Consider the following 91,332-nt stretch of genomic DNA (forward strand, 5'->3'; position numbering starts at 1 on the left):
TTTGCTACAGTCTACCTGTCACCGAAAGATTATCACCGTGTGCACATGCCATTTGCCGGTACATTAACTGAAACATTGTATGTGCCAGGTGAATTATTTTCTGTGAACCAAACCACAGCAGAGAATATTCCTGGTTTGTTTGCACGTAATGAACGTATGGTGTGTTTGTTTGATACGGAATTAGGCCGTATGGCAGTGGTGCTGGTAGGTGCGATGATTGTGGCGGGGATCGAAACCGTTGCGACTGGTAAAGTAAAACCAACGGGCCGTATTGAATTAAACCAGCACGATTTAAAACTTGAAAAAGGAGCTGAGCTCGGGCGTTTCTATTTGGGCTCAACTGCGGTGGTTTTATTTGAACAAGATAAAATGGCATGGGATGCCGCATTTTCCGCAAATTCAGCAGTGGTCATGGGTGAAGCTTTAGGGCATACCATTTAAGGAATTCTCTCCTTTTAGGAAAAGCTTTTGAGCTAAGCTGATTTATTCAAAAAAGAATCTCTTCTAACCTCCCTTTATTAAAGGGAGGAATAAAAAAGCACCTTAAGGTGCTTTTTTATTGAATTCAAATTAGCGTTTTACCACAATTGAATCGATGCCACTGTGTTGTAAGGTTTGCTGTGCAATGACGGCTGCATCTTGTGAGTCATAAGGTCCAGAGACTACGCGGTACCAAACTTTCCCATTTTCTGTAGTCTGTACAACATCGGCAGATAAACCATTCAGAATAATTTCTGCACGACGTGCATCGGCTTGATCTGGGTCATCATAACTACGCACTTGTAGAATGTAATTTGGTGCCGCTGCTGCTGGACTTTCTACAAGGCCAGGTTCTGGGTTGGCTTGTTCCGCTTTTTGCTCAGGTGCTTCTACAATCACCACAGTGCCTTGATTCTTGCTTTCAGGAATCGCTTGCTCAGGAATAGGAGTAACTTGTTGCTGAGGTAATAGGTCGTAAAAACGATAGTCTTTGTTGGTTTCTTCTTGGGTTTGTTCTGCAGTGGCTTGCGCACGTGGTTTAACCGGTTGCCAAGGTTTCCAAAGCATCAATGCAACCACAAAGCTTAACACGATCAAAATCGCCACTAAGGTTCCCAGCCATGCTGGAATCAGTGGTTTTTTAGGTTTATTCGGTCGCTCTGATACACCACGTTGCGTTTTTCCAAACACGAGGAAACCTCATTCATTTTAATTGTGACGAAGCACTTTGGGAGAGTCCCAAAATATTGTTCTTGATTATTATATATTACATTACTGTCATCTGTATTTTGTTTAATTTTCACAAATTAAGCAAATGACAAATTTAAAAATATAAGGCTTATGGTAAAAAAGCCAGACGCATGATGCATCTGGCTTTTTAGGTTTGGTCAGCTCAGAAAATGTAAGACTGATCTGCCAATGGTAAATTACCCGAGTTTTGCTTACATGCTTTCTGGTGCCGATACACCGAGTAACTCAAGACCATTGCGAAGGACTTGACGTACATTCACAGACAGTAATAAACGTGCTTGGGTCAATTCAGCATCATCACCAAGGACTTTATTTTCGTTGTACCAACCGTGGAATAAAGCAGCCAATTCTTTTAAGTAGTTACCAATTTGATGTGGTTCGTATGCATTGGCAGCACGAACTAAAATCTCTGGGTAAGCTGCAAGTTTTGCAAGAATTTCAGTTTCAGTTTCTAATTCAAGTTTGCTTGCTAAACCACGTGCAACGCTTGCATCGAAGTTCACTTGCATAGATTGAGCTTTTTCTAACATACGGCAGATACGCGCGTGTGCATATTGAATGTAATACACAGCATTGTCTTTGCTTTGTGAAACCGCTAAATCTAAGTCGAAGTCAATGTGTTGCTCAGACTTGCGCATTACGTAGTAGAAACGTGCAGCGTCATTACCAACTTCCTTACGAAGGTCACGTAACGTCACGAATTGGCCTGAACGAGATGACATTTGTACCATCTCGCCACCACGCCATAAGCTGACGAACTGAACAAGAAGCACGGTTAACTTTTTAGAGTCATAGCCCATTGCATCAATGGCCGCTTTCACACGTGCGATATAACCGTGGTGATCTGAACCCCAAATATCGATGATGTCTGTATAGCCACGTTGTAATTTGTTTAAGTGATAGGCGATATCTGATGCGAAATAAGTCGTTTGACCATTGCGGCGTTTCACTACGCGGTCTTTTTCATCACCAAATGCGGTTGATTTGAACCAAATGTTACCTTCTTTTTCGTAAAGGAAACCACGTTGGTCCAGCACTTGAAGTGCTTCGGTAATTTTATCTGTCAGTGTTTCTTCGCTAAACCATTGGTTAAAGTGAACACCAAACTCGCCAAGGTCATCTTTAATATCGTCAAGAATCGCTTTTAAGGCCGCTTGAAGGAATACACGGTAACCTTCGCCAAGCAAAGTTTGCGAATTAAAAATTAAGCCATCAATGTGTTTTTCTTTGTCGCCTGAAAGTACAACTTTATTGCCATCAGCATCAAGTTCGGCAGCGAATTGAACATCTTCAGGCACGTCTTTGTAGACATCTGCGACTGGGCGTACATAAGCTTCGCCGTCTTGATCAATAATGCTTTGAGCGATTTCTTTAACGTAATCACCTTGATATGCATTTTTAGGGAATACCAAAGTTTGACCTGTAAGCTCTAAGTAGCGCAGGTAAGTAGAGGTTGCCAGGATGTCCATTTGACGGCCAGCATCATTCACATAGTATTCACGGTCAACGGTTGCGCCTGTTGCTTCAAGAAGATTTGCAACGGTCATACCATAAGCTGCACCACGACCATGACCCACGTGTAGGCTAGATGTTGGGTTAGCAGAAACAAATTCTACTTGAATTTTTTTTGCTGCATTGGCTTGGGTACGGCCAAATTCATTTTGTTGTGCTTGAATTTGATCCAGTACGGCAAAACGCTGGTCTGCATTTAAGAAGAAGTTAATAAAACCAGGGCCTGCGATTTCTGCTTTGCTGATATCTGCAACTTCAGGCAGGGCGGCAAGAATTTTTTCGGCTAAATCACGTGGCTTCATACCAGCAGCTTTAGAAGCAATCATTGCGATGTTCGAAGCGAAGTCACCATGGCTTCGGTCTTTAGTACGCGTGAGATTGCCATTGTTATTAAAGTCAGTTGGGAGTACGCCTTCAGCTTGAAGGGCGTGTACTGCATGTTCGAGAGCTGCTTGGATTGCCGTATTCATATTCAGTCGAAAATTAAATGTCGCAGAAAAACAATAAATATAGCAAATTTCGCTGTCTTTAGGTGAACCCATTTGTAGTGAATAAATAATATTCGATGAAATAAGCTCAGGGTCATCGGCATGTGAAATGGTTGCACCTGCCTGAGGGCGCCGTGATATTTGCCAGTGATCAGCGTGTTTGAAAAGGCTGAGCTTGTGCTGTGCTCAGCCATGCTCGGGGCTTAAGATGTTTTACAATTCACTGGTTTTTTCAGTAATTCGGCATGTGTATTTTGGAAACTATATAGCTTTGAAGCATTAAAAATCTTAATCACTTTGGCCTGTTTGAGTGCTGTTTTAAAGCTCTCGAGCTGCTTGCTTTGATAGGTTTGGAAAGGGTTGCCGAAGTTTTTATTGTCGAGCAAAAATTGAATTTGCCCAGCACTGTCATCATAGGCTTTAAGAATGATTTGACCATTTGCATTGCTCAGGCTAAAGCTTGGGCGTTGAGTCTCAATTTTACAGTTGAGCGCCAAGGATAAGACGTGGTTATTTGTGGCTTTGTTTTGCAGTTCTGCCGTGCCCAATTGCGGGTTTTCTAAATATACCCATTCATTTTTAGGCATATTGGCCAGTAGGTGTTCGAGTTTTTCTTGCGATGCTTTGGCCAAGTCTAAAATGCTTTGTGCATCGAGTTCTGGACTTTTTTCTTGACCTAACATGCCCATCACGCTGTCGGTGACTTTAGTACTGGTTTTGGAAATCATTTGACAACCCGAAAGGGCAACAAGGCTCAAGCCAAAAATAAGGCAGATAGATTGTGTTTTTTTTATCATTTTTGATTATGGTGTTACGGTTTAAAATTGTTCGCTTAGCTTAGCGTGCTCCATTACTTTGTCAATCTATGCGCCGTCGGTTTTATGTGATGGATCGTACATTTGGCGTTGCATCTCTGATACATGGAGCCATCATGCGCAGGCATCATGATGGCCATTGTATGCTTAGAGCAGGTATTCCACCACTGCGCGGATAATCCCTAAAATCAAGCCAATAAATGCACCCACTACCACACCATTGACACGAATCATGTGCAGGTCGCCACCGACTTCATTTTCAATTTTGTCGATCATTTCACGTGAATCCCACTCATGAATGCGGGCGCTAATAAACAGAATCACTTTTTCGCTGTATTGGTCGGAAAGGTCGACTGCAATGTCACTCATTTTGTCATTTAACAATTGGCGCACGGCAATATTAGAGATCATATTTTCTCCGACTTGCTGAATTGCCACACGTAAATTTTGTGCAATACCTGAATCTGTTTTTTGCAAATCAGCTTTAATTGCATCGCATAAAATCACCACAGCACCGCTCAAGAAGTTCAGCACTTGTGGACTGTCTAAAAGTGCATCTTTGGTTTGGTTGAGGCGTAGGCTCGCACTGCTTTGATTATTGGCTAAGGCCAGCATGAGGCTTTGGGCACTGTCTTCTATTTTTTGTCGCCATGGATGTTCTGGATCTGCCAGCATAGATTCGACTTTTTCGAGTAAGGAATCAATGGTACGTTGTTGCACATCAATACCAATCCAGCTGGCACCTTTGGCCAGTTTCCAAACGCCTAACTCTTTAAATAACTGACGACTTAAATCCCGTGCTTGTTCAGGGTGCTGTAGCATCCATTCATGGGCTAAATCTAAGCCTCGTTGTAATACATCTTGGTGAAAATCGTTGTCTAAGACCGCGCGAAGCATTTCACTGGCTAAGTGGTTAATTTGGGTGTTTTTAACCCATTGCACACTGTTGTTTTGAATAAAACGGCCAATTTGATCTTGCCCAACAAAGTCAAAAAATTTAGGTACGGTTTGTTGAATGAGCTCGGTGACTTTTTGATTATTTTCAGGATTGGCCAACCATTTGCCCATGGCTAAGGATAAATCTGTATTGGCGAGGCTACGTTGCACAATTTGCGGGGAGAGAAAATTTTCTTGTACAAAGCGTCCCATAGATTCTGCAATACGGGCTTTATTGCGTGGAATAATTTCAGTGTGGTCGCGTAAAAATTTAGGAATTGGCATTTTGCCAAAAGGATTACGAAACAACACTGTAATAGCATACCAGTCTGCCAGACCACCCACCACGCCTGCTTCTGCCGAAAGCATTAAAATATGAATGAGCCAAACATAATCGGGCAGTAATTTGGCGCTAATCATTAAAGCCAACCAAATTAGCACGGCAACAACTAAGGCAATGCCCGCGAATCGTTTACTGCGTTGCAAATTGGGTGAGGCTTGAGTCGCTTCAGACATAGGGCGGTCTAGGCTCCGTAATTATTTTGGCTGGGGTGGTGTGGCTGCCGGTGGCACTAAAGGTTCACCTGTCGCACTTAAACCATATTTTGCACCCAACGATTGTAAGATTAAGCTGGCATCAAAGGCATCGTGTGGTGCCGCTTTATTATTTTTAAAGCATTCAATGGTGTAGCTCACTTGTACTGGGTCTAAGCTAACCACTTGAGGCATATCATAAAATGGGTCGGGCCAAAAAGCAGGATGGCGGCGGTAAAAACCCGATGGAGGGTACATTGGACTCGCGTACACCACTGCTTTTCGAGGAGGCTGTTGACTGCGGTTACTTGGGTCATCACTGACTTTAAATAATTGAAAGCCATTTTGTAAGGTGGCTTGAGCGGCTTTCACCAAGGTAATTTCTTCAGCTGTGCCATAGCTCATATTGGGTGTTGCTTGAAAGCTAATACGATAGGTCTGAGCATTCAGTGGCGTGGCACTAAACTGTCCCAATTCTGCAAAGCTTAAGGGTTTTGATGGGGTGGTTGCACAGCCTGATAGACTCAAGGCTGTGGCCAGTGCAAGTGATAAATACCATGTTTTCATGTTGGGGAGCCTAAATGAAAAATAAAAAATGGCCTTCGAGGAGGACGGTTAAAAACTTGAATGAGGTTGGCTTAAAAACTCAATTTCGGTTGCCGTTGAAGGACGATTCAATACGCTATTCCGGTGTGGATAACGTCCAAAACGATCAATAATCACTTTATGCTGTTGGGCAAAATCTAAATTGATGGGATTGGCCAAGTGCTCAAATAAGGCAAGGGATTGTGCTTGAATCAATTTAGATTCGCTGTGCATATACGGTAAATACAAAAATGCGCGTTGTTCAGTGGGTAACTGTTGGTCTAAGCCCTGTTGCACGGCTTCTTGTGCCAAACTCAAGGCCATTGCATCGTGAGCAAAAGCTTGTGCAGACTGACGATATAAATTACGAGAAAATTGATCTAAGACGATAATTTCAGCCAAACGGCCAGAGGCATGCTGGCGCCATGTCCAAAGTTCGGACTGCGTGGCTTGAAGATGAACATTTTTAAAGTTTTTTTCAATAATGGCATCAAACTCATCGCTTTTTGCAAACCAATGCGGTTGGGTCTCTGCACTAAACCAAAAATCTAAAATATCTTGATAATTCATCAGTTTTAATCAGCTTTCGTATTTGTTTGTTAATAAAATCACAAATCTCAAATGTCTTATAGTGCAACTTTGTGATAAAAAAACAATCAAAAATAAAGTCTAGCTTTGCCTCAAAAGCCAGCAGACTGTAACGTGCCACCTAAAAATCAAGTTATACTGCGCTAAATAAATGATTTTCTTTTAGTCGTTCTTCCCTTTAAGCGAGATTGCAATGAGTCAGCCCGAATCGACCTCTCAAAATATTTTACCAAATTGGGTGGACTCTACGCATATACACGGCATGTTACGTGGCATTGAACGTGAAAGTTTACGTATGCAGAGCAATGGTTTTTTATCTCAAGCAGATCATCCCAAAGCACTGGGTTCGGCATTAACACATCCGCATATTACGACCGATTACTCCGAAGCATTGATGGAGTTTATTACACCACCCTTAAGTAGCATTGGTGAAACACTCAATTATTTAAAAGATATTCATGCCGTTGTGCATCAACAATTAGAACATGATGAAAAACTATGGCCTTTATCGATGCCGTGTATGCTTGATGATGCGGAAGAAAGTATTCGTCTTGCACAGTATGGCACCTCAAATGTGGGCCGTTTTAAAACCTTATATCGTCATGGTTTAGGCGTGCGTTACGGTCGCCGTATGCAGACCATTTCAGGGGTGCATTATAATTTATCTTTCCCTGATCATTTGTTTGAAGCCTTACAGGCAAACGAAACAGACGACGCCCTAAAAGCATTGAGTTTGCAAGACTATCGCAGTCATCGTTACTTTGGTTTGATTCGTAACTTTATCCGGTTAACACCTTTGGTGATGTTTTTGGTCGGTGCGAGTCCGTCTGTATGCCAATGCTTTATGACAGGGCGAGAGCATCACTTATTGCCACTGTTAAAAGGTACGCTATTTTTACCGTATGCCACGGCTTTACGTATGGGGCGCTTCGGTTATCAAAATTCAGCACAAAAACAATTGGGCATTCACTATAACAATTTGACTGGTTATTTGGATGGTCTGCAAAAAGCAGTCAAAACGCCGTATGCTCCATTCACTCGTTTGGGCTTAGATGATGAAGCGGGCACGCCAATTCAAATTAATGACCACGTGCTACAAATTGAAAATGAATACTACAGCTTAGTGCGCCCAAAACAGGTGCCAAAAGCAGGTGAAACACCATCGGAAGCATTACTCAACCGTGGTGTAGGTTATGTGGAATTACGCGCAGTGGACGTTAACCCCTATAGCCCAATTGGCATTGATGAAAATACAGCGGGCTTCTTGGAAATCTTGGCATTACATTGCTTATTAAGCGACAGCCCAGATTTGCTTGATGCAGAGCAAGAAGTAATAGAACAAAACCAAGCAGAAGTGGTTAACCGTGGCCGTGCACCCAATGCAACGATTTTGGAGCAAGGGCAGGCTTATCCAATTGAAGATTGGTGTCGTCGTTATTTAAACGAAATGCAGTCCATCGCTGCTTTAATGGACCAAAGTTACAGTACACCACTGTATAGCCAAGCTTTGAACGTTATGCTGTCACGGGTAGACGAAGTCGATGAAACTTTGTCTGCAAAAATGATTGAAGATACAATTGAGCAAGGTGGTACATGGGGCTTTGGTAGCTTTATGGCACAACAGCATGCGAGTATGTATGAGCAACATCAGTTGAGTCCTGAGCGTAAGGCTTATTTTGCAGAAGTGGCAACACAGTCCTTACAAACACTCGCAGTATTAGAGCAAGAAACAGCACCTAATTTCGAACAGTATCTTGCGAATTTTAGATAAATAAAATAGAGGGAACCCCATGCAGTGGAGTTATCGCCTGATCAGTGGCTTATTATTTGTAGCCAGTGTGATTGGCATGAGTTTTGCGCTGTATCTGGAACATGTGCAAGGGCTTGAACCTTGTCCATTATGTGTATTTCAACGGATTGGCCTAATTGGTCTTGGGCTGATTTCGTTGTTGGCATGTTTACATAATCCTGCCTCAAATGTTATGAAACGCATCTATGCCTTCTTGGCTAGCGTATCTATTTTGTGGTCTGTGGGTGTGGCAGCACGGCATGTCTGGCTACAAAATTTACCACCAGATAAAGTGCCAAGTTGTGGGCCTGGATTGGATTATTGGGTTGAAACACTGCCTTTAAAATCTGTGTTTCAGCAGGTATTAACGGGTTCTGGCGAATGTGCCAAAGTGGATTGGACCTTCTTAGGACAGTCTTTACCTGTTTGGTCTGGGATATTTTTTGCAGTGCTGGCCGTGGTGAGCCTTTGGCAATTATGTCGTAGGTATCCTGCTTAACATAACCAAATTTGCATGACGCTGAGCATGCACATCGACACAAAAAAGCCAGCATCAAGCTGGCTTTTTTGTGGCAAAAATATCTTATTTATTTAAGTGAGCGCGATGCCTTCCATGCTCGCCAAGTCCATCATATATTCATGAATTTGATCATAAGCTTGATCTTCTACACTTGGGTAGAACCAGCGAGCTACTTGCTCTGCAACATGCGAGTGATATTGAATTTCAAAGTGATTTAGACCATAGAAAATGGCTTTATGCGCATCTGGTACTTTTAGTTGATAGCGACTATTGGGGTGTTCGCCCAAGGCACTTTTTACGCTGACCAAATAATCGCCAATGACTTTTAAGGTCCGATTTTTACGGTGCTCAAACTCAATGGTTCCAGCCACAAGATAGGTATTAATATGTGAAGGAATCGGTGCAGGTTTACGATTGTCGTCCATCATCCCAATACGTACATCATTGTGTTCCCAATCATCATCACGGACGCTTCCATAGCGTAAATCTAGAATTCCATTACTCCGAATATTCACCACATGGCCGACAATTTTTCCAAGAGGTAAATGCCCAAGCTTATCTTGTATTGCAAAGCCAAAACGTTCTAATACTGCACCGTGGTGTGGAGAGCCCAGACAGACCAAGTTTTCAACGCGGTGAATCCAGTGGTGCATATTTTGTTTGCCATAAAAGAGGGCACTACGAGACACCAATCCGCCCATACTGTGGCCAATCAAATCAATGCTGGTAATATTTGGATTACGTTGTAACAGATCTTCTAAGGTATTGGATAGACTGCGCCCATTGGCAGAAATGCGACGGCCTGTATTGTAGTTCAGGTACAACATGGTGTTGTGATCACGTTGCGCCAAGAGTTTTTCGCCGATGCCACCAAATTTATGATTTGACCAAGACAAATGGTGCATACATAGGCCATGTACAAATAAGGTCACACGGCCACTGAGTTCGCCTTTTTGTAAGCTACCATAATGGTCATACACAGCCATAGGCAGTGCCATAGGGTTTTGATATTTGAGTAAATAATCACCCAGTACGCCATTTAACGCACCGACCAAAATATGCAGACTCGGGGTTAATGGTTTGTCGTGTAGCTTTGGAAATCGCTCGATGACACCACGTAAAATAGGTGCTAATAAATAGTTTCCGTAGTTAAAAAAGCTTTCATAAGTGAATTGATACAGCTTTTTGACATAGGGAATTTTATGGATGCTTTTTGACTTTTGCTCGCTCATCCCAAAAATACTGATTAAAAGCTCACGTTGAATATTTTGGATGAGGTCATGCACGACATCACTAAAACGCATCGTTACCAGCTGTGCCAAGCCTTCGAGGACATCGGCTTGGCTCGGTGGTGTGCGGTCCCATTTACAATAGGTTTCGTGTAGTGGTGTTAAACTCGGCATCTGCGTCATATCCTGTGTCGTTTTATGCGCCGTATATTCGGGCTTTCTTTTATCTAAGCTTCACGGTATAAGTCTTATTGTTTAAGGCTAATGCCTTATTATGAATAATATTTAAAATACCGATGATCGTGTTTCGGCAGCGGATTTATTGTCTAACAAAATGCAGAAACTCACTTTTTAAAATGAGACCTGCATCTCATTTATAAACTTTATTTTGATTAATTTGTATATAATTTTGTGAACAAGCGATGAACATCATTTATTTACACGGCTTTCAAAGCAGTTCAAATTCAATTAAAGGTCAACAATTAAAGCAGTACTGCGCACAATATCGCCCGAACGATGTAGTGCATTTGCCTGATTTAAATATGCATCCGCAGCATGCTTTAGATCTACTGTCTACACAGATTACGAATTTGTCGGATGTAGTCTTGGTCGGAAGTAGTCTGGGGGGCTTTTATGCGACGCAATTGGTCGCGAAGCATGGTATTCCTGCTGTACTGATTAATCCAGCAATGCGACCATGGCATTTGTTTAGAACTTTATTTGCAACAACTACATTGCCTTATGCCGTTACGGCAGATTGGTCCTTGGATGAAGCACAGCTTGATCACTTAGAACACATTTCTGTACCATTTGTGCAAGATGCGAGCAAAATTTTAGTGCTATTACAGCAAGGCGATGAAGTTTTGGATTATCGTGAAGCACAGCGTTATTATAGTGAAGCCTCGCAAGGTGCAATGCTGATGATCGATTGTCATGGCAGTCATGCTATGGACGATTTCGCAGACAAAATACCGGCAGTGCTACAGTTTTTATCGGACAGCATAAAATAAGGAAACCTTACAACGTGTCTCAATATACGGCCCAATCTCTTGAAGTTTTATCTGGTTTAGATCCGGTGCGCCGTCGCCCGGGCATGTATACCGACACAAGTCGTCCAAACCATTTGGCGCAAGAAGTGATTGATAATGCTGTCGATGAAGCACTTGCAGGTCATGCCAATAAAATTACTGTGATTGTTTATAAAGATGGCTCTTTGTCTGTAGAGGACAATGGCCGCGGTATGCCAGTTGATATTCATCCAGAATATGGCCAATCTGGTATTGAGATTATTTTAACCAAACTCCATGCCGGCGGTAAGTTCAGCACAGACAACTATCAATTTTCTGGTGGTTTGCATGGGGTAGGTATTTCGGTGGTGAATGCGCTTTCAACCCGTGTTGAAGTGGAAGTACAGCGCCAAGGCAACCTCTATAAAATGGCCTTTGAGCAAGGCGAAGCGGTTGCACCTTTAGAAGTTTTGGAAGGTAAATGTGCCAAACGTGCAACAGGCACACGGGTACATTTCTGGCCTGAAGCTAAGTATTTTGATTCACCAAAATTTGCTTTAAAAGCCCTAAAACATAATTTAAAAGCCAAAGCGGTGTTAGCTGCGGGCTTAGAAATTAATTATGTTGACCAAATTAACGATGAAAAAATCACTTGGCAGTTTGAAAATGGTCTTGTTGACTATTTGATGGATGAACTGCAAGACCGTGAGATTATTCCAGCGCCAGCTTTTGTCGCAACAGGTGATGCCGAACGTGCCAGTGCTGAATTTGCCATTTGTTGGAATGTTGAAGGTGGCGAGTCGATTCAAGAATCGTATGTGAACTTGATTCCAACGGCGCAGGGCGGTACGCATGTGAACGGTTTGCGTTCAGGTGTAGCAGATGCAATGCGCGAGTTCTGTGAACTACGCAATTTATTGCCTCGTAATCTGAAATTATCTGCGGAAGATGTTTGGGACGGCGTGAACTATATTTTGTCGCTGAAATTCCAAGAACCGCAGTTTTCTGGGCAAACCAAAGAGCGTCTGTCGAGCCGTGAAGCATCTGGCATTGTGCAGAATATTGCCAAAGATGCATTTGCATTGTGGCTGAATCAAAATTCAGAGATTGCAATGCAGTTGGCTGAAATGGCGATTTCGAAAGCAGGCCGTCGTTTAAAAGCTGCCAAAAAAGTTGAGCGTAAAAAGATTGTGGCTGGCCCAACCTTGCCGGGTAAATTGTCTGACTGTGTCGGGCATACGCTCGAAGAATCTGAACTGTTTATTGTGGAAGGTGACTCTGCGGGCGGTTCTGCTAAGCAAGCGCGGGATAAAAACTTCCAAGCGATTATGCCGATTCGCGGGAAAATTTTAAATACGTGGGAAGTTTCTTCAGATGAAGTGCTGGCTTCTCAAGAAGTGCATAACATTGCGATTGCGATTGGTGTAGACCCGGGCTCAGATGATTTGTCTGAACTGCGCTATGGCAAAATTTGCATTTTGGCCGATGCCGATTCCGATGGCTTACACATTGCGACCCTACTGTGTGCTTTATTCGTGAAGCATTTTCCAACCTTGGTGGAAGAAGGGCATTTATTTGTTGCCATGCCTCCTTTGTATCGTATTGATGATAACAAAGACGTGCACTATGCCTTGGATGATGCAGAGTTAGATGGCATTTTGAAAAAATGCAAAACTAAAAATCCGCAAATCACTCGCTTTAAAGGCTTAGGTGAAATGAACGCGAGTCAATTACGTGAAACGACACTTGATCCAAATACCCGTCGTTTGGTGCAATTAGATTTAGATGATAGCCAGTTTACGGCAGGTCTTTTGGATAAGCTTCTTGCGAAAAAACGTGCGCCTGATCGTAAAGATTGGTTAGAGCAAAAAGGCAATTTAGCTGAGTTGACCGTATAATTTAATTTTGTATTTGGCGCAAGTACTGGCTGAGTGCGACTTGAGCCAACTATGTAAAAAAGCCCGCAGATGCGGGCTTTTTTATGTCTAAGCAGTACATAAAATGCGCTGTAGTTGTGCAGCTTTAAAAATGTGATTGTGCACTTTGAGCCATCTTGGAATTTTTTAGTTGTCATGTTGGATACAAGTTTGTATGCAAAAAAATGAGATATTGAGGAAGATGAAACTATCAAAACATAAATTGAATGAGTTTTAATAAATTGAAAAATAATAATAAATTGAATATTGGCTTTAATGTTTTATACATGATTTTGTTGGTTGGCATAGAACTTGAATAATAGCACTTAGCAATAACACATGCGCAGAGCGCGAAAATTATTTGGAGAGTGCGTAGATGTTGGAACAAAAATTATTTTCAAAATCATTATTGGCACTTGCCATGTTGGGCACATTAACTTTAACAGGTTGCTCAAAACCAGCAGAAGAAAAAACACAAGCTGCCAGCTCAGAACCGAAAGCAGCGGCAAGTAATGGCGATACTATTAAGGTCGGAATTTTACATTCATTGTCTGGCACGATGGCGATTTCAGAAACGTCGTTAAAAGACACTGCGCTGATGGCCATTAATGAAATTAATGCCAATGGCGGTGTGATGGGCAAAAAACTTGAGCCTGTGGTGGTTGACCCTGCCTCAAACTGGCCTTTATTTGCAGAAAAAGCTCGTCAGTTAATTACGCAAGATAAAGTTGCAGTAATTTTTGGCTGTTGGACATCCGTTTCGCGTAAATCTGTGTTGCCTGTGGTGGAAGAGCTGAATGGCTTATTGTTTTATCCGGTCCAATATGAAGGCCAAGAGCAATCAAAAAATATTTTCTATACAGGTGCTGCACCTAACCAACAAGCCATTCCTGCTGTGGAATACTTGATGAGCGAAGAGGGCGGTAAAGCGGAGCGTTTTGTTTTACTTGGAACAGACTATGTTTACCCGCGCACCACCAATAAAATTTTGCGTGCATTTTTAAAGTCTAAAGGTGTGGCCGATGCAGACATTATGGAAGAGTACACGCCATTTGGTCATAGCAACTACCAAACTATTGTAGGCAACGTGAAGAAGTTTGCAGCGGGCAAAAAAACGGCTGTGATTTCGACCATCAATGGCGACTCTAATGTGCCGTTTTACCGTGAACTAGGTAACCAAGGTATTAAAGCTTCGGATATTCCAGTCATGGCGTTCTCTGTGGGAGAAGAAGAATTACGTGGCATAGACACTAAGCCTTTGGTTGGGCATTTAGCCGCGTGGAACTATTTCATGTCGGTAAAAAATCCGAAGAACTCGGAATTCATTGGCAAGATGAAGCAGTATGCGGTGGAATATAAACTGCCAAATGCTGACAAAATGGTCACCAACGATCCAATGGAAGCGACTTATGTCGGCATCAATATGTGGAAGCAAGCCGTAGAAAAAGCGGGTACGACTGATGTAGATAAAGTCCGTGAGGCAATGGCGGGTCAAAGCTTTGATGCACCATCGGGCTATAAGCTCGAAATGGATGCCAAAAATCATCACTTACATAAGCCTGTCATGATTGGCCAAATCCGTGCAGACGGACAATTTGATGTGGTCTACAAAACAGCAAAAACAATTCCTGCGGAGCCATGGAGCCCGTACATTCCAAAATAAAAGCACAACTTGCCTGCCATGCCAGTGGCGGGCTTTTCTAAAATTCTAAAGTTCACATCATGCATTTGATCTGCATGCGATCTATAAAAAAAGGGGGGACGTTGATGTTCACTCGCCTACATTTTTTCGCTCTGTTTTTAATCATGAGCCAGTGCTTGTGGCTCAATCTAGCCCATGCCGAATCTTCCGCATCAACCACACTTGCTTCGGCGCAGACCCTTGCTCAGGGTGATGCCATTCAACAATTTGTCAGTGCTGACTTTGCCACACGACGTGCATTGTTAAATCGCTGGCCTGCCAGTATTGAATTGCTAGATCAATTGGCAACCTATGTTGAAAATGATCAGCTATATCGAGATGGCGCAGGACAGACCTATATTTTAGAAGGGCAAGATCAACTGCGCCGTTATGCAGATCAAACGCTTGTGAGCACATGGCCCGCAGATATCTCACAAGTCACTTTGGTCAATACTTTAAGAAAAGCATTAAGTTTTGCGCAAGCACAAAAAAAATTAAGCTCTACCGATGCTACTCAGCGTTTAGAAGCGATTGATATTTTAGAAAATAACTTATCTGAATTAGATGTAAAGCAAATTAATCAGCTGTATTTGGCCGAAAAAAATAACAGTGTGAAAGCACGCCTTGCACAGTTAAAGGCGCGTTTGGATTACCAAAGCCCAGATGTGTTGACGAAAATTCAAGCCGCTAAAGTATTACAAGATTCAAACCGTCCAGATGTATTGGCAATGGTGACAACCGAGCTTGAACAACCCGATTTACATCCAGAATTAAAAGCAACGTTAACGAGCGCCCAAAGCAAGATTAAAACCCGAATTCAGGCCAGTGAATGGACGGGGCATGTGTTTTCAGGGTTGAGTACTGCCAGCATTTTATTATTGGCAGCTTTAGGTCTCGCCATTACTTACGGTTTATTGGGTGTCATTAATATGGCTCATGGTGAGCTGATTATGATTGGCGCGTATACCACTTATGTGGTGCAAAGCCTGTTTAAAACCTATTTAGGAAGCTGGATTGATTGGTACTTAATTGCGGCCATTCCAGCGGCCTTTATGGTGAGTGCGCTGATAGGCATGCTCATTGAGCGTACGGTGATTCGTCCGCTTTACGGTCGTCAGTTAGAAACCTTATTGGCGACTTTTGGGGTCAGTCTGATTTTAATGCAACTGGTGCGTATGATTTTTGGCGCACAAAACGTCGAAGTCTCCAATATTTCATGGCTGTCTGGTGGCATTGCGATGACGCCAAGCTTGATCTTGCCCTATAACCGTATTGCCATTATTGCCTTCACGATCGTTATTCTTTTAGTGCTGGTTTATGTGCTGAATAAAACCCGTTTTGGTCTCTTTGTTCGTGCCGTGACGCAAAACCGTCAAATGGCACGTGCAGTGGGTATTCGTTCAAGCCGTATCGACATGATGGCTTTTGGCTTAGGTTCTGGTTTAGCAGGGCTTGCAGGCTGTGCCTTGGCCCAAGTCGGCAATGTCGGGCCTGACCTCGGGCAAAACTACATTATCGATGCCTTCTTGGTGGTGGTTGTTGGCGGGGTGGGTCAAGTGTGGGGTGCAGTATTGGCCGCGCTTGGTTTAGGAGTGAGTGGCACTGTGCTGGAAATTGGCATGGGTGCAGTACTCGCAAAAATTTTACTGTTGGTGCTTGTGATTTTGTTTATTCAAAAACGTCCACAAGGTTTATTTGCCATCAAAGGACGATTTGTGGAGTAAGCCGATGAAAATCACATCTTTAGTTTCAGATAAACCCACCAGTGCAATCGCGATTAGTGTGTGCTTTGCCATATTACTGATCTTGCCATGGTTACATCTGCTTCCTGCAGATTCAGCGCTGTATTTATCCTCTTATTGGGTCACGTTGATTGGCAAAATTATGTGCTTAGCACTGGTGGCTTTGGCATTGGATTTGGTCTGGGGCTATGCGGGTATTTTAAGTCTGGGTCATGGTCTGTACTTTGCGCTTGGTGGATATGCCTTTGGTATGTACCTCATGCGGGAATCCGCAGGCGATGGCTTACCCGACTTTATGCGCTTTTTAAGCTGGACCGAGTTGCCATGGTATTGGATAGGTACCCAGCATTTATGGTGGGCTTTACTTTTGGTGGTACTGGTTCCTGGACTGGTGGCTTTTATTTTTGGATTCTTTGCTTTCCGTTCAAAAATTAAAGGCGTGTACTTCTCAATTATTACTCAAGCCATGACCTTTGCGGCAGCGCTGTTGTTTTTCCGTAATGAAACAGGCTTTGGGGGCAATAATGGTTTTACGGGCTTTAAAACTCTTTTAGGGATGGACATTAGCTCGGCAGCTATGCGGGCCAGTCTCTGCTTTATCACAGCCTTGGTGTTGTTGCTGTGTTTTGTTGGTTTACGTCATTTAATGAATCAACCCTACGGGCGTGTCTTGGGTGCAATCCGTGACAGCGAAAACCGCTTGCAATATTTAGGCTATCGCACCCTTTGGTACAAGCTTTCCGCATGGGTGCTTTCTGCAGTTATCGCTGGGATTGCGGGTGCTTTGTATGTGCCACAGGCTGGCATTATTAACCCCAGTGAAATGAACCCTGTGAACTCGATTGAAATGGCCGTATGGGTGGCAGCCGGTGGTCGGGGTACGCTGATTGGTCCGATTTTAGGCGCGGGCTTAATCAATGGTCTCAAGACCTATTTTACCGTGGCCTATCCAGAAGCATGGCTCTTGGTGCTCGGTGCATTATTTATTGTGGTCACGATATTTCTACCCAAAGGGGTCATTGGGCTGTTTGATCGTTTTAAAAAGGAGCGTGGTGAATGAGTGATGTAATGCAACCACATGGGGGGCACGCCTCGGAGGGTTATGGTCGCCCCAAAGCCGAAGGTGCAGATTTCAGTCATGGTATTGCGCTGTACTTAGAAAATGTCAGTGTTTGGTTTGATGCCTTCCGCGCTTTAAATGATTTGTCTTTGTATATTCAAGAAGGCGAACTCCGTTGCATTATTGGGCCAAATGGTGCAGGTAAAACGACACTGATGGATGTGATCACAGGCAAAACGCGTCCAACCGAAGGCACAGCGCACTTTGGGCAAACCTATGATTTAGCCAAAATGAGTACAGAAAAAATTGCAGAAGCAGGGATTGGGCGTAAGTTTCAAAAGCCAACCGTATTTGAAAATTTCACCGTCATGGAAAACTTACTGTTGGCTGCCCCCAAAGATAAACGTGTGAAAAAGAGTTTCTTTAGCAAACTTGCGCCTGATGCACAGCTGGCTTTGGAGGAATCTTTGGCACAAATTCGCTTACAAGAATTTGTAAACAAACCTGCAGGTTTGTTGTCACATGGTCAAAAGCAATGGCTGGAGATTGGCATGTTATTGATGCAACGCCCCAAACTGATTTTGCTGGATGAGCCTGTAGCAGGCATGACCGATGCGGAAACAGAGCGTACAGCTGAACTTTGCTTAGAGCTGAAGAAGAACCATACCTTGATCGTGGTTGAACATGACATGAGCTTTATTGACACCATCAGTGAAAAAGTCACCGTGTTGGCACAGGGCGCTATTTTGGCAGAAGGTACATTGGCAGAGGTTCAAGCCAATGAAGATGTAATAGAAAAATATTTAGGACGTTAAGGAGACCGAGATGCTAGAAGTCAAAGACGTCAATCAATTTTATGGTGGCAGTCATATATTACGTGATGTGTCCTTTACTGCGCCTATCGGTGAATGCTCTGTGGTGCTTGGGCGCAATGGTGTGGGTAAAACTACACTACTCAAATGTTTAATGGGGATTCTTCCAATTAAGTCAGGTCAGATCTTATTAGATGGCAAAGACATTTCCAAATTAAGCCCCGAACAGCGGGTGAGAGCAGGCTTGGCCTATGTCCCGCAAGGGCGAGACATTTTCTCGACGCTCACAGTCGAAGAAAACATCTTGATTGGCATGGCCAAGTTTAAGGGGGCAAAAACCCGTAAAGTTCCTGAGCATTTGTATGAAATATTTCCCATCTTAGACGAAATGAAGCACCGTCGAGGTGGTGATTTATCAGGTGGACAGCAACAACAATTGGCGATTGCGCGTGCTTTGGCATCTGAACCAAGAGTACTGATTTTAGATGAACCTACTGAAGGCATTCAGCCCTCGATTATTAAAGATATTGGCCGTGTGATTCGTAAACTGGCCGATGGCGGAGAGATGTCCATTGTTTTAGTTGAGCAATTTTATGACTTTGCTGAAGAGCTTGCCGATGGTTATACCGTTATGGCACGTGGGCAGGTGGTGGCACAAGGCGTGGGGAGTGAAATGTCTGAAAAAGGCATTCGTGATTTGGTGGCAATTTAATGTTTTAAAGAGCCTTCTCTTTTGGGGGGAGGCGACGAGTTTGAGCTCTATTTTTAAAGACTTGGTTGTTCGCTACTCAAAAGCTAAGCAAATCATTCTTGATATTTTAGAAACTCACTATTCACTAGAAAAATACTTTTAATCAATGATTTTAAAAAAAATAAATTGGCTTAGATACAAAAAGTGTGAACATTTTTTATCCAGAAAAGTTAAGCTCAGAGAAATACATAACAAGAAGATAACGAGATGCAAGCAATTTTACTTTTGGTCCATCCGAATGATTTAGAGCGCTTAATACTACAAGCGACTACGCCCCAAGATGTTTTAGATTCTGATTTAATCAAGCAATATGTTTGGTTGGGGAGTGCTTGGGATAGCTTAAACAAAATTTTGAATGCTGAAAATGCACCAAATCAATCATTAGCGTATGTGATTGAGGCGGAGCATCCTTTGTCGGAACGTAATATTGGTCGCGCAGTCCATTACAACACGGTGGTACGCGTTGCAGAAATTCATCAGGTATTGCAAACGATTCATGTCGATTCTGTAAAAACACACTATCAATATTTGGTGACGCAAACCACGCAACAAGCCATTGATCAAGAATTAAACTTAGCTGAATTAAAATTGATTTATTTACAACTGCAAGATTTTTACCGTGAAGCAACACGACAAAATTTGGCCATAATGAGTGTGATTGTTGATGCGATTCATCCACAAAAGCTCATTTAGTCGCGTTCAGCACGCAACTTTTGTTCAGTGGCATTCTAAACTTTGAGTCGTGGCGTTAAATGTTAAGTTGCATTAAAACTAAGTCGCGCCATTGGCCAAACTTTTGTCCGACCTGAGGCATGTAGCCAGTTTGTACAAAGCCCAGTTGTTGGTGTAAAGCAATGGACGCTAGATTAGCATGATCAATACCTGCAACCATGACATGGACTTGATGTGCTTTTGCATGTGCAATTAAGTGTTGCATGAGACGTTTACCCAAGCCTTGGCGGGCATACTGCGGATGAATATAAACGGAGTGTTCTACAGTGTGTCGGTAACCAGCAAAATTACGGAACATCGCATAATCAGCATAGCCTGCGATCTGTTGAGTTTCACTATGCTCAATCACAACAAAGGGATCTTGTTTTTCTTGAAAAGTGAGTAGCTTTTTTTTGAAATCTTCAACGCTATAGATTTGATCATTCCACGTGGCACAACCCGTTGTCACTTCATGATTATAAATAGCCACGATTTCAGCTAAGTCAGTCTCTTGAACTGCACGTATAATAAAAGCCATAATCTATACAGATGATAAAGATAACGATATTGAATGCTTCAAACATAAAAAAAGCAAGGCATATTGCCTTGCTTTTCAATCGTGCATTTCAACTACATTAGAAGTGGTATTTTACCAAAGCACTCACGTTATTTTCGTTGTTGTCTTTCACAGCGTATTTGTTATTCCATACAGAGTGCTCGATACCAAGGTATAAGCGTGTATCTGGAGAAATGTGTTTACCAGCATTCCATTTCCACTGTGTAGTCCAGTTTAATTCGCTTGCATGGCCATTTTTCTCAGCAGTTGACCAATCTAGGAAACCATCAACAAGGAAATCTTCAGAGCCTAATTTGAACGGTACGCCGTAAACAAGCGTTAATTGGTAGTCATCAGGTGTGTTGCCATCGTTGTTTGCACGATACAAGTTCACTTGAGCATATTGGAAATAAGGAATCGCTAAATCGACACCTACACCATATAAGTAGTTGTTAAAATCGCTACCAGGGTAGTTTGCGCTGTTACCTTCCCAAGTACCTGCAAGTAAAATATCTTTAACTGGACCAAGTTCCAATTTTTGACCTGTAACAGCACTAAGGCTTAAACGTGGAGATGCTTCGAAGTAAGTTGCATTACCTGAGTCATTGTGTGTGCGATCAGCAAAAGCAAAAAAGTCACCGTACTTTAACTTTGCAGTATATTCAAAGGTAGCAGTAGATTGCTTGTTGTTGTCACCTGCACCTGGAAATGCATAGTCTTCACCGTATAAGCCAGTGATGCTGAAGTCTTGCCAGATTGGTGCAGCCTGCGCGAAAGCAGCAGCTGAAGCCAAAGTACATGCAGTAACGATTTGTGTAAGTTTCATTTAAAAGTCTCCCCCAAGAAGCAATGAAAGCATACAGATTCTTAAGCAAAAATAAAGCCAAAAATGATCAGACGATCGAATTTAAATTCTATTTGTGGTGTTATTTCACACAATGTTGATATTTATCAAATAATAAAAAACATCATAGTTCAGATAAAAAAATATGTCAGCTGAAGGCCGAGTTGGCGATTATGGCGTTCAATACAGTGCGGAATAGACAGGAATGAAGCAATTTGTAGTAAAAAGTCTTACATTATGTAAGGAATTTTAAAAAATATAAAAATAGCACTTGCAAAAAATCAATTTAGGCACGATATTCGAAGTATAAGAGCACAGTTCTGCAGACATTCAAAGTGTTCATTATTCAATGTGGAGGAATACGTTCCAAACGAAGTTGAAAAATGAATTTGCTGTTTTAAAACAGCATGTTAAAGCGTGCCGAAATAAATAAGTTTTGCACAATTTTAGAATACTGAAAGACTGAAAGACCGAGAAAGTCGAGGATGATATTATGAATATTGAAATCCGTACTGATAAAAACATTCAAAATAGCGATCGTTTAATTACATATATACGTGCAGAACTCAATCAAGAATTTCAACGTCATAGTGAACGAATTACGCATTTTTCGGTGCATTTAAGTGATGAAAATGGGGATAAAGGTGGCGACGACGACATCAAGTGTATGATCGAAGCGCGCCCAGCAGGTTTGAAACCTGTCGTCGTACATCATCGAGCGCATAATGTAGATACTGCAGTTCATGGCGCCATTGATCGACTAAAACGCAGTTTAGAACATCTGTTTGAGAAAAAAGAAAATCCGCGTAGTACACAGCCAGAATTGGCGGATGCAGATGAAGCTGGTGAAGAAGCATTTGATTAAAATGACTTTATGATTAAAAAAGCCCTTCGGGGCTTTTTTTGTGCATATCAAGTTATGCAAATTAATGACAGTGAATAATTTAAATTTGTTTTACATTTAGCTCAAACAAGAGAGCGTTTATTCGGCATAATAGACAAAAATGAATTGAAGTGAGCTTTCTAAATGTTAAATGCCCAACAGCAAGTTTTTGTACAAGCTTTAGAGGAATTAGATCTTGAGCAAGTAAAGCGACTTTTAGCGGAAGGTCTCAATCCAAACTTTATTGACCTTGAAAAAGGCCCTGCAATTTCAGTGTGGTCAGATGGTCTATTTAAATGGTGGGAAACTGTATCTGAAGCGTATGAAGCAGGTCAGCCTTTAGCAGAAGAAGAAAAACAGCAGTTGTTGGCAGTTCATCTTGATATTTTGGAAGCGTTGATTCAAGCGAAGGCAAATGTACACCTTTGGGATGCAGAAGAAATTTATGGCCCGTTATGGGATGCTGCAAGTGCAGCCTGCACACCTGCGGTGCAACGTTTATTGGATGAAAAAGTTAATCCAAATACTAAAGACAGTGACGATTTAACAATTCTGTCTTCAATTAGTGAATTATTTTTTGATTGTGATTTCGATGAAATCAATTGGGATGAAGCATTGGCAGAAGAAAAGCAAACTTTAGAATTATTGCGTAAGCATGGCGCAAAAATGACGAAGGAATTGGCTTAATCTATACCTAATCGGGATAAAGAGACTAGATATGAAAATAATCAAAACATTATCGTTTTTAGCCGTGGCTGTGGGCTGTACTAGCCATGCAATGGCTGCTGATTTTTCCTTTGACCGCCCTGGTGCGGGCTTTGGTACGGGGATTACACCGGTTGGAAAACTCGCGTGGGAGCAAGGTTTACCTTCGGCAAGCTATAGTGAAGCGCGTGTTGATGGCCAAAAAGTGAAAACCACAACTTTAAATGCCGACATGTTATTCCGTACTGGTTTAGCTGAAGACTTAGAATTACAGTTAGGTTGGCAGGGGCCAGCTTGGTCTCAAACCAAAGCTGCTGGTCGTCGTATTGAAGAACATGGCTTAGGTGATGTCAGCATTGGCTTGAAAAAAGCCATTGATCTGAATGATGACAAACTCAGTATGGCAGTTTTGGCTGAAGCGATTTTAGCTACAGGCAATGATGAGTTTTCGAATGGTGATGATATTTATAGTCTGAGCTCAGCTGTAGCTTATGATTATAACGATCTGATCAGCACTTCTTTAACCATGCGCTATGAAGTTCAAAATAGCGATTGGGCTGTTTCTGCTGTGCCAACAATTGAATATAAAATTTCAGGCAATTTATCGGGCTTTTCTGAATTTGTCTTCCGTAAAGCAGAAAGTGAAGAGAAAGAATATACCTTGGGTACAGGTTTAATTTATGCAGTCAATGATCGCCTTCAACTCGATGCCAGTGTTGGTGTGGATTTGAATGGTGCTTACAAAGGTTATCAGTCTGGCTTAGGCGTTTCGTACTTATTTTAAGAGCGTTAACCTAATATCAAAATCTTATAATCAGCAGAGTCCAGTTGCATGAAAATTTTGGCTTATGGGTGCGTAGCCATCGCATTAAGTTTAACTTCAGTGACAGGATCAGCAGCGCCAGCGCTGCTGTCTGCTGAACAAGCTTTTCCGATACAAATCAGTTCTACCCAAGACAACGAAGCCGAAATTCGTTGGACCATTCCAGAACATTATTATCTTTATCAGCACAAAATAGAGGTGAAACACGGCCAACAGGCTGTGCCTTTAACATTGCCTCCAGCTCAACAGTTGCATGATGACAACTATGGCAATGTGCAAGTCTATTTTGAGCAGTTACAACTGCATGTACCGACACAAGCTTCTACCGAATATCAAGTGACTTGGCAAGGCTGTGCCCAAGATCGAGTGTGCTATCCACCGCAAAGTATTGACTTTCGTACCGATGAATCAGGGTTGGTTAGTGTTCAAAATCAAAGTGTAGCGCCTAAGCGGATTTTAGATTTAGCTCCGAGTAATGCTTCTATAGCAGAACAGAATCTGGCCACAAACTCGACAGAAGGAGCGTTGGATTCATCATCTACATCCTCCGCTGTGCAACTTTCAAACCGTGCTCAAGATCAGCAATGGTCAGATATCTTGGCACAAAGTTCGTGGGGCTATGGCTTAGTGCTGTTTTTTGGCCTCGGATGCCTGTTGGCTTTTACGCCTTGTTCATTGCCTATGCTCCCTATTTTGACCTCATTAATTGTTCGTGATAGCAAGGGTTTAAAGGCTTGGATGATTGCACTGACTTTTGTTTGCAGTATGGCGATGGTCTATGCGGGCTTAGGTTTGATCGCTTCATCAGCTGGATTAAGCTTTCAACGCTGGTTGCAACAGCCTTCGACCTTAATTGCCTTTAGTTTGTTGTTTGTACTGTTTGCGCTCAACCTTTTTGGTTTGTTTGAATTAAAGCTACCCCAAGGCTTAATGAACCGTTTGGATCGTGTGCAATCCATGCAACGTGGTGGTAGTTTGCTGGGCGCTGGTGTGATGGGAATGATTTCCGCGCTATTGGTTGGTCCATGTATGACTGCTCCATTGGCAGGGGCATTGCTGTTTATTTCTCAAACCCAAAGTCAGTGGCAGGGTGCATTGCTCCTGTTTGCGCTTGGTTTTGGGATGGGAACGCCTTTACTCCTTGCGAGTGTACTGGGTTCGCGTATTTTGCCTCAGGCGGGTTTATGGATGAACCAAGTCAAGGTGCTCTTTGCTTTTCTCATGTTGGGTCTGGCCTTGTATTTTGTGCGTCCATTAATGGGCGATGCATGGATGCAATGGCTTTCTTTGGCATTGGGGCTCAGCTTTGTGGCCTATGTGCTATGGCATATTTTTAAGCGCAACAGTCAATTGAAATGGCTCTATATTGTGGTGTTGTGTCTCGCAGTACCCTATTTATTGTATAGCCAATATCAACAAAGCCAGCGCTTTTTAGTGGCAAGCTCGAACCAAGACTTGCAATGGCATCGTGCCCAAACCAGTACTGAATTTGAGCAACTGTTAAAGCAGATTCCAGCAGGCCAAAAAGCCGTGATTGATGTTTATGCCGATTGGTGTGTGGCTTGTCAGCCAATTGAGCATCGGATTTTAAAATCAGAGACTGTTCAGCAGGCATTGGCACCCTATTATCTGATTAAACTGGATTTGAGCCATTATGATGCAGGCCATCAGGCGCTGTTAAATGAATGGGATATTTTGGGCCCACCGACCTATTTATTTTTAGATCATACACATCAGGAAGTACGAGGCCTACGTTTGACAGGCGCATTTACTGAGGCTGAATTATTGCGTCAGCTCAAGGATTTTGAGGGTGTAGGCAAAAAATAGGGAGAGTCAGCATGCACTTATATATCGGCAATAAAAACCTATCGAGCTGGTCAATGCGGGTATGGTTGGTCTGTACTGCTTTTGATTTGCCTTTTGAAGAAGTACTGGTACGCTTTTCGACGCCAGATCAAGCGGAAAACACATTTGCGCAGACCATGCAAAGCCTCCATTCGAATGGAAAGGTGCCTGCTTTGGTGCATGATGATCATGTCATTTGGGATTCGCTGGCCATTTGTGAATATTTGGCAGAACTATTTCCAGCTAAACATCTTTGGCCTGAAGATCGTATGTTGAGAGCACGTGCGCGTTGCATCAGTGCAGAAATGCACAGCAGTTTTACATCCTTACGCAACCATTGTCCCATGAATATCACTGCAAATTTGGCTCAACAAGGCCAAGTTTTATGGTCATCCTATTCTGATTTACGTCAAGATGTAGCGCGTATTGAGCAGATATGGGCTGAACGTCCACAGCCAGAGGGCTTTTTATGTGGTCATTTTTCAATTGCTGATGCCTTTTATGCACCTGTGGTGAGTCGTTTAATCAGCTATCAATTCGCTGTTCATCCGGGCTCACAGCAGTATATGCATACAATGCTGGCTCATCCTGCAGTGCGCTTATGGATACAGGGGGCTAGGGCGGAAATTGTCGCTTAAAGTGGTGCTGTGGCGGTGTCGGGTTGTGCTTTGAGCGTAAACGTTTTTACTCGGTTACGACCACTGGCTTTGGCTTCATACAGTGCTTTATCGGCTTGACTCAATAACTGCTGTGGGCGCAGTTCTGCATGTGAAATTGCAATGCCAAAGCTGGCGGTCACATGAATCTTTTCACCATCATCGCTGTAAATCTCAAGTGCTTGTATTGCGCTACGACAACGTTCGGCGGCTTGCGTGGCTTGTTCGAGATTAGATTTATGTAAAATTAAAATGAATTCTTCTCCACCAAAACGTCCGACCACATCACTATCACGTAAGTGCATATTGAGCACTTCAGCGACACGAACTAAGGTTTCATCACCTTTGTGATGGCCATAATCATCATTAATAAACTTAAAGTGATCGAGGTCTAAAAGTACCAAAGCATAGTTTTGTTCATGCTCTTGCACAATTTGATCGAGACACTGATTGATTTGGCGTCGATTAAATAAATTGGTGAGTGGGTCGATTTGGCTCAGCTTTTTAATCAGACGTTCGCGGTAACGCCACTGACTCAATAAAATCTCAAATAAAACCAAGCATGTAATAAGAATGGGGGCAATGAAAAAGGCCATCGAAATGAGCCAAAAGTCATTGTTAAAATAATAACTTGTGATGTGAAAAACCGGCGAGTAGGGGATATAGCCCCATTGGCTTAAGAACATACATCCCGTTAAATACGCCGTTGCAGGAAGAAACGCACTATATACAATGGCGCGTGGAAACAGAACTAAACCAACAGTCACCAAGCTCACATAGGCTGTCATCGTTGCAGGGCTGAGTACACCTACTACATAGCCATCACGGCATAATGAAACCACAAACAGACCGACTGAAATATAAGGCAGAACGACTTGGGCCCATCGCCTATCTTTCCATGCATAACAGGGATAGATGAGTAACAACATTAGAACTAAAAAAACAACATTAAGGCCCAGTTGAAATTTTAATAAAGGTAAGTCGACCCATTGCCAAAGATTGGGCATGAGTAGGACAGAGACTTTCCAAATGATCCAAGTCACATGAACAGCAGCACCTAAAATCAGCATTAAAATACATTTTTTTAATATATTCCAATTCATGATTGCTTCATTTTCAATCAAGAATTTGGTGATTCTATGCTTGTCTAATACCTCTTGCGGAGGCGAATTTTTATTCATTATTTACAACAGGCCTGTATTCGGTCTATTAAAATTTTTCTTTGAGTTTATGTAGATAGATATACATATTATTAACATAACACATAACTCGTCGAACATCTAATAACCAATTTTTAACCTTTAGTCGAAAGTGAGTGTAAAATTTAGCCAAAATATTTGTTCTATTTTTAAGACATAGTGTCTTAAATTAAAGGATTATTCTATAAACGTTTATGAATTAAACTTGTTTTAATTTAGAACATAATCGTTATAGGTAGCCACGTGAAAGTTTTACATATCGATTCAAGTATTATGGGTGATGCTTCAGTTTCTCGTCAGTTAAGCCAAGCGATCGTAGCGCAGTTAACTCAGAAATATCCGACTGCTCAAGTACAACATTTAGATTTGGTTGCGACACCAATTCCACATTTAAGTGCTGATATTTTAATGGGGAAAAATGAAGAACAAAGCGCATTAGGTGAACAACTCGTACAACAATATTTGGATGCAGATATCGTGGTGGTTGGTGCGGCAATGTATAACTTTGGCGTATCGTCGACGTTAAAAGCATGGATTGACCGTATTAGTGTTGCAGGCCGAACATTTAAATACACAGAAAATGGTCCTGTTGGTTTGGCAGGGGATAAAAAAGTGTATATCGCGAGTAGTCGTGGTGGCATCTATGGTGAAAACAGCCCAGTGGACTTCCAAGAAAGTTTGCTTAAAACGGTCTTCACTTTTACAGGTGTTTCTGATGTTGAAGTGATTCGTGCAGAAGGTGTTAATATGGGTGCAGAGCCGAAAGAACAGGCGATGACCAATGCTTTTGAAGCGATTCGTAGCATTTCATAATGTATTGAGGCTGTAAGCTGGACAGATTTCTCTCCCTCGTATTTTATTCTGTTCAGTCTTTGTATTTAAGGTCAGCTGGTGCTGACCTTTTTTATTTTTTAATGCTGTCTGAAGACTATATGTCGCATGTTTTGACGGGGATGCGATCAATCATGCATTGCCGAATTATAGCGATTTTAGTCTTGATCTAAGCGGTGTGCAAAGTCAGATAAATCGCTGATGGCACGGCGTGCTTCGTCAAACCAGGCACTAAACATTTGAAAGTTATGCCACATGCCCGTGTAAATTTTAAATTCAACATCCACTTTGGCTTGCTCGGCTTTTTCTTTAAAGCGCTGTGCATCATCCAGCAAAATTTCTTTCGAACCCACTTGTATATGCACAGGGGGCAGGCCTTTTAAGTCAGCAAAGAAAGGGGAAATGCTCGGGTCAGAGCGGTCCATCCCTGTCGGAACGTAATACTCAATACCTGCTTCTAAGGCTTCAATAGACAACAGCGCATCATGCTTACGGTTATAACGTAAAGATTCACTGCTGAGCGTAAGATCTAAAAATGGTGACAGCAAAATGAGACCACTGGCTTGTGGTAGTTGCTCTTGGCGTATTCTCAGGGCCAATGCTAAGGCTAAATTGGCGCCACAAGAGTCACCAGACAAAATAATATCTTTGGCTAAAACGCCTTGATCAAGTAATTGACAATAAACATCAAATACGGCATCTAGCGCTTCTGGGTGTGGGTGCTCAGGTGCCAGTGGATAATCCACATGTAACACTTGCATTTGCGTACGTGCTGCAACCTGAGTTAAAAAGGCCCGATGCGTATTCATCGAGCCTAAAAAAAATGCACCACCGTGGATATGAAAAATTAATTGTGTGGAATGTGCTTGGGGTTTGAGTTCTTCAGCACGTAAGCCAGCCAAACGAATTGGACGAACCTTTACGCTTTTATTTTGTGGAATGAGTTTGGTTAATTGTTCTAATGAAAAACGTAAGCTTGAGGCAGGTAAATTGAAGCGACTCGGTGCGCGCAATACTGTTTTCAGAAAGCGCTCCGTGAAGAGTTGTTTGGTGATGGGCGAGATTGTCATATTCTTCCTGTATTCTTATCATTTTCTTACTGATGAGGTTATTTACCTCTTTTATTTACAAGGTTACACTAAATAGCTGCAATCAATAGTTGAATATTTGTTGCGGCGCAAAATACTATGTGTAAGCTTCTAAAATCAAATCAGGGAAATCAAAAAAATGAAAAAAATTGCACTTGCATTAGGATTGCTAGGTTTAACCGCTTTGGCTAATGCGGCAGACCCTTTAAATGGTACAACTTGGAAAACCATTGATGACAAAACAAACCAACCTAAAGCGTTGGTGAAATTTACAGAGCAAAAAAATGGAACATTAACTGCCAGTATCCAAGCGATTTTGACACCAGGTGAAGAAAACGCATGTACTAAATGCGAAGGTCCATATCATAACAAGTCACTTAAAGGCTTGCGTATTGTGAGTGGATTAAAAAATAATGGTGATAACAGCTATGAAAGTGGTTCAATTTTAGATCCGCAATCAGGCAAAACCTATAAATTAAAAGGCCAGTTAGCTGATGGTGGTAAAAAACTAGAGCTTCGTGGCTTTATTGGCGTAGCAGCCTTAGGTCGTAACCAAACGTGGATACGTGCACACTAAGTGTAATCACATATTTAAAGATAAAAAAGCCTGACAATTGTCGGGCTTTTTTAATCTCACAAACTATATACAACGTTGTTTATTTTAAAGCGCGATAGGTAGCTTCATCAAATCCCACAATTAAGCCTTGTTCTGTTTCGAGCACAGGGCGTTTAATCATACTGCTATGTGTGGTCAAAGTAGCAACTAAATTCTCTTGGCTAGCCAAAGCATGTTGCTGTTCTTCTTCAGTTAGCTTTTTCCAAGTTGTGCCTTTTTTATTTAAAATGATGTCGCTACCTTTGGCATCTAACCATGCACTTACATGTGTAGCATCAATGCCTTGCTTTTTATAATCATGAAACTCATAGGCAAGGCCTAATTCATTCAGTAGATCAAAGGCTTTTTTCATGGTGCTACAGTTTTTAATGCCGTAAATTTTAAGCATAGCAAAGGATCCTAAACGAGTTCAAAAATGAGATGGGTAGGGCTAGCTTAACCAATTCTATCTCAAAGAACTATGCTGTCATGAAACTGACTTGCAATCGTCACGTTGCTGACATCTCTAATGATTAAAGTAAGTAAAAAGACAGATAAAAAAAAGAGAGTACTAGAATAAAAAAGTAAAAATAATGTGTGAAATTACAGAATATAAATAGAGTGAAAATAAGAAGAAAAAACAAACGATTTAAAAAGAGAAAACCCGCATTTAATCATCCTGATCATGCGGGTCTCATTTCAACGTCCATTGTCACATCCTTGAAAATAAGTAAAATAAATTACTTATTTTATTTTCTTCCTACGGCGTCCTATCCTTTTGTGTCATCCTGACATGTCCCTGTGCCGTGCGGTAATAATGCGCTGATTCGAGATTGAGATAAATCTGAAAATACGACATGCATTGTGAGAAATTGACACTAATTGAGTGAACGGGTGTTCACTCAATCTTTGTTAATTTTAGCTTAAAGCTGGTAGTCAATAATGACTGGGGCATGGTCACTGAACCATGTTTCTTTATAGACCCATGCATTAATAGTACGCTTTTTCCAGTCAGGAGAACATGCTTGATAATCAATCCGCCAACCGACATTCTTGGCACGAGCTTGCCCTCGGTTTGACCACCATGAATACAGCTCGGCTTCTTTGCGGACTTCACGGAAGGTATCGACATAACCTAAGTCATCATAAATATGGTCTAGCCAAGCGCGTTCATGTGGCAAGCAACCAGAAGCTTTTTGGTTGCCCGACCAGTTTTTAATATCAATGCGCTTATGCACGATATTGTAGTCACCGCACACAATCACAGATTTATTTTCATCACGCCATTGCTTCAAGATTTGTTTATATTCATTTAAGAATAAATCTTTACGCGCTTGGGCTTCCTCACCTGAAGAACCTGAAGGCAAGTATAAAGAACAGATGTGTGCAGATTGTGCTAAGCCTAAATCAAATTCAGCAGAAATAAAGCGACCTTGTGAATCTGCAAGTTCAAAGCCGAGTCCATTGGTCACGGATACAAATGGATAGCGACTATAAATCGCCGTACCTGCATAGCCTGGGCGCTCGGCTGGGAATAAGTGGGTAAACCAGCCTTCGGGTTTAAATTTATCTGTCCATTGTTCATGCGTAATTCGAGATTCTTGCATACAGATGACATCCGCATCGGATGTTGCCATCCAATCAAAAATCCCTTTTTTCTCTGCCGAACGTAAGCCGTTTACGTTAATTGAAACGACACGCAGAATTTTTTGATCACTTGGATAGCTACTCTTTGGTATCATGCTCAGGTTTAACCTCAAACTTAAAAAAATGGAGCACCCTATGACAGCGCAAGCGGCATTTAATCCACAAGCTTTTATCGAACTCGCATTATCACGTGGTGTGCTTAAATTTGGTGAGTTTACTTTAAAATCGGGTCGTGTGAGTCCTTATTTTTTTAATGCAGGTTTGTTGAATGATGGTGAGGCTTTAACAGGCTTGGCTGCAGGCTATGCAGCTAAATTAACTGAATGCGAAAATGTTGAAGTGATTTTTGGCCCAGCATACAAAGGTATTCCATTTGTAGCAGCAACGGCTGTGGCATTGTCTCAAAACCATGGCGTGAGCGTACCTTGGGGTTTTAACCGTAAAGAAGCAAAAGACCATGGTGAAGGTGGTGTATTGGTAGGCGCTTCGGTTGCAGGTAAAAAAGTCTGGATCATTGATGATGTGATCACCGCAGGTACGGCCATTCGTGAAGTGGTAACCATCCTTAAAAATGCTGGCGCGCAAATTGCGGGCGTATTGGTTGCATTAGATCGCCAAGAAAAAGGCCAAGGTGAATTATCTGCAATTCAAGAAGTCCAAAAAGAATTAGAAATCCCAGTGCATGCTTTAATTACCATGAAAGACTTAATGGATTATTTAGATGCGAAAGGTGAAACGGACGCTTTAGCGAAAATGGAAGATTACCGTGTGAAATACGGCATCTAATCCGACGGAATCAACACGATTAAAAGGAAGCTTTGGCTTCCTTTTTTTATGCTTGCAGAAAAGAGTCAGGGCTAAGATATGGTCTTTAATACGATTAAAAGTTAATCCATAAAAGATTTTAAAATTTATTAATTATAATTAAATATATGAAAATAAATTAAAAATATAAACTTTAGTATTAAATGGGTGATTGTTTTTAACGTTTGGCTTTAAGCTCGGGGCACTTTAAAAACATGAGGGAGTTTGGGGGAAATGAATGTGAAGAAGATGCTGGTCCTAACGTCAGCGATATGCACAATGACTTTAACAGGATGTCAGTCGATGCCTGAAAATGTACAAGCCTTTAACAACACCTTAAATCAAGGCATTAAAAGTTTAAATGAGGCTCTCGCAAGTACGCAACAAACGACGAGTACTACAGCAACGCAATCATCTAAACGTGCTAAATCAGGTTATTTAACTGGTGCGCAGTGCCAAAACTCTTTGGGGAAAACCAAGGCACAAATTGAAAGTATGAGTAATGAGACCTTAACCAACCAACGTGCTTATGCACTGAGTAGTATGGGGGCGACTTATAATTTTTATCTGAGTGATGTGTCAAAGCGTAGCGTAGATTTGGCGGGTAAACCGAAAGACTATCCTTCAATTTGTTCTTTAACTTTGGAAAGTAACAAAGCGAGTGCGAAAGTTCTGCACTGGAATATTATTTAGCGTAAAACTGACGGTTGAGCGCGAGCTAGCGTGTAGCTAAGGGCAATTGAGCCTATGCGCAACGCAGGGTTTGACCAAGAGAGAAATAGATTGCCATAAAAAAAGCACCAATCGGTGCTTTTTTTAACGCAGTTCTAAATTAAAGAACAACGATGTTTGTAGCGTTTAAGCCTTTTTGGCCTTCAACAACAACAAAAGAAACTTTTTGACCTTCAGTCAAAGTTTTGAAGCCAGAACCTGTGATTTCACGGAAGTGAGCAAACACGTCAGGGCCACCGTCTTGTTGAATAAAACCAAAACCTTTAGTTTCATTGAACCATTTTACTGTGCCAGTCACTGCATTAGACATAAGAAAACCTATTACAAAATTTTTAATAATGTTAGCCATGAAGCATGGCTTGAAAAGGGGTAACTTGAATAATCACGCCTTTACATCATATTATACCCGATATTCTTTGTGTCTTGCATATAATTGGCAACACGCCAACGGCATACAAGTTAAAAAACCAGTTCAAATCAAAGGCGGTCATAAAAGGATTGGAAATAAAAATCTGAAAAATCGAAAGTTTATTAATTAAACTGGCGGCACTTTAAAGATGTTTACCTAGGCAACACTTTTTTCTCGTTACCAACATCCTACACTAATTCTATGACAGAGTTTGCTTGAGTTGACCAATTTGGCATAAATTTATTCGATTAGTTTAAAAAATAACTCAAATTTCCCAATTAAACTGCTCCCAAAAGATAAATTCAGATCTTTATCCGCGAATGTACTGTTTAAATAAAAAGCCTGTAATGAAACTTTTTAAGTCTTAATGATTCGGCTGCGGTGTTTCACCAACGTCCACTGCATCATGAAAAATGATGAATACACAAAGTAAAAGAAAGCAAGAAGGTCTTGGGCTTTAGCGAAATTGAAACTAAAGAAACGATTATTCTCCGTTATACTCGTTGCCAGATTATTTTTAAAAGAGCAGACAGCATGCGCGTACTTGTGGTGATGGATCCCATCGAAAGTGTAAACCTGAAAAAAGATACTTCTATGGCCATGCTTTGGGCAGCGGCACGTCGTGGACATGAATTGGGTTATGCTTTACAGCAAGATTTATATATTGATCAAGGCAAGGCATTTGGTTTGATTGCCCCATTAAAAGTATTTGAAGATTATGAGCACTATTACGAATTAGGTGCACAACAAAAAGAATCTATTGCGGCTTATGACGTCGTTTTAATGCGTAAAGATCCGCCTTTTGACATGAACTTTGTTTATACCACGTATATTTTAGAACAGGCAGAACGTGAAGGTGCGTGGATTATTAACAAACCTCAAAGCCTGCGTGACTGTAATGAAAAGTTATTTGCAACGCAGTTTCCTGAGTTACAAGTGCCAACGCTCGTGACATCGCAACAAAGTTTAATTCGTGAATTTATTGCACAGCATCAAGATGTGATTGTAAAACCACTAGATGGTATGGGTGGCATGGGGATTTTCCGTTTAACTGCTGAGGGTGCAAATATTGGTTCAACTCTAGAAATGCTGACGCAAATGGGTCAACAACCGATTATGGCGCAGCGTTATATTCCAGAAATCGTGGATGGTGATAAACGTATTTTGATGGTCAATGGTGAGCCAGTACCGTATTGCTTAGCGCGTATTCCTCAAAATGGTGAAACCCGTGGTAATTTGGCTGCTGGTGGCCGTGGTGAAGCACGTCCATTAACTGAACATGACAAAGCGATTGCAGCTAAAGTTGGGCCTTTCTTACGTGAAAAAGGTTTGGTCTTTGTGGGGCTGGATGTGATTGGTGAATACGTGACAGAAATTAACGTGACAAGTCCAACATGCGTACGTGAAATTGATGCGCAGTTTGGTACGTCTATTGCGGATGATCTATTTGATGTGCTTGAAGCAGGCTTAAAACAAAAAGCTTAAGGCATGGGTTCAAAGAATGGCGCTGTAATGACAGCGCCTTTGGGGTTAGAGTGTGATTTAAAGTAGAACAAAAGTTAAAATTAGTGTGATGAATTTATTTAAATCGTTTAAGCAGGGGAGGGGTAGGTTGTAAATATGCGCTTCTATTTGCATAAAAAATGTAAAAGTTTGCCAAAAACGCATGATTAATAATAAAACTAGTTTAAACTCGAATTTCTGTAGAAAAAAACAATGAGTGGCGGCTGTGAAAAAAACTAAATCATCTTTCACCGCAATGCGTTTGTGATTACAATTGTCAACCTATAAACACCTTTTAATCTCTATTATTTAAATTGAAGAATTAACGTGACCGACGCACCGCAAAAACAGCTTAAACATGTCATGATGATGGCCGCAGGTACTGGTGGGCACGTTTTTCCTGCCTTGGCTGTTGCCAAAGAATTACAACAAAAAGGCATACAAGTGTCATGGTTAGCCACCCCGACAGGTATGGAAAACCGTCTGTTAAAAAATCACAATATTCCAATTTATCAAATTGACATTCAGGGTGTACGTGGTAATGGCCTCGTGCGTAAAGTTTTAGCACCGTTTAAAATTTTAAAAGCCACGTTGAGTGCCATGAAATACATGAAGCAATTAAAGGTCGATGCTGTTGCAGGCTTTGGTGGCTATGTTGCGGGGCCTGGTGGCTTAGCAGCACGTATTTTGGGTATTCCTGTCATTATTCATGAGCAAAATGCGATTGCGGGTTTTACCAATACGCAATTGTCGCGTGTGGCCACAACTGTGTGTCAGGCATTTCCAAATACCTTTCCAGAAAGCACCAAAATTGTGACGACAGGTAATCCTGTACGTAAAGAAATTACCGAAATATTGAATCCATCATGGCGCTACCAAGAGCGTGAAAAAGCGGGTCAAGCGTTACGGATCTTAATTGTGGGTGGTTCATTGGGTGCAAAAGCACTCAATGAATGTGTGCCTTTGGCTTTACAGAAGTTGAATGTGCCTTTACAGGTCTTTCATCAATGTGGGCAAAATCATGCGGAAGCAACACAAGCGTTGTATGCCAACGCACCTGAAACGCTCCAAGTGGAAGTGTCACCTTTTATTGAAGATATGGCTAAAGCCTATTCTGAAGCCGATTTAATTATTTGCCGTGCGGGTGCTTTAACAGTCACTGAAATTGCCACCGCCGGTTTAGCAGCGGTATTTGTTCCACTTCCTTCGGCCGTGGATGATCACCAGACTGCAAATGCCAAATTCCTAGCGAACATTAATGCTGCGAAAATATGCCCGCAAGCAGACATGACGCCAGAAAGTTTAGCGACACTGCTCCAACCGCTGATGAACCGCCAATTATTGAAAGAAATGGCAGTGAAAGCACGTCAGCAGGCACAGCCAGATGCAGCACAGCATGTGGTTCGTTTAATTCAAGAATTGTAATACGAGTAAAATATGTCTCCATCTACTCCTGCTGAGCAAGCGAAAAAGTTAATTAAAGTTCCTGAGATGCGCCGTATCAAACACATTCATTTTGTGGGTATTGGTGGTGCAGGGATGTGTGGTATTGCAGAAGTATTAAAGAACCAAGGCTACAAAGTATCTGGTTCTGATATCAAGGCATCAAAAACCACTGCGCAGTTAGAAGAAAATGGCATTCAAGTGTATATCGGCCATACTGCTGACAATATTCAAGGTGCCAACGTTATTGTGGTATCCACAGCGATTGATCAAGAAAACCCTGAAATTAAAGCTGCGATAGAAACCCGTACACCTGTTGTACGCCGTGCAGAAATGTTGGGTGAATTGATGCGTTATCGTCATGGTATTGCGGTTGCGGGTACACATGGTAAAACCACAACAACAAGCCTTGTAACATGTATGTTGGCAGAAGAAAATCTTGATCCAACCTATGTGATTGGTGGTTTGCTCAACCGTACAGGTGTGAACGCAGCTTTAGGTGCAAGTCGTTATATCGTGGCAGAAGCTGACGAATCAGACGCATCATTTTTGCATTTACAACCAATGGCAACAATTGTCACGAATATTGATGCCGATCATATGGATACCTATGGCGGTAGCTTTGATGTACTGAAAGATACTTTCGTACAGTTTTTACAAAAGCTCCCGTTCTATGGTTTAGCGGTGGTGTGTGGTGATGATGCCAATATCCGTGAAATCATGCCACGTATTGGTCGCCCATTGGTGACTTATGGTTTTAATGAAGACAATGACATTCGCGCTGTAGATGTTGTGCAAGAAGGCATGCAATCTCACTTTACTGTATTACGTAAAGACCGTGAGCCACTACGTTTAACTATTAATTTACCTGGCTTACACAATATCTTAAATGCCTTGGCAGCCATTGGCATTGCAACAGACGAAGGTGTGTCTGATGCTGCAATTGCACGTGCTTTAGAAAGCTTTAGTGGTGTTGGTCGTCGTTTCCAAGTTCAAGGTCAATTTGAGCTAGAAAATGGTGATGTGAAATTGGTTGATGATTATGGTCACCATCCAAAAGAAGTAGAAGCAACTATTAAGGCGGCTCGTGCAAGTCATCCAGACCGTCGTTTGGTGATGATGTTCCAGCCACACCGTTTTAGTCGTACCCGTGATTGCTTTGATGATTTTGTTGATGTGTTGTCTCAAGTGGATCAACTCTTGCTACTAGAAGTTTATCCAGCGGGCGAAAAACCAATTGTGGGTGCAGACAGTCGCGCATTAGCACGCAGTATTCGTCTACGTGGTGAAGTCGAGCCAATTTTACTGGATCCAGTAGAAGGCAATATCCAAAGTGTGATGAAAAAAGTCCTACAAGCAAATGACTTGTTATTAACACAAGGTGCGGGTAATGTTGGAGCTATCTCAATCGATTTGGCTCAAAATAATTTGTATTTAAAATAATCACTTTGTAGTGATTAGATTTGATCGGCCAGTTATAAAAGTTTAAGGATATAAACGTGTCAAATGCTTCAAAGTTCGGCAAAGTTGCCGTGTTGCTTGGTGGAAAGTCTGCTGAGCGTGAGGTTTCTCTAGATAGCGGTACAGCGGTACTTGAGGCATTATGCCGTTCAGGCGTAAATGCTGAAGCATTTGACCCGCAACAACGTAGTATTACTGAGCTCAAAGGCTTTGATCGTGCATTTATTGTTTTGCATGGTCGTGGTGGTGAGGACGGTCAAATCCAAGGTGCGTTGGAGTGGTTGAATATCCCTTATACAGGTACGGGTGTTCAGGGTTCGGCAATTGGTATGGACAAAGTAAAAACCAAACAGGTTTGGCAAGGTTCAGAACTACCAACAGCGCCGTACCGTATTGTGAGCAAAGATTCGGATTTAAATGAGATTGTAGACAGCATTGGTCTGCCGTTTATTATTAAGCCAGTACATGAAGGCTCAAGTATTGGTATGAGCAAAGTCGAAAAAATCGAAGACTTTGCTGAAGCAATTGCAAAAGCAACCGTACATGATGCTGTGGTAATGGCTGAAAAATGGATTACAGGTCGTGAGTTTACCATTGTGATTTTAAATGGTCAGGCTTTACCAGTTATTCGTTTGCAGCCTCCTGAAGACGTTGCATTCTATGATTACGAAGCAAAATATAATCGTAATGATGTGCAATATGGTATTCCGTGTGGTTTGACTGCAGATGAAGAAAAAAGTTTACAGGCTTTATGCTTGCGTGCTTTCCAAGCGGTAGGTGCAAGTGGCTGGGGTCGCATTGATGCTATGCAAGATGAAGCAGGTAATTTTTGGTTGCTCGAAGTCAATACAGTACCAGGCATGACCAGTCATTCATTGGTTCCTAAAGCAGCACAAGCGATCGGCATTGATTTTGATGCACTGTGTGTGGCAATTTTAGAGCAAACCTTAACTGGTACGGCTCACTAAATTATGGCTCAACTTCCTGCATCCATGCGCCGTAAAAAAGCGGCGGTGACCTCGATTCATGACAAGCCACCGACGCGCAAGGAAAAACTTGCCAATGCGGGTGGTTGGTTGTTGCTATGCGTGGCAATCGTGGTCTTGGCACTTGGGATGTTGGGCTTATATCGTGTGATGACGGATGCAAAAGTAGCTGAACTGGATGTCGTTGGTGCCCGTTCAGATGCTGAGCGTCAGCAGGTGATGCAATACGTATCACCCACAGTCACCGAAAATTATTTTACGTCGGATTTGGAAACAATCAGAGATCGCGCCTTAGAAGTTTCTTGGGTCGATCGTGTTGTAGTGTCACGTGCTTGGCCAAATGCGATTCGAGTACGTGTCATGCCACGACATGCAATTGCACGTTGGGGTACAGGTCGCTTATTGAGTGATAGCGGAGATGTGTTTGTAGAAGTTGCGCCAATTAAAAATCAAAATTTGCCACTACTACACGGACCTGTCAGTCATTCAAAAATGATGATGCGTCGCTACAACGAAATTAACCAATTATTCCTGCCAGTCGGCATTCGTTTAAAAGAACTATATTTAACGGAGCGCATGACTTGGTTTATGCAGTTTGATTCAGGTTTACGAATTATCGTCGATCAGGATCAAACCATGAGTAAGCTGCAACGCTTGAGTCATTTGGCTCATACTGACTTAAAGCCAGTTTGGTCGAATATCTCAGCAATTGACTTGCGCTATCGTAATGGACTTGCAATTCAATGGAAGAATGCAACTGCGCCTAAGATAGTAAATGGTCACTTTCTTGTAACCAGTAGTGACTTAAGCATTGCAGATGGAAGAATAGCAACGCCATAATGAGGCGCTTTGCAAATAGAGGCTTCGTGCCATAAATTAAACCAATACGTGAATGGTAGTAGTAAATAATGAGTGAAGCTGTTCCCTCGGTTGTTGCGATTGACATTGGGACACACAAAGTTTCAGTTTTGATTGGTAAGGTACATGCGCCAGACAATATCCAAGTGATCGGGATGGCGACCGCACGTAACCGAGGCATGAATAAGGGAAAAATTGTCAGTCTCGATAAAGTCATCACCGCAATTAAAAATGCTGTGCAGGAAGCAGAGGATATGGCGGAGTGCCGTGTGCATTCAGCCTGGATTTCTATTCCTAGTGCAGAGATGAAAAGTTTTTATGCTTCAGGTCGTACGCCTGTAGAAAATAGTGAACATACGATTACAACAAGTGAAGTGGTGCGTGCGTTAGAACTCGCCAAAGCCAGCCACCAAACTTCAGATCACTATTTGGTGAGTGCTGTACCTTTAGGATTTGAGCTAGACGACGAGTCAGAATGGGTGCTCAATCCTATTCGTATGTCTGCGCACAGTATGACTGGCCATTATCATTTAATGATGCTGCCGATTAGCACCATGCAGAATTTAGACCGCGCATTAAAAGGTGCCAATATTGGCGTCGAGAAGATGGTGGTCTCTGCTTTAGCAACGGCAGAAGCAAGCTTACTGAAAGATGAGCGTGAATATGGTGTGTGCCTACTCGACATTGGGGCAGGTACAACCAATATTGCGGTTTATCTTGATGGTCGTTTGGCCATGACGCATACCTTGCAACGCGGTGGTGAGCATGTCACGCGTGATATTGCTGCAGTATTACAAACCACGACAGAAGAAGCAGAGCGCATTAAATTGCTCTATGGCTGTGTGGATCTGAAAGTGGTGAAGCCAGAACACATGATTCAGTTCCAAGGGATTGATGGTCCACAAACCATTAGTCGTATTGAGTTAACTGAAATTATTATTGCGCGTTATGACGAAATTTTGGGTCAAGTGCGTCAAGTATTAGAAGGAAATGGTGCCTTACAAGGCTTGTATCATGGTGTTGTATTAACGGGTGATGCAAGTCAAATTGAGGGTATGATTAGTTTCTCTCGTAAAACTTTAGGTGTTTCGGCTCATTTGGGTAATCCGCCTACGCAAGTCAACGCGGATGAACAAAATCAAGCGGCATTGCGTCGTTCACAATATGCCACAGCATCAGGTTTGTTGATGTTTAGCCAAAGTGAAACGCAGGACACGATTGTAGAGCCAGATGATTCAGAAAAACTCACTGTGATGAAGCGTTTCAAACGTGCATGGTCTGGTTTCAATGAAACACTGAAATCAATTTTTTAGTTGAAAAATTTGGGAATATTGTTAAGAAGTTGTACGGATGATCGCTTGTACTTGACAAGCCGAGACAGGGACAGCATTCTTAAAAACAATTTTTATTAAGATCAAGGCAGTATACGGGCTGAAGTGACTGCCATTATAGATTAGGAATTTTATAGGTCATGGCCTCATTTGAATTTTTTGAAGATGATCAAAGCGATAGCAATGGTCAAGCCCGTTTCACTGTATTTGGTGTAGGCGGTGCTGGTGGTAATGCAGTGCAGCACATGCTTGAATCTGATATTCAAGGTGTGAAATTTGTTTGTGCAAATACAGACAAACAAGCATTAGATCGTATGAACGCTCAGTTTAAAATCCAATTGGGTGAGCAAGGTACGCGTGGTTTAGGTGCAGGTGCAAATCCTCAAGTGGGTCAGGCTGCAGCAGAAGAAAGCCGTGAGTTGATTCGTCAGCATTTAGAAGGCACCGATATGGTGTTTGTCACTGCGGGTATGGGTGGCGGTACAGGTACAGGCGCTGCGCCAGTTGTTGCAGAAATTGCCAAAGAAATGGGCATTTTGACTGTAGGTGTAGTAACTACGCCATTTAATTTTGAAGGCAAGCGCCGTCAGCAGTCTGCAGAAAAAGGCATTGAAGCTTTAGAAGCACATGTAGATTCATTAATTATCATTCCGAACCAACGTTTGTTAAAAGTATTCCGTGATATCTCAATGAAAGATGCTTATAAAAAAGCAGATGATGTATTGTTAAACGCGGTGCGCAGTATCTTTGATTTAGTGGTACGTCCGGGCCATATTAACCTTGACTTCGCCGATTTGAAAACTGCGATGAGCACACGTGGTTATGCGATGATGGGTGCAGGTTCTGGTCGTGGCGAAAACCGTGCACGCCAAGCTGCTGAGCAAGCAATTCGTAGTCCATTACTGGATAACGTGACGATCATGAACGCCAAAGGTATCTTGATTAACGTCACTGGTGGTGATGACGTTACTTTCGGTGAAATTGAAGAAATTACCGATGTCGTAAACCAAATTGTTGACCTTGATGAAGGTCAAGTATTCTACGGTACAGTATTTGATCCTGATGCACGTGACGAAATCAGCGTAACAGTGATTGCGACTGGTTTAACACGTAATTCAGCAGATTCTGCCGAACCAACGAAACGCCCAACGACTGTGCAAGCAACACGTCCTGCAACTGCGACTCAAGCTGCTGTAGATGAAGACGATGTTCCTGCAATTCAACGCCAGCAAGCCGAAGTGGCAAGCCCTGCGCCAGCAGTGTCTAGTCCGCGTCCAACGCCAATGAGCATCCAAGATTATTTGAAAAATCAGCAACGTAAATAATTTATAGTGTTTTGATTTTTAACAAATAAACAAGAAAGGGCAACAGTAATGTTGCCTTTTTTATTTTTTATCAATGGCTAAATATGCTAACGTATAGCGGTTTTGTGTACTGATGAATAAGAGCATGTTGAAACAGCGAACCCTGCAGCGTGTAGTAAAGGCAAGTGGAATCGGTCTGCATAGCGGGCAAAAAGTGATGATTAATTTCGTGCCTCATCATGCAGATGGTGGCATCGTATTTCGTCGCATTGATTTAAATCCACCTGTTGATATTTCTGCAGATGCGATGCTGATTCAAGAAGCATTTATGTGCTCAAACTTAGTTCAAGGTGAGGCCAAAGTCGGCACAGTTGAACATATCATGAGTGCGATTGCGGGTTTAGGGATTGATAACTTGCTCATTGAAGTCTCTGCTTCCGAAGTCCCAATTATGGATGGTAGTGCAGGTCCTTTTATTTATTTATTAATGCAAGGTGGCCTTGCAGAATTAGACGCACCTAAAAAGTTCATCAAAATTCTTAAACCTGTAGAAGCCTTTATTGATGATAAAAAAGCAGTATTTACTCCACATGACGGCTTTCAGTTGAACTTTGAGATCGACTTTGATCACCCAGCCTTTAAAAAAGAGTTCCAAACAGCATCCATTGATTTTTCAACAGAAACATTTGTTTATGAGGTTAGTGAAGCCCGTACTTTTGGTTTTATGAAGGATTTGGATTATCTCAAAGCCAATAATTTGGCCTTGGGTGCAAGTTTAGAAAATGCAATTGGGGTGGACGAAACTGGCGTAGTTAACGAAGAAGGTTTACGTTTTTCGGATGAGTTTGTACGTCATAAAATTTTAGATGCAGTCGGTGATTTATATTTATTAGGTCATCAAATTATTGGTAAATATGATGCATTTAAATCGGGTCATGCGTTGAATAATCAGTTGTTGCGCAATGTTCAAAATGATCCAAGCAGCTATGAAATTGTAACATTTAATGACATAGAAGATTGCCCAATTCAATATGTGACTGTGACTTAAGTCATTGTCTTTAGGTTATTATGTTATAATATAACAACCAATAGTGTGATGTGTGTCGCATAATTAAAAATCTTTGAATGGTACGTGAGCATGGCGGTTACTTTTTATTGCTTGCCAAACGTATCATGGCTTGGCTAAGCTTAGGGTCGCTCACAAAGTCGGCAGCATGGCGAAGTAATTCCTGTGTTTCTGGGTTAAGGGATCTGGAAATTTTTTCAGGGACATGCGGTGTTTGAGAAGGAACTCTTAAACGAACTTGTATCTTGCTTAAATCTTTAAATTCCGCTATTTGTGAAAGCTGACTGATGTATTGGTGCTGAAGATAAGCCAATTGACTAATCAAGGCTTGGTTTTCACCAGTCACAGTAAGCACCCCATTTTGATAACAAACCACTTGCCATTGTTCTGGTTGGGGCAAGACAGGTTGGATGATTTTAGTAAGTTTCTGCCAAGCAGCAACTTGCGTTGAGAGAAACGATAAGTTTCCTGTTTTTATGTGTTTTCTTGTTTGTTGAAAGACGTTGACAGGTTCAGACATACATATTTCCTTCATGGTTATGTCTTAATCTTATGCGCTCCTTTCGGTAGATATCAAGGAAGAGATCACCAAGGAACTCAGTTAAGAACAGTTAAAGAGGTTTTTTATGCATTTGCGACGTATTTTATTGGCTTTTTCTCTGGCAACTTCTGCAGCTTCAGTAGCATTTGCAGATTTGGTTCAGTTAAACGATTCATCCACTGACAGTCTTGAGCAACTCACACGTACTTTGTCTCAAGGTGCATATTCTGACTCGAGTGATATTGACCTACCAGCAGAAACGAAATTAAACGTTCAATTGCGTGAAAAAAGCATCGAATTAAATAACGATACAATTGCAAAGAAATATGGCAATAGCAGTGTCAATAAATCTTCTTACAATTCTATGAGTGCTGGTGGTGCATATTCATGGTTGGTGTCGCATCCATTACCTGATATGAAGCGTGTAAGCTCAGATTTTGGCGGTCGTACTATGGGTGGTCGCGCTGAAAATCATTCTGGTTTAGATTTATCTGCACCAAGTGGTACGCCAATTTATGCTACAGGCCCAGGTATTGTGACCAAATCGGGCTGGGGCACAGGCTATGGTCAGTATGTTGAAATCAACCACGGCAATGGCTATTTAACCCGTTATGCGCATGCATCTCGTTTAGTTGCGCGTGTAGGTGATCGTGTACAAGCGGGTGAGTTAATCGCTAATGTGGGTTGTACAGGACGTTGTACTGGTCCTCACTTGCACTATGAAGTTGTTAAAGATGGTCAGCGTAAGAACCCATCTACATATTTAGCGATGTTGCCATAATTTAGGTCATACACCGCACCAAATAGAAAAACCTCTTTTACAGATACCACTGTTGTCATTTGAATAATATATTCAAAGTGTCACGGTGGTATTTGTTTTTATAGCTGATTAAAGATCACACTATCACTAAAAACAAATAGAAACTGTATATAAAATGCGCGCAATTGGCTTTTTATTGTGCTTTTGTGTAATAAAACGTCAGTCATTATTTATTTTATAAATAGTGGTCGAAAAGCGTATTCAGCTGCGACCATAACTGCCACCGACCTAAATATGATACATATAAGAACATTACATTAGGCTTATAGAATAGGTGAATTATGGCGTTTTACGGCGATACTGATGCGCAAGAAACCCAGGAATGGCAAGAAGCATTTGACTCAGTTTTACAGCATATGGGCACAGAGCGCGCGGCATTTTTGCTCGAAAAACTGTATCAGCAAGCAATCGCTAAACACGTTCCTATTCAGCGCCTAAATACTCCTTATTTAAATACGATTTCTGTGAAAGAAGAGCCAGCGATGCCAGGCGATCAGGATATGGAGCGCCGTATCCGCGCTTTAATCCGCTGGAATGCATTGGCAATGGTACTTCGCGCGAATAAAACGGGCGATGATTTAGGTGGTCACTTGGCCAGCTTTGCATCTTCTGCAACCTTATATGATGTGGGTTTTAACCACTTCTTCCGTGCCAACAGCGATAGCTTTGGCGGCGACATGATTTATTACCAAGGTCACTGTGCACCAGGTATTTATGCGCGTTCTTTCCTTGAAGGTCGTTTGACTGAAGAACATTTGAATAATTTCCGTCGTGAAGTCGATGGCATTGGCTTACCGTCTTACCCGCATCCATACTTAATGCCTGACTATTGGCAGTTCCCTACCGTATCGATGGGCTTGGGCCCGATCATGTCGATTTATCAAGCGCACATTCAAAAGTACTTGATGAACCGTGGTTTGATTAAAGAAGAAAACCGTAAAGTTTGGGCTTACCTTGGTGATGGCGAGATGGATGAGCCTGAAAGCACGGGTGCTATTTCGCTTGCGGGTCGTGAAAAGCTAGACAACCTGATTTGGGTAGTGAACTGTAACTTACAGCGTCTAGATGGCCCTGTACGTGGTAACGGTAAAATCATTCAAGAGCTTGAGTCTCTATTCCGTGGTGCGGGCTGGCGTGTAATTAAAGTTGTATGGGGTCGTCATTGGGATCCACTGCTTGCAAAAGATGATAGCGGTGCTTTAAAAGCGGTAATGGAAGAAGCGGTTGATGGTGATTATCAACGCTACCAAGTGAAGGGTGGTGCTTATACTCGCGCACATTTCTTTGGTAAATATCCTGAAGCTGAAGAGCTGGTGAAGGGCTTGAGCGATGAAGACATCGATAACCTGAACCGTGGCGGTCATGATCCATACAAAGTATATGCAGCCTATGCAGAAGCAATGAAAGCCAATGGTCAGCCAACGGTTATTCTTGCGAAGACAGTAAAAGGCTACGGCTTGTCTGAAGAAATTGAGGCGGTGAATAAAACGCACCAAATCAAGAAAATGCAGTTGGAATCTTTAAAATACGTTCGTAACCGTTTTAACCTGCCATTTACCGATGAGCAGTTGGACGAAGTGCCGTTCTATCGCCCAAGTGAAAATTCACCTGAATTGAAATATATGAAAGCGCGCCGTGAAGCTTTAGGTGGTTACCTGCCAGCACGTCGTAAAGAAAGCGAACAGCTGGCGATTCCAGAGCTTTCTGTATTTGATGCAGTGTTAAAAGGCTCTGCAGGCAAAGAACAATCGACCACCATGCTGATGGTGCGTTTGATCTCATCGCTATTAAAAGAAAAAGCCATTAAAGACCGTGTCGTTCCGATTGTTCCAGACGAAGCACGTACTTTTGGTTTAGAAGGTATGTTCCGTCAGTTAGGTATTTATGCCGCGCACGGTCAAAAATATACCCCAGAAGACCAAGAACAGTTGATGCATTACCGTGAAGCAAAAGACGGTCACATGCTTCAGGAAGGGATTAACGAAGCAGGTGCAATGAGTGCATGGGCGGCCTTGGCAACCAGTTATTCAACCAATAACTTGCCAATGATTCCAATGTACATGTACTACTCGATGTTCGGCTTCCAGCGAATTGGCGATATTGCATGGGCTGCAGGCGATGCGCAGGCGCAAGGTTTCTTGTTGGGTGCAACAGCGGGCCGTACGACCTTGAATGGTGAAGGTTTACAGCACCAAGATGGTCACTCGCATATTTTAGCCAATACGATTCCAAACTGTATTTCATACGATCCATGTTTCGGTTATGAATTGGCTGTAATTGTGCATGACGGTTTAAAACGCATGTATGTGAATCAAGAGCGTGTGTTCTATTACTTAACGGTGATGAACGAAAACTACGAGCATCCTGCGATTCCTGCAAATGCGGAAGAAGGCATTAAACGCGGTTTGTATTTACTTGAAGATGATGAAAAAGCGACGGTTCAGTTGATGGGCTCTGGTGTGATTCTTCGTGAAGTGATTAAAGCTGCGCAAATTCTACGTGATGAATACCAAATTCATTCAAATGTATGGAGTGCAACGAGCTTTAACGAGCTTGCGCGTGACGGTATGGCGGTTGAAGAATACAACCGCTTGCACCCAATGGCAGAAGCGAAAGAATCTTGGGTGTCTCAACAATTGCGTGGCACCAAAGGTATTGTGGTGTCTGCAACAGATCACATGCGTGCTTACAGCGAACAGATTCGTGCTTACCTGCCGGACAACCGCCCATTTGTAGCGCTGGGTACAGACGGTTATGGCCGTTCGGACACACGTGCAAAATTACGTAGCTACTTTGGCGTAGATGCTGCCCACATTGTGGTTGCAACATTGAAGAAATTGGCTGATGAAGGCGAAGTGGATGCACGCTTGGTGAAAGATGCAATTTCGAGTTTTGAGTTGGATACAGACCGTCCAGTCGCATGGGCGCCGCAAGCGACTCCAGAACTTCATGCTGTTGCTGACTACAAAGAGGAGAACTAAGTATGAAAATTACCACTCCTGATATTGGTGTAGATAAAGCGACAGTTGCTGAAATCTTGGTAAAAGTTGGTGATACCATCAGTGTTGACGAAAGCATTGTGCTTTTGGAATCTGATAAAGCATCAGTTGAAGTGCCTAGCACTTCAGCGGGTGTTGTAAAAAGCATTTTAGTGAATCAAGGCGACCAAGTTGCTGAAGGTGCTGTGCTGATTGAATTAGAAGCTGCAGGTCAAACTGCAACGCCAGCTGTAGAAGCGCCTCAGGCTGCAGCTGCACCCGCTGCTGAAGTAAAAGCTGAGTCTGTAGCTCCAGTTGCAGCGCCTGTTGCTGCATCACAAACTGTTGATGTACAGGTGCCAGATATTGGCGTTGAAAAAGCCATTGTGGGTGAAATATTGGTTGCTGTAGGCGACACGATTGAAGTTGATCAAAGCATTGTGGTGGTTGAATCAGACAAGGCGACGGTAGAAGTGCCAAGCACAGCTGCAGGCGTGGTTGAGTCAATCAGCATTCAAGTGGGCGACAGCGTGAAAGAAGGCGTGGTGATTCTGCAAGTGAAGTCTGCTTCATCTGTAGCGCCAGTGGCTCAAGCTGCACCGCAACCTGCTGCTACTCCTGCACCTGTTGCAGAGGTTTCAGAAGTTGTGTCTCAAACTGTATCAGCTCCAGCAGGTGACGTAGACGTTGCAGTGCCTGACTTGGGTGTAGATAAAGCGGCAGTTGCTGAAATCTTGGTTGCTGTTGGCGACAAAGTTGAAAAAGACCAAAGCATTATTGTGGTTGAATCGGATAAAGCGACTGTAGAAGTGCCAAGCACGACTGCAGGTGTGATTAAAGCGATTCATGTCGCGCTGGGCCAAAACGTTTCTGAAGGTGTTGCTTTAGTGACAATTGAGGCTGAAGGTCAGGCGGCGCCTGCACTTGTAGCCAAAGTACCTGCTGCTACACCAGCGCCTGCTAAAACGGAAGCACCTAAAGCGGTTGCACCTGTGGCTCAAGCACCTGTCGCTCAAGGATCAGACAAGCTGACCAAAGAGCAAAATGCTGCCAATGCCAAAGTATATGCAGGCCCAGCTGTTCGTAAACTTGCGCGTGAATTGGGTGTAGTCCTTGCAGAAGTCAAAGCATCGGGTCCACATGAACGTTTAATGAAAGAAGACTTGTTTGCTTATGTGAAAACACGTTTAACTGCGCCACAAGCTGCACCAGTGGCAGCAGTCGCTCAGGTATCGGGCTTGCCAAAACTGCCAAGTTTTGATGCCTTTGGTGGGGTGGAAGAGAAGGTTTTGACGCGTTTACAACAAGTGTCGATTCCACAGTTGTCGTTAAACAACTACATTCCACAAGTGACGCAGTTCGACTTGGCGGATATTACAGAGCTAGAAGCTTGGCGTAATGATCTTAAAGGCAACTTTAAGAAAGACGGCATCAGCCTGACCATTATGGCATTCATTATTAAAGCGGTTGCACACCTGCTCAAAGAAGAGCGTGAGTTTGCAGGCCACTTGGCGGATGACGGTAAATCAGTATTGTTGCGTAATGAAATTCACATGGGTATTGCAGTTGCAACACCGGATGGTTTAACTGTGCCAGTACTGCGTAACCCTGATCAAAAATCGATTAAGCAAATTGCGGTTGAATTGGGTGAGTTGGGTCAAAAAGCGCGTGATAAGAAACTTTCTCCGAAAGACCTTCAAGGTGCAAACTTCACAATTTCGAGCCTAGGCGCAATTGGTGGTACTGCGTTTACACCACTGGTGAACTGGCCTCAAGTGGCAATCTTGGGTATTTCACCTGCAACGATGCAGCCAGTTTGGAATGGTCAAGGTTTTGATCCGAAGTTAATGCTCCCGCTTTCATTGTCATACGACCACCGTGTGATTAATGGTGCAGATGCGGCACGCTTTACCAATAAACTCACCAAGTTGCTTAAAGACATTCGCACCTTGTTAATTTAAAGTATGAATTAAGTCCTTCTACATCGCACTTCTTCGTTGGAAGTAGGGACTGCGAGGGATTGAAAAAGATGAACACACCTTGCTACGGCAGGGTGTTTTTACATGGGTAAATTTAATCGGCAGAAGATTGAAAATTTTCTGTCTACAGCTTAAAATGGACACACTTCATTGGGGAGTAGCCGCTGTTCAGCTTGAACAGGTGATGGTCAACATATTTGCTCTAAAACGAGCATGGTCATCATAGCAAAGAACCAAATGAGCTCCTTGTGGCTTTTCTTTTGTTGGCAAGACCTTTGATTTATCACTCTGCACATTTGGCTAGCAGGAGGGATAGGTCATTGGTATATGTTATTGCTAGCCAGAGAAATGCATCATGTTATCAGCTTTCTTTATTTCCCTCGCTGTCGTTGCTCTGTCTGAGATGGGCGACAAAACACAGCTTCTTGCCTTATTGCTGGCTGCAAAATTCCGAAAACCTATTCCTATTCTGGTTGCCATTTTTTTAGCGACTGTGGTCAACCATGGCGTGTCTGCTGTTTTAGGTCAATGGATTACCACCGTATTGAGCCCTACAGTCCTACTTTGGATTGTGTCTTTAGGCTTTATTGCCATGGCTGCTTGGATGTTGATTCCAGATGAGTTAGATGATGAGTCTGAAAGCATTAACAAATGGCAAAAATATGGAGTCTTTGGCGCGACCTTTGTCTTGTTCTTCTTGGCAGAAATTGGCGACAAAACCCAAATTGCCACTGTAGCTTTAGCTGCACGTTTTGACAGTATTGGTTGGGTGACTTTGGGTACGACTTTGGGCATTATGTTGGTGAATGCACCTGCCGTATTTATAGGGAATAAACTGGCAGAAAAACTCCCAATCTCTTTAATTCATAAAATTGGTGCGTTGGTATTCTTGGTGATTGGTGTGGTTGCTCTGGCGCAACATTATTTATTTTAAACATAATATATAAAAATAATATTCAATTAAATCCTGAGTTAAAAGCTCAGGATTTTTTGCTTATAAATGTGAATCAATTCACTGATATTTCAGACAATATAGTCTATTTTGCTTGTTGTAACTTTAACTAAATCTCTATATCGTAGACACATATATAAATTCAATTTTTAAAAGAAAATTTTGGGGAATTGGTATGGCTTTTGAACGTACTACATCGCAGGTCTTATTTGATAATGGCATCCATAAATGCATCAGCTTTACCAGTTTGGTTAAGGGTGAAGGTGTACAGGCCAACCAATTCCTGATCATTGATAATGGCCGTGCTGCAGTACTTGATCCAGGGGGTGACTTGACCTATGTCCCCCTGACTATGGAATTAAATAAGTACACACGCTTGACCAATTTGGATTTGGTGATGGCATCGCATCAAGATCCAGACATTATTACCTCAATGCCACGTTGGTTGGTGTATACCGATGCCAAAATTGTGGCATCAAAGCTATGGGCACGTTTCTTACCACACTTAAACTCTTCTTTTATGAGCGATCGTATGAAGGGCAACTGGTTAGATCGTCTAATTGAATTACCAGACCATGGTCAGGTGATTAGCTTGGGCGAAAGTAAGATTATTGCGGTGCCTGCACATTTCCTACATTCGGTGGGTAATTTCCAGTTTTACGATCCAATTGCCAAAATTCTATTTTCTGGCGATATGGGTGCATCGATGGTGGATGATGCATCAAAACCATTAGAAAACTTTGCTGCGCATATTCCAAAAATGAAAGGCTTCCATCAACGCTATATGTGTTCAAACAAAGTGATTCGTTTGTGGGTGCAAATGGTGCGTACTATGGACGTAGAAATGATCGTGCCACAGCATGGCACTCCATTTGTAGGCAAAACACAAATCAATCAATTCTTGGATTGGATTGAAACGCTGGAATGCGGTATCGATTTAATGGATGAAACCGTCTTTACTTGCCCAGAATAATGAACGCGGTATTCAAAGAAAAATATTGAGTTGAAAATCAGCATTTTTTAAAATTTTTCGTCCAAAAATGAATGTTTTAGATGACGAGAATAGTAAAAAATGTTGTCTCAAGTTCCAACACAGGATGCGTGTTTAAGCTGTGGCGCTTGTTGCGCCTTTTTTAGGGTATCGTTTTATTGGGCAGAGGGTTTGAACTTACCTGAGCACTATACAGAGCCAGTGACGGCCGTATATTCATGTATGGTCGGAACCAATCAAAGTTCACCGCGTTGTATCGCTCTAGAAGGTGAAATTGGTCGGCAGGTCAGTTGTGGGGTGTATAACCAGCGTAGTGAATCTTGTAAGGATGTACAGGTTGCAGATGCGCAATGTAATAAAGCACGTCGGGCTTACAATTTAATTCCTTTGGTTGCCCTGGAACCAGCACTTACTGAGCATTTTGATCAAGTGAGTTAAATTAGTGACTACAAGAGTGAAGCAAGGGCTTCACTTTTGTAACATAAAAAATTGAGTGTTTAAAAAGCAAGTGCCTTGAAATAAAGCAAGATAAAATCAATGCTTGAGAGAATAATAAAAAAATTAATGGTCACTTTTGACAAAAAAAATCTGCATTGCTTGAAATAGGCATGAATAAAAAGCAAATTTTTGTTTATAATAGCGCACGGAAATTACCAGTGAGACTGTTATGTTGACCATCGTTCAAGACGCTTTGACTTTTGATGATGTCTTATTACTCCCTGCCTACTCGACTGTCCTCCCAAAAGATGTCTCATTAAAGACACGATTCACTCGCGGCATTAATTTAAACATTCCTCTTGTTTCAGCAGCTATGGATACTGTGACTGAGTCACGTATGGCAATTGCAATGGCGCAAAACGGTGGTATTGGTATTTTGCACAAAAACATGGATATTGCTGCCCAAGCTGCAGAAGTACGCCGTGTGAAAAAATTCGAAGCGGGTATGGTGAAGGATCCTATCACTGTAACGCCAGAAACATCTGTTCGTGACCTTATCTCAATTACACAAGCCAACAACATCAGCGGTGTACCTGTTGTAAAAGATGGCAAAGTTGTAGGTATTGTGACTGGTCGTGATACACGTTTTGTGACGAACTTAGAACAGCCTGTAAGCAACATCATGACCGGTCAAGACCGTTTAGTGACTGTGCGTGAAGGCGAATCTAAAGAAAATATTCAAGCATTGCTTCAAAAACACCGTATTGAAAAAGTATTGGTTGTTGGCGAATACAATGAGCTTAAAGGCCTAATTACGGTAACTGACTTCCGTAAAGCTGAAAGCTATCCAAATAGCTGTAAAGATGACCTCGGTCGTCTGCGTGTCGGCGCTGCAGTTGGTACTGGCGCTGAAACACCAAGCCGTGTTGAAGCATTGGTAGAAGCAGGTGTTGATGCCATTGTTGTTGATACAGCGCATGGTCATTCTGCAGGTGTAATCGAACGCGTACGTTGGGTGAAAACAAACTACCCACAAGTACAAGTCATTGGCGGTAACATTGCAACTGGCGATGCTGCATTGGCTTTACTTGATGCTGGTGCAGATGCGGTTAAAGTTGGTATTGGCCCTGGTTCAATTTGTACAACACGTATTGTGGCTGGTATTGGTATGCCACAAATTTCGGCAATCGACTCTGTTGCAAATGCACTAAAAGATCAAATTCCATTGATCGCGGATGGCGGTATTCGCTTCTCTGGCGACATGGCGAAAGCGATTGGCGCGGGCGCAAGCACGATTATGGTGGGTTCTTTACTTGCAGGTACTGAAGAAGCACCAGGTGAAGTTGAATTCTTCCAAGGTCGTTACTACAAAGCTTACCGTGGCATGGGTTCATTGGGCGCAATGGCAGGCTCTACAGGTTCTGCTGACCGTTACTTCCAAGACGCTAAAGCAGGTGCAGAGAAGTTAGTACCAGAAGGTATTGAAGGTCGCGTACCATACAAAGGCCCTATGGGTAATATTGTGCATCAAATGATGGGTGGTTTACGTTCATCTATGGGTTATACAGGCTCTGCGGTGATTGAAGATCTTCGTCAAAATGCGAAGTTTGTAAAAATTACTTCAGCAGGCATGTCTGAATCTCATGTGCATGATGTAACGATTACGAAAGAAGCGCCGAACTACCGTGTAGGCTAATATTTTAGTCTGAGCAGTAGCGTAAAAAAGCCGTCATTCAACTGACGGTTTTTTTTGTTTTGGTGTAAAGTATTTCGTAATGAAAAGGATGATGCAAATCACCCATTAAGAAGTGAGACATACATGAGCTATTTTGGTACCGATGGTATTCGTGGTAAATTTGGTGTGATGCCAATTACCCCTGAATTTGCATTAAAATTAGGTTTTGCCACTGGTAAAGTCATCAAACGCCATAGTAAAAAAGCCAAACCAGTTGTTGTAATGGGTAAAGACCCGCGACTTTCAGGCTATATTCTAGAGTCTGCTTTACAGTCAGGTTTAAATGCAGCAGGTGTATATGTCCATTTACTGGGTCCATTGCCTACACCTGCAATTGCACATTTGACTCGTGCATTGCATGCAAACTTAGGTATTGTGATTTCAGCTTCACATAACCCGTACTTTGATAATGGAATTAAATTTTTTTCTAGCGAAGGTAAAAAATTACCAGATGCATTACAGGAAGAAATTAATCAAGAATTAGAAAAAGAATTGATTATTGATGATATCGCAAACTTAGGTAAGAGTGTTCGTGTAGACGATGCTCAGGGTCGCTATATTGAATTTTGTAAGTCTTCCTTTCCTTACCATTATGATTTGAATGATCTTACAATCGTTGTGGACTGTGCTAATGGTGCGGCTTATAACGTTGGTCCTGCGGTGTATCGTGAATTGGGTGCCAAAGTCATTGCTATACATAATGAGCCGAATGGTTTAAATATTAATGAAGGCTGTGGCTCTACGCATCCTGAAAGCTTACAACAAGCAGTGGTTCAGTATAAAGCTGATGTAGGTATCGCTTTTGATGGCGATGCAGACCGTGTAATTATGGTAGATCAACATGGTCAGCAAATTACAGGTGATCATATTCTGTATATTCTTGCGACCAAAGCGAAGCATAAACCGGCAGGTATAGTCGGTACTTTAATGTCCAATATGGCGCTTGAACTGGCACTTGAAAAAGCGGGTGTAGAACTACTACGTGCTAAAGTAGGCGATCGCTATGTATTACAAGGTTTAGAAGAAAAAGGTTGGGCGATTGGTGGCGAGCCATCGGGCCATATTTTAACCTTAGACAAGAGCACCACAGGCGATGCCATTATTGCTTCACTGCAAGTTTTAACAGTCATGGTTGAGCAACAAAAAGCTTTAGATGAATTGGTTGCAGATTTTAAACTCCTGCCGAATGTGTTGGTCAATGTGCGTTTAGAGGCTATGTTTGATCCATACTCAGTCCCTGCTTTAGTCACTGAATTTGAAAAAGCAGAAGCGCAATTGAAAGGCCGTGGTCGTTTATTAATTCGTAAATCAGGTACAGAACCTGTGATCCGTGTGATGGTTGAAGGAGATGACTTGGCAGAAGTTACAGCTTTGGCCAATCATTTGGCGGATGCTGTTCGTGCCAATGCTGTCTAATTGGGAGTTGTACTGTGAGTGATTTGATTAAAGACTTAAGTGAGCTTCGTCTGAGTTATCAAAAGGCAGAGTTACATGAGGATCAGGTAAATGCAGATCCACATGAGCAGTTTTTGGCTTGGTTTAATCACGCATTAGAGGCTCAATTACCTGAGCCTTATGCAATGTCTTTGGCAACCTCTAATGCGCAAGGTCGTCCACATGTACGTACGGTCTTGCTACGTGGTGCAACCTTGTTGGGTTATGATTTTTATACCAACTATGACAGCCAAAAAGGCAATGATCTTGCTGAGAACCCGTATGCGGAATTGTTGTTTTATTGGCAAGAGCAAGAGCGTCAAATTCGTGTGAGCGGACGCGTAGTTAAAATTGATGAAACTGAATCAATAGACTACTACCACAAACGCCCACGTGACAGTCAAATTGCTGCGCATATTAGTACACCACAAAGTGGTGTGATTGAAAGTCGTGAAGAGCTTCAAGATCGTTTTCAGCGCTTACATGATCAGGTTGAAAGTCAAACGGTGCTCAATAAGCCAGAATTTTGGGGAGGCTACCGTTTACAGCCAGACCATTATGAGTTTTGGCAAGGGCGACCAAACCGTTTGCATGATCGCTTGAGCTATGAAAAAGTAGATGGTGTTTGGACACTGCAAAGACTGATGCCTTAATGCCTAAGATGTTAATTAAACATAGACCCTTATTGTCACGCCCTGAATCTTTTCAGGGCGTTGCGCCCTTTATTGCCGAAATTTTGGCACGTCGTGGTGTTAGGTCGGAACAAGAATTAGATTTAAAGCTTAAATTTTTACTCGCCCCTGAAATGAAAGGGCTCGAGCAAGCTATTCAGCGCATTGATCAGGCCATAGACCAGCAGCAGAAGATTGTGATTGTTGGGGATTATGATGCGGATGGTGCGACAAGTACGGCACTGATGGTCTTAGTACTTCGTCAAATGGGTGCACAGGTTGAGTATTTAGTCCCAGACCGTTTTAAATATGGTTATGGTCTAACGCCTGCGATTGCTGATTTGGCATTTTGTACTTATACCCCAGATTTACTCATTACGGTCGACAATGGTATTTCCAGTCATACTGGTGTAGCGCAAGCACAGGCGCATGGCATGCAGGTGATTATCACGGATCACCATTTAACCACTAAACCAACGCCTGCTGCAGAAGCAGTAGTCAATCCGAATCAGCTAGGCTGCCCATTTCCAAGTAAAGCCTTAGCAGGTGTTGGGGTGGCTTTTTATGTATTGGCCAATTTGGCGACCCACCGTAAAAAGCTCGGAAAATCCACTGCAGCTGTGGTGCAGTATTTGGATTTGGTCGCTTTAGGCACTTATGCCGATGTCGCAAGCCTCGATTATAATAATCGAATTTTAATTGATGCGGGCTTAAAGCGCATCCAGCAAGGGCAGTGTCGCCCAGGTATTACTGCGTTATTAGATATTGCTGGGCGTGATCCAGCAAGCCTTAAAGCGCAGGATCTAGGTTTTGTGCTTGGGCCACGGATTAATGCGGCTGGCCGTATGGAAACGATGGACATCGGCATTGAATGTCTATTGGCGCAAGATTTGAATCAGGCCTATGCTTTGGCGCAGCAACTGAATCAATTGAATGTTGAGCGCCGTCAAGTTGAAGGTAAAATTAAGCAAGAAGCTCTGGCTGAGCTAGAGACGATTCAACTCGATACACAAGACTTGCCTTCAGTGCTTATTATGTATGAACCCCATTGGCACCAAGGTGTGATTGGGATTGTCGCAGGACGTTTAAAAGAGCAGTTCCATCGACCGAGTATTGTCTTTGCTTCGGATGATGATGGCTTGCATATTAAGGGCTCAGCGCGTTCGATTGAAGGTATTCATATCCGAGATTGTATAGAGCAAATTGCCGAGCAATATCCGCATTTGATCAGTCATTTTGGTGGACATGCTGCTGCTGCAGGCTTAAGTATTTTAAAAGAGCATTTTGAAGAATTTAAGCAATTTTTTGAGGCCTTGATGGCCACACAAGATGAACAGCTATTTCAAGCAGTTTTGTGGACTGATGGTGAGCTTCCTGATTATGCTTTTCATCTTGAAACGGTCGATCTTTTACAAAACTTAAGCCCTTGGGGACAAAAATTTCCTGCACCCATTTTTGATGGGATGTTTAAGGTGGTTGACTATCGCTGGCTGAAAGACACCCATTTAAAACTACGTTTAGCGCTGGCTTCAGGGCAAGTGGTTGATGCGATTGCTTTTAATGCTGCGGATAAATATCAGTTTGATCCTATGCAATCCGAGCTTCGTATAGTGTATGAGCTGGATAAAAACACTTTTAATGGCGTGACTAATTTACAGCTCAGAGTTCTGCATTTGGAGCAGTAATGGGGTAGGGCTAAATCACTGCACATTTAATTAAGTAAAAAAAAACCGCTCTTAAGAGCGGTTTTTTTTTGTGGAGAATCTAATTTGAATTAGAAGCGGTATTTTGCTGCTACGCCAAATGAGTTGTAATCATTTTTACCAGCTTCACCAAACCCAACACGGCCTTCTAGGCTGACTTGTTGATTGATGAATTTACGTGCATTAATGCCTACTTCGCTTTGATCAGTAAGATCATTGTTGTAGTAATCAGCACCTACACTGAATGTTTTGTCGATGAAGTAATCTGCTTTCACATTAAATTCATCTAGGTCACCAAATGACGCGCCAGCTTCTAAGTTGATGTCTTTACCATTGCTTAGTGTTGTTACGTATTTGGCACGAATTGTTGGATCTGCACCGCTGTCATTGTCGTTATCATAACCTTTCACACCCGCAGCAACTAAGAAACCAGGTGCTGGAAGGTAACCCACTTCAGCTGCATAATACGTGGTGTCAAAGTCACGTTTGCCAAGTGGTGTTTTAACTTCTAAATTATTACGGCTGATGTCACCGCTTAAGTAAAAGTCAGAGTTTGGCACGAAGTATTCAATGCCAGCGCCGTAAGTGTTGTCGTCTACATCACCACGATCTGCAAATGTTGCATGTGCATTAACATTGCTTGCGCGGTCAAGGAACGCAGCTTCTGCAAGTGGTGCGTTACGTGTTTGAACAGGCTTAAAGTAATATTTACCATTTACACCGAATTCGCTACCTGAACTACCATTGTCTGGATCAATATAGGCTGCTGACGCGCCAACTTCTGCTTGGTATGCATGAGCAGTACCTGTAATTACAACAACTGAAAGTAGTGCTGAAGCAAGTGCTAATTTTTTCATGGATCATACCCCTCTGAAATTTGCCTTAATAAATACATTTTTTGTTACAAGTTTCAGTCTAGAGAAATTTTCAGCCCCGTCAAATTTTAGAAAGTTACAGAAATGTTTCTACGGTAATTTTATGTAAAATATGTTCACTATCTTTTTGAATATTAATATAAAAAATATAATGTTTAGTTTTATTAAAATTAAGGATTTTTTGTGAATTTCATTGTTTTTGTTTGTTTTTTAATCTTTATTGTTGGGGTTCTTTTGTGTGTTTAAGAAAAAAGACGCGTCTAAAAACGCGTCTTTTTTATACAATCTTATTGCAAATTTAGAAGATTAGAAGCGTAAAGTTGCATTGATATTGTAGGTGTTTAGATCATCACCAAAACCAATTGTGCCGCCCACAGCAAAGTTTGGATTGATGAAGTATTTGCTACGAATCAGGAAGGTATCTTCATCAGCAGTATTGTTGCCGTAGTCGATAGATTCATAACCCACACCTAGGCTTAGAGCAGGGTTAATGTAGTAATCAGCACCTAAACGAACTTCGTCAATATCCCCAAACTCAGCGCCAGCTTCTAGATTAATCGATTGGCCATTGCTTACTGGTGCTACATATTTTGCTTGGATGGCAAAACGAGTGTCATCAGAATTTGGAAGGTCGGTATTGTAGCCATCAATCCCTGCAGCGAAGAGCAAGTTTGAAATTGGCATATAACCAGCAAGCGCGCGGTAAGTGAAAATATCATAGTCTTTTTTCGGTGGCTTAACTGATTCTTGACCATAACCGAGTTCAGCATTGAGATAAAATTGATCGACAAAGTACTCAATACCAGCTTTGAAAAGGTTGGTTTCATCTTTAGGTGTTTGGCCTAATATTGTATTGAGTTTGGTGAAGTCGTAAGCATAGCCTAAATAAACATTGCTGTTATGGCCTAAGAACGCTGCTTCATTTAAAGGGCCTTTCGCGTTGACATTGTCGAAGTAGAAAGTGCCTTTTAGTTCAAATAAGCCAGAAGTATCTACAGCATTGCTATCATAATCACGGAATGTATAGCCCCCTTCAACTTGGCCATTATAAGCAAAGCTTGTACTTGCTAAACCCATTAAACCCAATGCGATGAATAATTTATTCATTATTTATTATCCTAGTTTTGTATGTAAAAAAAGTGCAGCAAATGCTTCAAAAGCGTGCGTATTGTTTATAAAGTGAGCGCCAAAGTCAATCGATGATTCGCATGACTGGGCTGAAATTGCATAAACGGTCTGTGCTATAATTGTGGGCTATTTAAGCCAAAATTTTGATTTGAGAGAATTCACGTGGAAATTAATCCTTATCTACTCCAGCTAAAAGACTTGAACGAACGTGGTCAAACGCTACGGGGGTATCTTTGACTACGATCTAAAGAAAGAGCGTTTAGAAGAAGTTCTCCGTGAATTAGAAGACCCAGCGATTTGGAATGACCAAAGTCGCGCACAAGCAATGGCCAAAGAAAAAGGCGAGCTTGAAAATGTCATTAATGTGCTTGAAGGTTTGTCTGAGCAATTAGATGACGCACAAGCCATGCTGGATTTGGCAGTTGAAGCTGAAGATGAAAGCTTATTGGTTGATGTACAAGCAGAATTAACCACTGCTGAAGAAGAGCTTGCGAAATTAGAATTCCGTCGTATGTTCAGTAATCCAATGGACCCGAACCCGTGTTATGTCGAAATTCAAGCAGGTTCTGGCGGTACGGAAGCACAAGACTGGGCGTCTATGTTACTGCGTATGTACTTACGTTGGATCGAACGTCACGGCTTTAAAGCAGAAGTGATGGAAGAATCAGACGGTGATGTGGCAGGGATTAAATCTGCAACGATCCGTGTAGAAGGTGAGTATGCATACGGTTGGTTACGTACTGAATCTGGTGTACACCGTCTCGTTCGTAAGTCACCATTTGACTCAGGTAACCGTCGTCATACTTCATTCTCTGCAGTTTTCGTTTCGCCTGAAGTGGATGACAATATCGAAATTGATATTAACCCTGCGGATGTTCGTACAGATACTTACCGTGCATCAGGCGCGGGCGGTCAGCACATTAACAAAACTGACTCTGCGGTACGTTTGACGCATGCGCCAACAGGTATTGTGGTGGCATGTCAGAACCAACGTTCACAGCACGCCAACCGTGACCATGCTTGGAAACAATTACGTGCAAAACTCTATGAATTAGAGATGAAAAAACGTAACGATGCCGCACAAGCTTTAGAAGATACCAAGTCTGATATTGGCTGGGGTAGCCAAATCCGTTCTTACGTTTTAGATGACTCGCGTATTAAAGATTTGCGTACCAGTGTAGAAAGCTCAAATACAGGTGCGGTATTGGATGGCGATTTAGATAAGTTTATTGAAGCTAGCTTGAAGCAAGGGCTTTAATTTAAATTTTATTTAAAAACAAAGCGTTTTCAGTTTATTTACAATATATCTAAAAAAATCGATATTAAAATCGAAAAAATACGATATATTGGTTGTAGAAGCTGAATAACGCTTTGCGTTGCTTTTATTATGAATTCATTCAACCGGTCTGAATCATGGATATCGATTTAATTTTTAAAGCGCTGGCAAACCCAACCCGAAGGCAGATTCTGGAATGGTTAAAATCTCCAGAGCAGTTTTTGTCTGAAGAACAATGTGGCGGTTTTAACCGCGGGGTGTGTGCAGGCAATATTGAAAAACTCGGTAATGTTTCGCAGTCGACTATGTCTAATCATTTGTCGGTACTGCAACAGGCTGGTTTAATCAAAGCAGAAAAATACGGGCAATGGTCGTATTTTTCACGCAATGAAGCGCTTATTCAGCAATATATTGATTACTTACAAAACTCACTTTGATCTCAAAAAAACGATTTCAATATCCGTGGGTGAAGAGGCGACAATGGCTGAATTTAACACTCCTTTAATTCTTGGCGATTTACATCTTAAAAACCGTGTGGTGATGGCGCCTTTGACCCGAAGTCGCGCAACTGCTGACCGTGTGCCAACCGATATGATGGCGCAGTACTATGCGCAACGTGCAAGTGCGGGTTTAATTATTTCTGAAGCGACGGTAATTTCAGAAGAAGCCAATGGTTATTTAAATACCCCAGGGCTATTTAATGATGCACAAGTACAAGGCTGGAAGAAAGTGACTCAGGCCGTGCATGACCAAGGTGGCTTAATCGTGGCCCAGCTTTGGCATGTGGGACGTGTATCGCATCCTGACTTACTCAATGGCGAAACGCCTGTAGCGCCAAGTGCTGTACAGCAAGCAGGTCATGTCAGTCTATTGCGTCCAAAACGTGAATATGTATTACCACGTGCCTTAGAAATTGCCGAAATTCAAGCGATTGTTGAACAGTTTAAACAAGCGGCCATACGTGCAAAAGAGGCGGGTTTTGACGGTGTGGAACTACATGGTGCTAACGGTTATTTAATTGATCAGTTCTTGCAAACAAAAACCAATCTTCGTACTGATGAATATGGTGGTCCTGTCGAAAACCGTGCACGTTTGTTGCTAGAGATTGTTGATGTACTGATTGAAGTTTGGGGTTCAGGCCGTGTAGGTGTGCATCTAGCGCCGCGTGGCGATGAGCATGATATGGGTGATGATGATCCACGTGAAACCTTTGGTTATGCATTGGAACAGTTAGGTCGGCGCAAGATCGCGTTTTTCTTTACTCGTGAATATTTGGCAAATGACAGTATAAGTGAATATTTAAAACAGCGTTCAGGCGGTGTGCCATACATTGCGAATATGAAATTAAGTCGTGATGATGCGATTGATTTACTTGAAAAATCGAAAGCAGATGCGGTGTCTTTTGGTAAAGCCTATATTGCCAATCCTGATTTGTTTGAACGTTTAGTTCAAAATGCACCTTTAAATGAACTGGTTTTTGACAATATGATTGGTTCGCAAACAGCAGAAGGCTATATTGATTATCCAAGTTTGCAGGATAAATTTGGTGCAGGTCAGGCACACAACTAAATCCGTGAGCTGTTATCGAATCAAATAGATTTGAGTCGCATCGATTAACAAGTTGATGCGGCTCTGTTATATTCTGCGTGACTATCCGCATCAGAGCATTCTATTTGGCTACTCCTTTTTGGTATAACGCAGCGCTTTCCATCATTAAGCCTTTGTATCGTTCACGTATTAAAAAGCGTGCCGACAATGATGCGCAGTATCAGCAAGAATGCCTTGAGCGTTTTGGCCCATTTCAGCCAGTCAAAAATCTGCATGCGATTTGGTTTCATGTGGTGTCGGTAGGTGAAACCAACGCTGCACAACCTTTAATAGAACATTATCTTAAACAAGGACATCCTGTTTTAGTCACCAATACCACGAAAACAGGGCAGGCCCGTGCCAAATCTTTATTTTTAAAAGCGCCATACGAAGCGCTATTTCAAGCGGTTTATTTACCTACTGACCAAAAGTATTTGGTTAAACATTTTATTGAAAAATATCAGCCTAAACTGTTGGCTTTGGTCGAAACTGAGTTGTGGCCGAATTTGATTGATCAAGCCAAACAGCTACACGTGCCATGCTTATTGATTAATGCACGTTTATCCGAAAAGTCGGCGAAGGGCTACGCTAAAGTACCGAGTTTAACCCGTCCTATGCTACAGGGGCTGGATCAGTTGTTAGCGCAGGATCATGCGGCGCTAGAACGCTTTATAGCCTTGGGTGCAAAAGCTGAAAGCAGTCAGGTGGTGGGAAGCATTAAATTTGATATTCATGCACCACAGCATGCTGTTGAGCAGGCAACACAGTTAAAAGCCGATTGGTCTTTGGTGGGCCGAAAAATTGTGACCATTGCCAGCACACATGCGCCTGAGGAACAGACCCTTTTAACCGCATTAAAACCGTATTTGCAGCGTCATCCCGAACTGCTTTGTATTGTGGTGCCACGTCATCCCGAACGCTTTGATGAGGGTTTTGCAGTCGCACAGACTTTAGAATTGCGCACGCAGCGCCGAAGTCTAGGGCAGGCTATTCTGTCTGACACGCAAGTGTATTTGGCCGATAGTATGGGCGAGCTTTGGCAATGGTTGGCTTTAAGTCAAGCCTGCTTTGTGGGTGGGTCGCTGAATGAACCTGGGGGTGGGCATAATATTTTAGAGCCGATTGCGCTGCAGGTACCGACGGTTTTGGGTAAAAACTATTTTAATTTTCAAACCATTGTAGATGAGTTTGTTGCGGTGAATGCTGTATTGGTTGCGCAGGATGCTGATCAAGCTATTCAACAGTTAACTGAACTGCTTGAAAATGAACAACAGGCGCAGGCTTTAAATACAGCAGCACAGCGGATTATGCAGAAGAATACAGGGTCTTTAGCAAAGCATATTGCGGTAATTGATCAGTATCTTTAAGTATCTGTAGCAGAATCACTGCCAGATTTGATGGTGATTTTGGAACATGCGATTCGTAGGTGTGTTCTACTTTTAAAGGATTAAAAGGAGCAAAAATCCTGTGTATGCCGAAGATACATCCTGTATCTTGGCACACCGGCGACATCCATGTCGCCGTCCTCGATGGCAAATATTTACATTGCCTTTTTTTGTTTTGAACATGCTTTTTTATCTTAGGCTTATATGAATCTCGTCCTTCTCGATCCACGTCAAACCGCATCTGAAATTTGGAGTATTACTGCCAAATGCCAGTTAGAACACTTACGCACGCATGTAGATGTGCAGGTGGGCGATACCTTAAAAGTAGGGGTTCGTGAAGGTAAACGCTATTTAACCCAAATAGTGAATGTGTCTGAACAGCAGATTCAGCTTAAAGCCTTACACGAAGAAGCTGTACCTGCCAAATTGCCTGTGACTTTGATTGTGGCATTGCCACGACCTAAAGTACTGCGTCGCTTAATTATGGACAGTGTTACGTTGGGGGTAGAAAAAATTATTTTGCTACACAGTTACCGTGTAGATAAAAGCTATTGGCAAACGCCATTTTTACAGCAGTTAAGTCATTATGTTGATTTAGGCTTGGAGCAAGCTGGTGATACGATTGCCCCGCAAATTCAGCTGCACAAGCGCTTTAAGCCTTTTGTGGAAGATGTACTTCCTACGCTGATTACAGCAGATCGGCCTGCATTTGTTGCTCATCCTTATGTCACAGAAGCGATGCCTGTGGCGATTGATCATCCTTGTACAGTTATTATTGGGCCAGAGGGTGGATTTATCCCTTATGAGGTTGATTTGCTCATAAAAAACGGTTGCCAAGCAGTGAGCTTAGGCAACCGTATTATTCGTACAGAAACGGTTATTCCCTATGTGTTCGGGCGTTTATTTAGTCTCTGATACCGCTTCAGTTTCGCCACGGAAAACTTTCACTTCCTGTACAGGGTAAGGAATTGAAATGCCGTGTTGTGTGAAGGCTTCAATCACTTGTTCTTGAACTTCACTGACAGATGCAGCCGTTGTGGTTTCAGTTGTATCTACCCACCAACGCACATTCAAATTTACCGAAAAGTCAGCCAATGCATTTACATTCACCGCAAAACCAGGTTGGCTTAAAATTGCGGTGTTTTTGTCTAGAATACCTAAAATGACTTTTTTGGCTTTTTGAATATCGTCTTCATAGCCAATGCCCACCACAAACTCACAACGACGACGTTGATAAGCTGTGTTAACGGTTACTGCACTGGTATATACCGTCGCGTTTGGAATCACAATACGACGACCATCTGGTGAGCGTAGGAAGGTTGCACGAATTTGAATATCTTCAACCGTCCCTTCCATGCCAGACACAATAATGTCATCGCCAATTTTGAACGGTTCGCCCAGTAAAATTAAAATACCAGACAGTAAGTTTTGGAAAATATCTTTGAATGCAAAACCGATGGCTACAGAACCAATACCCAGAGCACTCATCAGCTGACCTGGTGTAAAGCCTGGAATGGCAATGACCATGGCAATTAAAAAGCCAATAAAGATAATGGCCGAGGTGCCCACACGGTTTAGTACCAAAACCAAGTTTTGTTTTGTATAAGAACGTTCAGAGAGGGCTTTACGGACAAATAACTTGAACAGTTTTGAGAGTAAATAAAAGATTGTAAATACAAACAATGCAATACAAATATATGGGACACGTTCCCAGAAACCATCGACAAACTTATCGATGGTGCTATAGGCATCATTGTATTTTGCAGTGTGTTGCAACACGGTTTGCGCCGTCTTTTCTGTTGCTTCTTGTAGAAGCTGTGTTGTGTCTTGAGCAACATTACCCAAGCCATTTGTTTGTTCGGCCACGAATATTCCGATTGATAAAAGTTTTCTGTATTTTGCCTTAAATTGAGCAAGAACTTAACTGAAAAATGCAAGGTATTCTGTGTTGTTTTGCTCAAGGTTTGTAGTTGACTTAAAAATATGCAGTGCCTTTTTGAATCACTTCTTGTGGTGTTTCAATTTGACCAGAGCCCATCATAAATGACACCAGACTGCCCGTTGCCAAGATACTTAGCACCGTCAAAATAATCATCAGCCATGCCAGAATTTTTTCCCAGACTGCACTTGGACGCGGCCAGCCATATTGGTTCGGGTGGGTATTACCTGCAGCAAATAAAAGATAAAGAATAAAAAGAACATTTAGCACAGGTATAAAGAACAAGAGCATCCACCAACCTGATTTATTTAGATCATGTAAGCGGCGACTAATCAGCACCATACTAAAATACAGGTAGACCAACAGTAGCAGGGTATAACTCAGCCCTGTAGCACTGGCGAATGTTTGAAGCAGTTGGCTGTCTACATTCAAGCTGGTCAGGTTAATTACACCGGTAAATAAGGTGAGGCCAAAACCAATGAAGAACATCACAATATGAAAGAAGGTATACCAACCAATAAAACTCAGACGTCCAAAGCGACCATTAAACGACAATGGATTGTCTGGTGTAGGCTGAGGATTACGTGAGAAAAATGGTGAAGATTCTTGTGGATTCATGGGCTGTGCCAGTCGTTAGCAATATAAATGAAATTCAGAATTAAGACATGAATATACTGTGAAGATACGAACTCATTCACTAAAAAAAACATGCAATTTCAGCCGTATTATAAAAGTAATTTGACTGCTGAGATATGAAAATCAGATCGAAAATTGTTGAATTTAGCAGCCTGCTTATGGTTTAAATGAAAGTATCAGGCTGCGACCAAAGCATGATTGATCAGTACAAAAAATAAGCGCAATACTGCATAAAGAACCATGAATAACAGCAAAAAAATGGCAGCACATCTCGTGATGAGATGCATAAGAGCAAGGAAGTAAAATATGAAAGAAAGATATCCTGTACCTGAAAGTTTTAAAAAAACCGCTCGTGTCACCGAGGCTGAGTACTTTAAGCGCTATCAACAATCTATTGAGCAACCTGAGGTTTTTTGGGCAGAACAAGCGCAGCGTTTAGACTGGATAAAACCCTTTAGCCAAGTAAAAAATACCAGCTTTGCGCAAGATGATTTTAAAATCGAATGGTTTGCCGATGGTCAATTAAATGTTAGTGCTAATTGCTTGGATCGGCATTTAAAAGAGCATCCGCATAAGCCTGCAATTATTTGGGAAGGCGATCATCCTTCACGGCATAAAATTATTTCTTTTGAAGAATTACATGATGAAACTTGCCGTTTTGCAAATGTGCTAAAAAAACATGGCGTGGGTAAAGGCGATCGCGTGGTGTTATATATGCCAATGGTGCCAGAAGCAGCCATTGCGATGCTGGCATGTACCCGTATCGGTGCAGTGCACTGTGTGGTATTTGGTGGCTTTTCTCCAGATTCGTTGGCCAGCCGTATTGAAGACAGTCAAGCCAAAATGGTCATTACTGCTGACTGTGGTATGCGTGGCGGGAAACCCATTCCTTTAAAAGAAAATGTGGATGAGGCTTTGCGCATTGATGGGACGTCCTCGGTTGAACACGTAATGGTGGTACACCGTACAGGTAATCCGATTGACATGAAGCCCGAGCGTGATTTGTGGTATCACATGGAAATTATGTCGGTGAATGACATTTGCCCACCAGAGCCAATGAATGCCGAAGATCCGCTATTTATTTTATATACCTCGGGCTCTACAGGAAAACCAAAAGGGGTTTTACATACCACAGGTGGCTATTTAACTTATGTAAACACCACTTTCCGTGAAGTCTTTGACCTTAAACAAGACGATGTATTTTGGTGTACGGCTGATGTGGGCTGGATCACAGGGCATTCCTATGTGTTGTATGGTCCATTATCGAATGGTACAACCACAGTCATGTTTGAGGGTGTACCTCAGTACCCAACATGGGCGCGTACAGGGCATTTAATTGATAAGCACAATGTCACGATTTTATATACAGCGCCTACGGCCATTCGTGCCATGATGCGTGAAGGCGATGCCTTTGTACGCGAAAGTGACCGCAGTAGTTTACGTTTACTGGGTTCAGTGGGTGAGCCAATTAACCCTGAAGCTTGGAATTGGTACTACACGGTAGTGGGTGAAAGCCGATGCCCAATTGTGGACACATGGTGGCAGACTGAAACAGGTGGTTTCATGATTACACCTTTGCCTGGTGCAACCGACTTGAAACCTGGTTCAGCAACACGGCCATTCTTTGGTGTACAACCTGCTATTGTGGATGCGGAAGGTAAAGAGCTAGAAGGTGCAGTTGAAGGCAATTTAGTGATTAAGGATTCATGGCCAGGGCAAATGCGTACCATTTGGGGTGATCCTGCGCGTTTTATTGAGGCGTATTTTTCAACTTATCCGGGCACCTATTTTACTGGCGATGGTGCACGCCGAGATGAAGATGGATATTACTGGATTACAGGGCGGGTGGATGATGTACTCAATGTCTCAGGGCATCGATTGGGTACAGCAGAAATAGAAAGTGCTTTGGTGGCACATGAATTGGTTGCGGAATCAGCTGTAGTGGGCATGCCTCATGACATTAAAGGACAGGGGATTTGTGCCTTTGTGACCTTACAGGCAGATGCGACTGAGTCAGAGGAACTACGTAAAGCGTTGGTGGCTTGGGTACGTAAAATACTGGGCCCTGTCGCGACACCTGATGCTTTATATTGGGCACCAGCTTTGCCTAAAACCCGTTCGGGCAAAATCATGCGCCGTATTCTCAGAAAAATTGCAGCCAATGAGTTAGATAGCTTAGGCGATACTTCGACGCTGGCGGATCCTGCTGTGGTGGATCAGTTGATTGCTGAGGTTCAATCTAAAGGCTAAGCGATAAAAGCGAATTTTTGCTTTTAGCTTTAATTCTGACTCAGTCATGGCAACGAACACTGAATTGGGGAGATTAGAAAAATGCTGCCGTCATGGCAGCATTTTTAATTTTAGAATAAGTACAGCAGGCATTGATATAAATCAGGCCTAAGTGCTCTGTTAAGCTTGAATAGAACGAGAACATTAGATTTGAATAATATGAATGCTTCAACGCCTTTGTCGGAAGATCCCCTACAGATCGCACAACAACTTGCTGATGAGTTTGCAAAAACAGCGGCGGCACGTGATAAGCAGGGCGGAAACCCAAAGCATGAGCGTGATTTAATCCGTCAAAGTGGTTTGTTATCGTTGTCTATTCCACGTGAATATGGTGGCCAAGATGCTGGCTGGCAACAGATTTTTAAAACCATACAAACCATTGCTCGTGTTGATAGTTCTTTGGCGCATGTGTATGGCTTTCATCACTTATTGATTGCCACGGTGCAGCTCTTTGCCCAGCCTGAGCAATATGGCGCATGGTTTAAACAAACGGCTGCGAAAAATTTGTTTTGGGGCAATACTTTAAACCCTTTAGACCGTCGTACAACCGCGGTAAAAACTGCGCCAGAAGAATACGTCTTTCAGGGCGATAAAAGCTTTTGTTCAGGCTCTATCGATTCTGACATTTTACTCTGCTCGGGTTATAACGATGCAGGAAAATTGTTGATTGGGGTAATTCCAACAGCACGTGAAGGCGTGAGCTTTTTAGGTGATTGGAACAATATGGGCCAGCGCCAAACGGATAGTGGCACCAGCCATTTTGAACAAGTGAAAATTCATGAAAGTGAGTTGTTGTTAAATCCAGGGCCACTCAGTACGCCGTATTCCAGCCTACGTCCACTGATTGCACAGCTGATCTTTGTGCATTTATTTTTGGGTGTAGCAGAAGGTGCATATCAAACCGCAATAGAGACCGTGCAAACGCAAAAGGCATGGTCAAAATCTTTAGCTGAAAATGCGGTGAATGATCCGTATACCCAAAAACACTTTGCTGATTTTTATGTACAGCTCGAAAGTGTACGTTTGCTGGCACACAAAGCGATTGATCAATTGCAAGTGGCTTGGGATGTAGGTGAAAACTTAACAGCAGCACAGCGTGGTCAAGTGTCTGTTGCGATCGCCACGGCAAAAATTGCAGCCACCAATGCATCGTTAAATATTACCCAGAATATTTTCCAAGTGATGGGCGCACGTGCGACCACAGCCAAACTGAATTTAGACCGTTTTTGGCGTAATGTACGTACACAAACTTTGCATGATCCCATTGATTATAAATATCAGGAAATTGGTGAGTGGGTACTAACAGGCAAAGTACCCGATCCAAGCTTTTATTCTTAAACGTTGCTATGCAAAAAAGGGCTTCATTGAAGCCCTTTTTTTTAATTTTGCATTGTAAAAATGAAGTGATACCTAGGTTTATCGACGATGAATATTTTCTAAGGTATCGACTAATGTACGCGTGGTTTGATCAATTTCGTAGTTCACAGCATCGCCAGCTTTGACATTTTGCCATGTGGTGAGGCGTAGTGTTTCAGGAATCAAATCAATGGATATTTCTGAGGCATCACGGTCTACACGGTTGACGGTGAGGCTACAACCATTGAGGCCAATAAAGCCTTTTAAGAAAAAGTATTTGATATTGCCTTGTGGAATTTCAATATCAATATGCACGGTATCACCTGTACGACTCAGCTGCTTCACCGTAGCCATGCCTTCAATATGTCCATACAGATTATGGCCACCATTTTCAGCCCCCACTTTGGCAGAGCGTTCAATATTGACTTCATCGCCAGTTTTGAGACTTCCTAAAGTCGTTAAGCTAAGCGTTAAATTTGAAACATCAAAATGCACTTGATTGGCAGCTAAATCGATCTGCGTTGCAGTCAGGCATGTCCCATTCAGGGCAACACTGGCACCGATAAAAACATCATGGAAAAAATTGTGATCATTGGAAACGACCAATGTAATAAAGCCATCCCCTTGGCGGATGTCTAGAATTTTTTCTAAGCCTTGAACAATGCCTGTGTACATCTGCAGATTTCCTTTGAGCTGAATGTGTAGCGTTTTAAGTGTAAATGGATTTTGTGGCTTTGGTGTTGAAAATTGTGCGGAAATTTTACGGTTTTAAAATAGGCCAGCACAGTAGGGCGGTATACACTTCGAAAGCCAACTATTTGGGGAGTTGAAGATGAACAAGCTATTTCAGATGTTGTTTTTGAGTTGTACTGCGATGCTCATTTATGGCTGTGCCAGTTCTCAGCCTCAAGTGATGCAAGAAAGCCAAGCCTGTATGAACTACCGTGGCATGATGACTGCACCAATGGCACCAGATGCAATGCAAGGCTTAAAACAGGCCTGTGACGATTCAAAACACAGTGCAAATAAATAAAAGTGCGCAATAAAAAATCCTCCAAGCCGAGCCTTGGAGGAACAAATCACAATTGCCAAAATTATAGTCGTTATTAGGGTGTGTTGAGTTTGCTAAGCGACTGAGACCGCCTTTGCTGGAATTTGCTGCTGTGCTTCCAACTCGCGGACCAATGGCAATACTTTTTCACCGAAGTATTCGACTTCTTCAATAAAGTGTAAAAAGCCCGATAAGATTAAATCTACGCCTACACTTTTAAGTTCCACAATACGTTCGGCAATTTGTTGTGGAGTACCGATTAAATTGGTACGGAAACCATCGTTGTACTGAACTAAATCTTCAAAAGTTGATTTGGCCCAGTTGCCTTCGCCTTCTTGAGTGGCCGCACCTGCCTCACGGGTGGCATCACCAAAGGCATTCACTGCTTCAACATTGGCTTTATCAATGATTTCTTGCAAGACAGCTTTTGCTTCTTCTTCAGTATCGCGGGCAATAATAAAAGCGTTCACACCAATTTTGACTTGATGGTTGTTGGCTTTGGCTTTTTCACGGATATCATCAATTTGTTTTTTCAGCTCTTCAGGGGTGTTGCCATTGGTAAAGTACCAATCTGATACCCGTGAAGCCATATCGCGGGCTGCACGTGAACTACCACCTTGGAAAATTTCAATATGTGGTTTTTGTAGTGGTTTTGGGCTCAAGGTATAGTCTTTAAATTGATAGTACTTGCCATCAAAACTAAAGTTATTTTGTGTCCAAATGCCTTTTAAACTACGAATCAATTCTTCTGAGCGTGCATAGCGCTGATCGTGTTCAGGCCATTCTTCACCAATTGCATCAAACTCGCCACGGAACCAACCACTCACCACATTAATGGCAATACGGCCATTAGTGAGATGATCAATGGTTGCCAGCTGTTTCGCGGCCAGCGCGGGTTTCCATGGACCGGGTAAAATCGCGGCAATCACTTTGAGGCGCTCGGTTTTCGCCAATATGCCATGACTAAAACTCACAGACTCATGCTGATTTTCTGCATTGTAGCCAGCTGTAAAGCGGATTTGCGTTAAGGCATAATCGAAGCCACTTTTTTCAGCGGCTTGCGCTAAGCGCACGTTGTAGTCATAGCTCCAATCGGTGCGTTGTTCAATTTGGCTCACCACTAAGCCACCGCTTACATTGGGAACCCAGTATGCAAATGTGATGTTCTGATTATTCTTTGACATGGCATATACCCTCGAATGAGCTCAAGATTAAGCGACGTGTGTCTTTGGTTTTTTATGATGTAAGCGCGCTTCAGCAGCATCTAAACTTGGAACAGCAGCTGAAGGCAGAACTTCGGCTTGTTCAATTTGTTTGTTAATACCTAAGTTCTGATTGGCTTGTTGAGATTTTTCTTTAACGGCTTCAGCACGAAGACCTTTGGCAGGTGCCCACTCAAGTACAGGTAAAGCACGTGCTACGGCTAAGGTAATACGCTCGCGCAGTAATTCGCTATGAATGGTGTATTCAGGCGTGAAGTCGCGATCTGTTGCATACACACCAATTGGCAGTGTCTGTGCTTGGAAGAAGCTAAACAATGGACGTAACTGGTGTTCGAGTACCAAAGCATGACGCTCTGAACCGCCAGATGCTACCAGCAATACAGGTACATCGACCAATGCAGTTTGTTCTACAAAGTCAAAGAAGTGTTTGAATAATCCTGTAAATGAAGCGCGATAAACTGGTGTACCCACAATCAGCGCATCAGCAGCTTCTACCGCAGCCAAGTCATCTTGCACACGTTGGGGCAATTGATTACGGTAAATTGCGCCACCCAATAATTGGCCAATTTCACTAAATTTAATAAAGTGCACATTGATTGGTGTAGCATCTGCCAGTTCATCTAAAATCGCTTGAACCAAAGCTTCAGTTTTTGAAGGATTATTGAGACCACCTGATACAGCAACAATATTGAGTGGTTTTTGTAGATTTACATTTGACATTTTTTAACCTGAAAATGGGTTAGCTCGGAATAACAATCATTAAGGCCGATCAGGCTAATTTCTGTAAAATAAGGAAAAGACGAAAAGTTATCTGTTTTTGAGATATAAGTTTTTATGGTATTTATAGCCAGATAAATACCTATTAATTAGTTGAAATTTAAATTTATATTTTTAGCTACTAAGTATTTTCATGTGCTTGATAAAATTTATAAAAAAAAAGATTAGAAATGCAGATTTAGAGAAATTGAAGAAAAGTAGATAAATTCAGGTGAAAAAAAGCATATTCTTTTAAAAATAGTGAGTTCCTGCATATCCTAAATAGAGCTTGTGTGGTTAGAATAGGGCTATTGTGCACAAGATCTCTCACGCTGCTTATGAATATTTTAATCGTTGATGATCACCCATTGTTTCGTCATGCTTTAATTCAGGCTGTTCGTTATAGTCTACCGCAGGCTCAAATTCATGAGACTGCTGCAGTCAATGAATTTTATGAACGTTTAGAAAGTGGCGCAGAGCCAGATCTTGTTTTACTGGATTTAAATTTACCCGGTGCTTCAGGTTTTTCTGCTTTGGTGCATGTCCGTGCACAGTATCCAGCAATTCCAATTATCGTGGTCTCTGCACATGAAGAATCTTCGATTATTCATCGTGCGATTGCACATGGTGCAATGGGTTATATTCCAAAATCAGCGCATCCAAGCCATATTGGTGAAGCAATTCGTCAAGTTTTGGAAGGTGATATCTGGTTACCGCCAAACTTGCCAAGTAGTACTGCATTTGACCCGCGTGCGGCAGATGAAACCGCATTAGCAGAACGTATTCAATCCCTGACGCCTCAACAGTTCCGTGTACTGATGATGGTGGCAGAAGGTTTGCTCAACAAACAAATTGCCTATGAGCTCGATGTTTCAGAAGCGACCATTAAAGCGCATGTGACAGCGATTTTCCGTAAATTGGGGGTACAAAATCGTACTCAAGCGGTATTGGCTATTAATGCGTTAAATATTGAAGATAAAAAAATGTAAGGCTGTTTGATGGTGTGAAGCGTGCGCGTACTTTCGCACATGTAGCCAACAAGGCACTGATAAAAAAAGACCTCATCCGAGGTCTTTTTTTATCGCTTTAGTTTGCCATAGCGAGCTATAAATCAGGGCTCGCTTAAACCACATAATTTTGTTTTGGATTTAAGTCGGTACAAAACAGTGGATTTAAGGCACATTGCAGTTCTTCAATTTGTTCATCGGTCACATAGCCTTTACTTTTTAAGTAAGCCGCCACATGGTCATCGCGTAGGCTTAAGAAGGCTGCATCATATACCCCCAAGTCTACAAAGAGTGCGGCCGTTTCGAGGCTATTAAAACGATCAAGATAAACATCTTGGCCTTGCATGAGGAAAATATGGTCTTGTTTGGAATTAATATCGACATCTAAATAGCCCGCCAACTCAAAAGGCGAAGTCTTAATAAACAGTAAGTCAGATAATTCATCAAACTGTGTGGTATCTATTTGGTTAAGGCCAGTTTTAACTTTGCCCAGCCATGCTTTAAACACCAATACGGCACCACCACGCAGTAACATACTCCAAATTTGATGATGTACTGCTGTAGGTAAATGTTTTGATTCGGCCTGTAAGCGTGCTAACAGCGCTTGTTCTTGCTCGGCCAAACGATCAAACAAACCTAAACCTTGTGGTTTATAGGCAGCCGGTGTAAATACATCAAAATTAAGTTCTTCAAATACTTGTAGTGCTAGGGGAACAGCACTTTGATACAGCACTTCAAGTGCTTGTACTTGTTCTGGTGCTAAGCTGCTGTGATCAAAAACTTCAGTCCAGCTAATTTCGGGGAGTAGTGCATTGGCACCGTATTGGCGATGAAATTGCTGGGTTTGGGCTAAACCTTGTGTTAGATCTTTGGACATGTCCATAGCGAAATTCCTCTGAATGGGATGAGCCTGATATTAAGCAGAACAGTGAGCAAAAAATGAGGCCGTTGTTTACTTGTGTTTTGAGCTTTTTATTGTTTAAAAAAAATACGACTAAAGTATTAAAAATAACAAAATGTACAAAAAATAATTGCTTAAACAATCACTTAAAAAATTGTAAGTAAGTGTACAACTGTTCACTTAAAATGAAGTTATATTTCGCCATAGGCAAATTGATTTTGATATTTTTGGTCAATTAATCTGTTTGTGTTTGCGTATTTTTTGAGCTTTTATGCACATTTGTATAAAACTCCAGCCAATCGTCGAGATGATTACATCGTGATAATCAAAAAAGCCTATTTCAGAGGATTGAAATAGGCCTTGATGATGCGAAATTTTCAGCTTAATCAGCGCTGGAAATTTTTAAGCCAGACAGCCAAGAACGTAAAGATGCAGGTTTCAGCGGTTTTTTCAGCAATACAATATTGTGCTCTTTGAGGCGCTGCGGTAATTCTGGATCAGAGTCCGCCGTAATCAGCGCAGTCGGGACATTTTCTTGGCGGTTATTCAAGATAAAGTCGAGTCCGATCTTACCGTTATTTAAATGCTGATCGACCAACCAAACTTGAATATTTTCTTGTTCAATCATGGCCAAAGCTTGCTCGGGTTCTGTGGCTTTAAAGACTTGATAACCCCATTTGGTCAGTAAGGTCGACATCCCTTCCAAAATGGTTTCATCGTTGTCTAAGCATAAAATTTTATAGGCTTTGGTACGTAGTGGTACTGCTTGTACAGGGGCAGCCACCACTTTAGGTGCTTCAACCAAAGGCACTTCAATCATAAAGCATGAGCCTTTACCTAAATCTGAATACACATGCACAGGGTAGTCGAGTAAGCTGGTCATCCGTTGGACAATCGCCAAGCCCAGACCTAAGCCTTGCTCACCCCACGGTGAAGTATGTCCACAGCGCTCAAACTCTTGGAAGAGTTTGATGCGTTGTTCTTCTGCAATCCCAGGGCCAGTGTCCCACACCCCAATACGAATATGCTGTGGCTGAGTGCTCGAACGTAATACGCCGACCACCACGCGCCCACTCGCGGTATAGCGCAGTGCATTACTCACAAAGTTTTGAATAATCCGTCGAATCCATTGTGGGTCTGTGTCAATCCAGAATTGAACATCATGCACTTTAAACTGAATGCCACGTTGCGCTGCGATCGATTTAAACTGTAATTCTAAATCGCTGAGTAAGTCATGTAACGGGTAAGCTTGACGCTTCGGCTGAATCGTACCGCCTTCTAGGCGTGCAATATCAAGTAAAGCCGACAGCATGCTTTCTGCACCGTGTAGGGCGCGATCAAGCTGTTGTAGGGTACGACGGTCTTCATCATTTTGCACACTTTGCTCTAAGGCTGTACTAAATAAGCGAGCTGCATGCATCGGTTGTAATAAGTCATGGCTGGCCGCTGCAATAAAGCGACTTTTCGACATATTGGCTTTATCGGCCACTTCACGTGCCAATTGTTGTTCAGATAGTGCATCCGCCAATTGTTGAGTACGATCTTGTACACGTGCTTCAAGTACAGCTTCGTTTTCACGGAATGCGGTAATATCAGCAAAAGTCGTCACAAAGCCACCACCTTCAATTGGATTACCGCGCATCTGAATGACACGACCATCTTTACGAATCCGTTCGAATTCATGCGAACTGCCGACTTGCATCCAATGAATTCGCTTACGGACGTGTTCTTCAATCGAACCAGGACCACATTCACCGCGCTCGGCGTTATAACGAATCAGGTCTGAAATTGGGCAACCAACATAGACAATATCTTTTGGATAATCAAAAAGCTTGAGATATTGGTTATTCCATGCCACCAAACACATATTTTCATCGACCACGCTCACACCTTGGGTCATGTGGTCAATCATGGTCATGATGAGGTTTTGGTTAAAGCGCTGCCACTGTGAAGCTTGGTCTAAAATATTGGCCACCTGACCTAAAGCCAGACCGTTGTTGACCATCGCTGTGGTCAGTAAAGTACGCGCAGAGGCCGCGCCAATCGTACCCGCAAGATATTGCTCGGTAAAACGCCACCACATGCCATTGGCACTACTGTTTTCATTGAGGGTGACATTGTTTTGCGTACAGAATTGTTGGAAGGCACGTAGGGTAGGACCCTCACCAGTAATTCGTTTTGCGAGTGTCAATAGATCACCGACTTTTAAGCGTGCAACGTCGTGGTGTAAATAATTAATATCACTAGAAGCATTGTGCGACGGCAGTGGCTTGGTTTCGTAATAGAAAAAGCTTTCGGCCTGAATTTGCTCGGCAATGCTTGGACGGAAAATACGAGATACCCAAATATACAACAGGATGTTCAGACCTAAGGCCCAGACCACACCATGCGTAAGCGGATCAAAAGACTCAAAACCGAGTAAGGCTTCAGGACGTAACCAGTTAATGCCAAAGGGGCCATCTTGAATAATTTGTTGGCTTAACGCTTCAAAGGGTGCAGGCAAACTGCGTAAAACAGTTGGAAACAATAAGGTATAGGCCCACATGGCAAAGCCAGTGAGCAGACCTGCATACACGCCTTGTTTACTACCACCACGCCAATATAAGCCACCAATCAGTGCAGGTGCGAACTGCGCAACTGCACTAAAGGCCAAGAGACCAAATACAGACAGTTGATCAATATCATTGAAGAAATGGAAGAATAAAAAGCCCAACAGCATCACAGCTAAAATACATACGCGACGGGTAAATTTCAGTACCAGTGGCAAGCGTTTATCGTGACGAGCCAAAATGTTGGTGCGCCAAAGCGCAGGCATAATCAAGTCATTGCTGAGCATGATTGACAAAGCAACAGAGGACACCAACAGCATGCCTGTTGATGCAGAAAAGCCCCCTAAGAAGGCCAGTAGCGTTAACCAATCTTGGTTATAACTCAGTGGTAAAGACAGTACAGCAACATCTGGAATTGCTAAATATGCAGGAGCTGCATGTAAGGCCCAGCTTGCAATTGGAATAATGGCAATAGTGGTTAAAATGAGATACACGGCAAACCAACGGCGTGCCCCACGAATGTGTTTTTCATCACGGAGTTCGACCACGGCCACATGAAACTGACGTGGTAAACAAATAATGGCCAAGGCTGCCAATAAAGTTTGTACCCAAAAACTTTCAGGTACGCCAAACATTTGCACTTCTTTAAACGTAATGCTGATGTCTTGACTAATTTGATGCAAATTTTCTGGTGCTTCAAACATAAAGAAGGTTGCTACAGCCAATAGTGCAAAAAGCTTCACAAATGACTCAAAGGCCACAGCCAGCATGAGGCCACCATGTTGCTCGGTGTTGGCAATTTGTCGTGTGCCAAAGATCATGGCTAAAATTGCCAAAATTCCTGTGAGGAACAGTACTCCATTGGTGGTTGAGGCAATGCCACCTGTAGTCGGTTCTAAAATGACAGCTGCACTGAGAGCAATTGCACGAAGTTGCAATGCCAAATAAGGAATAATTGCAATGACGGCTAAAATGGTGACTAAGGACGCCAAGGGCCCACTTTTACCATAACGCGCTGCCGCAAAGTCGGCAATCGATGAAATGGCATGGTGTTGGCGTACACGTCCTAAACGGCGCCAAATGTCATAACCTACCGCAACAAACAGCAGTGGCCCTAAATAAATAGGCAAGAAAATAATGCCTTCACGCACCGCCGCCCCCGTCGCACCATAAAAAGTCCATGACGAGCAATACACGCCTAAGGTTAAGCTAAACAGCAACATACGCCCGCGTGTGCTGAGGCGACTAGCATGCTTTTCACCAAAAAAGGCGCAAATAAAAAGTAATGCGATATAAAGGGCGAGCACCCCAATAATGAGCCAACTGTTCATATTGTCTGCAGCAGATAAATCATGGCTTTATCATACCGCATCTGCCCAGCCCCCACCGAAAATGGTCAAAATTTAACGACCAAAGTCTAAATTACAGCAGCCCTAGAAGCTTGTTACTTTGTGCTGGTAATAATTCGAATTAAAAAAAGTTAACACCCAAGGTCGGGTGTCAGGAGTGTAATTATGGATGAAGTTCAGGTTGAACGCATTCTGCAAAATCCAAAATTTAAAGAGATGGTGCGCAGGAAAAGTAATCTTAGTTGGACACTAACGATCATCATGTTAGTGGTTTATGTCGGTTTCATGTTGCTGGTTGGCTACAACAAAGAATTTCTAATGACATCTGTGAGTGGTGGTGTCACCACGATTGGCATGCCATTAGGACTGAGCATTATTGTGTTGTCTTTTCTTTTGTGTGGCGTGTATTCGTACATTGCCAACAACAAACTAGACCAATTAAACGAAGAAGCAATGCGAGAAGTTGAGGCGATTGCGAAGGAAAAAGGACCGCACTAAGATGAAATGGAATTCATTGAAAGCGCAGGCGTTGGCTGTTCCAGCCCTGCTCATGTCGAGTGTTGCTATGGCTGGCCCAGATTTGGGTGAGGCACAGCAACAAGCAACCAACTGGCATGCAATCATCATGTTTGCAATTTTTGTTGGTTTAACGCTCTTCATTACCAAATGGGCAGCCAAGCAAACCACCAATACTGCAGATTTCTATACAGCAGGTGGCGGGATCTCAGGTTTCCAAAATGGTTTAGCGATTGCGGGTGACTATATGTCAGCTGCGTCATTCTTGGGTATTTCGGCAATGGTGTTCAGCTCAGGCTTTGATGGCTTGCTGTACTCATTGGGCTTTATGGTGGGCTGGCCAATTGTATTGTTCTTGGTGGCTGAACGTTTACGTAACTTGGGTAAATTCAACTTATCAGACGTTGTGTCATTTCGCTTAGCTGAAAAACCAGTACGTACCTTGGCAGCAGTGAGTTCACTTGTTGTTGTTGCATTTTATTTAATTGCGCAAATGGTTGGTGCAGGTCAGTTAATCAAACTACTTTTTGGTTTGAACTACAACATTGCGGTGGTGATCGTTGGTCTTCTGATGATGGCTTATGTCATCTTCGGTGGTATGTTGGCAACAACATGGGTTCAAATTATTAAAGCCGTGATGTTATTGTCTGGTGCTACGTTCATGGCATTTATGGTTATGAAAGGCGTGGGCTTTAGCTTCTCTGAAATGTTCACTCAGTCGATCCAAGTGTTTGCAAAAGTACATGAGGTTACGCTGGCTGAAGCGTCAAATATTATGGGCCCTGGTAAGTTAGCAGCCAATCCAATTGATGCGATTTCATTAGGCTTAGCACTCATGTTTGGTACAGCTGGTTTACCGCACATTCTTATGCGTTTCTTCACGGTAAAAGACGCGAAAGAAGCACGTAAATCTGTGGTTGTCGCAACAGGCTTTATTGGTTACTTCTACCTATTAACCTTCATCATTGGTTTTGGTGCGATTCTTTATGTATCAAACAACCCACAATTCATTGATGTTGCAAAAATGGCAGTTACTGGCAAGTTAGAACTTGTGGGTGGTAACAACATGGCAGCCGTACACCTTGCAGATGCAGTGGGTGGTGACTTGTTCATGGGCTTTATTTCAGCAGTTGCATTTGCCACAATTCTTGCAGTTGTTGCGGGCTTGACACTGTCAGGTGCGTCAGCAATTTCTCATGACTTGTATGCGAACGTATTAAAAAAAGGTCAAACAACACCTGAATCTGAACTACGCATGTCTAAAATTGCCACTTTAGGTCTAGCAATCTTTGCCATGATTTTGGGTATTTTGTTCGAAAAACAAAACGTTGCATTCATGGTGGGTTTAGCATTCTCTGTAGCTGCCTGTGCAAACTTCCCAGTGCTTGTACTTTCTATGTTCTGGAGAGGCTTAACAACGCGTGGCGCAGTGATTGGCGGCTTGGTGGGTCTAATTACAGCCGTTGTATTGATTATCCTGTCTAAAGCAGTTTGGGTAGATACTTTGGCTATTTCAGAAACTGCGGTGAATCCATTCAATGGTCCAGCAATTTTTGCAATGCCTTTGGCGTTTATCTGCTGCTGGTTGTTCTCTGTAACGGATAACTCAGCACAAGCGCAAGCAGAACGTAAAGCATTTGATGCTCAGTATGTACGTTCACAAACAGGTATGGGTATCTCTGGCGCATCGGATCACTGATTACGCTCAGAGCAACTTAAAAAGCACCGTCAGGTGCTTTTTTTGTGGGTATTGCACAGGTATAAACTTCTAAAAATAACTGTATTGCTCACCTATGACGAGAGTAAGTAGGATTGTTATGCTGAAGATGTTGACAGTATTGTGTCGCAAAATATGCTATGACTAGAAAAAATAAATACGCTAGCCACAATTAAAAACACCGCAGAAGGATTATTCAGATGAAGGCATTTATTGATTTTTGGAAAGGCTTTCGCTTGTTGCCTTCGGCTTGGTTGTTACTCACACAATTTGTGATTTTAATACTCACAGCTTTTGCCCGTGAAAGTTCATCATTTCGCGCTTTATTGTGGGTCATGGGCGTATTGGTGTTATTGATTATTGCCAAAGTCATTCGACAAACTCCAATGTTTACAATTTTAGGGCTGAGTTTTGTCGGATGTGCGGTGCTATTTTCAACCCTAATTATATTTGGGGTAAATGATCCAAATATTCAGATCATTGCTCATGCATTTGAAGCTTGTGCTTACTTGAGTGCGGCTTATGGTGTAGTACGTTATATGTTTTCGGACCGTTACTTAACCAAAGATGAATTATTTGCTGCGGGTACTGTTTTTACTTTAATTGCATGGGCTTTTGCTTTCTTATATAGCATTTGTCAGTTAATTTATCCCGATAGTTTTATGAACCCAACTAAGCCAGGCTTACAGTCTTGGCTTGATCTCTTATTCTTGAGTTTTAGCTTACAGTCAGCGACAGGTTTGTCTGATTTAATGCCGATGAGCGCGCCAGCACGTGTATTGGCGATGCTACAAATGTTTTGTGGAGTAATGTACTTGGCCTTGGTGGTGTCACGTCTCATTGCTTTACAGTACATTGCCTATTTGCCGGATCATAATCGAAAACAATCAGATGATCATAAACCATAAAAAAGGACGCATACAGCGTCCTTTTTTTGATTCAGATTCTAAAATGAATTAGAAACGGAATTTTGCATTTACGCCAACAGTTTGAGTATCTGTTTTCGCGTTGTTTGTAGCATTAACGTTTACATAGTCAACACCAACAGCAACAGCTGGAGTGATGAAGTAGTTTACGTTCGCGCCCCAAGCTTCTTTGTTGTCCACAGCGCCGTTAGCTTGTGCATAAGAAGCACCTACGCTTAGAGCTGGGTTGATGTATAAATCAGTTTTTAGACCATAAGCATTTTTTTCAGCAAACAAAGCGTTAGTTTCGAAACCGATCGCCATGTTAGTACCGTCGATCGCGCCAACGTATTTAGTACGTGCAGTGATCGCGTCTTGGTCTTGACCAATTGTTTTTTGTTCTTGAGCAGCTTGAGCTACGCCATTCGCAAGAATACCGAATGCATCGTAAGCAACTTGGTTAGGAGCGCTTGTATAACCTAAAGCAACTAAGAAGTTAGGCGCAACTACAGCACCAAGTTCTACAGAGAAACGGTCGCCGTGGTCGTCAGCTTTGTGATCTTTGTTGTCAATAATTGTGTTGCTGTAAGATGCGCTAGCATATACAGGAACATATTTAGTTGGAACGTAAGCTTCAGCTTTAGCACCAATTGTGTGAGTGTTTTGGTCAGCAATACCATTTACATCGTATTCGCCGTAGTTATACGCCAAAGATGCATTTGAAGCTTGGTTTAAGAATGCTGCTTCAGCCAATGGACCTTTAGAAGAGTCAACATTTTTGAAATAGTAAGTACCTTGTACAGCACCTGTGAAGTTTTTGCTATTTACAGTGTTGTCGATGTATTCTGATTGACCTTGTACTTCTACTTGGTACGCTTGTGCACCGGTCATGGCTAATAATAAAGCAGAGGCTAAACCGAGTTTTTTCATGAGAATTACCAGTTATGTTACTAATGGATTAAACATTGAGCATTGTATTGTAACAATTTATTAAGTCAATGATCTTAAAAGCAATTAAATTCATGAAAAGTATTTTGTTTATTTTTTGATCAAAAAGAAGTTTTTCTATAAAATAATGTCAACCAATTAAAAAAATGATTCATAACAATGCACTCAGTGCGCTCTACAGCACATTGATAGAAAAAAAATGCCCAGAAATAAGTCATTTATTAATTGTAAAAAGCGATTAAAATAAAAATAAATTAAGTAAATTCCAATTGTTTAAAAAATAAACCAAATGAAAATAGTGCGTATAAATGAGTAAATAATGTGACTTAGTGTTGTTTAAAATAGTCAAAAAAAAACGGAATGGTATAAAAAATAGACACTAGTTAGTAAATAATGTGATGTAATATGCATAAGTGTTACAATTTGGTGTTGTATTTCAATCCTTACTGAATTAATATACTTTACAAGTTCTACGATTATTATCATAATTGAAAGATCGAATACGACATTGTTTATTAAAATGTTGTGATTGGATTCTCCATAAATGATTTATTTTATATGCCCAGCTTTCCCCAAGGTTGGGCTTTTTTTTGTCTTATTTTTCAATTTTAGCTTACGACTCTGCTGTGCGAATAAATGATAAAAATGCCTGAAGAAGGCAAGGCATAAAATATTCCTTTTATATTTTATGCATCAATATGGTGCGTTTATTGTATGTTAAAAACCAGCTAAACTTTTTAAATGGCAAAAAAAATCCCAGTTTTGAAACAAAACTGGGATTTTTACGCCAAAATTTGCGGGAAAACTAAAAAATCTGCTGAGGAATTAATTAGATTGCCCTAATGCGGTGCATTATGCACTAATTTGTAGCGTGTGTAAATATTTTCTATGCAATGTACATAAAAAACTCTATCTGAATTAAAAAATCAGGAGTTTATTGCTCAATTGTGGCTTAATTTTTTGGAAACTATGTATTCGATTGCTATAATTGAGTAAAAATACAGCTGTATTTTTCGACACAGCCAGAGCGAAAGTAAATTTAAGGTATGGGTTATGCACGAATTGCGTTCTGAGCATTTAAGCAAACGTTTAAATTTAGCGATGCTCATTATCGTGGTTTCAGTGCTCATGTTGGCATTGCCACTCATTATCCAAAGTTATCAGCGCTATCAAAAAAATGCAGTCGCGCTTTCTGAAATGCAAAGTTTAAAAGCGGTGGCAGAACTCGCTAATTTGATTTCATCTGAGCGTGGCCCAGCCAACAGTGCAATGTCGAGTACAAAAGCAGAATTACAGACACACCGTTTGGCTTTAAATACACGACGTGCAGAAGTCGATCAGGCTATGCAACGGACATTAGTGACCTTGAAGCAGTCGCAGAATGAGATCGGAACACAAAAAATAGTGTCACAATTGGTGCCAGCATTGAAGCATGGTCGCGATGTTGTTGATGCTTATATTAATTTACCCATAGAGCAACGTTCATCGGTTCAATTGAACCATGCCATTCGTACCATGTTTAGTGTATGGGATGAAAGCTATGATATTTTGCAGTCACTGGTAGATCATTCCCACGGACAAGAAACAGCCAGCTCACATTACTATCCACTGATTTTATTGCTTGCCGATTTGCGTGATCAGGCAGGTCGATCAGCTTCAAATATTATTGCAGCTGTGACATTTAATGAAAGTATTCCTGAAGATGATTTGGCCAGTTCATTGCAGACACAACGCCAAAGTCGATATTTGTGGAAGTTGATTGATGTGATTCATCCCAATAACGCGCAGAGTGCTGAATTTACGCGTTTGCATCAGCAAGTCAAAACTCGGTTTTTAGACCAAGGTTTACCTTTGGTCGATGGCCTATTATTTAATAGCTTGCATCATGAGCCTTATACGCTAAGTAGTATTGAACTAACACAGAAAATTGTGGGCCACTTTCGTTCTGTGGTGGAATTACAAAACTACATTTTAGACAGCAGTGTATTACAGGCAGAAGCTGAGTTAAATGCAGCGCGAACTAAATTGTTATACACCTTAGTGTCGGTCTTTTTATGTTTGGCTGCGGTCATTGTTACCATGATTTATGCCAAAAAATGGGTCTTTGCGCCTTTGATACATGCTCGACAGCAACTTTTTGATTTGGCACAAGATCAAGCAGAGCGTGGTAGCGCTTCGGCATCACATTCCGTCAGTTTATTTGATGCCATTTTTCATTTAAAACAGAAATTACAAGAACGTGATGCTTTGGAGTTTCAACTTAAGCACCACGCGTATACAGACTCGTTAACGGGTGTATCAAACCGTTTTGCTTTAATGAAATATGTGGCTTTGATTGAACAAAGTCATCAGAACTTTTCAAATCATTGCATGATTTTGTTTGATGTTGATAAGTTTAAAGCGGTGAATGATCAACATGGTCATGTTGTGGGGGATCGGGTGATTGAAGCAGTCGCTTTGACGATGAAAGATCATATCCGTGCAACAGATATGTTGGTGCGTTACGGTGGTGATGAGTTTTTAATTTTATTGGAACATGTGGATTTGGCTCAGGCTTTGCAGATTGCTGAAAAAGTTCGTTTGGCTGTTTTGGACATTATGCTTCAAGTTGGAAATTCAGCTCAGCCACTGACGGTGTCGGTGAGTGCAGGTGTGGCTACAGGTGAGCAGACATGGGTAGATTTATTAGAAAAAGCGGATGAGGCTTTGTTTCGTGCCAAGGTGAAAGGTCGAAATGTTGTTTCGGATTAAATGTTGTGTTGCTCGGTTTTACTTTTGATTGAGTGTGTTGGTGTTGCGCTAATTAAATTTTAGTGAAGATTCGTTTCAAGTATTAGTTCTAAGCATTCTCGATTTGCATTGGGGATTGAGTTTCCAATGCGTAGGATATTCCTACTTTTGAAATCACAACAAAAGTAGGCAAAATGCTTTTTGTTTAGCTGAGGGTGTATTTGTACTGTCCCAGTTATATTTTTAGTGAAGGTTGTTTTCAATTTAAAAGCTGAATGAATGTCCTTAACTTGCATTGGTGTTGAACTTCCATTGCGTAGGATATTCCTACTTTTGCAAGCACAAAAGTAGGCAAAATGCTTTTGTTTGACTGAGGGCACATCCGTGCTGCCCCAGTCAAACGGGCGACATCCTTGTCGCTGTCATGTGCTTAAAAGAATTATGAAAATAAAATATCCCCTAAAGACAGTTGTAGTATATACCATTGGCCATTTTTTTCTCCTCGTAATACAGGTGATCCAGTAGTTGAGTCTGCATAATTTAACGTGATCTTAACTTCTATATTTTTAAGCTCTTCATTTTTTATGTATTGGATATTGGTTAAGATGCTTGTTGATGAAGGTGTACAGTCTTCTAAAGCAATAATTTTAAAATTTAATAATTCACTTTTTTGATAATCACTTTTAATTTCTTGAGTAGCTTTCCCTAAATGTTTACCAATATTATGTATTAGTAGTGGGGGAAGCTTGCCCCAATGTTTATTTTTCCAATGATTTAAAAACTCTAACAAAGTAGATTCAGGAGAATCATCTACAACCGTTTCTAGTGTTTGAACTATCCAATAATCTTTCGGTTGTACAGGTCGCGATTTCCACAAACCAAGACGTTTTGAAAGTTCTCGTGTTTCTTGATATTGTTTTAAGATCGTTTGAAAGGATTCAGGTGTTTTTGGTTGCTTGTTTAAGGCCTTTTCATCTGCCCATTCTATAAGGGATGCCAATGCCCACCAACATTTTGATGCGACTTCTTTATTTGCAAAATTTAGATCACGCCCATGAAGTATTCCATTTCTATAGGGAATCTTTATTTTTTCGGTTGTAGTATTTTTTCTAGCACTATTCATAAGTATCTTTAAAAAAGGTAAACCTGTTTCATGAGCAGTTATACTATCAAATAGTTCTAAGTCAGATTTTTCTGCAAAGAATCCAATATGTTCTGAAATGTCATTCGCTAGACCATCTATGAGTGCAAGTAGAAGAGGAATACAGGCATGATATCGCTCTTCTAAATAATCAATTTTTAACAATTCGAGTAATTCGACTCTTAATTTGAAGTGCTTTCGACTTCGACATTTTCGCAACACTAGATCAATAAAACTTTCATCAATAGAGTTTATTAATAGTAATTTAGCTTCTTCAATTTTATTATCCAATCCAAGTTTGACTGATTCTTCCAAGATGGATTGGTTTAAAGCTCCGCAACAGATCCAACCCTCTTTTGAAAATAATTCATTAAACTGATCTGGAAGAGTGAGGATAGAACTTTGATTCTGAATCTCTATAAATTGCTCTTTAAAAGATTTAATTTTAGGGCTTAGTTTATAAATAAAAGGAATTTTATCCAACGTAGAAAAGCTAAATTTCCCTAATTCTAATAAGTTGATTAAAGGTTGTATCGATTCGTTATCTTTAATTTTTTTAGACATATAAATAAAAACGGCAATATATTAATTACCGTTTTATCATGTGCTTAACTAAAACAAAAGTTTATTTAAGCATCGGTTTTAAGAAACGCGCTGTATGCGAAATTTTATTCTTCGCGACTTCTTCAGGCGTGCCTTCAGCCACAATCATACCGCCGCCTGAACCGCCCTCAGGGCCTAAGTCCACAATCCAGTCCGCGGTTTTAATCACATCCAAATTATGCTCAATCACCACAATGGTATTACCTTTATTGCGCAGTTCATGAAGAATGTCTAAGAGCTTGGCAATGTCATGGAAATGCAAACCAGTCGTTGGCTCATCTAGCACGTATAGGGTTTTACCCGTATCACGTTTTGCCAATTCACGCGCCAGTTTTACACGTTGTGCTTCACCGCCTGACAGCGTGGTTGCAGACTGACCCAAACGGATGTAGCCCAAGCCAACCTGATGCAAGGTTTCTAAACGACGGTGAATGACTGGAATTGCATCGAAGAAATGCATTGCATCTTCAACCGTCATATCCAGCACGTCTGAAATGTTTTTACCTTTATAGCCGACTTCCAAAGTTTCACGGTTATAGCGTTTGCCGTGGCAGGCATCGCAAGGCACATACATATCAGGCAAGAAATGCATGGCAACTTTAATCATGCCGTCGCCTTCACAGGCTTCACAGCGACCACCTTTTACGTTAAACGAGAAACGACCTGCCGCATAACCACGTGCTTTGGCTTCTTGGGTTTGTGCGAACAATTCACGAATCGGCGTAAACAAACCTGTATAAGTTGCAGGGTTCGAACGTGGGGTACGGCCAATTGGGCTTTGGTCAATATCCACGACTTTATCTAGGAATTGTAAACCATCAATCGAATCGAATTTTTCAGCAGTTAAAGTCGTTGCACCATTCAACTGTGTTGCCGCCAGCGGTAAAAGGGTACGGTTAATCAGTGTTGATTTACCTGAACCCGATACACCAGTTACACAAGTCATAATGCCTAAAGGAATAGTCAGATCGACATTTTTTAGATTATGACCCGCAGCGCCCATCAGCTTGATTTGCTCTTCAGGTTTTGGTGGTTGTATCCGTGTTTTAGGCACTTCAATTTTGAGTTTGCCTGAAAGGTAATTGCCTGTCAGGGAGTTTTCATTTTTTAGGATTTCATCGTATGTGCCTTCGGCAATCACATGACCGCCATGAATCCCTGCGCCTGGGCCAATATCAATAATATGATCGGCTGCACGAATCGCATCTTCATCATGTTCAACCACTAAAACCGTGTTGCCTAAGTCACGCAGGCGCACCAAAGTTTCTAGCAAACGGTCGTTATCGCGTTGATGTAAACCAATAGAAGGTTCATCCAGCACGTACATCACACCCATCAGGCCCGCACCAATTTGCGAAGCCAAACGAATACGCTGTGCCTCACCGCCAGAAAGGGTTTCTGCCGAGCGAGATAGGCTTAAATAATTCAAACCCACAGAAACGAGGAAGTGCAAACGCTCACGGATTTCTTTAAAAATCTTATCGGCAATTTCACCTTTTGCACCTTCCAAATTTAGGTCTTGATAATAGTTTTCAGCATCGCCAATCGACATTTTAGTGATTTCAGCAATGGTTTTGTCTTTCACGCGTACATGGCGGGAAATTTCATTTAGACGTGAACCACCACAAGCATCACAAGCGGCATTAGACAGATATTGTGCTAAATCTTCACGGACATAGTTACTTTCAGTTTCGCGGTAACGACGTTCCAGATGTGGCAAAATCCCTTCAAACGCTTGAACACGACTGTGCTTACGGCCACGTTCATCGATATAGCTCAGATCAACTTTTTCTTTGCCTGTGCCATACAAAAATTTCTTTTTGGTTTCCGCATCCAGTTCATTCCAAGGCGTATCCAGTGAGAAGCCAAAATGGGCAGCCACTTTTTCAATCATGCTGTAATAGTAAGGACGTTGACGATCCCAACCACGGATTGCCCCTTGGCTGATACTCACTTCATTATTGGGAATCAGTTTGTCAGCACTAAAATGACTACGAGTCCCTAAACCGTCACAAGTCGGGCATGCGCCAAATGGGTTGTTAAATGAAAACAGGCGTGGCTCTAACTCGGCAACAGCACGGTCACATTCAGGGCAAGAGTGTTTGGCTGAAAATACACGATCGTCTTGTTCGCCTTTCATCCAAGACAAAATGGCAATATCACCGCCTAGACGCAGCGCGGTTTCAAAACTTTCGGCAATACGGTTGCCTAAGTCATCACGGACTTTAAAGCGGTCAACCACCACTTCAATGGTGTGTTTTTTCTTTTTATCCAGTTCAGGAATTGGGTCGAGGTCAACAATTTCGCCATCGACACGGGCACGGACAAAACCTTGGCTTTGTAGTTGTTCAAATAAATTCGAATATTCACCTTTACGCTCACGCACCACAGGAGCAAGTAGCATTAACGCTGTGCCTTCTTCTAAGCCTTTAACGGCATCGACCATTTCTGAGACGGTTTGCGCCACCATGGGTAGGTCATGTTCAGGACAGTAGGGCGTGCCGACACGGGCATACAGTAAACGCAAATAGTCGTAAATTTCTGTAATTGTGCCCACTGTTGAGCGTGGGTTGTGGCTGGTCGATTTCTGTTCAATGGCAATCGCAGGGCTTAAGCCTTCAATTGAGTCGACTTCAGGTTTTTCCATTTGCGAAAGGAATTGACGCGCATAAGCCGAAAGAGATTCCACATAACGGCGTTGACCTTCGGCATACAGGGTGTCAAAGGCAAGGGAAGATTTACCAGAACCCGAAAGCCCCGTAATCACCACGAATTTGTCGCGGGGAATATCAAGGTTCACATTTTTTAAATTATGGGTGCGTGCGCCTCGAATTCGGATATGGCTTTGGCTCATGAAATGATCCTAAAAAATTATTTTCAATACAGCTCTATATGATAGCGCATGAAAAATGTTCAAGTGTTATTCAGATGATTTTAAGGGTCAATTTATGTCGTCTTGCATGCAATTTTTCATATTTGGCCCAACTGTTGTATTATAAAACGGCATAGGTGCTATGTAATGCTTCTATTGAATAAAAATAACGTGAATCAAGGAGTGTAAAGATGATACTCGGCCAATTGTGTATCGCATTAGTAGCAATCTTACATATTGGGTTTTTAGTGCTCGAAATGTTCTTATGGGATAAACCCTTGGGCATGAAAGTTTTCGGCAATACGCCACAAAAAGCACAACTGACCAAAGTACTTGCGCAAAATCAGGGTCTGTATAATGGTTTCTTGGCTGCAAGCTTGATTTGGTCAATTTGTGCAACAGACGCTTTTGCCATTTCATTGGCCAATTTCTTTTTGGGCTGTGTCATTGTGGCAGGCGTTTATGGGGCAATAACTGTCAGTAAAAAGATTTTATATGTTCAAGCCTTACCTGCGCTCATTGCATTGTTGGTGGTGAATGTTATGGCTTAAAGTTTCTGCGCACTGAAACCTAAAAAGGATGCTCATGTCCGATTTAGGCTTCAAATGATTTTAACAATCAGCGCGTAGATTAACAGGCACGTGAGTACGGGCGTTCAAAGATCGATTCGATTTCTTCAAAGGCTTGAGTTCTCGGAAGTTCGTGATGTGTACGTGCATAAAAATTAATTTCGTTTTCTAAGGTATTTAAAAATTGATTGTAGTCGGTTGCAAAATGATGTAAGTCGAGTAAATCCATCCGTTGTGACAAATGACATTGATATTGCTGAATAAACTGCAACATCAGTTTTTGAATCTGAACATTAGTAAAATAAAT

General features: G+C 42.0%; 80 protein-coding genes and 1 riboswitch (1 of these 81 cut by a window edge). Of the genes, 52 read left to right on the plus strand and 28 right to left on the minus strand.

The window, feature by feature from the left end:
• On the plus strand, nucleotides 1-441 hold the 3' portion of the coding sequence (gene asd, locus EXE29_RS05295) for an archaetidylserine decarboxylase (protein ID WP_120364107.1). The gene continues 411 nt to the left of window position 1, outside the view; 441 of the gene's 852 nt are visible here — the last part of the coding sequence; its start codon lies off the left edge, out of view; it ends in the stop codon at nucleotides 439-441.
• A gap of 129 nt (nucleotides 442-570) precedes the next feature.
• Here the strand turns inward: asd and EXE29_RS05300 are convergent, their stop codons facing one another.
• From EXE29_RS05300 to EXE29_RS05325, 6 genes are all read right to left on the minus strand, one after another.
• A complete protein-coding gene (locus EXE29_RS05300; protein ID WP_117006554.1) occupies nucleotides 571-1,170 on the minus strand; it encodes an SPOR domain-containing protein in 600 nt (199 codons plus the stop codon).
• 251 nt (nucleotides 1,171-1,421) lie between these two features.
• Entirely contained in the window at nucleotides 1,422-3,212 is a 1,791-nt protein-coding gene (argS, locus tag EXE29_RS05305; protein ID WP_120364139.1) for an arginine--tRNA ligase, read from the minus strand.
• A gap of 221 nt (nucleotides 3,213-3,433) precedes the next feature.
• Nucleotides 3,434-4,027, minus strand: a complete 594-nt coding sequence (locus tag EXE29_RS05310; RefSeq protein WP_120364106.1) for a YfjT/YkfB family phage-associated protein — start codon at nucleotides 4,025-4,027, stop codon at nucleotides 3,434-3,436.
• Between the two features lie 165 nt (nucleotides 4,028-4,192).
• Entirely contained in the window at nucleotides 4,193-5,497 is a 1,305-nt protein-coding gene (locus tag EXE29_RS05315) for a DUF445 domain-containing protein (protein ID WP_117006556.1), read from the minus strand.
• 21 nt (nucleotides 5,498-5,518) lie between these two features.
• Entirely contained in the window at nucleotides 5,519-6,082 is a 564-nt protein-coding gene (locus EXE29_RS05320; protein ID WP_106984162.1) for a CC0125/CC1285 family lipoprotein, read from the minus strand.
• Nucleotides 6,083-6,130: 48 nt separating this feature from the next.
• The gene (locus EXE29_RS05325) at nucleotides 6,131-6,670 is read right to left on the minus strand and encodes a DUF924 family protein (protein WP_120364105.1); all 540 of its coding nucleotides are present in this window, start codon (nucleotides 6,668-6,670) and stop codon (nucleotides 6,131-6,133) included.
• A gap of 211 nt (nucleotides 6,671-6,881) precedes the next feature.
• Here EXE29_RS05325 and gshA point away from each other — a divergent pair, with 211 nt between their 5' ends.
• Together gshA and EXE29_RS05335 are read left to right on the plus strand one after the other, a co-directional pair.
• Nucleotides 6,882-8,459 (plus strand): glutamate--cysteine ligase, encoded by a 1,578-nt coding sequence (gshA, locus tag EXE29_RS05330; protein ID WP_120364104.1) that lies wholly within the window; start codon nucleotides 6,882-6,884, stop codon nucleotides 8,457-8,459.
• Between the two features lie 19 nt (nucleotides 8,460-8,478).
• Nucleotides 8,479-8,976, plus strand: coding sequence for a disulfide bond formation protein B (locus tag EXE29_RS05335; RefSeq protein ID WP_117006559.1), 498 nt, complete (start codon nucleotides 8,479-8,481; stop codon nucleotides 8,974-8,976).
• Between the two features lie 92 nt (nucleotides 8,977-9,068).
• On the opposite strand, the gene EXE29_RS05340 is transcribed toward EXE29_RS05335, so the two are convergent.
• Nucleotides 9,069-10,400 carry a PGAP1-like alpha/beta domain-containing protein gene (locus EXE29_RS05340; RefSeq protein WP_120364103.1) on the minus strand — a complete coding sequence of 444 codons (1,332 nt, stop codon included), beginning with the start codon at nucleotides 10,398-10,400 and terminating at the stop codon, nucleotides 9,069-9,071.
• A 248-nt stretch (nucleotides 10,401-10,648) separates the two neighbouring features.
• On the opposite strand from EXE29_RS05340, the gene EXE29_RS05345 reads away from it, so the two are divergent.
• From EXE29_RS05345 to EXE29_RS05380, 8 genes are all read left to right on the plus strand, one after another.
• Nucleotides 10,649-11,236 (plus strand): YqiA/YcfP family alpha/beta fold hydrolase, encoded by a 588-nt coding sequence (locus tag EXE29_RS05345; protein ID WP_120364102.1) that lies wholly within the window; start codon nucleotides 10,649-10,651, stop codon nucleotides 11,234-11,236.
• Nucleotides 11,237-11,250: 14 nt separating this feature from the next.
• The gene (gene parE / locus EXE29_RS05350) at nucleotides 11,251-13,131 is read left to right on the plus strand and encodes a DNA topoisomerase IV subunit B (RefSeq protein ID WP_120364101.1); all 1,881 of its coding nucleotides are present in this window, start codon (nucleotides 11,251-11,253) and stop codon (nucleotides 13,129-13,131) included.
• A gap of 394 nt (nucleotides 13,132-13,525) precedes the next feature.
• Nucleotides 13,526-14,812 (plus strand): urea ABC transporter substrate-binding protein, encoded by a 1,287-nt coding sequence (gene urtA / locus EXE29_RS05355; protein ID WP_120364100.1) that lies wholly within the window; start codon nucleotides 13,526-13,528, stop codon nucleotides 14,810-14,812.
• A gap of 104 nt (nucleotides 14,813-14,916) precedes the next feature.
• Nucleotides 14,917-16,554, plus strand: a complete 1,638-nt coding sequence (gene urtB, locus EXE29_RS05360) for an urea ABC transporter permease subunit UrtB (RefSeq protein WP_120364099.1) — start codon at nucleotides 14,917-14,919, stop codon at nucleotides 16,552-16,554.
• A gap of 4 nt (nucleotides 16,555-16,558) precedes the next feature.
• Nucleotides 16,559-17,632 carry an urea ABC transporter permease subunit UrtC gene (gene urtC / locus EXE29_RS05365; protein WP_106984171.1) on the plus strand — a complete coding sequence of 358 codons (1,074 nt, stop codon included), beginning with the start codon at nucleotides 16,559-16,561 and terminating at the stop codon, nucleotides 17,630-17,632.
• Nucleotides 17,629-18,447 (plus strand): urea ABC transporter ATP-binding protein UrtD, encoded by an 819-nt coding sequence (gene urtD, locus EXE29_RS05370; RefSeq protein ID WP_120364098.1) that lies wholly within the window; start codon nucleotides 17,629-17,631, stop codon nucleotides 18,445-18,447. The genes urtC and urtD overlap by 4 nt, the downstream gene beginning before the upstream one ends.
• 10 nt (nucleotides 18,448-18,457) lie before the next feature.
• The gene (urtE, locus tag EXE29_RS05375) at nucleotides 18,458-19,156 is read left to right on the plus strand and encodes an urea ABC transporter ATP-binding subunit UrtE (RefSeq protein ID WP_120364097.1); all 699 of its coding nucleotides are present in this window, start codon (nucleotides 18,458-18,460) and stop codon (nucleotides 19,154-19,156) included.
• Nucleotides 19,157-19,402: 246 nt separating this feature from the next.
• Nucleotides 19,403-19,888, plus strand: a complete 486-nt coding sequence (locus EXE29_RS05380) for a DUF1877 family protein (RefSeq protein WP_120364096.1) — start codon at nucleotides 19,403-19,405, stop codon at nucleotides 19,886-19,888.
• Between the two features lie 55 nt (nucleotides 19,889-19,943).
• Here the strand turns inward: EXE29_RS05380 and EXE29_RS05385 are convergent, their stop codons facing one another.
• Complete coding sequence (locus EXE29_RS05385) at nucleotides 19,944-20,444, minus strand: GNAT family N-acetyltransferase (protein WP_120364095.1); 501 nt, start codon at nucleotides 20,442-20,444, stop codon at nucleotides 19,944-19,946.
• 97 nt (nucleotides 20,445-20,541) lie between these two features.
• On the minus strand, nucleotides 20,542-21,288 hold the full coding sequence (locus tag EXE29_RS05390; protein WP_120364094.1) for an outer membrane protein OmpK: 747 nt from the start codon (nucleotides 21,286-21,288) through the stop codon (nucleotides 20,542-20,544).
• A 511-nt stretch (nucleotides 21,289-21,799) separates the two neighbouring features.
• Between EXE29_RS05390 and EXE29_RS05395 the strand changes: the two genes are divergently transcribed.
• The 5 genes from EXE29_RS05395 (at nucleotide 21,800) to EXE29_RS05415 (ending at nucleotide 26,200) form a co-directional block, all read left to right on the plus strand.
• On the plus strand, nucleotides 21,800-22,171 hold the full coding sequence (locus EXE29_RS05395; protein ID WP_106984177.1) for an HPF/RaiA family ribosome-associated protein: 372 nt from the start codon (nucleotides 21,800-21,802) through the stop codon (nucleotides 22,169-22,171).
• A gap of 162 nt (nucleotides 22,172-22,333) precedes the next feature.
• Nucleotides 22,334-22,876, plus strand: coding sequence for an ankyrin repeat domain-containing protein (locus tag EXE29_RS05400; protein ID WP_120364093.1), 543 nt, complete (start codon nucleotides 22,334-22,336; stop codon nucleotides 22,874-22,876).
• A 91-nt stretch (nucleotides 22,877-22,967) separates the two neighbouring features.
• Nucleotides 22,968-23,678: a transporter gene (locus EXE29_RS05405; protein WP_228198715.1), complete on the plus strand. Its 711-nt coding sequence runs from the start codon at nucleotides 22,968-22,970 to the stop codon at nucleotides 23,676-23,678.
• Nucleotides 23,679-23,726: 48 nt separating this feature from the next.
• A complete protein-coding gene (dsbD, locus tag EXE29_RS05410; RefSeq protein WP_120364091.1) occupies nucleotides 23,727-25,544 on the plus strand; it encodes a protein-disulfide reductase DsbD in 1,818 nt (605 codons plus the stop codon).
• 11 nt (nucleotides 25,545-25,555) lie between these two features.
• The gene (locus EXE29_RS05415) at nucleotides 25,556-26,200 is read left to right on the plus strand and encodes a glutathione S-transferase family protein (protein ID WP_120364090.1); all 645 of its coding nucleotides are present in this window, start codon (nucleotides 25,556-25,558) and stop codon (nucleotides 26,198-26,200) included.
• Here EXE29_RS05415 and EXE29_RS05420 read toward each other — a convergent pair.
• Nucleotides 26,197-27,399: a GGDEF domain-containing protein gene (locus EXE29_RS05420; RefSeq protein WP_117006568.1), complete on the minus strand. Its 1,203-nt coding sequence runs from the start codon at nucleotides 27,397-27,399 to the stop codon at nucleotides 26,197-26,199. The two genes, EXE29_RS05415 and EXE29_RS05420, sit on opposite strands and share 4 nt — an antisense overlap.
• A gap of 261 nt (nucleotides 27,400-27,660) precedes the next feature.
• On the opposite strand from EXE29_RS05420, the gene EXE29_RS05425 reads away from it, so the two are divergent.
• Nucleotides 27,661-28,230 carry an FMN-dependent NADH-azoreductase gene (locus tag EXE29_RS05425; RefSeq protein ID WP_120364089.1) on the plus strand — a complete coding sequence of 190 codons (570 nt, stop codon included), beginning with the start codon at nucleotides 27,661-27,663 and terminating at the stop codon, nucleotides 28,228-28,230.
• A 176-nt stretch (nucleotides 28,231-28,406) separates the two neighbouring features.
• Here EXE29_RS05425 and EXE29_RS05430 read toward each other — a convergent pair whose 3' ends face one another.
• Nucleotides 28,407-29,318: an alpha/beta hydrolase gene (locus tag EXE29_RS05430; protein WP_120364088.1), complete on the minus strand. Its 912-nt coding sequence runs from the start codon at nucleotides 29,316-29,318 to the stop codon at nucleotides 28,407-28,409.
• Nucleotides 29,319-29,475: 157 nt separating this feature from the next.
• Between EXE29_RS05430 and EXE29_RS05435 the strand changes: the two genes are divergently transcribed.
• Nucleotides 29,476-29,913, plus strand: a complete 438-nt coding sequence (locus tag EXE29_RS05435) for a DUF2147 domain-containing protein (RefSeq protein ID WP_106984185.1) — start codon at nucleotides 29,476-29,478, stop codon at nucleotides 29,911-29,913.
• A gap of 79 nt (nucleotides 29,914-29,992) precedes the next feature.
• Here EXE29_RS05435 and EXE29_RS05440 read toward each other — a convergent pair whose 3' ends face one another.
• Together EXE29_RS05440 and EXE29_RS05445 are read right to left on the minus strand one after the other, a co-directional pair.
• The gene (locus EXE29_RS05440; protein ID WP_106984186.1) at nucleotides 29,993-30,340 is read right to left on the minus strand and encodes a Spx/MgsR family RNA polymerase-binding regulatory protein; all 348 of its coding nucleotides are present in this window, start codon (nucleotides 30,338-30,340) and stop codon (nucleotides 29,993-29,995) included.
• A 514-nt stretch (nucleotides 30,341-30,854) separates the two neighbouring features.
• Nucleotides 30,855-31,673: an exodeoxyribonuclease III gene (locus EXE29_RS05445; protein ID WP_120364087.1), complete on the minus strand. Its 819-nt coding sequence runs from the start codon at nucleotides 31,671-31,673 to the stop codon at nucleotides 30,855-30,857.
• Between the two features lie 40 nt (nucleotides 31,674-31,713).
• Here EXE29_RS05445 and pyrE point away from each other — a divergent pair, with 40 nt between their 5' ends.
• Both pyrE and EXE29_RS05455 read left to right on the plus strand, forming a co-directional pair.
• Complete coding sequence (pyrE, locus tag EXE29_RS05450) at nucleotides 31,714-32,364, plus strand: orotate phosphoribosyltransferase (RefSeq protein ID WP_120364086.1); 651 nt, start codon at nucleotides 31,714-31,716, stop codon at nucleotides 32,362-32,364.
• Between the two features lie 297 nt (nucleotides 32,365-32,661).
• Nucleotides 32,662-33,075 carry a hypothetical protein gene (locus EXE29_RS05455; protein ID WP_130125645.1) on the plus strand — a complete coding sequence of 138 codons (414 nt, stop codon included), beginning with the start codon at nucleotides 32,662-32,664 and terminating at the stop codon, nucleotides 33,073-33,075.
• A 139-nt stretch (nucleotides 33,076-33,214) separates the two neighbouring features.
• Here EXE29_RS05455 and EXE29_RS05460 read toward each other — a convergent pair whose 3' ends face one another.
• Nucleotides 33,215-33,424 carry a cold-shock protein gene (locus tag EXE29_RS05460; RefSeq protein ID WP_106984297.1) on the minus strand — a complete coding sequence of 70 codons (210 nt, stop codon included), beginning with the start codon at nucleotides 33,422-33,424 and terminating at the stop codon, nucleotides 33,215-33,217.
• Between the two features lie 633 nt (nucleotides 33,425-34,057).
• Between EXE29_RS05460 and gshB the strand changes: the two genes are divergently transcribed.
• From gshB to lpxC, 8 genes are all read left to right on the plus strand, one after another.
• Nucleotides 34,058-35,008, plus strand: a complete 951-nt coding sequence (gshB, locus tag EXE29_RS05465; RefSeq protein ID WP_120364138.1) for a glutathione synthase — start codon at nucleotides 34,058-34,060, stop codon at nucleotides 35,006-35,008.
• Between the two features lie 345 nt (nucleotides 35,009-35,353).
• Nucleotides 35,354-36,451, plus strand: a complete 1,098-nt coding sequence (murG, locus tag EXE29_RS05470) for an undecaprenyldiphospho-muramoylpentapeptide beta-N-acetylglucosaminyltransferase (protein ID WP_120364085.1) — start codon at nucleotides 35,354-35,356, stop codon at nucleotides 36,449-36,451.
• A gap of 12 nt (nucleotides 36,452-36,463) precedes the next feature.
• Nucleotides 36,464-37,912 carry a UDP-N-acetylmuramate--L-alanine ligase gene (murC, locus tag EXE29_RS05475; protein ID WP_106984192.1) on the plus strand — a complete coding sequence of 483 codons (1,449 nt, stop codon included), beginning with the start codon at nucleotides 36,464-36,466 and terminating at the stop codon, nucleotides 37,910-37,912.
• A gap of 56 nt (nucleotides 37,913-37,968) precedes the next feature.
• On the plus strand, nucleotides 37,969-38,898 hold the full coding sequence (locus EXE29_RS05480; protein WP_120364084.1) for a D-alanine--D-alanine ligase: 930 nt from the start codon (nucleotides 37,969-37,971) through the stop codon (nucleotides 38,896-38,898).
• Between the two features lie 3 nt (nucleotides 38,899-38,901).
• Complete coding sequence (locus tag EXE29_RS05485) at nucleotides 38,902-39,756, plus strand: cell division protein FtsQ/DivIB (protein WP_106984194.1); 855 nt, start codon at nucleotides 38,902-38,904, stop codon at nucleotides 39,754-39,756.
• A gap of 68 nt (nucleotides 39,757-39,824) precedes the next feature.
• Nucleotides 39,825-41,087 (plus strand): cell division protein FtsA, encoded by a 1,263-nt coding sequence (ftsA, locus tag EXE29_RS05490; protein ID WP_106984195.1) that lies wholly within the window; start codon nucleotides 39,825-39,827, stop codon nucleotides 41,085-41,087.
• Nucleotides 41,088-41,245: 158 nt separating this feature from the next.
• Complete coding sequence (ftsZ, locus tag EXE29_RS05495) at nucleotides 41,246-42,430, plus strand: cell division protein FtsZ (protein ID WP_106984196.1); 1,185 nt, start codon at nucleotides 41,246-41,248, stop codon at nucleotides 42,428-42,430.
• Between the two features lie 124 nt (nucleotides 42,431-42,554).
• Nucleotides 42,555-43,457, plus strand: coding sequence for a UDP-3-O-acyl-N-acetylglucosamine deacetylase (gene lpxC / locus EXE29_RS05500; protein ID WP_120364083.1), 903 nt, complete (start codon nucleotides 42,555-42,557; stop codon nucleotides 43,455-43,457).
• A 97-nt stretch (nucleotides 43,458-43,554) separates the two neighbouring features.
• Here the strand turns inward: lpxC and EXE29_RS05505 are convergent, their stop codons facing one another.
• Nucleotides 43,555-43,995: a DciA family protein gene (locus tag EXE29_RS05505; protein ID WP_117006572.1), complete on the minus strand. Its 441-nt coding sequence runs from the start codon at nucleotides 43,993-43,995 to the stop codon at nucleotides 43,555-43,557.
• 106 nt (nucleotides 43,996-44,101) lie between these two features.
• Between EXE29_RS05505 and EXE29_RS05510 the strand changes: the two genes are divergently transcribed.
• The 10 genes from EXE29_RS05510 (at nucleotide 44,102) to recJ (ending at nucleotide 57,699) form a co-directional block, all read left to right on the plus strand.
• On the plus strand, nucleotides 44,102-44,797 hold the full coding sequence (locus tag EXE29_RS05510; RefSeq protein WP_117006573.1) for a M23 family metallopeptidase: 696 nt from the start codon (nucleotides 44,102-44,104) through the stop codon (nucleotides 44,795-44,797).
• A gap of 320 nt (nucleotides 44,798-45,117) precedes the next feature.
• Nucleotides 45,118-47,817, plus strand: coding sequence for a pyruvate dehydrogenase (acetyl-transferring), homodimeric type (aceE, locus tag EXE29_RS05515; RefSeq protein WP_106984199.1), 2,700 nt, complete (start codon nucleotides 45,118-45,120; stop codon nucleotides 47,815-47,817).
• A 2-nt stretch (nucleotides 47,818-47,819) separates the two neighbouring features.
• Nucleotides 47,820-49,775, plus strand: coding sequence for a 2-oxo acid dehydrogenase subunit E2 (locus tag EXE29_RS05520; protein WP_120364082.1), 1,956 nt, complete (start codon nucleotides 47,820-47,822; stop codon nucleotides 49,773-49,775).
• A 158-nt stretch (nucleotides 49,776-49,933) separates the two neighbouring features.
• A riboswitch (yybP-ykoY riboswitch) is annotated at nucleotides 49,934-50,074 on the plus strand.
• Nucleotides 50,075-50,148: 74 nt separating this feature from the next.
• On the plus strand, nucleotides 50,149-50,727 hold the full coding sequence (locus EXE29_RS05525) for a TMEM165/GDT1 family protein (protein WP_120364081.1): 579 nt from the start codon (nucleotides 50,149-50,151) through the stop codon (nucleotides 50,725-50,727).
• Nucleotides 50,728-50,920: 193 nt separating this feature from the next.
• Entirely contained in the window at nucleotides 50,921-51,718 is a 798-nt protein-coding gene (locus EXE29_RS05530; protein ID WP_106984202.1) for an oxygen-binding di-iron domain-containing protein, read from the plus strand.
• A gap of 99 nt (nucleotides 51,719-51,817) precedes the next feature.
• Complete coding sequence (locus EXE29_RS05535; protein WP_106984203.1) at nucleotides 51,818-52,174, plus strand: YkgJ family cysteine cluster protein; 357 nt, start codon at nucleotides 51,818-51,820, stop codon at nucleotides 52,172-52,174.
• A 229-nt stretch (nucleotides 52,175-52,403) separates the two neighbouring features.
• Nucleotides 52,404-53,870 (plus strand): IMP dehydrogenase, encoded by a 1,467-nt coding sequence (guaB, locus tag EXE29_RS05540; RefSeq protein ID WP_106984204.1) that lies wholly within the window; start codon nucleotides 52,404-52,406, stop codon nucleotides 53,868-53,870.
• Between the two features lie 123 nt (nucleotides 53,871-53,993).
• Complete coding sequence (gene glmM, locus EXE29_RS05545) at nucleotides 53,994-55,325, plus strand: phosphoglucosamine mutase (RefSeq protein ID WP_106984205.1); 1,332 nt, start codon at nucleotides 53,994-53,996, stop codon at nucleotides 55,323-55,325.
• Between the two features lie 14 nt (nucleotides 55,326-55,339).
• Complete coding sequence (pdxH, locus tag EXE29_RS05550; protein ID WP_120364080.1) at nucleotides 55,340-55,996, plus strand: pyridoxamine 5'-phosphate oxidase; 657 nt, start codon at nucleotides 55,340-55,342, stop codon at nucleotides 55,994-55,996.
• Nucleotides 55,996-57,699, plus strand: coding sequence for a single-stranded-DNA-specific exonuclease RecJ (recJ, locus tag EXE29_RS05555; RefSeq protein WP_120364079.1), 1,704 nt, complete (start codon nucleotides 55,996-55,998; stop codon nucleotides 57,697-57,699). Before pdxH ends, recJ begins: the two co-directional genes overlap by 1 nt.
• Before the next feature lie 89 nt (nucleotides 57,700-57,788).
• Here recJ and EXE29_RS05560 read toward each other — a convergent pair whose 3' ends face one another.
• Together EXE29_RS05560 and EXE29_RS05565 are read right to left on the minus strand one after the other, a co-directional pair.
• Nucleotides 57,789-58,574 carry a putative porin gene (locus EXE29_RS05560; RefSeq protein WP_120364078.1) on the minus strand — a complete coding sequence of 262 codons (786 nt, stop codon included), beginning with the start codon at nucleotides 58,572-58,574 and terminating at the stop codon, nucleotides 57,789-57,791.
• Between the two features lie 324 nt (nucleotides 58,575-58,898).
• Nucleotides 58,899-59,699: a putative porin gene (locus EXE29_RS05565; RefSeq protein WP_117006577.1), complete on the minus strand. Its 801-nt coding sequence runs from the start codon at nucleotides 59,697-59,699 to the stop codon at nucleotides 58,899-58,901.
• Nucleotides 59,700-59,882: 183 nt separating this feature from the next.
• Between EXE29_RS05565 and prfB the strand changes: the two genes are divergently transcribed.
• From prfB to EXE29_RS05590, 5 genes are all read left to right on the plus strand, one after another.
• Nucleotides 59,883-60,978, plus strand: a protein-coding gene (prfB, locus tag EXE29_RS05570) for a peptide chain release factor 2 (protein WP_106984210.1) whose coding sequence is annotated in 2 segments (ribosomal slippage) — nucleotides 59,883-59,954 and nucleotides 59,956-60,978 — 1,095 coding nt in all. Because the reading frame shifts where the segments join, the coding sequence is not laid out codon by codon here.
• Nucleotides 60,979-61,133: 155 nt separating this feature from the next.
• Nucleotides 61,134-61,433: an ArsR/SmtB family transcription factor gene (locus EXE29_RS05575; RefSeq protein ID WP_106984211.1), complete on the plus strand. Its 300-nt coding sequence runs from the start codon at nucleotides 61,134-61,136 to the stop codon at nucleotides 61,431-61,433.
• Between the two features lie 43 nt (nucleotides 61,434-61,476).
• Complete coding sequence (locus EXE29_RS05580) at nucleotides 61,477-62,565, plus strand: alkene reductase (RefSeq protein ID WP_120364077.1); 1,089 nt, start codon at nucleotides 61,477-61,479, stop codon at nucleotides 62,563-62,565.
• A gap of 104 nt (nucleotides 62,566-62,669) precedes the next feature.
• Nucleotides 62,670-63,950 carry a 3-deoxy-D-manno-octulosonic acid transferase gene (locus EXE29_RS05585; RefSeq protein WP_120364076.1) on the plus strand — a complete coding sequence of 427 codons (1,281 nt, stop codon included), beginning with the start codon at nucleotides 62,670-62,672 and terminating at the stop codon, nucleotides 63,948-63,950.
• A 222-nt stretch (nucleotides 63,951-64,172) separates the two neighbouring features.
• Nucleotides 64,173-64,883 carry a 16S rRNA (uracil(1498)-N(3))-methyltransferase gene (locus tag EXE29_RS05590; protein WP_120364075.1) on the plus strand — a complete coding sequence of 237 codons (711 nt, stop codon included), beginning with the start codon at nucleotides 64,173-64,175 and terminating at the stop codon, nucleotides 64,881-64,883.
• On the opposite strand, the gene EXE29_RS05595 is transcribed toward EXE29_RS05590, so the two are convergent.
• Nucleotides 64,869-65,834 carry a mechanosensitive ion channel family protein gene (locus EXE29_RS05595; RefSeq protein ID WP_117006581.1) on the minus strand — a complete coding sequence of 322 codons (966 nt, stop codon included), beginning with the start codon at nucleotides 65,832-65,834 and terminating at the stop codon, nucleotides 64,869-64,871. The genes EXE29_RS05590 and EXE29_RS05595 overlap by 15 nt on opposite strands.
• Before the next feature lie 109 nt (nucleotides 65,835-65,943).
• Nucleotides 65,944-66,525 (minus strand): DUF805 domain-containing protein, encoded by a 582-nt coding sequence (locus EXE29_RS05600; protein ID WP_117006582.1) that lies wholly within the window; start codon nucleotides 66,523-66,525, stop codon nucleotides 65,944-65,946.
• Nucleotides 66,526-66,849: 324 nt separating this feature from the next.
• Between EXE29_RS05600 and acs the strand changes: the two genes are divergently transcribed.
• Nucleotides 66,850-68,793, plus strand: coding sequence for an acetate--CoA ligase (gene acs, locus EXE29_RS05605; RefSeq protein WP_120364074.1), 1,944 nt, complete (start codon nucleotides 66,850-66,852; stop codon nucleotides 68,791-68,793).
• Between the two features lie 198 nt (nucleotides 68,794-68,991).
• Nucleotides 68,992-70,170 (plus strand): acyl-CoA dehydrogenase family protein, encoded by a 1,179-nt coding sequence (locus EXE29_RS05610; RefSeq protein WP_120364073.1) that lies wholly within the window; start codon nucleotides 68,992-68,994, stop codon nucleotides 70,168-70,170.
• 78 nt (nucleotides 70,171-70,248) lie between these two features.
• On the opposite strand, the gene EXE29_RS05615 is transcribed toward EXE29_RS05610, so the two are convergent.
• Nucleotides 70,249-70,863, minus strand: a complete 615-nt coding sequence (locus tag EXE29_RS05615) for a riboflavin synthase subunit alpha (RefSeq protein ID WP_120364072.1) — start codon at nucleotides 70,861-70,863, stop codon at nucleotides 70,249-70,251.
• A gap of 157 nt (nucleotides 70,864-71,020) precedes the next feature.
• On the opposite strand from EXE29_RS05615, the gene EXE29_RS05620 reads away from it, so the two are divergent.
• Nucleotides 71,021-71,221, plus strand: coding sequence for a hypothetical protein (locus EXE29_RS05620; protein ID WP_120364071.1), 201 nt, complete (start codon nucleotides 71,021-71,023; stop codon nucleotides 71,219-71,221).
• 92 nt (nucleotides 71,222-71,313) lie between these two features.
• On the opposite strand, the gene sfnG is transcribed toward EXE29_RS05620, so the two are convergent.
• Complete coding sequence (gene sfnG, locus EXE29_RS05625; RefSeq protein WP_120364070.1) at nucleotides 71,314-72,423, minus strand: dimethylsulfone monooxygenase SfnG; 1,110 nt, start codon at nucleotides 72,421-72,423, stop codon at nucleotides 71,314-71,316.
• A gap of 27 nt (nucleotides 72,424-72,450) precedes the next feature.
• Nucleotides 72,451-73,182, minus strand: coding sequence for an FMN reductase (msuE, locus tag EXE29_RS05630; RefSeq protein ID WP_120364069.1), 732 nt, complete (start codon nucleotides 73,180-73,182; stop codon nucleotides 72,451-72,453).
• A gap of 374 nt (nucleotides 73,183-73,556) precedes the next feature.
• On the opposite strand from msuE, the gene EXE29_RS05635 reads away from it, so the two are divergent.
• The gene (locus tag EXE29_RS05635; protein WP_106984223.1) at nucleotides 73,557-74,207 is read left to right on the plus strand and encodes a response regulator; all 651 of its coding nucleotides are present in this window, start codon (nucleotides 73,557-73,559) and stop codon (nucleotides 74,205-74,207) included.
• 133 nt (nucleotides 74,208-74,340) lie between these two features.
• Here EXE29_RS05635 and EXE29_RS05640 read toward each other — a convergent pair whose 3' ends face one another.
• Both EXE29_RS05640 and EXE29_RS05645 read right to left on the minus strand, forming a co-directional pair.
• On the minus strand, nucleotides 74,341-75,108 hold the full coding sequence (locus tag EXE29_RS05640; protein ID WP_106984224.1) for a hypothetical protein: 768 nt from the start codon (nucleotides 75,106-75,108) through the stop codon (nucleotides 74,341-74,343).
• A 400-nt stretch (nucleotides 75,109-75,508) separates the two neighbouring features.
• Nucleotides 75,509-79,006, minus strand: a complete 3,498-nt coding sequence (locus tag EXE29_RS05645) for a PAS domain-containing hybrid sensor histidine kinase/response regulator (protein ID WP_120364068.1) — start codon at nucleotides 79,004-79,006, stop codon at nucleotides 75,509-75,511.
• A 183-nt stretch (nucleotides 79,007-79,189) separates the two neighbouring features.
• On the opposite strand from EXE29_RS05645, the gene EXE29_RS05650 reads away from it, so the two are divergent.
• The 3 genes from EXE29_RS05650 to EXE29_RS05660 all read left to right on the plus strand — a co-directional run bounded on the left by EXE29_RS05650 (nucleotide 79,190) and on the right by EXE29_RS05660 (nucleotide 82,165).
• Nucleotides 79,190-79,522: a DUF485 domain-containing protein gene (locus EXE29_RS05650; protein ID WP_120364067.1), complete on the plus strand. Its 333-nt coding sequence runs from the start codon at nucleotides 79,190-79,192 to the stop codon at nucleotides 79,520-79,522.
• Between the two features lies 1 nt (nucleotide 79,523).
• A complete protein-coding gene (locus EXE29_RS05655) occupies nucleotides 79,524-81,239 on the plus strand; it encodes a cation acetate symporter (protein WP_120364066.1) in 1,716 nt (571 codons plus the stop codon).
• 218 nt (nucleotides 81,240-81,457) lie between these two features.
• The gene (locus EXE29_RS05660; protein WP_120364065.1) at nucleotides 81,458-82,165 is read left to right on the plus strand and encodes an ion channel; all 708 of its coding nucleotides are present in this window, start codon (nucleotides 81,458-81,460) and stop codon (nucleotides 82,163-82,165) included.
• Nucleotides 82,166-82,213: 48 nt separating this feature from the next.
• Here the strand turns inward: EXE29_RS05660 and omp33-36 are convergent, their stop codons facing one another.
• Nucleotides 82,214-83,092, minus strand: a complete 879-nt coding sequence (gene omp33-36, locus EXE29_RS05665) for a porin Omp33-36 (RefSeq protein WP_120364064.1) — start codon at nucleotides 83,090-83,092, stop codon at nucleotides 82,214-82,216.
• A 1,071-nt stretch (nucleotides 83,093-84,163) separates the two neighbouring features.
• Between omp33-36 and EXE29_RS05670 the strand changes: the two genes are divergently transcribed.
• The gene (locus EXE29_RS05670; protein ID WP_228198712.1) at nucleotides 84,164-85,861 is read left to right on the plus strand and encodes a GGDEF domain-containing protein; all 1,698 of its coding nucleotides are present in this window, start codon (nucleotides 84,164-84,166) and stop codon (nucleotides 85,859-85,861) included.
• A gap of 418 nt (nucleotides 85,862-86,279) precedes the next feature.
• Here EXE29_RS05670 and EXE29_RS05675 read toward each other — a convergent pair whose 3' ends face one another.
• On the minus strand, nucleotides 86,280-87,545 hold the full coding sequence (locus EXE29_RS05675) for a hypothetical protein (RefSeq protein ID WP_120364063.1): 1,266 nt from the start codon (nucleotides 87,543-87,545) through the stop codon (nucleotides 86,280-86,282).
• A 61-nt stretch (nucleotides 87,546-87,606) separates the two neighbouring features.
• Nucleotides 87,607-90,438, minus strand: coding sequence for an excinuclease ABC subunit UvrA (uvrA, locus tag EXE29_RS05680; RefSeq protein ID WP_120364062.1), 2,832 nt, complete (start codon nucleotides 90,436-90,438; stop codon nucleotides 87,607-87,609).
• Nucleotides 90,439-90,647: 209 nt separating this feature from the next.
• Here uvrA and EXE29_RS05685 point away from each other — a divergent pair, with 209 nt between their 5' ends.
• Nucleotides 90,648-91,007 carry a DUF1304 domain-containing protein gene (locus tag EXE29_RS05685; protein ID WP_410159311.1) on the plus strand — a complete coding sequence of 120 codons (360 nt, stop codon included), beginning with the start codon at nucleotides 90,648-90,650 and terminating at the stop codon, nucleotides 91,005-91,007.
• 79 nt (nucleotides 91,008-91,086) lie between these two features.
• Here the strand turns inward: EXE29_RS05685 and EXE29_RS17460 are convergent.
• Nucleotides 91,087-91,332: hypothetical protein (locus EXE29_RS17460; RefSeq protein ID WP_120364061.1), on the minus strand; the 246-nt coding region annotated here is incomplete at its 5' end.

The sequence above is a fragment of the Acinetobacter sp. WCHAc060006 genome (genome assembly GCF_004209135.1).
Taxonomy (GTDB): Bacteria; Pseudomonadota; Gammaproteobacteria; order Pseudomonadales; family Moraxellaceae; genus Acinetobacter; species Acinetobacter cumulans.

Coding starts and splice junctions, on each gene's coding strand:
- guaB (WP_106984204.1), top strand. CDS start 52,404: ATGTTGACCATCGTTCAAGACGCTTTGACTTTTGATGATGTCTTATTA.
- EXE29_RS05335 (WP_117006559.1), top strand. CDS start 8,479: ATGCAGTGGAGTTATCGCCTGATCAGTGGCTTATTATTTGTAGCCAGT.
- EXE29_RS05675 (WP_120364063.1), bottom strand. CDS start 87,545: ATGTCTAAAAAAATTAAAGATAACGAATCGATACAACCTTTAATCAAC.
- EXE29_RS05600 (WP_117006582.1), bottom strand. CDS start 66,525: ATGAATCCACAAGAATCTTCACCATTTTTCTCACGTAATCCTCAGCCT.
- EXE29_RS05575 (WP_106984211.1), top strand. CDS start 61,134: ATGGATATCGATTTAATTTTTAAAGCGCTGGCAAACCCAACCCGAAGG.
- EXE29_RS05435 (WP_106984185.1), top strand. CDS start 29,476: ATGAAAAAAATTGCACTTGCATTAGGATTGCTAGGTTTAACCGCTTTG.
- urtE (WP_120364097.1), top strand. CDS start 18,458: ATGCTAGAAGTCAAAGACGTCAATCAATTTTATGGTGGCAGTCATATA.
- ftsZ (WP_106984196.1), top strand. CDS start 41,246: ATGGCCTCATTTGAATTTTTTGAAGATGATCAAAGCGATAGCAATGGT.
- EXE29_RS05310 (WP_120364106.1), bottom strand. CDS start 4,027: ATGATAAAAAAAACACAATCTATCTGCCTTATTTTTGGCTTGAGCCTT.
- urtB (WP_120364099.1), top strand. CDS start 14,917: ATGTTCACTCGCCTACATTTTTTCGCTCTGTTTTTAATCATGAGCCAG.
- EXE29_RS05640 (WP_106984224.1), bottom strand. CDS start 75,108: ATGGACATGTCCAAAGATCTAACACAAGGTTTAGCCCAAACCCAGCAA.
- EXE29_RS05670 (WP_228198712.1), top strand. CDS start 84,164: ATGCACGAATTGCGTTCTGAGCATTTAAGCAAACGTTTAAATTTAGCG.
- EXE29_RS05400 (WP_120364093.1), top strand. CDS start 22,334: ATGTTAAATGCCCAACAGCAAGTTTTTGTACAAGCTTTAGAGGAATTA.
- urtA (WP_120364100.1), top strand. CDS start 13,526: ATGTTGGAACAAAAATTATTTTCAAAATCATTATTGGCACTTGCCATG.
- EXE29_RS05415 (WP_120364090.1), top strand. CDS start 25,556: ATGCACTTATATATCGGCAATAAAAACCTATCGAGCTGGTCAATGCGG.
- EXE29_RS05345 (WP_120364102.1), top strand. CDS start 10,649: ATGAACATCATTTATTTACACGGCTTTCAAAGCAGTTCAAATTCAATT.
- EXE29_RS05530 (WP_106984202.1), top strand. CDS start 50,921: ATGGCTTTTGAACGTACTACATCGCAGGTCTTATTTGATAATGGCATC.
- gshB (WP_120364138.1), top strand. CDS start 34,058: ATGCGCGTACTTGTGGTGATGGATCCCATCGAAAGTGTAAACCTGAAA.
- EXE29_RS05565 (WP_117006577.1), bottom strand. CDS start 59,699: ATGAATAAATTATTCATCGCATTGGGTTTAATGGGTTTAGCAAGTACA.
- urtC (WP_106984171.1), top strand. CDS start 16,559: ATGAAAATCACATCTTTAGTTTCAGATAAACCCACCAGTGCAATCGCG.
- EXE29_RS05440 (WP_106984186.1), bottom strand. CDS start 30,340: ATGCTTAAAATTTACGGCATTAAAAACTGTAGCACCATGAAAAAAGCC.
- urtD (WP_120364098.1), top strand. CDS start 17,629: ATGAGTGATGTAATGCAACCACATGGGGGGCACGCCTCGGAGGGTTAT.
- EXE29_RS05385 (WP_120364095.1), bottom strand. CDS start 20,444: ATGGCTTTTATTATACGTGCAGTTCAAGAGACTGACTTAGCTGAAATC.
- EXE29_RS05380 (WP_120364096.1), top strand. CDS start 19,403: ATGCAAGCAATTTTACTTTTGGTCCATCCGAATGATTTAGAGCGCTTA.
- EXE29_RS05580 (WP_120364077.1), top strand. CDS start 61,477: ATGGCTGAATTTAACACTCCTTTAATTCTTGGCGATTTACATCTTAAA.
- ftsA (WP_106984195.1), top strand. CDS start 39,825: ATGAGTGAAGCTGTTCCCTCGGTTGTTGCGATTGACATTGGGACACAC.
- glmM (WP_106984205.1), top strand. CDS start 53,994: ATGAGCTATTTTGGTACCGATGGTATTCGTGGTAAATTTGGTGTGATG.
- EXE29_RS05320 (WP_106984162.1), bottom strand. CDS start 6,082: ATGAAAACATGGTATTTATCACTTGCACTGGCCACAGCCTTGAGTCTA.
- pyrE (WP_120364086.1), top strand. CDS start 31,714: ATGACAGCGCAAGCGGCATTTAATCCACAAGCTTTTATCGAACTCGCA.
- uvrA (WP_120364062.1), bottom strand. CDS start 90,438: ATGAGCCAAAGCCATATCCGAATTCGAGGCGCACGCACCCATAATTTA.
- EXE29_RS05635 (WP_106984223.1), top strand. CDS start 73,557: ATGAATATTTTAATCGTTGATGATCACCCATTGTTTCGTCATGCTTTA.
- dsbD (WP_120364091.1), top strand. CDS start 23,727: ATGAAAATTTTGGCTTATGGGTGCGTAGCCATCGCATTAAGTTTAACT.
- EXE29_RS05520 (WP_120364082.1), top strand. CDS start 47,820: ATGAAAATTACCACTCCTGATATTGGTGTAGATAAAGCGACAGTTGCT.
- EXE29_RS05420 (WP_117006568.1), bottom strand. CDS start 27,399: ATGAATAAAAATTCGCCTCCGCAAGAGGTATTAGACAAGCATAGAATC.
- lpxC (WP_120364083.1), top strand. CDS start 42,555: ATGTTGAAACAGCGAACCCTGCAGCGTGTAGTAAAGGCAAGTGGAATC.
- EXE29_RS05460 (WP_106984297.1), bottom strand. CDS start 33,424: ATGTCTAATGCAGTGACTGGCACAGTAAAATGGTTCAATGAAACTAAA.
- EXE29_RS05560 (WP_120364078.1), bottom strand. CDS start 58,574: ATGAAAAAATTAGCACTTGCTTCAGCACTACTTTCAGTTGTTGTAATT.
- EXE29_RS05430 (WP_120364088.1), bottom strand. CDS start 29,318: ATGACAATCTCGCCCATCACCAAACAACTCTTCACGGAGCGCTTTCTG.
- argS (WP_120364139.1), bottom strand. CDS start 3,212: ATGAATACGGCAATCCAAGCAGCTCTCGAACATGCAGTACACGCCCTT.
- EXE29_RS05325 (WP_120364105.1), bottom strand. CDS start 6,670: ATGAATTATCAAGATATTTTAGATTTTTGGTTTAGTGCAGAGACCCAA.
- EXE29_RS05405 (WP_228198715.1), top strand. CDS start 22,968: ATGGCTGCTGATTTTTCCTTTGACCGCCCTGGTGCGGGCTTTGGTACG.
- EXE29_RS05615 (WP_120364072.1), bottom strand. CDS start 70,863: ATGTACACAGGCATTGTTCAAGGCTTAGAAAAAATTCTAGACATCCGC.
- EXE29_RS05655 (WP_120364066.1), top strand. CDS start 79,524: ATGAAATGGAATTCATTGAAAGCGCAGGCGTTGGCTGTTCCAGCCCTG.
- msuE (WP_120364069.1), bottom strand. CDS start 73,182: ATGTCAAATGTAAATCTACAAAAACCACTCAATATTGTTGCTGTATCA.
- EXE29_RS05505 (WP_117006572.1), bottom strand. CDS start 43,995: ATGTCTGAACCTGTCAACGTCTTTCAACAAACAAGAAAACACATAAAA.
- EXE29_RS05395 (WP_106984177.1), top strand. CDS start 21,800: ATGAATATTGAAATCCGTACTGATAAAAACATTCAAAATAGCGATCGT.
- sfnG (WP_120364070.1), bottom strand. CDS start 72,423: ATGTCAAAGAATAATCAGAACATCACATTTGCATACTGGGTTCCCAAT.
- EXE29_RS05660 (WP_120364065.1), top strand. CDS start 81,458: ATGAAGGCATTTATTGATTTTTGGAAAGGCTTTCGCTTGTTGCCTTCG.
- EXE29_RS05535 (WP_106984203.1), top strand. CDS start 51,818: ATGTTGTCTCAAGTTCCAACACAGGATGCGTGTTTAAGCTGTGGCGCT.
- EXE29_RS05645 (WP_120364068.1), bottom strand. CDS start 79,006: ATGAACAGTTGGCTCATTATTGGGGTGCTCGCCCTTTATATCGCATTA.
- EXE29_RS05510 (WP_117006573.1), top strand. CDS start 44,102: ATGCATTTGCGACGTATTTTATTGGCTTTTTCTCTGGCAACTTCTGCA.
- EXE29_RS05485 (WP_106984194.1), top strand. CDS start 38,902: ATGGCTCAACTTCCTGCATCCATGCGCCGTAAAAAAGCGGCGGTGACC.
- recJ (WP_120364079.1), top strand. CDS start 55,996: ATGCCTAAGATGTTAATTAAACATAGACCCTTATTGTCACGCCCTGAA.
- gshA (WP_120364104.1), top strand. CDS start 6,882: ATGAGTCAGCCCGAATCGACCTCTCAAAATATTTTACCAAATTGGGTG.
- EXE29_RS05390 (WP_120364094.1), bottom strand. CDS start 21,288: ATGAAACTTACACAAATCGTTACTGCATGTACTTTGGCTTCAGCTGCT.
- aceE (WP_106984199.1), top strand. CDS start 45,118: ATGGCGTTTTACGGCGATACTGATGCGCAAGAAACCCAGGAATGGCAA.
- EXE29_RS05445 (WP_120364087.1), bottom strand. CDS start 31,673: ATGATACCAAAGAGTAGCTATCCAAGTGATCAAAAAATTCTGCGTGTC.
- EXE29_RS05315 (WP_117006556.1), bottom strand. CDS start 5,497: ATGTCTGAAGCGACTCAAGCCTCACCCAATTTGCAACGCAGTAAACGA.
- EXE29_RS05620 (WP_120364071.1), top strand. CDS start 71,021: ATGAACAAGCTATTTCAGATGTTGTTTTTGAGTTGTACTGCGATGCTC.
- EXE29_RS05455 (WP_130125645.1), top strand. CDS start 32,662: ATGACTTTAACAGGATGTCAGTCGATGCCTGAAAATGTACAAGCCTTT.
- EXE29_RS05685 (WP_410159311.1), top strand. CDS start 90,648: ATGATACTCGGCCAATTGTGTATCGCATTAGTAGCAATCTTACATATT.
- EXE29_RS05590 (WP_120364075.1), top strand. CDS start 64,173: ATGAATCTCGTCCTTCTCGATCCACGTCAAACCGCATCTGAAATTTGG.
- EXE29_RS05610 (WP_120364073.1), top strand. CDS start 68,992: ATGAATGCTTCAACGCCTTTGTCGGAAGATCCCCTACAGATCGCACAA.
- omp33-36 (WP_120364064.1), bottom strand. CDS start 83,092: ATGAAAAAACTCGGTTTAGCCTCTGCTTTATTATTAGCCATGACCGGT.
- murC (WP_106984192.1), top strand. CDS start 36,464: ATGTCTCCATCTACTCCTGCTGAGCAAGCGAAAAAGTTAATTAAAGTT.
- EXE29_RS05340 (WP_120364103.1), bottom strand. CDS start 10,400: ATGCCGAGTTTAACACCACTACACGAAACCTATTGTAAATGGGACCGC.
- acs (WP_120364074.1), top strand. CDS start 66,850: ATGAAAGAAAGATATCCTGTACCTGAAAGTTTTAAAAAAACCGCTCGT.
- EXE29_RS05650 (WP_120364067.1), top strand. CDS start 79,190: ATGGATGAAGTTCAGGTTGAACGCATTCTGCAAAATCCAAAATTTAAA.
- EXE29_RS05525 (WP_120364081.1), top strand. CDS start 50,149: ATGTTATCAGCTTTCTTTATTTCCCTCGCTGTCGTTGCTCTGTCTGAG.